114 protein-coding genes and 1 riboswitch (1 of these 115 only partly in view) are annotated in these 111489 nt (G+C 69.3%); of the genes, 45 read left to right on the top strand and 69 right to left on the bottom strand.

The genetic code is table 11. The features are described 5' to 3' along the window. The 4 genes in view from AB0L64_RS12105 to AB0L64_RS12120 are tightly spaced (at most 7 nt apart) and all read right to left on the bottom strand, a layout consistent with a single transcriptional unit that may run on beyond the window. Positions 1 to 68 carry the 5' end (the start) of a carbohydrate ABC transporter permease gene (locus tag AB0L64_RS12105; protein ID WP_359938275.1) on the bottom strand. Its footprint begins 799 nt before the window's first position, so the window shows 68 of its 867 coding nt (coding positions 1-68); it begins with the start codon at positions 66 to 68; its stop codon lies beyond the left edge, outside the window. Then, positions 65 to 1027 carry a sugar ABC transporter permease gene (locus AB0L64_RS12110; protein ID WP_363710179.1) on the bottom strand — a complete coding sequence of 321 codons (963 nt, stop codon included), beginning with the start codon at positions 1025 to 1027 and terminating at the stop codon, positions 65 to 67. Before AB0L64_RS12110 ends, AB0L64_RS12105 begins: the two co-directional genes overlap by 4 nt. A gap of 7 nt (positions 1028 to 1034) precedes the next feature. Further along, positions 1035 to 1859, bottom strand: a complete 825-nt coding sequence (locus AB0L64_RS12115) for an aldo/keto reductase (protein ID WP_363710180.1) — start codon at positions 1857 to 1859, stop codon at positions 1035 to 1037. Continuing rightward, complete coding sequence (locus AB0L64_RS12120) at positions 1856 to 3574, bottom strand: glycoside hydrolase (RefSeq protein ID WP_363710181.1); 1719 nt, start codon at positions 3572 to 3574, stop codon at positions 1856 to 1858. The genes AB0L64_RS12115 and AB0L64_RS12120 overlap by 4 nt, the downstream gene beginning before the upstream one ends. Positions 3575 to 3769: 195 nt before the next feature. Here AB0L64_RS12120 and AB0L64_RS12125 point away from each other — a divergent pair, with 195 nt between their 5' ends. Both AB0L64_RS12125 and AB0L64_RS12130 read left to right on the top strand, forming a co-directional pair. Then, positions 3770 to 4465: a GntR family transcriptional regulator gene (locus AB0L64_RS12125; protein WP_363710182.1), complete on the top strand. Its 696-nt coding sequence runs from the start codon at positions 3770 to 3772 to the stop codon at positions 4463 to 4465. A gap of 72 nt (positions 4466 to 4537) precedes the next feature. After that, complete coding sequence (locus AB0L64_RS12130) at positions 4538 to 4867, top strand: cupin domain-containing protein (RefSeq protein ID WP_355696001.1); 330 nt, start codon at positions 4538 to 4540, stop codon at positions 4865 to 4867. 5 nt (positions 4868 to 4872) lie between these two features. On the opposite strand, the gene AB0L64_RS12135 is transcribed toward AB0L64_RS12130, so the two are convergent. Next, positions 4873 to 5466 carry a YdcF family protein gene (locus AB0L64_RS12135; protein ID WP_363710183.1) on the bottom strand — a complete coding sequence of 198 codons (594 nt, stop codon included), beginning with the start codon at positions 5464 to 5466 and terminating at the stop codon, positions 4873 to 4875. Between the two features lie 9 nt (positions 5467 to 5475). Beyond that, positions 5476 to 5928, bottom strand: a complete 453-nt coding sequence (locus AB0L64_RS12140; RefSeq protein WP_363710184.1) for a hypothetical protein — start codon at positions 5926 to 5928, stop codon at positions 5476 to 5478. A 157-nt stretch (positions 5929 to 6085) separates the two neighbouring features. On the opposite strand from AB0L64_RS12140, the gene AB0L64_RS12145 reads away from it, so the two are divergent. From AB0L64_RS12145 to AB0L64_RS12220, 16 genes are all read left to right on the top strand, one after another. Next, positions 6086 to 8281 (top strand): carbohydrate-binding protein, encoded by a 2196-nt coding sequence (locus AB0L64_RS12145; protein ID WP_363710185.1) that lies wholly within the window; start codon positions 6086 to 6088, stop codon positions 8279 to 8281. Between the two features lie 127 nt (positions 8282 to 8408). Beyond that, positions 8409 to 9047 (top strand): aspartate/glutamate racemase family protein, encoded by a 639-nt coding sequence (locus AB0L64_RS12150; protein ID WP_363710186.1) that lies wholly within the window; start codon positions 8409 to 8411, stop codon positions 9045 to 9047. A 165-nt stretch (positions 9048 to 9212) separates the two neighbouring features. Then, positions 9213 to 10688 carry a sulfatase-like hydrolase/transferase gene (locus tag AB0L64_RS12155; protein ID WP_363710187.1) on the top strand — a complete coding sequence of 492 codons (1476 nt, stop codon included), beginning with the start codon at positions 9213 to 9215 and terminating at the stop codon, positions 10686 to 10688. Next, entirely contained in the window at positions 10675 to 11934 is a 1260-nt protein-coding gene (locus tag AB0L64_RS12160) for an extracellular solute-binding protein (RefSeq protein WP_363710188.1), read from the top strand. Before AB0L64_RS12155 ends, AB0L64_RS12160 begins: the two co-directional genes overlap by 14 nt. Further along, on the top strand, positions 11931 to 12827 hold the full coding sequence (locus AB0L64_RS12165; protein WP_363710189.1) for a sugar ABC transporter permease: 897 nt from the start codon (positions 11931 to 11933) through the stop codon (positions 12825 to 12827). Before AB0L64_RS12160 ends, AB0L64_RS12165 begins: the two co-directional genes overlap by 4 nt. Then, positions 12824 to 13642: a carbohydrate ABC transporter permease gene (locus tag AB0L64_RS12170; protein WP_363710190.1), complete on the top strand. Its 819-nt coding sequence runs from the start codon at positions 12824 to 12826 to the stop codon at positions 13640 to 13642. The genes AB0L64_RS12165 and AB0L64_RS12170 overlap by 4 nt, the downstream gene beginning before the upstream one ends. 13 nt (positions 13643 to 13655) lie before the next feature. After that, positions 13656 to 14654 carry a LacI family DNA-binding transcriptional regulator gene (locus AB0L64_RS12175; RefSeq protein WP_363710191.1) on the top strand — a complete coding sequence of 333 codons (999 nt, stop codon included), beginning with the start codon at positions 13656 to 13658 and terminating at the stop codon, positions 14652 to 14654. 38 nt (positions 14655 to 14692) lie between these two features. Next, positions 14693 to 17233, top strand: a complete 2541-nt coding sequence (locus AB0L64_RS12180; RefSeq protein ID WP_363710192.1) for an adenylate/guanylate cyclase domain-containing protein — start codon at positions 14693 to 14695, stop codon at positions 17231 to 17233. A gap of 157 nt (positions 17234 to 17390) precedes the next feature. After that, on the top strand, positions 17391 to 18230 hold the full coding sequence (locus AB0L64_RS12185) for a hypothetical protein (protein WP_363710193.1): 840 nt from the start codon (positions 17391 to 17393) through the stop codon (positions 18228 to 18230). 168 nt (positions 18231 to 18398) lie between these two features. Continuing rightward, a complete protein-coding gene (locus AB0L64_RS12190; RefSeq protein ID WP_363710194.1) occupies positions 18399 to 20021 on the top strand; it encodes a sugar ABC transporter substrate-binding protein in 1623 nt (540 codons plus the stop codon). Between the two features lie 3 nt (positions 20022 to 20024). Continuing rightward, positions 20025 to 20984 carry an ABC transporter permease subunit gene (locus AB0L64_RS12195; RefSeq protein ID WP_363710195.1) on the top strand — a complete coding sequence of 320 codons (960 nt, stop codon included), beginning with the start codon at positions 20025 to 20027 and terminating at the stop codon, positions 20982 to 20984. Further along, positions 20981 to 21856, top strand: coding sequence for a carbohydrate ABC transporter permease (locus AB0L64_RS12200; RefSeq protein ID WP_355474079.1), 876 nt, complete (start codon positions 20981 to 20983; stop codon positions 21854 to 21856). The genes AB0L64_RS12195 and AB0L64_RS12200 overlap by 4 nt, the downstream gene beginning before the upstream one ends. A gap of 17 nt (positions 21857 to 21873) precedes the next feature. Continuing rightward, positions 21874 to 22866 carry a LacI family DNA-binding transcriptional regulator gene (locus tag AB0L64_RS12205; protein WP_363710196.1) on the top strand — a complete coding sequence of 331 codons (993 nt, stop codon included), beginning with the start codon at positions 21874 to 21876 and terminating at the stop codon, positions 22864 to 22866. Further along, the gene (locus tag AB0L64_RS12210; protein ID WP_363710197.1) at positions 22863 to 24332 is read left to right on the top strand and encodes an arylsulfatase; all 1470 of its coding nucleotides are present in this window, start codon (positions 22863 to 22865) and stop codon (positions 24330 to 24332) included. The genes AB0L64_RS12205 and AB0L64_RS12210 overlap by 4 nt, the downstream gene beginning before the upstream one ends. Further along, positions 24313 to 25062, top strand: a complete 750-nt coding sequence (locus AB0L64_RS12215; protein WP_363710198.1) for an aminoglycoside 3'-phosphotransferase — start codon at positions 24313 to 24315, stop codon at positions 25060 to 25062. Before AB0L64_RS12210 ends, AB0L64_RS12215 begins: the two co-directional genes overlap by 20 nt. 3 nt (positions 25063 to 25065) lie before the next feature. Further along, the gene (locus AB0L64_RS12220; RefSeq protein ID WP_363710199.1) at positions 25066 to 25602 is read left to right on the top strand and encodes an MOSC domain-containing protein; all 537 of its coding nucleotides are present in this window, start codon (positions 25066 to 25068) and stop codon (positions 25600 to 25602) included. Positions 25603 to 25766: 164 nt separating this feature from the next. Here AB0L64_RS12220 and AB0L64_RS12225 read toward each other — a convergent pair whose 3' ends face one another. Next, positions 25767 to 26021: a hypothetical protein gene (locus AB0L64_RS12225; RefSeq protein ID WP_363710200.1), complete on the bottom strand. Its 255-nt coding sequence runs from the start codon at positions 26019 to 26021 to the stop codon at positions 25767 to 25769. Between the two features lie 4 nt (positions 26022 to 26025). On the opposite strand from AB0L64_RS12225, the gene AB0L64_RS12230 reads away from it, so the two are divergent. Further along, positions 26026 to 26496 carry a class E sortase gene (locus tag AB0L64_RS12230; RefSeq protein WP_363710201.1) on the top strand — a complete coding sequence of 157 codons (471 nt, stop codon included), beginning with the start codon at positions 26026 to 26028 and terminating at the stop codon, positions 26494 to 26496. A gap of 1 nt (position 26497) precedes the next feature. On the opposite strand, the gene AB0L64_RS12235 is transcribed toward AB0L64_RS12230, so the two are convergent. The 4 genes from AB0L64_RS12235 to AB0L64_RS12250 form a co-directional block, all read right to left on the bottom strand. Beyond that, positions 26498 to 27670 (bottom strand): FAD-dependent monooxygenase, encoded by a 1173-nt coding sequence (locus AB0L64_RS12235; RefSeq protein WP_363710202.1) that lies wholly within the window; start codon positions 27668 to 27670, stop codon positions 26498 to 26500. Positions 27671 to 27672: 2 nt separating this feature from the next. Next, positions 27673 to 28224: a TetR family transcriptional regulator gene (locus AB0L64_RS12240; RefSeq protein WP_363710203.1), complete on the bottom strand. Its 552-nt coding sequence runs from the start codon at positions 28222 to 28224 to the stop codon at positions 27673 to 27675. A gap of 82 nt (positions 28225 to 28306) precedes the next feature. Beyond that, on the bottom strand, positions 28307 to 28729 hold the full coding sequence (locus tag AB0L64_RS12245) for a hypothetical protein (protein ID WP_355696031.1): 423 nt from the start codon (positions 28727 to 28729) through the stop codon (positions 28307 to 28309). A 21-nt stretch (positions 28730 to 28750) separates the two neighbouring features. Next, on the bottom strand, positions 28751 to 29479 hold the full coding sequence (locus AB0L64_RS12250; protein ID WP_363710204.1) for a methyltransferase domain-containing protein: 729 nt from the start codon (positions 29477 to 29479) through the stop codon (positions 28751 to 28753). Positions 29480 to 29542: 63 nt separating this feature from the next. On the opposite strand from AB0L64_RS12250, the gene AB0L64_RS12255 reads away from it, so the two are divergent. The 4 genes from AB0L64_RS12255 to AB0L64_RS12270 all read left to right on the top strand — a co-directional run bounded on the left by AB0L64_RS12255 (position 29543) and on the right by AB0L64_RS12270 (position 33905). Continuing rightward, complete coding sequence (locus tag AB0L64_RS12255) at positions 29543 to 30334, top strand: class I SAM-dependent methyltransferase (protein WP_363710205.1); 792 nt, start codon at positions 29543 to 29545, stop codon at positions 30332 to 30334. 171 nt (positions 30335 to 30505) lie between these two features. Further along, positions 30506 to 31693 (top strand): neutral zinc metallopeptidase, encoded by a 1188-nt coding sequence (locus tag AB0L64_RS12260; RefSeq protein ID WP_363710206.1) that lies wholly within the window; start codon positions 30506 to 30508, stop codon positions 31691 to 31693. Between the two features lie 17 nt (positions 31694 to 31710). Then, positions 31711 to 32985 (top strand): neutral zinc metallopeptidase, encoded by a 1275-nt coding sequence (locus AB0L64_RS12265; protein ID WP_363710207.1) that lies wholly within the window; start codon positions 31711 to 31713, stop codon positions 32983 to 32985. Further along, on the top strand, positions 32985 to 33905 hold the full coding sequence (locus AB0L64_RS12270) for a neutral zinc metallopeptidase (RefSeq protein ID WP_363710208.1): 921 nt from the start codon (positions 32985 to 32987) through the stop codon (positions 33903 to 33905). Before AB0L64_RS12265 ends, AB0L64_RS12270 begins: the two co-directional genes overlap by 1 nt. Here AB0L64_RS12270 and AB0L64_RS12275 read toward each other — a convergent pair. Then, positions 33898 to 34353, bottom strand: a complete 456-nt coding sequence (locus AB0L64_RS12275; protein ID WP_363710209.1) for a GNAT family N-acetyltransferase — start codon at positions 34351 to 34353, stop codon at positions 33898 to 33900. The two genes, AB0L64_RS12270 and AB0L64_RS12275, sit on opposite strands and share 8 nt — an antisense overlap. A 233-nt stretch (positions 34354 to 34586) precedes the next feature. Between AB0L64_RS12275 and AB0L64_RS12280 the strand changes: the two genes are divergently transcribed. After that, entirely contained in the window at positions 34587 to 35477 is an 891-nt protein-coding gene (locus AB0L64_RS12280) for a hypothetical protein (protein WP_363710210.1), read from the top strand. 84 nt (positions 35478 to 35561) lie between these two features. On the opposite strand, the gene AB0L64_RS12285 is transcribed toward AB0L64_RS12280, so the two are convergent. The 17 genes from AB0L64_RS12285 to AB0L64_RS12365 form a co-directional block, all read right to left on the bottom strand. Next, entirely contained in the window at positions 35562 to 36086 is a 525-nt protein-coding gene (locus AB0L64_RS12285) for a hypothetical protein (RefSeq protein WP_363710211.1), read from the bottom strand. A gap of 39 nt (positions 36087 to 36125) precedes the next feature. Further along, entirely contained in the window at positions 36126 to 36830 is a 705-nt protein-coding gene (locus AB0L64_RS12290; protein WP_363710212.1) for a hypothetical protein, read from the bottom strand. A 90-nt stretch (positions 36831 to 36920) separates the two neighbouring features. Further along, positions 36921 to 37925 carry a BadF/BadG/BcrA/BcrD ATPase family protein gene (locus AB0L64_RS12295; RefSeq protein WP_363710213.1) on the bottom strand — a complete coding sequence of 335 codons (1005 nt, stop codon included), beginning with the start codon at positions 37923 to 37925 and terminating at the stop codon, positions 36921 to 36923. Next, a complete protein-coding gene (locus AB0L64_RS12300) occupies positions 37913 to 39169 on the bottom strand; it encodes a 6-phospho-beta-glucosidase (RefSeq protein WP_363710214.1) in 1257 nt (418 codons plus the stop codon). Before AB0L64_RS12300 ends, AB0L64_RS12295 begins: the two co-directional genes overlap by 13 nt. Further along, entirely contained in the window at positions 39166 to 40050 is an 885-nt protein-coding gene (locus AB0L64_RS12305) for a carbohydrate ABC transporter permease (RefSeq protein ID WP_363710215.1), read from the bottom strand. Before AB0L64_RS12305 ends, AB0L64_RS12300 begins: the two co-directional genes overlap by 4 nt. Further along, complete coding sequence (locus tag AB0L64_RS12310; RefSeq protein WP_363710216.1) at positions 40047 to 40976, bottom strand: sugar ABC transporter permease; 930 nt, start codon at positions 40974 to 40976, stop codon at positions 40047 to 40049. The genes AB0L64_RS12305 and AB0L64_RS12310 overlap by 4 nt, the downstream gene beginning before the upstream one ends. Further along, the gene (locus AB0L64_RS12315; protein ID WP_363710217.1) at positions 40973 to 42301 is read right to left on the bottom strand and encodes an ABC transporter substrate-binding protein; all 1329 of its coding nucleotides are present in this window, start codon (positions 42299 to 42301) and stop codon (positions 40973 to 40975) included. The genes AB0L64_RS12310 and AB0L64_RS12315 overlap by 4 nt, the downstream gene beginning before the upstream one ends. 11 nt (positions 42302 to 42312) lie before the next feature. After that, positions 42313 to 43500 (bottom strand): ROK family transcriptional regulator, encoded by a 1188-nt coding sequence (locus AB0L64_RS12320; RefSeq protein WP_363710218.1) that lies wholly within the window; start codon positions 43498 to 43500, stop codon positions 42313 to 42315. Between the two features lie 173 nt (positions 43501 to 43673). Then, entirely contained in the window at positions 43674 to 44639 is a 966-nt protein-coding gene (locus AB0L64_RS12325; RefSeq protein WP_363710219.1) for a DUF2891 family protein, read from the bottom strand. A gap of 9 nt (positions 44640 to 44648) precedes the next feature. Continuing rightward, positions 44649 to 45656 carry a DUF979 domain-containing protein gene (locus AB0L64_RS12330; protein WP_363710220.1) on the bottom strand — a complete coding sequence of 336 codons (1008 nt, stop codon included), beginning with the start codon at positions 45654 to 45656 and terminating at the stop codon, positions 44649 to 44651. Continuing rightward, a complete protein-coding gene (locus tag AB0L64_RS12335; protein ID WP_363710221.1) occupies positions 45653 to 46357 on the bottom strand; it encodes a DUF969 domain-containing protein in 705 nt (234 codons plus the stop codon). Before AB0L64_RS12335 ends, AB0L64_RS12330 begins: the two co-directional genes overlap by 4 nt. A 151-nt stretch (positions 46358 to 46508) precedes the next feature. Then, positions 46509 to 47186 (bottom strand): uracil-DNA glycosylase, encoded by a 678-nt coding sequence (locus AB0L64_RS12340; RefSeq protein WP_359938413.1) that lies wholly within the window; start codon positions 47184 to 47186, stop codon positions 46509 to 46511. 140 nt (positions 47187 to 47326) lie between these two features. Then, the gene (locus tag AB0L64_RS12345) at positions 47327 to 47833 is read right to left on the bottom strand and encodes a DUF1990 domain-containing protein (protein WP_363710222.1); all 507 of its coding nucleotides are present in this window, start codon (positions 47831 to 47833) and stop codon (positions 47327 to 47329) included. Then, a complete protein-coding gene (locus AB0L64_RS12350; RefSeq protein ID WP_363710223.1) occupies positions 47733 to 48122 on the bottom strand; it encodes a YndJ family transporter in 390 nt (129 codons plus the stop codon). Before AB0L64_RS12350 ends, AB0L64_RS12345 begins: the two co-directional genes overlap by 101 nt. Then, on the bottom strand, positions 48026 to 48364 hold the full coding sequence (locus AB0L64_RS12355; protein ID WP_363710528.1) for a YndJ family transporter: 339 nt from the start codon (positions 48362 to 48364) through the stop codon (positions 48026 to 48028). The genes AB0L64_RS12350 and AB0L64_RS12355 overlap by 97 nt, the downstream gene beginning before the upstream one ends. A 32-nt stretch (positions 48365 to 48396) precedes the next feature. Further along, a complete protein-coding gene (locus tag AB0L64_RS12360) occupies positions 48397 to 49413 on the bottom strand; it encodes an LCP family protein (protein ID WP_363710224.1) in 1017 nt (338 codons plus the stop codon). Between the two features lie 84 nt (positions 49414 to 49497). Next, positions 49498 to 50301 carry an AraC family transcriptional regulator gene (locus AB0L64_RS12365; RefSeq protein WP_363710225.1) on the bottom strand — a complete coding sequence of 268 codons (804 nt, stop codon included), beginning with the start codon at positions 50299 to 50301 and terminating at the stop codon, positions 49498 to 49500. Positions 50302 to 50373: 72 nt separating this feature from the next. On the opposite strand from AB0L64_RS12365, the gene AB0L64_RS12370 reads away from it, so the two are divergent. Further along, the gene (locus tag AB0L64_RS12370; protein WP_363710226.1) at positions 50374 to 51159 is read left to right on the top strand and encodes a phytanoyl-CoA dioxygenase family protein; all 786 of its coding nucleotides are present in this window, start codon (positions 50374 to 50376) and stop codon (positions 51157 to 51159) included. 38 nt (positions 51160 to 51197) lie between these two features. Here the strand turns inward: AB0L64_RS12370 and AB0L64_RS12375 are convergent, their stop codons facing one another. Further along, positions 51198 to 52226: a superoxide dismutase gene (locus tag AB0L64_RS12375; protein WP_363710227.1), complete on the bottom strand. Its 1029-nt coding sequence runs from the start codon at positions 52224 to 52226 to the stop codon at positions 51198 to 51200. A gap of 207 nt (positions 52227 to 52433) precedes the next feature. Here AB0L64_RS12375 and AB0L64_RS12380 point away from each other — a divergent pair, with 207 nt between their 5' ends. Then, positions 52434 to 54368, top strand: coding sequence for a M13-type metalloendopeptidase (locus AB0L64_RS12380; protein WP_363710228.1), 1935 nt, complete (start codon positions 52434 to 52436; stop codon positions 54366 to 54368). Between the two features lie 75 nt (positions 54369 to 54443). Here the strand turns inward: AB0L64_RS12380 and AB0L64_RS12385 are convergent, their stop codons facing one another. The 10 genes from AB0L64_RS12385 to AB0L64_RS12430 form a co-directional block, all read right to left on the bottom strand. Beyond that, complete coding sequence (locus AB0L64_RS12385) at positions 54444 to 54866, bottom strand: GNAT family N-acetyltransferase (protein WP_363710229.1); 423 nt, start codon at positions 54864 to 54866, stop codon at positions 54444 to 54446. 23 nt (positions 54867 to 54889) lie between these two features. Further along, the gene (locus AB0L64_RS12390) at positions 54890 to 56329 is read right to left on the bottom strand and encodes an aminopeptidase P family protein (RefSeq protein ID WP_363710230.1); all 1440 of its coding nucleotides are present in this window, start codon (positions 56327 to 56329) and stop codon (positions 54890 to 54892) included. A 34-nt stretch (positions 56330 to 56363) separates the two neighbouring features. Beyond that, positions 56364 to 56780 (bottom strand): aspartate 1-decarboxylase, encoded by a 417-nt coding sequence (gene panD / locus AB0L64_RS12395; RefSeq protein ID WP_363710231.1) that lies wholly within the window; start codon positions 56778 to 56780, stop codon positions 56364 to 56366. A gap of 58 nt (positions 56781 to 56838) precedes the next feature. Next, positions 56839 to 59022 carry an MMPL family transporter gene (locus AB0L64_RS12400; RefSeq protein ID WP_363710232.1) on the bottom strand — a complete coding sequence of 728 codons (2184 nt, stop codon included), beginning with the start codon at positions 59020 to 59022 and terminating at the stop codon, positions 56839 to 56841. An 81-nt stretch (positions 59023 to 59103) separates the two neighbouring features. Further along, positions 59104 to 59784 (bottom strand): response regulator transcription factor, encoded by a 681-nt coding sequence (locus tag AB0L64_RS12405; protein ID WP_363710233.1) that lies wholly within the window; start codon positions 59782 to 59784, stop codon positions 59104 to 59106. Then, the gene (locus AB0L64_RS12410; RefSeq protein ID WP_363710234.1) at positions 59687 to 60964 is read right to left on the bottom strand and encodes a sensor histidine kinase; all 1278 of its coding nucleotides are present in this window, start codon (positions 60962 to 60964) and stop codon (positions 59687 to 59689) included. The genes AB0L64_RS12405 and AB0L64_RS12410 overlap by 98 nt, the downstream gene beginning before the upstream one ends. A gap of 81 nt (positions 60965 to 61045) precedes the next feature. Further along, entirely contained in the window at positions 61046 to 62467 is a 1422-nt protein-coding gene (locus AB0L64_RS12415) for an FGGY family carbohydrate kinase (RefSeq protein ID WP_363710235.1), read from the bottom strand. After that, complete coding sequence (locus AB0L64_RS12420; protein ID WP_359938745.1) at positions 62454 to 63851, bottom strand: trehalose-6-phosphate synthase; 1398 nt, start codon at positions 63849 to 63851, stop codon at positions 62454 to 62456. Before AB0L64_RS12420 ends, AB0L64_RS12415 begins: the two co-directional genes overlap by 14 nt. An 8-nt stretch (positions 63852 to 63859) precedes the next feature. Beyond that, the gene (locus tag AB0L64_RS12425; protein ID WP_363710236.1) at positions 63860 to 64861 is read right to left on the bottom strand and encodes a Gfo/Idh/MocA family oxidoreductase; all 1002 of its coding nucleotides are present in this window, start codon (positions 64859 to 64861) and stop codon (positions 63860 to 63862) included. Further along, complete coding sequence (locus tag AB0L64_RS12430) at positions 64852 to 66336, bottom strand: amidase (RefSeq protein ID WP_363710237.1); 1485 nt, start codon at positions 66334 to 66336, stop codon at positions 64852 to 64854. Before AB0L64_RS12430 ends, AB0L64_RS12425 begins: the two co-directional genes overlap by 10 nt. A 68-nt stretch (positions 66337 to 66404) precedes the next feature. Between AB0L64_RS12430 and AB0L64_RS12435 the strand changes: the two genes are divergently transcribed. From AB0L64_RS12435 to otsB, 3 genes are read left to right on the top strand one after another with little or no spacing between them, the layout of a single operon-like run. Continuing rightward, on the top strand, positions 66405 to 66713 hold the full coding sequence (locus AB0L64_RS12435; RefSeq protein ID WP_359938456.1) for a DUF3263 domain-containing protein: 309 nt from the start codon (positions 66405 to 66407) through the stop codon (positions 66711 to 66713). Between the two features lie 2 nt (positions 66714 to 66715). Next, complete coding sequence (locus AB0L64_RS12440; protein WP_363710238.1) at positions 66716 to 67363, top strand: LytR C-terminal domain-containing protein; 648 nt, start codon at positions 66716 to 66718, stop codon at positions 67361 to 67363. Next, entirely contained in the window at positions 67360 to 68193 is an 834-nt protein-coding gene (gene otsB, locus AB0L64_RS12445) for a trehalose-phosphatase (protein WP_363710239.1), read from the top strand. Before AB0L64_RS12440 ends, otsB begins: the two co-directional genes overlap by 4 nt. Here the strand turns inward: otsB and AB0L64_RS12450 are convergent. Then, a complete protein-coding gene (locus tag AB0L64_RS12450; protein WP_363710240.1) occupies positions 68159 to 68626 on the bottom strand; it encodes a hypothetical protein in 468 nt (155 codons plus the stop codon). The two genes, otsB and AB0L64_RS12450, sit on opposite strands and share 35 nt — an antisense overlap. A 46-nt stretch (positions 68627 to 68672) precedes the next feature. On the opposite strand from AB0L64_RS12450, the gene AB0L64_RS12455 reads away from it, so the two are divergent. The 5 genes from AB0L64_RS12455 (at position 68673) to AB0L64_RS12475 (ending at position 73692) form a co-directional block, all read left to right on the top strand. After that, a complete protein-coding gene (locus AB0L64_RS12455; protein WP_363710241.1) occupies positions 68673 to 69620 on the top strand; it encodes a DNA-3-methyladenine glycosylase 2 family protein in 948 nt (315 codons plus the stop codon). 22 nt (positions 69621 to 69642) lie between these two features. Then, positions 69643 to 70869: a cation:proton antiporter gene (locus AB0L64_RS12460; RefSeq protein ID WP_363710242.1), complete on the top strand. Its 1227-nt coding sequence runs from the start codon at positions 69643 to 69645 to the stop codon at positions 70867 to 70869. A 65-nt stretch (positions 70870 to 70934) separates the two neighbouring features. After that, positions 70935 to 71075: riboswitch (SAM riboswitch) on the top strand. Positions 71076 to 71088: 13 nt separating this feature from the next. Then, entirely contained in the window at positions 71089 to 72348 is a 1260-nt protein-coding gene (thrC, locus tag AB0L64_RS12465; protein WP_363710243.1) for a threonine synthase, read from the top strand. Then, positions 72345 to 72620, top strand: coding sequence for a ubiquitin-like small modifier protein 1 (locus AB0L64_RS12470; RefSeq protein WP_355473980.1), 276 nt, complete (start codon positions 72345 to 72347; stop codon positions 72618 to 72620). The genes thrC and AB0L64_RS12470 overlap by 4 nt, the downstream gene beginning before the upstream one ends. A 13-nt stretch (positions 72621 to 72633) precedes the next feature. Beyond that, positions 72634 to 73692, top strand: coding sequence for a zinc-dependent alcohol dehydrogenase family protein (locus AB0L64_RS12475; RefSeq protein WP_363710244.1), 1059 nt, complete (start codon positions 72634 to 72636; stop codon positions 73690 to 73692). On the opposite strand, the gene AB0L64_RS12480 is transcribed toward AB0L64_RS12475, so the two are convergent. The 3 genes from AB0L64_RS12480 to AB0L64_RS12490 all read right to left on the bottom strand — a co-directional run bounded on the left by AB0L64_RS12480 (position 73693) and on the right by AB0L64_RS12490 (position 77225). Continuing rightward, positions 73693 to 74916 carry a hypothetical protein gene (locus AB0L64_RS12480; RefSeq protein ID WP_363710245.1) on the bottom strand — a complete coding sequence of 408 codons (1224 nt, stop codon included), beginning with the start codon at positions 74914 to 74916 and terminating at the stop codon, positions 73693 to 73695. Between the two features lie 228 nt (positions 74917 to 75144). Next, on the bottom strand, positions 75145 to 76092 hold the full coding sequence (locus tag AB0L64_RS12485; protein ID WP_363710246.1) for a dihydrodipicolinate synthase family protein: 948 nt from the start codon (positions 76090 to 76092) through the stop codon (positions 75145 to 75147). Between the two features lie 20 nt (positions 76093 to 76112). Further along, positions 76113 to 77225 carry a dipeptide epimerase gene (locus tag AB0L64_RS12490; RefSeq protein WP_363710247.1) on the bottom strand — a complete coding sequence of 371 codons (1113 nt, stop codon included), beginning with the start codon at positions 77223 to 77225 and terminating at the stop codon, positions 76113 to 76115. Between the two features lie 95 nt (positions 77226 to 77320). On the opposite strand from AB0L64_RS12490, the gene AB0L64_RS12495 reads away from it, so the two are divergent. From AB0L64_RS12495 to AB0L64_RS12505, 3 genes are all read left to right on the top strand, one after another. Continuing rightward, positions 77321 to 78295, top strand: coding sequence for an LLM class flavin-dependent oxidoreductase (locus AB0L64_RS12495; RefSeq protein ID WP_363710248.1), 975 nt, complete (start codon positions 77321 to 77323; stop codon positions 78293 to 78295). Between the two features lie 97 nt (positions 78296 to 78392). Then, positions 78393 to 79475, top strand: a complete 1083-nt coding sequence (locus tag AB0L64_RS12500) for a hypothetical protein (protein ID WP_359938491.1) — start codon at positions 78393 to 78395, stop codon at positions 79473 to 79475. Between the two features lie 27 nt (positions 79476 to 79502). Next, positions 79503 to 79967: a hypothetical protein gene (locus AB0L64_RS12505; RefSeq protein ID WP_363710249.1), complete on the top strand. Its 465-nt coding sequence runs from the start codon at positions 79503 to 79505 to the stop codon at positions 79965 to 79967. Here the strand turns inward: AB0L64_RS12505 and AB0L64_RS12510 are convergent. The 11 genes from AB0L64_RS12510 to AB0L64_RS12560 all read right to left on the bottom strand — a co-directional run bounded on the left by AB0L64_RS12510 (position 79964) and on the right by AB0L64_RS12560 (position 91816). Then, positions 79964 to 81601 (bottom strand): MFS transporter, encoded by a 1638-nt coding sequence (locus tag AB0L64_RS12510; protein ID WP_363710250.1) that lies wholly within the window; start codon positions 81599 to 81601, stop codon positions 79964 to 79966. The genes AB0L64_RS12505 and AB0L64_RS12510 overlap by 4 nt on opposite strands. Positions 81602 to 81696: 95 nt before the next feature. Further along, on the bottom strand, positions 81697 to 82572 hold the full coding sequence (locus AB0L64_RS12515) for a carbohydrate ABC transporter permease (RefSeq protein WP_363710251.1): 876 nt from the start codon (positions 82570 to 82572) through the stop codon (positions 81697 to 81699). Continuing rightward, positions 82573 to 83502: a sugar ABC transporter permease gene (locus AB0L64_RS12520; protein WP_363710252.1), complete on the bottom strand. Its 930-nt coding sequence runs from the start codon at positions 83500 to 83502 to the stop codon at positions 82573 to 82575. Beyond that, positions 83499 to 84743, bottom strand: a complete 1245-nt coding sequence (locus tag AB0L64_RS12525) for an extracellular solute-binding protein (RefSeq protein WP_363710253.1) — start codon at positions 84741 to 84743, stop codon at positions 83499 to 83501. Before AB0L64_RS12525 ends, AB0L64_RS12520 begins: the two co-directional genes overlap by 4 nt. A 111-nt stretch (positions 84744 to 84854) precedes the next feature. Then, complete coding sequence (locus AB0L64_RS12530) at positions 84855 to 86885, bottom strand: hypothetical protein (RefSeq protein WP_363710254.1); 2031 nt, start codon at positions 86883 to 86885, stop codon at positions 84855 to 84857. Positions 86886 to 87012: 127 nt separating this feature from the next. Beyond that, the gene (locus tag AB0L64_RS12535; RefSeq protein WP_363710255.1) at positions 87013 to 87585 is read right to left on the bottom strand and encodes a hypothetical protein; all 573 of its coding nucleotides are present in this window, start codon (positions 87583 to 87585) and stop codon (positions 87013 to 87015) included. Further along, entirely contained in the window at positions 87582 to 88730 is a 1149-nt protein-coding gene (locus AB0L64_RS12540; protein WP_363710256.1) for an L-histidine N(alpha)-methyltransferase, read from the bottom strand. Before AB0L64_RS12540 ends, AB0L64_RS12535 begins: the two co-directional genes overlap by 4 nt. 57 nt (positions 88731 to 88787) lie before the next feature. Then, positions 88788 to 88988 (bottom strand): cold shock domain-containing protein, encoded by a 201-nt coding sequence (locus tag AB0L64_RS12545; protein WP_350278708.1) that lies wholly within the window; start codon positions 88986 to 88988, stop codon positions 88788 to 88790. Between the two features lie 27 nt (positions 88989 to 89015). Further along, complete coding sequence (locus tag AB0L64_RS12550; protein WP_363710257.1) at positions 89016 to 90152, bottom strand: Cmx/CmrA family chloramphenicol efflux MFS transporter; 1137 nt, start codon at positions 90150 to 90152, stop codon at positions 89016 to 89018. Positions 90153 to 90302: 150 nt separating this feature from the next. After that, positions 90303 to 90494 carry a hypothetical protein gene (locus AB0L64_RS12555; RefSeq protein ID WP_355696124.1) on the bottom strand — a complete coding sequence of 64 codons (192 nt, stop codon included), beginning with the start codon at positions 90492 to 90494 and terminating at the stop codon, positions 90303 to 90305. Then, complete coding sequence (locus AB0L64_RS12560) at positions 90491 to 91816, bottom strand: PspC domain-containing protein (RefSeq protein WP_363710258.1); 1326 nt, start codon at positions 91814 to 91816, stop codon at positions 90491 to 90493. The genes AB0L64_RS12555 and AB0L64_RS12560 overlap by 4 nt, the downstream gene beginning before the upstream one ends. Positions 91817 to 91997: 181 nt before the next feature. Here AB0L64_RS12560 and AB0L64_RS12565 point away from each other — a divergent pair, with 181 nt between their 5' ends. Next, entirely contained in the window at positions 91998 to 93503 is a 1506-nt protein-coding gene (locus tag AB0L64_RS12565; protein ID WP_359938516.1) for a PspC domain-containing protein, read from the top strand. Then, positions 93500 to 94141, top strand: coding sequence for a response regulator transcription factor (locus AB0L64_RS12570; RefSeq protein WP_355696130.1), 642 nt, complete (start codon positions 93500 to 93502; stop codon positions 94139 to 94141). The genes AB0L64_RS12565 and AB0L64_RS12570 overlap by 4 nt, the downstream gene beginning before the upstream one ends. 115 nt (positions 94142 to 94256) lie before the next feature. On the opposite strand, the gene AB0L64_RS12575 is transcribed toward AB0L64_RS12570, so the two are convergent. The 6 genes from AB0L64_RS12575 to rpsR all read right to left on the bottom strand — a co-directional run bounded on the left by AB0L64_RS12575 (position 94257) and on the right by rpsR (position 97667). Next, entirely contained in the window at positions 94257 to 94661 is a 405-nt protein-coding gene (locus AB0L64_RS12575) for an NUDIX domain-containing protein (RefSeq protein ID WP_363710259.1), read from the bottom strand. A 55-nt stretch (positions 94662 to 94716) separates the two neighbouring features. Next, complete coding sequence (locus AB0L64_RS12580) at positions 94717 to 95235, bottom strand: GNAT family N-acetyltransferase (protein WP_363710260.1); 519 nt, start codon at positions 95233 to 95235, stop codon at positions 94717 to 94719. A 141-nt stretch (positions 95236 to 95376) separates the two neighbouring features. Then, positions 95377 to 95949, bottom strand: coding sequence for a GNAT family N-acetyltransferase (locus AB0L64_RS12585; protein ID WP_363710261.1), 573 nt, complete (start codon positions 95947 to 95949; stop codon positions 95377 to 95379). A 39-nt stretch (positions 95950 to 95988) separates the two neighbouring features. Continuing rightward, a complete protein-coding gene (locus AB0L64_RS12590) occupies positions 95989 to 96561 on the bottom strand; it encodes an META domain-containing protein (protein WP_363710529.1) in 573 nt (190 codons plus the stop codon). Further along, the gene (locus AB0L64_RS12595) at positions 96444 to 97340 is read right to left on the bottom strand and encodes a hypothetical protein (RefSeq protein ID WP_363710262.1); all 897 of its coding nucleotides are present in this window, start codon (positions 97338 to 97340) and stop codon (positions 96444 to 96446) included. Before AB0L64_RS12595 ends, AB0L64_RS12590 begins: the two co-directional genes overlap by 118 nt. Before the next feature lie 84 nt (positions 97341 to 97424). Then, complete coding sequence (gene rpsR, locus AB0L64_RS12600) at positions 97425 to 97667, bottom strand: 30S ribosomal protein S18 (protein WP_355473940.1); 243 nt, start codon at positions 97665 to 97667, stop codon at positions 97425 to 97427. Between the two features lie 135 nt (positions 97668 to 97802). Here rpsR and AB0L64_RS12605 point away from each other — a divergent pair, with 135 nt between their 5' ends. Next, entirely contained in the window at positions 97803 to 99125 is a 1323-nt protein-coding gene (locus AB0L64_RS12605; protein ID WP_363710263.1) for a C1 family peptidase, read from the top strand. A gap of 52 nt (positions 99126 to 99177) precedes the next feature. Here the strand turns inward: AB0L64_RS12605 and AB0L64_RS12610 are convergent, their stop codons facing one another. Next, positions 99178 to 99906 carry an alpha/beta hydrolase gene (locus tag AB0L64_RS12610; RefSeq protein WP_363710264.1) on the bottom strand — a complete coding sequence of 243 codons (729 nt, stop codon included), beginning with the start codon at positions 99904 to 99906 and terminating at the stop codon, positions 99178 to 99180. A gap of 41 nt (positions 99907 to 99947) precedes the next feature. Next, positions 99948 to 100673, bottom strand: a complete 726-nt coding sequence (locus AB0L64_RS12615; protein ID WP_363710265.1) for a PIG-L deacetylase family protein — start codon at positions 100671 to 100673, stop codon at positions 99948 to 99950. 44 nt (positions 100674 to 100717) lie between these two features. Between AB0L64_RS12615 and AB0L64_RS12620 the strand changes: the two genes are divergently transcribed. Continuing rightward, entirely contained in the window at positions 100718 to 101788 is a 1071-nt protein-coding gene (locus AB0L64_RS12620; RefSeq protein ID WP_363710266.1) for a serine hydrolase domain-containing protein, read from the top strand. Here the strand turns inward: AB0L64_RS12620 and AB0L64_RS12625 are convergent. The 3 genes from AB0L64_RS12625 to AB0L64_RS12635 all read right to left on the bottom strand — a co-directional run bounded on the left by AB0L64_RS12625 (position 101785) and on the right by AB0L64_RS12635 (position 104066). Then, positions 101785 to 102393, bottom strand: a complete 609-nt coding sequence (locus AB0L64_RS12625) for an ATP-dependent Clp protease proteolytic subunit (RefSeq protein WP_363710267.1) — start codon at positions 102391 to 102393, stop codon at positions 101785 to 101787. The genes AB0L64_RS12620 and AB0L64_RS12625 overlap by 4 nt on opposite strands. Next, entirely contained in the window at positions 102390 to 102986 is a 597-nt protein-coding gene (locus AB0L64_RS12630; protein WP_363710268.1) for an ATP-dependent Clp protease proteolytic subunit, read from the bottom strand. The genes AB0L64_RS12625 and AB0L64_RS12630 overlap by 4 nt, the downstream gene beginning before the upstream one ends. Before the next feature lie 162 nt (positions 102987 to 103148). After that, positions 103149 to 104066, bottom strand: a complete 918-nt coding sequence (locus tag AB0L64_RS12635; protein ID WP_363710269.1) for a phospholipase — start codon at positions 104064 to 104066, stop codon at positions 103149 to 103151. A gap of 82 nt (positions 104067 to 104148) precedes the next feature. Between AB0L64_RS12635 and pcrA the strand changes: the two genes are divergently transcribed. The 4 genes from pcrA (at position 104149) to AB0L64_RS12655 (ending at position 108890) form a co-directional block, all read left to right on the top strand. Next, positions 104149 to 106467 (top strand): DNA helicase PcrA, encoded by a 2319-nt coding sequence (gene pcrA / locus AB0L64_RS12640; RefSeq protein ID WP_363710270.1) that lies wholly within the window; start codon positions 104149 to 104151, stop codon positions 106465 to 106467. Between the two features lie 84 nt (positions 106468 to 106551). Then, a complete protein-coding gene (locus AB0L64_RS12645) occupies positions 106552 to 107112 on the top strand; it encodes a hypothetical protein (RefSeq protein WP_359938556.1) in 561 nt (186 codons plus the stop codon). A 43-nt stretch (positions 107113 to 107155) separates the two neighbouring features. Then, positions 107156 to 107830, top strand: coding sequence for a TetR/AcrR family transcriptional regulator C-terminal domain-containing protein (locus tag AB0L64_RS12650; protein WP_363710271.1), 675 nt, complete (start codon positions 107156 to 107158; stop codon positions 107828 to 107830). Between the two features lie 79 nt (positions 107831 to 107909). Then, positions 107910 to 108890, top strand: coding sequence for an NAD(P)-dependent alcohol dehydrogenase (locus AB0L64_RS12655; RefSeq protein ID WP_363710272.1), 981 nt, complete (start codon positions 107910 to 107912; stop codon positions 108888 to 108890). On the opposite strand, the gene AB0L64_RS12660 is transcribed toward AB0L64_RS12655, so the two are convergent. The 3 genes from AB0L64_RS12660 to AB0L64_RS12670 are packed head-to-tail and all read right to left on the bottom strand — an operon-like array spanning position 108880 to position 111464. Then, entirely contained in the window at positions 108880 to 110163 is a 1284-nt protein-coding gene (locus AB0L64_RS12660) for a lanthionine synthetase LanC family protein (RefSeq protein ID WP_363710273.1), read from the bottom strand. The two genes, AB0L64_RS12655 and AB0L64_RS12660, sit on opposite strands and share 11 nt — an antisense overlap. Beyond that, the gene (locus AB0L64_RS12665; protein ID WP_363710274.1) at positions 110160 to 110678 is read right to left on the bottom strand and encodes a DUF6886 family protein; all 519 of its coding nucleotides are present in this window, start codon (positions 110676 to 110678) and stop codon (positions 110160 to 110162) included. Before AB0L64_RS12665 ends, AB0L64_RS12660 begins: the two co-directional genes overlap by 4 nt. A gap of 24 nt (positions 110679 to 110702) precedes the next feature. Continuing rightward, positions 110703 to 111464 (bottom strand): M23 family metallopeptidase, encoded by a 762-nt coding sequence (locus tag AB0L64_RS12670; RefSeq protein ID WP_359938571.1) that lies wholly within the window; start codon positions 111462 to 111464, stop codon positions 110703 to 110705. Positions 111465 to 111489 lie beyond the last annotated feature (25 nt).

Genomic DNA, 111489 nt, shown 5'->3' on the forward strand with positions numbered 1-111489 from the left:
GCGGTCCACCACGGCAGCCGGCGCAGCATCCGCCGTTGCCGGTCCGTGCGTTCGACGACAGCGGTCATCGCTGCTCTCCTCTCAGCCGGCGGCCGGCGTACACGCCCCACAGCTGGAGAGCGCCGACGACCGCGACCAGCAGCCCGAAGAACACCGCGGCCGCGGACGCCTGCCCGAGCTGCGGGATCGACGCGCCGAAGGCCCAGCGGTAGATGTAGATCTCGATGATCTCGGTGTGGAAGTACGGCCCGCCGCCGGTCAGCGTGTACATCAGGTCGAAGTTGTGGAACGTCTCCTCGACCGTCAGCACGGTGATGATGATCAGGAACGGCCGCAGCATCGGTACGGTGATGTGCCGGAAGACCTGCCCCGGGCCGGCCCCGTCGATCCGGGCCGCCTCGTACAACTCGTACGGGATGGTCTGCAGCGCGGCCAGCCAGTAGATCATCGTGACGCCGAAGAACTTCCAGATGTACAGGACCGCGGCCGTCGGCAGCGCCAGGTGCTGATTGCCGAGGAAGTCGATGCCGCCGGCGCCCAGCTTGGTCAGGATGGAGTTCACCGGTCCGCTGGACGGATCCAGGACGAAGCGCATCACCACGCCGATGATCGCCGTCGTGGTCACCACCGGGATGAAGAACGCGGACCGCAGTACGCCGATCAGCGGCAGCTTGGGCGAGTTGAGGACGATCGCGAGCAGCAGCGTCAGCAGCACCCGGGCCGGCACCACGAGCAGCATGAACAGCAACGTGACCTTGAACGAGTTCCAGAACAGCGGATCCGCGAAGACCGTCCGGTAGTTGCTCAGGCCGACGAACTTCTGGTCGGCGTCGAACCCGTTCCACTCGACCAGCGAGTACCAGTAGCTCGCGATGATCGGGTAGATGGTGTAGATCCCGTACAGCACTGTGGTCGGCAGCAGGAAGATCCAGATCCAGGTGGTCTTCTTCCAGCCGAACCGCGGTCGGTCGAGGGCTGCGACGCGGCGGGTCTGCCGCCGGGCGAGTTGGACGGATCTGATCGACATGATCGGCCTACCTGATCTGGCTGATCGCGAACGTGCGCGGGTCGCTGCCGAGCCGGTTCCCGTTCTCCAGCGCCGTGACGGAGGCGACCTCGTCGTCGCTCAGCTCGAAGCCGTCGAGCGCGAAGTTGGCCCGGATCCGCTCAGGGTTCACCGACTTGGGGATGACGATGTGTCCGCGCTGCAGGTGCCAGCGGAGGATCGCCTGGGCCGGCGTCACCCGGTGAGCGTCGGCGATCGCCGCCAGCACGGGATGATCGAGGTCGCCGCCCTGGCCGAGCGGCGAGTACGCCGTGACCGCGATCGACCGCTCGGCGCACAGCTCGGTCAGCTCGCGCTGCTGGTACGTCGGATGCAGCTCGATCTGGTTGACCGCCGGGACGATCTCGGACTCCTTGGCCAACCGGTCCAGGTGCTCGGGAAGGAAGTTGGACACCCCAATGGCTCGCACCCGTCCATCGGCGTAGATCCGCTCCAGAGCACGCCAACTATCGACATAGCGATCCACGGTCGGGTTGGGCCAGTGCACGAGATACAGGTCGGCGTAGTCCAGCCCGAGACGCTGCAGGGTTTCGTCGTACGCCGTCAGCGCCGACTCGTACCCGTGCTCGCCGTTGCGCAGCTTCGTCGTGACGAACAGCTCGTCGCGGGGCAGGCCGCTCGCCTGTACGGCGGCGCCCACGCCGGCCTCGTTGTTGTACGCCGCGGCCGTGTCGATGTGCCGGTAGCCGATCTCGAGCGCCTGCTCGACGGCCGCCTGGGTGTCGCCCGGCGGCACCTGGAAGACGCCGAAGCCGCGCTGCGGAATCCGTACGCCGTTGTTGAGCGTGATCACGTCGTCGGCTCCAGGATCAGCAACGATGCCGACGGCAACGGCAGCGCAACCTCCAGCGAGACGTCGCCGTCAACGGTGAGCGTCCGCTCGCCTTCGAACTCCTCCAGCCCTTGCCGGCTGGTGATCGCGGCCAGCTGCTCGGCGGTCGGGTCCTGAGGGGAGCCGAGCTCTTGCCAGACGGTGAACGCATTGCTGTGATCGGCGTCGATCCGCAGATGCTGCAACCGGTACGTCCCGGCCGGCAGATTCCGCACGGTGACGGTCGCGGAGGTCAGGGCCTCGCTGGTCTGCCACTGGTCGTCGATGTGACGCCAGATCAGTACAGCGACGCTTCCGTCCTCCGACCGCGAGGCGAGCGCGTCGACCTCCTCGCGCATGCTGCTGCCGTCGGTGCCCTCGAGTTCGCCGACCTGCCAGGCCGCGTCCGACGTCGCGCGCAGACGGTCCCGGCCGAGCAGCGACAGCATTCGGTACGCGTTGAGGAACGGCTTCTCGATGCCGCCCGCGGTGAGGAACGAGCGGGTGCCTTCGAAGTACCGTTCGGCCTCGAAGTAGAAGCTCCATGAGGTCGCGTAGGCGACCTGCGCCGTCTCCGTGGCGTTGAGGTCGAGGATCTTCTTCATCAGCTTCGCCTGGAAGACCGGGTAGTACTCGGTGTTCTGGAAGCTGTAGTTCCGGTTGTCGTAGCGCCCGAAGTGCGCCGGTACAGCGGCGTCGCACTCGTCGACGATCACCGGCAGGTCGGCGTACGCGTCGTACGAGCCGATCAGCCGGTTGAACTCGCGCAGGTCGTACAGCATCTTCGTCGAGGACGGGCCGAGCAACTCGGCCGGTGCCTCGTCGAACGGCTTGTAGTCACGGGTCGGGAAGTGGCAGCCCTTGGTGTGGTACGAGATGAAGTCCAGCGGCTCGCCCCGCCGTGACGTGTAGTCCAGGAAGCCGCGCAGGAAGTTGAGTCCGCCGCTGGTCACCGCGGGGCCGCCGACCTTGGCGTCGGGCAGCACGGTCCGGATCGCCTCGACGGTCGCGGTGTACAGCTCGTTGTACTGATCGAGCGTGCCGCGCCAGTAGAAGATGTCCGGCTCGTTCCACAGCTCCCAGAGCCAGGTCTTCACCTCCGCCTCGCCGTACCGGTCGATGCAGTGCCGGACCGTGGCACTGATCAGCCCGCCCCACTTCGCGTAGTCGCTCGGCGGGTATCCCCACGCGCCGGCCTCGTAGCTGGTGTACGCCGTCGGACTCGGTACGACGGTCAGCTCGGCGGCCTCGGGCGGCAGGAGATCCCGCGGCGTGAAGCCGAGCTCCACCAGCAGGTGATGTCCGGCGCCGACGATCGCGTCGTACGCCTGGTCGAGCAGCGTGAAGTCGTAGTACGGATTGCCGTCGGCGTCCTCGTGGTAGACGTTGCCCGAGCTCCAGTGCGGGATGCCGAAACCGCTGCCGGAGCAGTACATGTAGTGCGGCCGGACGAAGTACCCGCCGCCGGAGAAGTCGGTGAAGGTCTGCAGCAGCCGCTTGCCGGTGGGCGTGTAGGTCCAGTTGAACTCGTCGTACCCGAAGCTCTCCCAGACGCGGGCCAGCCGGCCCTGGACCTCGCCGGCGTCGACGTCGATCGCGGCCGCGGTGACGTGCGGCGCCGCAGGATCGTGGGGAGCGGCCGGCGGGAACGGGCCGAGTGCGGTGCGTCCGGTGTGAACCACAGTTTCGGTGGTCATCGTCGTCGTGACCTCTCTCTGCCCGGGGGATCGGGCTGCCTCATGGCCGGCCGACATCGGCGTCGGCGCGGTGCCGCTCTGCCTGGCTGGGAGGTTCCGAGTCTGCTCTTGCACTTGATTTACTGTCAATGACTTACTGTTTACAATCTACAGAGTGACCTCGGTTGGGGTTAAGGTTCGATCCGTGGAAACTGCGTGGAGGAGGTGGTCGGCATGATGCCCGACGACGTCGTGTCGCTGCCGTCGCAGCGCGCGCTCGGTGACCTGGTGACCGACGTGCTCCGGGAGATGATCACCGGCGGCAAGTTCCAGCCCGGTCAGCATCTCAAGGAGACCGAGCTGGCCCAGGCGCTGAAGGTCAGCCGCGGGCCGATCCGGCAGGCGTTGGCCCGGCTCGAGGAAGAGGGGCACGTCGAGCTCCGGCGACACCGCGGCGCGTTCGTCAGCACGCTGACCAAGACCGACGTCGAGGAGGTGCACACGCTGCGCGGCGCGATCGAGAGACTGGCCGCCGGCCGCGCCTGCACACGGATGCAGGGCGCCGGGTTCGCCGAGATGGACGCCGTGCTGGAGCAGATGAAGAGCGTCGACACGAGGATCGCTCCGGAGGACGCCGTCCGGCTGGACCTCGAGTTCCACGACATCATCTACGCGTACTGCGATCACGGCCGGGTGCAGCGCGTGTGGGAGTCCATCCGCGGGCAGGTCACGGTCTTCCTGCGCGCCCGGAACGCGAGTTTCCCGGATTTCCTCGAGGTCGGCTACAGCGAGCACAAGGAGCTCCGCGACGCCTTGGCCCTCGGCGATCCGCAGGCGGCCCAGGACGGCATCGACAAACACATCATCGGCGCCTACGAGCGCCTGAAGCGCCTCAACCTGCCGGACCGCTGACGGATCCGCGGACGCGGCCGACCCGGACCGGGAGGGGTGGAGTCTTCGCTGACCCGGTGGGACGATCGGGTGATGGAGGTCTTGCGGGTCGAGGAACTGGCGGCGGTACACCTGGGGCTGGCGGGCGAGAACGGCAGCGGGCGGAGTGCGACGACGTTGTACGGCCGGGCCGGGGCCCGCTTGCGGCAGACGCTGATCGCGTTGGACGCCGGCCAGACGCTGGGCGAGCATCAGAGTCCGGGCGACGCGTCGTTGATGTGTTTGGAGGGCGACGTGGTGCTTCGGGCGGGTGACGCCGAGGCCGAGTTGCGGACGGGCGATCTGGTGGCGGTCCCGCCGCAGCGCCACGACGTACACGCCCGGACCGCATCGGTGCTGTTGCTGTCAGTCGCCTTGCACTGAAGCGATTATGGGCTGCGTTCGTCGGCCCGGAGATTGCGGAGCGTCCAGAGCCCGTACAGCGCCAGGAGTGGTTTCGCGGCGATCCATTCGCCCGGACGGTAGTCGCCGGCACGGACAAGCTTCCCGGCGAGATCGGGGCGCTGGCGGCGCAGGTACGCACGTGCCTTGAGCGCATGCGCCGGCTGGGACGCGATCTTGATCCGATCGACGTCCTCGAGCAGCGGGATCACGTTGGTGACGTTCTCCCAGGTGGTCGCGCTCTTCTCCTCCAGCAGCACGGTGCCGCCGAACGCGGAAACCGTGTGCGCATAGTCGGCCATCAGCTGAGCCTCCGACGCGCCACGAGTTGTCGCGCCTCCGCTGAAGATCACGCAGGTGTCGTGCTCGCGGCCGGCGGCGACGGAACGCATTCCGGCGCGGACCCGCCGGCGGTTGACGAAGTTCGCCGTCGGCTGCGGGTTGCGGAAACCCAGCACGACCACGGCCTCGGTGGCACCTTCGCTGTTGCCTACGAGGGTTCGGGACCAGCGCCAGTTCAGCCACTCACCCCACGCCAGCACTGCACCCCCGGCGATCGCCAGTCCCGTCCTCCGCCGCATGCGCCGACTCTAGGCCACCGAGTCGACGCGGTGCTCCGTCCCCGCGAACGTGAACGTACCGCCCGCGTGCAGGTCCTTGATCGCGGCGTAGAGCGGCGCGCCGGTGGTCATGCCCTCGTACGTGACGCCGTCACAGTCGAACGGGGAGCTGACCACGCCGACGACGTAGTGGTCGCCGTCGAGGACGACGATCGCGCCCGGCCGGATCTCGCTGGTGGGCGCGAAGTCGATGGTTTCCGCGTTGGCCACGGTGCTGTGCTGGCGCTCCTCGACCTGCTCGTACAGGACGCCGAGATCGCCGGCCGCGGCCGCCTGTGACTGGTCGTCGACCGAGAACGACGAGTCGGGGTCGAGCCGCGCGGCCGAGTCCTCGCGCCCCACCGCCGTTCCCGTCGCCCGCTGCTGCGCCTCGAGATGCGCCAGCAGAGCGTCCTTGACCCTCAACTTCGCGTCGGCGTCCATCACACGTCCTCTCGTCGAGTACTGCTCAAGTGTCGCGCGGAACGCTGACGGATAGTTCCGGAACCAGTTCCGGAACCGGCAGGGGGTGTTGGCGGGGAGTTTCCGAACCTAGAGTCGGCCTGCTTGAAAGGGCTTTCCGGTCGACGGTGGAGGGTTTGTGAGGCGGACTCTTGGGCTCGCGGTGTCGGTAGCGGTGGTGGCGGCGGGGATCGCGGGTGGCGGCGGTTCGGCCGTGGCGCAGCGCGGGCCGGTGGTCAGCGGGACGTACTCGAGTGGCCCGGAGCACGCGTGGCAGGCGCTGCCTCCGGCGTACGTCGGGAACGACACCGGCACCGCGGATGCCACGGTGGTCGTCGATCCGAGCATCAGCCGGCAGAAGTACACCGGCATCGGGTTCTCGCTCGACGAGACGAGCGTGTCGAACCTGTGGAAGCTGACGCCGCAGGAGCGCGAGCGGGCGGTCCGGCTGCTGGTGGATCCGGGGACCGGCGCCGGGTTCGACCGGTTCCGGTTGACGATCGGGAGCCCTGACCTGATCGAGCACCTGCCGTTCTGGTCGTACGACGAACTGCCGGCCGGCGTCACCGAGGACCCGGACCTGAAGTACTTCTCGATCAAGCGGGACGTCGACGCACACATCGTCGACACCGTGAAGCTGATCCAGAAGTACAACCCGCGCGCCACGTTCTTCGCGTCCGCGTGGAGCGCGCCGGCCTGGATGAAGACCAACAACCGGTTCACCGGCGAGGTCGCGCTCAAACCCGGCAGCACGACGTCGTACTACCAGGTCGGCAAGCTCCGCGACGACCGCATCGACGTGTTCGCCAGGTACTACGTGAAGTACCTGCAGGCGTATGCGAAGTACGGCATCACCGTCGACGCGCTGACGCTGCTCAACGAACCGGGGATCGACGTGGTCTACCCGGCGATGGACATCAGCGTCGAGCAGCAGCAGAAGCTCGCGGTCGCGATCAAGCGCGAGGTCCGGCGGGCCGGCCTGCGGACCGAGCTGTACGTGCACGACTTCAACTTCTGGGACTGGCGCGACCCGAACAGCACGGAAACGAAGAACTACTACCGGATCTTCAACGACCCGGCCACCCGGAAAGCGGCGGACGCGATCGCGTTCCACCCGTACTGGGGCGACCCGGCGGTGATGCGGGACGCCTACGAGGAGTTCGGAAAACCCGTGCACATGACGGAAACCAGCGACCTCAACCCGGCCACGATCCTGAACTATGTCCGGCTCGACGCGTCGTCGTACGTCCTGTGGGCGCAGACCACCGACCAGGACGGCGGCACCCTGCACTGGACGCCGGCCCGGGACAACGACATCGACTGGGACGAGGTCGGCCGGACGACCAAGTGGCCGAACCGGCTCGTGAAGGTCGACACGACGACGAAAACGTTGTCGGTGCGGTCCGAGCTCTTCGCGATGGGACAGTTCGCGAAGTACCTCGGGCCGGAGCACACCCGCGTCGAGTCGAGCGGTACGGCGAACGGGATCAGCAACGTGGTGTTCAAGGACCGCGGCGACAACTTCGTCGCGATCGTTGGAAACGCCAACGCCACGCCGAGCAAGGTCCGCGTCACGCTCGCTGACAAGTCGTTCGTCGTGGCGGTTCCGGCCAACGCCTACGCGACGTACCGCTGGCACGGCGAGGTGCCGTCGGCACGGCACAACCACGCGCCGCAATTCGGCGCGGTTCCGGACGTGGTCGCCGACCAGTTCCAGACCACCCAGTTCCAGTTGCGGGCGACCGACGGCGACCAGGACCGCCTCGCGTACTACGCGACGGAGCTGCCGGCCGGTGTCAGTCTCGATGCGAGCACCGGGACGGTCAGCCTGCAACCGACCGTCGCCGGGGAGCAGGACCTCAAGTTCCGCGTCGCCGACGGCGCGGCGCACGACGAGGTCACGGTGCACGTGACGGTCCGGCCGCACGGCGCGCCGGTCGGGGCGAAGGTCGAGGCGGAGTCGTACGTCGCCCAGCACGGCTGGACGGACGGCGGCGCGAACTTCATCGAGAGCAACCCGGCGGCGAGCGGCGGTAAGAACGTCGGCTGGACCGCGGCGGGGAACTGGCTTCGGTACCGCGTCGACGTGGCCAAAGGCACCTACAACCTCGAACTCCGGGTCGCGAACGGCACCGGCGCGCCGGCCCAGGACGCGATCTCGATCCGCGACGCCAACGGCACGGTGCTCGCCAAGGTCACCGTCCCCGACACCGGAGGTTGGGGCAACTACCAGTCGATCAGCACACAGATCGCTCTCCCCGGCGGAGACCAACAGATCACGGTGTACTGCGAGACCGGCGGCTTCAACCTCGACTACCTCCGCCTGACCGCCTGAACCCACGCCTGGGCGACACGCCTGCGCGGTTGCCGCATGCCTTGAAACGTGTCAATCTGATCACCGCGGCGCTGCGACGACTGCCGTCCGGACAGCGTGATCAGGCGGTGAAACGTGAGGAGCAGTCGTGGCGCGCATCGCTTTCCTGCACACCGGGGCCGTCGTCATCCCGACGTTCGCGACGCTTGCCGCCGAGCACCTGCCGGGAGTCGAGGTGCAGAACCTGCTCGACGACAAGATCGTGGCCGACCTGGGCCGGGGTGTCGCGTCCGAGCAGGTGGCGCAGCGCCTGGCGGACTTGGGTGACGCCGCCGTCGCGGCCGGAGCCGAAGCGTTGATGTTCACGTGTTCGTCGATCTCGCAGTACGCGGCGCCGCTCGCCGAGCGTCTCGGTGTTCCGGTGTATCGCGTCGACGAGGCGATGGCCGACGAGGCGGTGCGCGCGGCTGATCGCGTCAGCGTCATCGCGACGCTGCCCACCACGGTGCAGCCGACGGCCGCGCTGCTCCGGGAGCGCGCCGAGCTTCAGGGGCGCGAGGTGCAGATCGACGAGGTCGTCGTGGCCGGCGCGTTCGAGGCTGCTGTCGCGGGCGATCGGGCCCGGCACGACGAGCTGGTGTCAGAAGCGATCAAGGCGGCGAACGGCGATGTGGTCGTCCTCGCGCAAGCGTCGATGGCGTCGGCGGCCGAGGGCCTCGAGCTCTCCGTGCCGATCCTCACCAGCCCGGAGCGCGGCGTTCGCCGGCTGGCCGAGAATCTCAACTAGGCCCTGTCAGGCGGCCCGGCGACCATGCGGCGGCTCATCGGCTCGTAGATCACGACCGCGAGGTACCGGGGCTCCAAGGTCGCCTCTTGACGTGGTGCGGCCGTCTGCTGCATGGTTTACAGCGCTGTACTACAGCGCTGTAAACCGCCGAGAGAAAGCAGGCCGATGCGTCCCGACATCGTCATCGTGATGACCGACCAGCAGCGGGTGGGGCTGACGCGGCGCAGCGGGTATCCGGTGGACACGATGCCGTTCGTCGACGGCCTGGCGGAGCGCGGAACGGATTTCCGGAACGCGTACACGGCCGCGCCGGCCTGTGTTCCGGCGCGGACCAGCCTGCTCACCGGGCGGTTCCCGAGCGTCCACCAGGTGCGGCAGAACAGCAACGCGCAGTACGCCCGCTACGACCAGGACCTGCTCGACGTCCTGCGGACCGCGGACTACCAGCTGCACTTCGCGGGCAAACCGCACATGCCCCGCGGCGCGCAGGACTTCGACACCTTCGCCGGACCGTACTTCCACACCCAAGGACCGGAACGGAACACGGCGGAACACGCTTTCGACGACTGGCTCGAGCGCCTCGACCACGGGGTCGCCGACGAGCCGACACCGCACGTCCTGGAAACGCAGCTGCCGTACCGGATCACCACCGACGCGCTGCAAGCGGTGCACGAGGCGGACCCGGACCGGCCGGGCCTGTTCTGGGTCTCCTATCCCGAGCCCCACAACCCGTACCAGGTCCCGCGACCGTACTTCGACCTGGTGAAACCCGAGGACGTCCCGGACCGCACGACGGGGCCGGAGGCAACCGAGATCAAGGGCGGCAGCTACGCCTGGCTGCGCAAACTCCAGGAAGACAAACGACCCGGGTACGACGACAACTGGCGTCGCTACACCGCGAACTACCTCGGCATGCTCCGCCTGCTCGACGACCAGATCCGCCGCCTGCACGAAGGGCTCGCCCGACGGAACCGGCCGCGCCTGACGATCGTGCTCGCCGACCACGGCGACTACGTCGGCGAGTACGGACTGCAGCGCAAGGGCGCCGGCCTGTCGGAGTTCCTGATGCGGATCCCGCTGATCGTCACCGGCGACGGCGTCGGGGTACAGCGACGCGACGAACCGGTGTCGATCGTCGACGTCCTCCCCACCGTCTGCGAAGCCGTCGGCCAACCCATCCCCGACGGCGTCCAGGGCCGCAGCCTGCTCCCGCTCGCGCACGGCGAGGCGGCGCCGGAAACGGAATTCCGGAGCATCGTCGCCGAACAGGGCTTCGGCGGCCGCGCGTACGACGTGACCGCCCGGCCGCCGCTGCACTTCACCTACGACGGTCCGACGTTCGACGAACTCAACACCGTCACCCAGTCCGGTGCCGCCCGGATGATCCGCAGCGGCCACTGGAAGCTCATCGTGCACGCCGATCTCGACGGTGAGCTCTACGACCTGGACACCGACCCGGCCGAGCTCACCAACCTCTTCGACGACGATGCACACCTGGCCGTCCGCGCCGGTCTCCTGCACCAGCTCGCCCGCTGGCAGGCACGGCTGACCGACGACCTCCCGAACGGCAACTACACCTCGCTCCGCCTGCCCCACAACTGGCGCTGGGCACCCAAGGAGATCCACGATGAACACGTTTAGCCGCCGCACCCTGCTGGGCCTCGGCGCCGCCACCGCCGCCGCGATCACGCTCCCCGGCTGCTCGGGGAAATCCGGCCCGATGCGCGTTTCCTGGTACGGCCCCGACCCGGTCACCAAGGCCCTGAACAAGGCCCTCGAGGCCTGGAAGTCGAGCGGCGGCGCGGAGTACGCCGCGGAGAGCGCTCCGTTCGACGACTACTGGGACAAGCTCGCCACGCAGACGTCCGGCAACAACGCACCCGACGTCCTGCGGATGTCGATGAGCTACTTCAGCGACTACGCGGGCCGCAGCGCGCTGAAGGACCTCGGGTCGCTGGGGATCGACACGACGGGGCTCGACAAGGACGTGGCGAGCAGCGGTGTCGTCGACGGCAAGAACTACGGCATCGGGCAGAGCTCGATCAGTTACGCGATGTACGTCGACGAGGCGGCGGTCAAGCGCGCCGGCGGCACGGTGCCGGCCCAGGGCTGGACCTGGGACGCCTTCGCCGAGTTCGCCCGGGACTACAGCGGATCGGTCCAGGGCTCCTACGGCTCCACCGACCAAGCCGGAAACTTCCAGCTGTTCGAGGTGTACGTGCGCCAGCACGGCATGGAACTGTTTTCCGACGACGGCGGAAAGCTTGCCACCAGCAAGGACACGGTCCAGGAGTGGTTCCAGTACTGGGCCGGGCTGCGGGACGCGAAGGCCGCCCCGCCGCAGAACATCAGCGCGGAGACGACCGCGATCGAGAAGTCGCTGGTGGCCAAGGGCAAGGCGCCGCTCCAGTTCGGCTGGGTCCAGCAGGTCACCTTCTACCAGCCGCTGGTGAAGGGCCCGCTGAGCGTGCTCCCGGTCCCGCAGGGCAAGGCCGGCGACCTGTCCGGCCAGTTCGTCAAGGGCCTCGACCTGTGGTGCGTCTCGGCCGCGAGCAAGCACCCCGAGGACGCCGCGAAACTGATCGGGTTCCTGCTCAACGACGAGAAGGCGATCAAGGCGATCGGCATCCTGCTCGGCGTCCCGCCGTCGAAGAAAGCCCGTGACCTGGTCTCCGCGGACGCCGGATCGGCCGGTGCCCGGGCGATCACGTACGTCGAGGGCCTGGAGGGAAAGGTCGGCCCGTCGCCGAAGCCGTGGCCCAAGGGGTACGGCGAACTGCTGACCGGGTTCGGGCGGATCGCGGAAAACATCGGTTTCGGAAAGACCACGCCGGCGGCCGGCGCGCAGGAGTTCGTCGACCTGGCCGGAAAGACCCTCGGGCAGTGATCGCCCGGCTCCGGCAGAGCGTTCCGGCGTACCTGTTCCTGCTGCCCTGGCTGATCGGGCTGCTCGGCCTGACGATCGGCCCGATGCTGCTGTCGCTCTACTACTCGTTCACCGACTACGCGCTGCTCAACACCCCCGAGTGGACCGGGCTGCACAACTACACGGCCCTGTTCCAGGACTCGCGGTACCTGCAGTCGCTCAAGGTCACCTTCATCTACGTCGGCGTCTCGGTACCGCTCGAGATGGCGTTCGCGCTCGCGGTCGCCGTGCTCCTCAACCGAGGGCTCAAGGGCCTGGCCGTCTACAGAGCGCTGTACTACGTGCCGAGCCTGCTCGGGGGCAGCGTCGCGATCGCCCTGCTGTGGCAGCAGATCTTCGGCAGCGACGGCCTGCTCAACGACGTCCTCGGCATCTTCGGAATCCACGGCCGCGGCTGGATCTCCGAGCCCGGTACGGCGTTGTGGACGCTCATCGTGCTGCGGGTCTGGCAGTTCGGCGCCCCGATGGTGATCTTCCTCGCGGGTCTGCGGCAGATCCCCGACGAGGTGCTCGAGGCCGCCGAGGTCGACGGTGCGGGCCGATGGCAACGATTCTGGCGGGTGACGCTGCCGCTGCTGTCGCCGGTGGTGTTCTTCAACCTGGTGCTGCAGATCATCGGCGCGTTCCAGGCGTTCACACCGGCGTTCGTGATCAGCGGCGGCAAGGGCGGCCCGTCGGACTCGACGCTGTTCTACACGCTGTACCTCTACCAGCAGGCGTTCGGAAACTTCCGGATGGGGTACGCCGCCGCGATGGCCTGGGTGCTGCTGCTGATCATCGCGGTCTTCACCGGACTGAACTTCGTCCTCGGCCGCACCTGGGTGTTCTACGGAGACGAAGGGGCACGCCGATGAAACGCGTCCTGGCCCACACCGGGCTGGCGGCGGGGGCACTGGTGATGCTCTACCCGCTGCTCTGGATGATCAGCGCCTCGCTGCGGCCGAACACCGAGATCTTCGAGCACCCCGGGCTGATCCCCGAGCGCCCGACGCTCGGGAACTACGCGCTCGGCTGGTCGTCGACCGGAACCAGTTTCGGCATCTACCTGATGAACTCGCTGATCATCTGCGCGGCGGTCGTGATCGGCAACGTGCTGACCTGCTCGCTGACCGCGTACGCGTTCGCGCGGCTCCGGTTCGGGGGCCGGAAAACGTTGTTCGGGTTGATGCTGGCGACGATCATGCTGCCCGGTCACGTCACGCTGATCGCGCAGTACTCGATTTTCCGGAACCTGAACTGGATCGACACGTTCTGGCCGATGATCGTGCCGAGTTTCCTGGCCACCGACGCGTTCTTCGTGTTCCTGATGGTGCAGTTCATCCGCTCGATCCCGGTCGAGTTGGACGACGCCGCGCGGATCGACGGCTGCGGTGCGTGGGGGATCTACCGGCGGATCATCCTGCCGCTGCTGTCGCCGGCGCTGGTGACGACGGCGATCTTCTCGTTCATCTGGACCTGGAACAACTTCTTCAGCCAGCTGATCTACCTGTCGACCAGGACCCGGCTGACGGTGCCGGTCGCGTTGCGCGGGTTCCTGGACGCCACCGGCAGCTCGGAATGGGGAGCGCTGTTCGCGATGAGCGTCGTCACGCTGGTGCCGGTGGTCGTGGTGTTCGTGATCTTCCAGCGGCGGATCCTGGCCGGAATGGCCCACACCGGCCTCAAATGAGATCCTGCCAGCTATGAGGCCGCGCCTGACCGACGTCGCCGAGGCGGCCGGTGTGTCGATGAAGACGGTGTCGAACGTCGTCAACGGCGCCGAGCACGTCCGCGAGGAGACCCGGCAACGGGTGCTGGCGGCGATCGACAAGCTCGGGTACCGGCCGAACATCGCGGCCCGCAACCTGGCCCAGGGCCGCAGCGGCGTGATCGCGCTCGCCGTACCGCAGCTCGACCGTCCGTACTTCGCCTCGCTCGCGGCCCGGATGCTCGACGAGGCGGAGTCGTTCGGCTGGATCGTCCAGTTCCACCAGACCGGCGGCCGCCGCGAGGCCGAGCTCGCCCTGCTCACCGAGCGGCACCCGGCCCGCCTCGACGGGATCGTGATGAGTCCGCTCGGGCTGACCGCGGAGGACGTGCAGGGCCGCGATCCGGCGTTGCCGCTGGTGCTGCTGGGCGAGAAGGCCGGCGTCGGGCACCACGCGGATCACGTCGGCATCGACAACCGCGAAGCCGGCAAGGTGGCGACCGAGCATCTGCTCGAGCTCGGCCGCCGGCAGGTGATGGCACTCGCGCCGGGTCCGCGGATGGACGACGAGCGGATCAACGGCTACCGCGACGCCCTGACCGCCGCCGGCCTGCCGGTCGACGAGGACATCGTGCTGCCGACCGGAGGCCTGCGCGGCCAGGACGCCGAGCGCACCCTCGGCGAGTGGCTCGACTCGGGACACGCGCCGCCGGACGCGGTCTTCGCGGCCACCGACTGGCTGGCGATGGGCGCGATCCGGGCCCTCGTCCTACGCGGTCTGCGAGTGCCGCAGGATGTCGCGGTGGTCGGATTCGACGACATCCCGTACGACCTCGCGACCCTCCCGACCCTGACCACCGTCGCGCCCGACCGGGTCGCGATCGCGCGGCTGGCGTTGCAGGCGCTGAAGGACCAGCGCCCCGGCGCCGACCCCGTCCGCTGGCAGGCGCCCTTCAGCCTCGTCGTCCGCGAGAGCACCACCGGCATCGGTTGACCCTGGCGCATCGCCCGCGCGCACCCGAGACTGGCGGCATGGGTGGGGGCATGGTGGCCATGCTGTTCTCGGACATCGAAGGGTCGACGCTGCTGCTGCGCCGGCTGGGCGACCGGTACCTGGACGCGCTGGAGGATCACCGGCGGATCCTGCGCGCCGTGTGGACGGCGTACGGCGGAACCGAGATCGGGACCGAGGGAGACAGCTTCTTCGTCGTGTTCGGGACCGCCGGGGACGCGGTCCGGGCCGCGGCCGAAGGGCAGCGACAGCTCGCCGGGCACGTGTGGCCGGGCAACGAGAGCCTGCGGGTGCGGATGGGCATCCACACCGGTACGCCGGGCGTGTACGACGGTGACTACTGGGGGATGGACGTCCATCTCGCCGCGCGGATCGGGGCGGCCGCCCACGGCGGGCAGATCGTGGTGTCGGCAGTCACCGGTCAGCTGACCCAACTGCCCGACGGTGTCACGCTGCGCGATCTCGGCACCCATCACCTCAAGGACATCCCGGAGCCCGAGCACCTGTTCCAGGTCACCGTCGACGGTCTGCAGCCCGAGTTCCCGCCGCCGCGCACCCTCGGTACGTCGACGAGCCTGCCGTCGCCGGCGACCCCGCTGCTCGGGCGCGCACCGGATCTCGAACGCATCGGCGAGCTGCTCGGGCGGCCCGACGTACGGCTCGTCACACTGACCGGACCGGGCGGAGCGGGCAAGACCCGGCTGGCGATCGGCGCGGCCGCGGAGCTGACCACCAGGTTCCCGGGTGGTGTGTACTTCGTCCCGCTCGCGGCCGTCACGTCCGCACCCGTGCTGTGGACGACGATCGCCGAGGTCCTCGACATCCCGCCGCGCGACCGCGGCCGGGTCGTTGCGTACCTGGCCCAGCGAACCCTGTTGCTCGTCCTCGACAACCTCGAGCAGTTGCCGGACGCCGGCAAGGTCGTCGCCGAGATCATCGAGGACGCGCCGCACGTGCAACTGATCGCCACCTCGCGACGAGCGCTCGGCCTCACCGGCGAGCACCAGCATCCGGTGCTGCCGCTGCCGATCGCGGACGGCCCGGACTCGGCCGCCGTGCAGCTGTTCGTGCAACGCGCGCAGGCCGTCCGGCCCGCGTTCACGCTGACCGCCGGGAACACCGCCGATGTGGTCGCGATCTGCCGCCGGCTCGATTGCCTCCCGCTGGCGATCGAGCTGTGCGCACCGCGGGTGCGGCTGCTCAGCGTGAAGGAGTTGCTCGCGCGGGTCGACCAGTCGCTCGACATGGCGTCCACGAGTGCGGCGACGCCGCAACGGCAGCGGACGTTGCGCGAGACGATCGCCTGGTCGTACGAGCTGCTCGGGCCGGAACACCGCCGGACGTTCCGCCGCCTGGCCGTCTTCTCCGGCGGCGCCGATCTGGCCGCGGTCGAGAAAGTTGCCACTGGCATCGACCTGCTCGACGCCGTCGCCGAGCTGCACGACGCCAACCTGATCACGGTGTACGACGGACCGGACGGGACCCGGGTGCGGATGCTGGAGACCGTCCGCCAGTACGCCGCCGACGAGCTGCAAGCCACGGACGAGGATGCCGACGTCCGCGGTCTCCACGCCGCCTACTACGCCGACCTTGCCGAGATCATCGAGGACACCAAGAAGACCACGTCCGACCTGCCGCTCGATCGTGCCGAGATCGACCTCGACAACTTCCGTACCGCCCTCAGCTGGGCGACCAGCCACGACGTACCCACCGCTCTCCGGCTCTGTTCGGCCCTGGCCTGGGTCTGGGTCGTCGGCGGCTACCTGGCCGAGAGCCGCGCCTGGCACGAGCAGGTGGTCACCGCCGCCGGTACGACGTCCTCGCCGGAGCTGGCCGCCTGTCTGCGCGGATTCAGCAACGTCTTGCTCATCCAGGGGGAGGCGGAGCACGCCGAACAGGTGGCAGCCCGGAGCGTCGAGATGGCCCGGAGGCTCGGCGATCCGGCCGGCATCGCGTACGGAATGACCGTGCTCGGCTCGATGCAAGGCCAGCGAGGGGACACACGCGCGGCGCGGGCGACGCTGACCGAGGCCGTAGCGCGGCTCCGCTCCTTGGACGACGAGTGGCGGTTGGCCCGGGTGCTCAACCACCTGGGAGGGATCGAGGAGGACCTCGGCAACTTCGAGCAGGCGGAGGAGCTGCTCCGCGAGTCGCTGAGGATCACCGAGTCGCAGGGGGACGTGCACGAGCTCGCCGTGGTCGGGCAGAACCTGGCGTACCTGCTGACCCTCGCCGGCCGTCTCGACGAGGCCGGGGAGCTGGCCCGTGGCCTGGTTCCCACCGTGGTGGCGCTCGGCAGCCCGACTCTCACGATGGCGTTCTCGAACACCGTGATGAACCTTCTGATCCGCCGCGGCGATCCTGTCCGCGCCGCGGAGCTGTTCGGCGCCGAGGAGGCGATGGGCGAGCGGCTGGAGATCCCGAATCCGTACCGGGAGGAGGAGCTCGCGGAGGCCCTCGAACTCGTCGGCGACACGCTGACCCGCGAGGACTGGGAGCGGCACCGCCGCACCGGCCGGACCGAACGCGTCGAGGAACTCCTGGGCCGCGTGTCGCTCTAGGACCTTGCCGGCCGCAACGAACCGCAACGAACCCGCCACGGTCGCCGAACGGTTGACCACGGACAGTGCCGACTACATACTGCTTGAACCGCCGTCGGCGGGCTGTGGGGGCAGCTGGGGTGATCATGGGGAACAAGGGGGGCAAGTTGTGCATGCCTTGAAGTTGATTCGTGCTGCGCTGATCGTGGGGATTCTCGGAGCGTCGCTGACCGCGCCGCTCGCGGCCTCGGCCGAGGATCCGCCGACCAGCGCGGTGGAGGTCAGTGCGACCACATTGAGTCCGGGGGACACGTTCACGGTCACGCAGACCGTGTACAACAAGGGCGACTTCACGCTCGAAGGTGCCAAGGCCGCGCTGTACGCCAAGGACCAGACGCTGACCGACTGGATCGAGCTGGTCAGCTGCACCGGCGCGAACTGCTTCACCGCCGAGGGGACGCACGTCCGGGCCTCGTTCGGTGACGTCGGCGCGCACGAGACCCGGACCGTGGTGTGGACGCTGCGGGTGCGGGACGACACGAAGCTGGATCCGTTCATCCTGCGGAACCAGCTGTTCGCGGACAACTACGGGTACGAGATCCTGTCGGGCCCGACGATCACGATCGTGCCGAAGGCGGCCGACATCGCCGTCGCGCTGAGTGCCTCGGTGAAGCTGGTGACGACGGCGCGGATCACGTACACGATCACGGTGAAGAACAACGGGCCGAACGCGGCGACCGGGGTTCGGGTGGTCGCCACGGCGCCGGCCGCGACGGCGTACTACGCGAGCACCTGCACGCGGGTCGGGACCACCCGGTCGGCGAACTGCGACTTCGCCACGCTGGCGAGCGGTGAGACCGTGACCCGGACGCTGACCGCGAACACCGGGATGCTCACGGCCGGCACGCTGACCGCGACGGCGCAGCGGACGGCGAGTTCACCGAACGACCCGGTGGCGACGAACGACAAGGCCACGAAGAGCTGCAGTGCGCTCACCGGGCTGGTCGTGCGCTGCTGACGACACACTGAGGTTTCTGCGACGGCCGGCGGCCGCGGGTTCTCGAGTCCCCGCGGCCGCCGGCTCTTTTGCTGCCCACGTCTTGCATCCAGGGGCAGGTGAGGTTTACGGTCCGGGTTAACGTTTAAGTGAGTGTTAGTGAGCACTTCTTCGAAACTTGGAGCAACTATGATCAGTCGGCGGCGGTTCCTGCAGGTGACCGGTGCGGCGATTGCCACCTCTTCGCTCGCGGCCTGTGGTGACGGCGGTGCGTCGAACGGTGGTGCGAAGGCGTCGGGCGAGCTCAAGCTGCCGACGTACAAGCCGTTCGAGGGGCTGCACCCGGAGCTCCCGGGCGCCGAGTCCGGCCTCGAGCCCGGGTTCCTGAAGTTCCCGGCGGACGCGGTCGCCAGCGTGAAGGCGCCGCCGCTGAAGGGCCCGGTCACCGCGCTGACCGAGACGTTCGCGACGCCTCCGCCGCCGATGGGCAGCAACCCGATGTGGCAGGCGCTGAACCAGGCGCTCGGCGGTGAACTCCGGCTGACCATCGGTACCGACCCGGGCTACCCGGAGAAGTTCGCGACGCTGCTCGCCAGCGACTCGCTGCCGGACCTGATGTGGCTGCCGCCGAACCAGGGCATCCCGAACATCGGCCCGATGCTCGAGGCGAAGTTCCAGGACCTGACCAAGTACCTGTCCGGGGACGCCGTGCTGGAATACCCGAACCTGGCCGCGCTCAAGCCGGCCTCCTGGCGGACCGCGGTGGTGAACGGGAAGATCTGGGGCGCCCCGATCCCGTCGACGCCGTTCGGCCAGGTGATGATGGGCAACCCGAAGACCTGGGCGAAGGTCGGCGGCCTGCAGTGCGCGACCGCGGACGAGTTCTTCGCCAAGTGCAAGGAGCTGACCAACGGCACGAACTACGCGCTCGAGCCGGCGATCATCAACATGCTGCACATGTTCGGCGAGTGGTTCGGCGCCCCGAACGGCTGGCGGGTCAACCAGGACCGGTCGCTGACCCACCTGTACGAGACCGACAACTACAAGGCCGCCGTCGAGTACGCCGCCAAGCTCTGGGCCGCGAAGGTGTTCTACCCGGACCTGAACCTGGCCGATGCCACGCCGAAGACCGTGAACGGCCAGATCGCCGCGCAGGTCGTGGTCGGCCCGCGGGCCACCGCCGACTTCCGGGCGCTGGACCCGTCGCTGTTCGTCGACACGATGATCCCGTTCGGCCACGACGGCAAGGCGAAGCCGGTCTACGACATGGGCTACGGCACGGTCGGGTTCACGCCGTTCAAGAAGACCGACGAGGGTCGCATCCGCGAGCTGCTCGCGCTGATGGACTACCTGTCCGCGCCGTTCGGCACCAAGGAGTACCTGGTCAAGAACTTCGGCGTCGAGGGCCAGCAGTACCAGCTCGACGCGCAGCAGAACCCGGTCCTGACGAAGGCCGGCCAGCAGCAGGCGCCCGGTCTGGTCAGTGCGCTGCAGATCATGAACTCGCCGGAGAGCGTGATCTTCAACCCGGCGTACCCCGACGACACCAAGAAGATCTACGCGACCGAGCAGCAGCTGCTGAAGTTCGCGATGCGGAACCCGACCGCGGGCACGTACTCCGACACCAGCAGCAAGGTCGGTCCGAAGCTGACCGCGGCGTTCCGGGACACGATCGTGGACATCGTCACCGGCCGCCAGAAGATCGACGCGTACGACGCGGCGCTGAAGCGCTGGAAGTCCGGCGGCGGTGACAAGATGCGCGACGAGTTCGCGGCCGTGCTCCCGTCGAGCGTGCCGGTCACCGGGTCCTGATCGATGCTGAAACCGAACTCCACGAAGCGGCAGGCCGGCACCGGCCTGCCGCTGAAGGCGAAGTGGCGCCGGGACTGGCAGATGGTGCTGCTGATGATCCCCGGCGTGCTGTTCCTGCTGGTGTTCTTCTACCTGCCGGTGCTCGGAAACGTGGTCGCTTTCCAGGATTTCCAGCCGTACCTCGGCATCATGCACAGCGAGTGGAACGGCCTGCAGAACTTCCTCAACCTGTACGACAACCCGGACTTCTGGGACGCGCTGCGGAACACGCTGGTGCTGGCCGGCGTCCAGCTGCTGCTGTTCTTCCCGGTGCCGATCGGGCTGGCGCTGATCGTCGACTCGCTGGTCAGCAACCGTTTTCGGCGCTGGTTCCAGACCATCGCGTACCTGCCGCACTTCCTGTCCTGGGTGCTGGTCGTGACGCTGTTCCAGCAGTCGCTCGGCGGCGCCGGGTTCGTCAACAACCTGCTCCGGCAGGCCGGCCTGGACCCGATCCCGTTCATGACCAACCCGGACACCTTCCCGCTGCTCGTCGTCGCGCAGCTGATCTGGAAGGACGCCGGCTGGGCGATGATCATCTTCCTCGCGGCGCTGACCACGGTCGACGTGTCGCTGTACGAGGCCGCCGCGGCGGACGGCGCCGGGCGCTGGCGGCGGCTGTGGCACATCACGCTGCCGTCGCTGCGCACCGTCATCGTGCTGCTGCTGATCCTGCGGATCGGCGACATCCTGAGCGTCGGCTTCGAGCAGTTCATCCTGCAACGCGACTCCGTCGGACCGGGCGCTGCCGAGGTACTGGACACGTTCACGTACTACGCCGGCGTGGTCGGCGGTGACTGGAGCAGCGGCGCCGCGGCCGGGTTGGCCAAGGGCGTCGTCGGAGCCCTCCTGCTGTGGGGCGCCAACGCGCTGGCCCACCGCCTGGGTGAGCCCGGCATCTTCCAGAAACGAGGCGCTTCATGAGACCGGTGTGGAAGGAGAACCCTTCTCCGGCGTACCAGGCGATCAAGGCCGTCGTACTGGGCGGCTTCGCGCTCGTCATCGTGATCCCGATCCTGGTCGTGATCTCGACGTCGCTGGCCAGCGACAAGGACATCATCGACGCGGGCGGGTACGTGCTGTGGCCGTCGCATCCGACGTTCAAGGCGTACCAGACGCTGTTCTCCGGCGGCCTGATGGGACGGGCGATCCTGGTCAGCGTCTTCGTGACGCTGGTCGGTACGGCGATCGCGCTCGCCGTCACCATCGCGCTCGCGTACGCCACGTCGCGGCCGGTGCTGTTCGGGCGGCCGGTGCTGCTGATGGTGCTGTTCACGTTGCTGTTCGCGCCGGGCATCATCCCGATGTTCCTGGTTGTGAAGCAGCTCGGGCTGCTCGACAGCCTGTGGTCGCTGATCCTGCCGGGCGCGCTCGGCGCCTTCAACTTCGTTGTCCTGCGCACCTTCTTCATGAACGTGCCGGGCGAGCTGCTGGAGAGTGCGCGAATCGACGGCGCGAGCGACTTCACCATCCTGCGCCGCATCGTCATGCCGCTGTCGAAGGCGGTGATCGCAGTCGTCGGCCTGTTCTACGCGGTCGGGTTCTGGAACGCGTTCTTCAACGCCTTGCTGTACCTCAACGACACCTCGAAGTGGCCGGTCCAGGTGATCCTGCGGACCTACGTCCTGCAGGGCAAATCGCTGTCCGCCGACCAGCTCGGCGTCCATCCGCCACCGCAGCCCCAGTCGCTGCAGATGGCCGTGGTGGTGGTCGCGCTGGTCCCGATCGCGATGGTGTATCCGTTCCTCCAACGGCACTTCACCAAGGGCGTCATCACCGGTGCGGTCAAGGGCTGATCTGCAAGAATCGACATATGTCCTCACCTTTGGCTGAGCGGCCGACGCTGCGGATGGTCGCGAAGGAGGCCGGTGTCTCGGTCGCGACCGTGTCCTACGTGCTGTCCGGACGGCACCGCAGCCACACGATCAAGGACTCGACAGCGGACCGGGTCCGCGAGGCCGCGTCGCGCCTGGGCTACCGGCGCAACGATGCGGCCCGCGCGATCCGGACCGGCAAGTCGGACCTGGTCCTGCTGTCGCTGAACGTGCTCGCGGACCCGTGGTCGCAAGCGGTCGCGGCCACCGTCAGTACGGCGGTGACGCCGCTCGGCAAGACCGCGCTGATCGTCGCCGACGGGGACTGGCGCACCGTGCTGGCGAACCGGACGCCCGACGTGATCTTCATCGACAGCATCGCGCCGGACCCGGAGCAGATCGCGGAGCTGGCCGCGTTCGCGGCGCAGGGCGTGCAGATCGTCGTGTTCAGCGAAACCCTGGAGCCGCAGGGCTTCGACGTGATCCGGTCCGGTGCCGAGCCGCGCTGCCATCTCGCGGTCGAGCACCTGCTGGAGCAGCACGACCGGGTCGGCGCGCTCACCTCACGGACCACCGGGTTCGCGCGCTTCGACGCGTACCTGAACACGCTGCGCGCGGCCGGTCAGCCGATCCGCGACGCGGACATCGAGATCTTCGAGCAGCATCCCGAGGGCGCGTACCGGGCCGCGATGGCGCTGCTCACCAAGCCGGACCGGCCGACGGCGATCTATTGCACGACCGACTTCGCCGCGATCGCCGCTGTCCGGGCGGCGCACCGGCTGCGGATCGACGTACCGCGGGAGCTGGCGATCGTCGGCGTCGGCAACACGCCCGAAGGTGAGCATCTCGACCCGTCGCTGTCGACGGTCGGACCGGTCGACTTCAACGAGGCGCTGGCCAAGATCATCGTCGGGCGGCTGACGGACCGCGAGGGCGCGCCCGGCGAAGTGTTCGATTTCCCCTGGCAACTCATCGTTCGGGAGTCTTCTTGAGTCAACCCAACGTCGTCCTCATCTGTGTCGACGAGTGGCGCGGCGACGCGATGTCGTGCGCCGGCCACCCGTACGTCGCGACGCCGCACCTGGACGAGCTGGCGCGCACCGGGGTGCGGTTCAGCCGCGGATACTCCGCGACGCCGACGTGCGTGCCGGCCCGGGTGGCGTTGTTCACCGGGCAGTCGCAGGAGCGGCACGGGCGGGTCGGGTACACCGACGGCGTGCCGTTCGACGCCGCGCATCCGGTGACGGTGCAGGGCGAGTTCCGCCGGGCGGGGTACCACACGCAGGCGATCGGGAAGATGCACGTCTGGCCGGAGCGGGCACGGCTCGGGTTCGACGACGTGGTCCTGCACGACGGGTTCCTGCACCACGCGCGGCGTACGCATCGCCAGCAGTTCGGGTTCTTCGACGACTACGTGCCCTGGCTGCGGCGGCAGCCCGGGGTGTCGCCGGACGCGGAGTACTTCGACCACGGCGTGAACTGCAACTCGGTGGTCGCCCGGCCGTGGGACAAGGCGGAGGAACTGCACCCGACGCACTGGATCGGCACGCAGACGATCGAATGGCTCTACCGGCGGGACCCGTCGCGGCCGTTCTTCCTGTACCTGTCGTTCCATCGGCCGCACCCGCCGTACGACCCGCCGGCGTGGGCGTTCGACCAGTACAACGCGCTCCCGCCGTACGAGCGGGAGCTGGGGGACTGGGAAGGCGACTGGGACGAGTTCCGCACGGACGGGGACTACCAGGCATCGATCGGGGACCTGCCGGACCGGGTCGTGCACCGCGCGCGGGCCGGGTACTACGGCCTGATGGCGCAGATCGACCTGCAGCTCAACCGGATCCGCGAGGCGCTGGTCGACTTCGGGGTGTACGACGACACGATCTTCGCGTTCACGTCCGACCACGGCGAGATGATGGGCGACCACCGGATGTTCCGGAAGTCGGTGCCGTACGAGGGGTCGGCGCGGGTGCCGTTCATCGTCGCGGATCGCGCTTCGGCTGGTTCTGTGCGCGGTGGGGTGGTCGATCAGGTGGTCGAGCTGCGCGACGTGATGCCGACGTTGCTGGACCTGGCCGGCGTACCGATCCCGTCGTCGGTCGACGGGGTGTCGCTGGCGCCGTTCCTGCGCGGGGAGTCGGTGCCGGTGCGGGAGTGGTTGCACGGCGAGCACCTGCACTTCGGGCAGTCGATCCAGTGGGTGACGGACGGGAAGACCAAGTACGTCTGGGGATCAGAGCGCGGCGCAGAGCAGCTGTTCGACCTGGTCGACGATCCCGGTGAGCTGCGGAACCTGGCGAAGACACGACCCGAGCTCCGGGACCTCTGGCGCGAGCGGCTGATCCAGGACCTGACCGGTCGCGAGGAAGGTTTCGTTGCCGACGGCAAGCTGGTGACCGGGCGGCCGGTGACCGCGATCCTCCAGCACACGAGGGAGAGACTTGCTCACGCCATCGTCTGACGACTGGGCCCCGGTCGACGTCGGCGAGTCCGGTATGTCGGTCTACCGGCGCGGCGACGTGTTCGCCAAGTGCTGCGGACCGGAGGGGATCGCGGATCTGACAGCTGAGCGCGACCGCGTCGAGTGGCTCGCGGGGACAGGCTTCCCAGGGGCGACGGTCGTCGATTGGACGGACTCGCCCGAGGGTGCGTGCCTGACGACGTCGGCCGTTCCCGGTGTGCGTGCCGACACTCTGCCGCCCGGCACCCACGAGCGCGCGATGCGGAGTCTGGGTGCGGCGCTGCGCGACCTGCATGCACTGAAGGACTGCCCGTTCGAGCGTCCCTTGGAACAGGTCATCGCGATCGCGGCCGACGTCGTACGGCGGGGTGCGGTGAATCCGCAGTTCCTCACCGACGAGTGGCGCCGGCTGGATCCTGCCGAACTGCTGGCGCAGGTTGTTGCCGAGCGCCCTTATGTCGAGAGTGTCCTGGAGCCGGTCGTCTGCCACGGCGACGCCTGCCTGCCGAACGTGTTCTTCGACCCTGACACCCTGGCGGTCACCGGGCTGATCGACCTCGGCCGGCTCGGCGTCTCGGACCGGTACGCCGACCTCGCGCTCACCACGATCCAGCTCCACGACGAGTGGTCGGCCGACCCGGCGCCGTTCCTCGAGGCGTACGGCGTCCCGGATCCGGACCAGCGCCGCCTGCACTTCTTTCGTCTCCTCGACCCGCTCACCTGGGGCTGAACCATGAGAGTCGACATCACCGCACTGGTGGTCTCCAGCCGGCACGCGTACGAAGGGCGCCCGCAGGACGGGCCGCGCCCCGACCCCGAGCCGACCGACCGCGCGTCGATCGAGCTCCGCGCCGGCCTGGGGATCGTCGGCGACCGGTACTACGCCCAGTCGGTCCACAAGAACGCCGCCGTCACGCTGATCGACGCGGCTGCGCTGGACGAAGTGCAGGACAAGCTCGGCCTGCCCGCGCCGCTCGACCCGCGGCTCACGCGGCGCAACATCGTCCTGCGCGGCTTCCCGATCGACGAACTCGCCGCGCACCGCTCCGCCGACGGTACGCGGGTCGCCGGCCGGCAGTTCGTGCTGGACTCGGGCGACGGGCCGGTGACCTTCCAGGCCAACCGGCCGGCCAATCCGTGCGCATGGATGGACGAGGTCCTGGCACCTGGCGCGATGAAGGCGCTGCGCGGGCGTGGCGGTATCCGCGCGACGCCGCTCACGTCCGGCGTTCTGCGGCTCGGACCGGCCGAGCTGACCTTGCTGGACTGAGGGCCCGCTCGACAGGAGGTGTCGGCGGGGCGGGTAGTGCACCTGAGCGTGATCGGGTCCGCGCGTACGGCGTCTCGCGAGTGCACTACCTGTCGAGCTTGCGGGCTGAAGGCCTGTCGAGCGGCCGAGCGGTTACCCTTTCGGGCAGTTTTCGGCCCTTGTGTCTACCGTCGAGGGGTGAGGCTGGTGGGCGTTCTGGTCGTGGTGCTGGCGCTGGCCGGATGCAGCGACGTCGCCCCGTCCGGCGAGTCGCCCCTGCCGTCCACCAGCTCCGCCCCGCCAACCACCACTGACCCGCCAACCACCGCGACTCCGTCGAACCCCGCGCCGTCCAGTTCCGCGCCGGCATCCCCGGCCCGCACTCCGACGCCCGCGAGGCCGACGGCGGCGGGGCCGGTGACAATGTCGATTCCTGCCATCGGCGTGCGTAACCTGCGCGTGGTCGCCTACACCGGCACCGCGGACGACCGAAGAGGCACCCGGCTCCAGGACCGGGGCTTCCTCGCCAGCCCGCGCGGCGAGGCCGGCGGCGTCGGCCCCGGCGAGATCGGGAACTTCATCGTCACCGGCCACCGCGTCAGCCACAACCGGCCCCTCGAACACGCGCCGGACCTGCGTAACGGCGACCACATCCTGGTGACCGCCGGCGGAATCGAGTACGACTACGTGGTCACCCGGACGATGACGATCTCGTTCCGCAAGCCTGCGGAGAAGGCACAGCAGAACGCCGCCGTACCGGGCCACCCCGGCGCCACGCCGACGCAGGCCATGATCACGATCTCCACCTGCGCCACCCCGGAGGATCACGCGGCCGGCAACTACTGGCACGACGAACTCGGCAACCCCGAACACCGGATCGACCAGATCGGCACCCTCGCCGCGACCAGGCCGTGAGTCAGCGCGTCGGCTGCAGATCCCGGATCAGCGTGGTGGGCTTTCCCGCCAGCGCGGCCGGTAGCAGGCTCCGCAGCCCCGGCAGCCTGAGGACCTTCAGCAACACCCGGCGCGCGATCAGTTCGGTCCGCGACCCGGGCAGGAACCAGCGCGCCGCCGAGCGAGCGACCTTCTGCTTCTCCTCGACGACAGGTCGCCACACACGCTCGTACTCCGCCGTCCCCGCTTCGATCGACGCCGAACGCACCAGCTTCTCCGCGAGCACGAACGCCCCGGCGATCCCCAGCGACGCGCCCTGTCCGGCGAGCAGCGAGACCGCCCCGCACGCGTCGCCGGCCAGGACGACGCGCCCCGAACTCCACCGCGGCAGCACGATCTGCGCGACCTGGTCGTAGTAGATCTGCTCGTCGCCGGGGCACGACGCGAGCGCCCGCGGCACCACCCAGCCGAGATCCGCGTACGTCGACCGGATCGCCGCGCGCGCATCCGCCGGTACCGCGGGATCCTCCGTCCGGTGCACCGCGAACGACGCCACCCGCCCGTCCCGCAGCGCGTAGAACCCGAACTGGCTGTCCATCGTGTCCGTGAGGCAGAACCGCCCGCCGACCTCGTCGTGGATCTCCGGCGCGTCGAAGGTGTACGCCGCGGTGTGGAACCCGAGGAACCGCAGATACGACGACTCCGCCCCGAACACCAGCCGGCGAACGGCGGAATGGATGCCGTCGGCACCGATCAGCACGTCGCCGTCGAGCGTCGACCCGTCCGCGAGCTCGACCCCTACGCCGTCCGGGCGCGGCGTGACGCCCGCGACCGTCGCGCTGTACCGCAGGTCGACAGCGCTCGGCAGGTGCTCGCGGAGGACCTGCTCGAGGTCCGGCCGCATCACACTGAGCACGTCGCCCTCGGCGAACTGCAGGATGTTGATCCCCGCCTGCTTCCGGCCGTGCGCGTCGACCAGGACCGCCTCCTCGACGTGGTAGGCGACCTCCTGCAGCGCGGGCAGCAGGCCCATCGCCGCCATCGCGTCGTACCCCGGGCCGAAGAAGTCGATCATGTAGCCCTGCGGGCGCGGCCCCGGGCTGCGTTCGAGGACGGTGACGTCCTGGCCGAGCGCCGACATGCGGTTCGCCAGCGCGAGTCCGGCGATTCCGGCGCCACAGATGATCGCGTGCATCGTCAGCTCACCAGCCTTCGCAGAACGGCAGTCGCGGCAGCGGAATCCGGCCCCAGAGCCCGGTGCAGGAGCAGGCCGTCGATGGTCGCCGCGAGCACGGCCGCGGTCGCGGCCGGCTCGGCGACCTGGTGGATCGCGAGCCAGTCGGCCACGCGGGTGCGGAAGTCCGTCACCAGGGCGGCGATCTGCGCGCGCAGGCGCTCGTCGCGGGTCGCGGCCAGGTAGGTCTCGACGAAGAGCAGCGACATCGGGTCAGTCCCGTCGTACTGCGCGACCGAGGCCAGCATCGCGTCGATCGCCGCGGCCGGAGTGGTCGCGGACGTGAAGAGCTCGTCGGTGACCGCGAGCACCTGACGCATGGCCGTGATCGCGGCCTCGGACAGCACCTCCTGGACCGACGAGAAGTGATAGTGCACGACGCTCGGTGTGACCTCGGCGCGGTCCGCCAGGATCCGCGTGCTCACCGCCGACCAGCCGCGCTCGGGGATCAGCTCCGCAGCGGCCGCGAGCAGGCGCTGCCGCACAGCCTGGCCTTGTTTCGCCGTCGGTACCATCGCATTCCTCCAGGGCGATCGTCCTGTACGATCGTCCTGATTCTAACCCGCGCGGCGGTGCCGAGGGCAAGCCGGCCCGGAACTACTTCCGGCCGAACTTCCACCACTTCGGCTTGTTCATCTTGATCTCGTCCGGCGTCATCGGCGGCGGGACCGGCGGCCGGGACTCCTCGGTGAGGAAATCGCCGGACTCGGTGTCGTACGGCGTGACGCCGAGCCGCCGGCTGATCTCCATCACGATCGGGATCGAGCGCGGGCCGTCGTTGAGGTAGAAGGTGATGTCCCGGACCTCGACGCCCTTGCCGATCGTCATCTCGACGTCGTACTCCGGACTTCGCAGCGCCAGCCAGGACGGCTTGCTCGTGTCCACGTCCGGCACCACTTCCCGGACGGTGGCCACCACATCGGTCACCAGACCCACCGCCGGCGGCTCGTAGTCGACCGGTAGATCGTCGAGGCGCCGTACGCCTCCTGGTCCGCGCATCGCATAGACAGCCCAGCTCATGCCCCCAGCATGCCAGGCGGGTCAGCGCTTGCGGGCGGCCAGGACGGCGAAGGTCAGGTATTGACCGTTGTCGGCCTCGAGCATCTCGAGGGTGCTCTTGTCCTCGCCGCGGAACTCCGAAACCGCGCGCGACCAGCGGATCCAGTCGGCCCAGCCGTTGTCCTGCAGTCGCGCCGCGGTGACGTCGACGAGCTCCGTGATCTCCCACTGGAACCGCCACCAGTCGGCCGTGTGCCAGGCGAGCGCCTCCCACCCGACGGCCTTCTTGATGTGCTCCGGGATGTGGCCGAGCTCGCGGACCTCCTGCCGCATCGCGGGCGTCGCGACGCCGAACTGGCCGCCGGGTTTGAGGAAGCTCGTGATGTAGGGCAGGTAGTTGTCCGCGGTGCCGAAGTACTCGTACGCGTCGATGCAGACGATCGCGTCGAAGAACCCCTGTGCGAACGGCAGCGCATGGGCCTCGGCCTTCAGCGTGACGACGTCGTCGCGGTCGATGTGCGCGGCGGCGTCCGTCGGGTCGATCCACAGGTCCGCGGCCCAGACCTGGACGCCGTACTCCTTGGCGAGGAAGACCGAGGTGGCGCCCTTCCCGGAGCCGAGGTCGAGCACGCGCTGGCCGGGGCGCAGGTCGAGGTCGCGGGCGAGATCCTCCAGCAGCCACAGGGGATTCGGGCCCATGTCGCGGGCCAGCAGCCACTCGGCGTCGTACGTGCTGGAGCGTGGGTAGGCGTCGTGCTTCAGGTCCGTCACCGGCACAGGGTAGCGGCGGTAAAACGTGGTGTGCCCGACATTTTCGTCCCGCACAGTGGGTGGATGACTGAACTCGATCCGGCGATTCGTTCCTTCTATCGGGACCGGTACCTCGAGAACGACCGGCTGGTCGTCCCCGGGCACGGCCGGCTCGAGTATCTGCGCACCCAGGAGGTGCTGCGCCGCTGGCTGCCGCCCGCGGCCGTCGTACTGGACGTCGGTGGCGCGACCGGCGTCCACGCGCGCTGGCTCGCAGCGGACGGGCATCAGGTGACGCTCGTGGATCCGGTGAACGAGCACGTGGAGCAGGCGGCGGCGATCGGCACCTTCGCTGCCGAGGTCGGCGATGCGCGGGCACTGCGGCAGGCGGACGCGAGCGTGGACGTGACGCTGCTGCTCGGACCGCTCTACCACCTGGTCGACGCTGCCGACCGTGCTCAGGCGCTGGCCGAGGCGGTCCGGGTGACGAGGCCGGGCGGGGTAGTGGTCGCGGCGGCGATCAACCGGTTCGGCGGTCTGCTGGAGGCCGGCAGCAACGGAACGCTCACCGACGAGAACCTGCCGCTCTTCGTGGACGCTTTCCGTTCCGGCAGCATAGACGGCTCTTCCGGCTTCACGGTCGCCTATTTCCATCACGCCGACGAACTCTCCACCGAACTGGCCGCAGCCGGCCTCGCCGACGTCGAGGTCCTGGGCGTGGAAGGCCCTGCCGCCAACATCCTCCAGAACGCCGCGCCGGACACCGTCGACGGCCTGCTTCCCGCCGCCGTCCTCCTGGCCCGGCAGGTCGAATCCGACCCCAGACTCCAGGCCGGCAGCCCGCACTTCCTGGCCCACGGCCGCGTAGTCAGCTGACCACGGTGTGTGGATACGGTCGCGGAACGGTGTCAATAGCTGCAATCCGGTTCTCCGCATGGCGGTCCAGGCCGTAATATCAGCCGGCGGCCGGCACCGGGGGTGTTCCGGCCCGTTCGACGGATCGGGTGGGACCGGGCAAAGTCCGGTTACTGGGGAGAAGCGGAAACTATGGCGGACAAGCCGGCACCCAAGCCTGGGCATTTCCTGCCGGGTGGCGAGGGTGAGCAGGGCACGGCCGATGATCGTACGGCGGGCGGGTCTGCGCCGTTGGCGGCACCCACACCGCGCCTCGGCGGCGACGCGCCGCCGGCCCCGCCGCAACTGACCGGGTCCCGGATCGACTCCCGCCGTACGACGTTGTCCGGCAGCCGGCTGGGACCGCCGCCGGCCGGTGACCGGGCGGCCGCGGCGTACCGGGAGGTGTTCCACCCCGAACCGGTGCCGTTCGTCCCGAAGAAGCGGTCCAAGGCCCTGATCGCGTTGATGGTCGTCGCGGTGCTGTTGTTCCTCGCCGGCGGCGCGACGTTCGCGGTCAAGGTGCTCTCCTCGGACGGTTTCGTCAGCACCCCGATGCCGTCCACGAAGCCGAGCGGCGGGACGACCGCCACCCAGGGACCGGTCGGCAAGGGGACGCCGGACGCCGACATCGTCGGCAAGAACGCGATCTACTCCGTGGGCCGGCTGGCCGTGGCGAACTGCCCGGAGCCGGCGTTCCGCCCCACGTCGAAGGAGAACGTCCGCTCGTACTACCAGGCGCTCACCGCGTGCCTGGACAAGGCCTGGCAGCCGGTCGTCGCGAAGGCCGGATTCGAGTTCCGGTCGCCGAACCTGATCATCTTCGACGACGGTGACGAGACCGCGTGCGGCGTCCAGCACGATCTCGCGCTGTACTGCCAGGACGAGCACGGCGGCAGCGTGACCATGCCCTGGCAGAACATCGTCGAGGACTACCCGAAGAACAAGGCCGAGGTGCGCGCGGAAATGGCGCAGTCCTTCGGCTTCGTGTACGGCGTCCACGTGCAGAACCTGACGGGGATGGCCGACGCCGCCGACAACCTCGCCGACACCGCGGCGAACAAGAACGCCCAGCTCGAGGTGCAGCGGCGCTCCGCGCTGCAGGCGTACTGCTTCGGCGCCGTGTTCTTCGGGACGGCCAAGGCGAGCTTCCCGCTGCGCGGCGAACTGCTGCGCCAGTGGACCGGCCTGATCCAGCGGCGCGGCGACGAGCACACCAAGGACAAGGTCCGCGACCACGGCTCCAGCAAGAGCCTCGCGCTGTGGATGAACCAGGGCTTCGCGACAACCAGCCCGGGAGCCTGCAACACTTTCGTCGCAGCATCCGCCAAGGTCAGCTGAGCGTAAGGGAGCCATCGTTGCCTGAGTCCGAGGAGGGTACGCCGGAACCCGGACACTTCCTGCCCGGCGGCGATCCCGCACCCGGTTCGCGTCCGCTGACCCTGCAGACCGCACAACCCGCCCGTCTGGGCAGGGCGCGCTCGACATCGTTCGACGAGTCGTCGATGCGCCGCAAGGCCCGTCCGCTGCCCACCGAGCCCGGCACCACGAGCGAGTACAGCGGCCCGCCGGCCGCGCCGCTCACCGGAGGCCCGCTCCCGCCGCTGACCGGCACCCGCCGCGTCGGCGGTTCCCGTCCGTCCGGCTGGCACTCGAACCCGTCCCGCTCCGGCGCCCAGTTCACCACGGAGCCCGCCCCGGCCGCGCCGCCGCGCCAGTACTCCCGCCCCGTCGTCGCCGGCCTGTCGATCCTGGTCGTCGTGATGCTCACCGCCGCCACCATCGGCGGCTTCAAGCTGGTCAACTCCTACGGCGTCCAACGCCCCCTGTCCCAGCCATCGGTCAAGAAGTCCGAGGCCCCTGCCCCCATCCCGCCGGACCCGACAGTCACGGTCACCGTCCAGGGGGTCCCGGACATGGTCCGCCTGCAGCAGAACAAGATCTACGCTGCCGGGAAGGTCGTGTCGGTCAGCTGCAAGGAACCGGCGATCAAGCCGGACTCGCAGTCGGCGATCCTGCGCTACTACCGGGCCCTACTGCCCTGTCTGAACAAGGCGTGGGAACCACTGGTGACCAAGGCCGGGTACGACTTCCGGGCCCCGAAGCTGAAGCTGCAGTCCAGCCAGGCCACGCCGGGCGAGGACTGCACCGGTGAGTCCGACACCGCCTACTACTGCAGTGCCGACGAGAGCATCAACATCAGCTGGAAGAGCGATCTCGAGTACTACAAGGACGAGCCGCTCGCCGCCCGGGTGTGGATGCTCGACACGATGGCGCACGAGTACGGACACCACGTCCAGCAGATGACCGAGATGATCACGGCGTCCTTCTCGCGCGAAGGCTGGACGAAATCCAAGGCGATGAAACTCGAATGGGCCCGGCGCCGGGAGCTGCAGGCGACCTGCTTCGGTGCGGCCTTCCTCGGGGCGAACAAGACGTCGCTCGGCCTGTCCGGCAACAAGCTGAAGCTCTGGCAGTGGGAGGCGCAGCACTCCGGGGACGAATACGCCACGGACAAGGTTCGCGACCACGGGTCCCGGAAGAGCAACTGGGCCTGGTCCGACCCAGCTTTCAAGGCCGCCGACCCCAAACTCTGCAACACCTTCACCGCCCCACCCGCCAAGGTGAGCTGATGCTCCGTCGGCTGGAGGCGGTGATCGCGATCGGCGCCTTGTTCGGCTTGGTGGGCTGTGCGCGCACCGAGCCCGTTGCGGTGGTGTCGCCGACGAGCATCCAGGCGGCGACGCCCACACCTACACCCACGCGAACACCGATACCCACGCCGACGCGGCGGTCCACATCTGGCCGGCCGGCTCCGACCGACTGGTCGAATCTGACCGACCCGGTGCTGCACCACAAGCTCTACTCAGCAGGCAAGGTGCCCGCTGTGCGGTGCGCGCTGCCGCAGCCGAACCTGACCTCCAAGGCGGCGATGGTCGCGTATGCCAAGGTGCTTGTCGGGTGTATGGACAAAGGGTGGGCGCCCGTGGTGGGGAAGTCCGACGCGGTTCTGACTCCGCCTGAGGTGTTCGCCTACTCCTCGAAGCGTCCGGCGGCGACGCCGGAGTGCTCGGACCCACCTACGACCTCCGGCGCGTTCTACCACTGGAGCGGCCTCACCGGGAAGATCTGTTTCGCGGTGGAGAGGTACCTAGGTGCGGACGACCCGGTAGCGAACACGATCGACTTCCAACGGATGATCGCGCACGAGTACGGCCACCACGTGCAACGGTCGGTCGGCATTCTGACGCTGTACACCGAGTTGATGCACGGGAAGTCCGAGACGGGTCAGCTCGAGGTGCTGCGTCGCAAGGAGTTGCAGGCGAGCTGCCTCGGTGCGGCCTTCCTGGGCGCCAACAAGGCGGCCTTCCGGCTGTCCGGGGAGCGCCTGGAGATCTGGCGCTACATCGTGCAGCACGTCGGCGACGAGTACGGCGAGGTCCGCGACCACGGCTCCCGCAAGAATCACGGCTACTGGTCGATCCGGGCCTTCGGCAGCGCGAACCCGGCGTCGTGCAACACCTTCACCGCTCCGGCGAAGCGGGTCAGCTGAGTTTGAGTTTGAAGCCCTCGTGGGAGTTGGTGAAGCCCAGGGTGGTGTAGAAGCGGTGGGCGTCGGTGCGGGTCTTGTCCGAGGTGAGTTGGACGAGGGTGCAGCCGCGGGTGCGGGACTCCTCGACGGCCCAGCGGATCAGGGTGCTGCCGAGGCCGGAGCCGCGGGCGGGGGCGGCGACGCGGACGGCCTCGATCAGGCCGCGGGTGGAGCCGCGGCGGGACAGGCCGGGGATGATCGTGAGCTGCAGCGTGCCGATCACCTCGTCGTTGCGATCGGCAACCATCAGCAGCTGGTTGGGGTCGGCGTCGATCTGTTCGAAGGCCGCCAGGTACGGCGTCAGGTCGTCGAGCGACTCGCGGGTGGCGCCGAGTTGGTCGTCGGCGATCATCGCGACGATCGCGGCGACGTCGGCGGCGGTGGCCCGGCGGATCAGCACATCGTTCATACCCACAGGATCGCAAACGCCTGAAGCGGTTCAGCCGCCAGGGTAAGGACCGAAGCCCAAAGACAGTGATTGCCTTATGCAAACACTCTTCGTTGCCCGCCGCGCCCGGAGAACTGTTTGCCTTCGGCACCTGAGGGTACGAGTCATACTGGACACCACTGCATCCGCCCGTGCCGGGGTTGGTGCAGTCCTGTGCCGACAGCGGATGCGGGCCAGTCGGAAGGGTTCATCCGATGTCAGCATTAGCAATCGACTTCACCCAGCCGTTCGAAGATGCCTTCAGCAAACTGCTGTCGTTCATCCCGAACCTGCTGGGCGGTTTGGTCATCCTGGTCGTCGGCTACTTCGTGGCCAAGATCCTCGGCAATCTCGTCGGCCGGTTGCTCGGCCGGGTCGGGTTCGACGGCTGGATGGAACGGGCCGGCGTCTCCGGCGTGCTGCAACGGTCGGGCACGGGGCTGACCGCTTCGGCGATGCTCGGCAAGGTCGTGTTCTGGTTCGTGTTCCTGATCAGCTTCACGATGTTCGCCTCGGCGCTCGGCGTGCCGGAGATCTCGAACTTCATGAGCGACATGCTCGGGTACATTCCGCGGATCTTCGCCGCGATCGTGATCGTCTGCCTGGCGGCGCTGTTCGCCAACTTCCTGGCCGCGATCATCCGCGGCGCGACCGGGAACGAGACCCTCGCCAAGGTGGCCCGGTACGCGGTCCTGGTGTACGCCGCGTTCGCCGCCCTGACCCAGCTCGGCGTCGCCGTCCAGCTCACCGGCAACACGCTGCTGATCGTGCTCGCGGGCGGCGCACTCGCTCTCGGTCTGGCTTTCGGCCTCGGGGGCCGCGAGATGGCCGGCCGCGCGCTGGGCAATCTGTTCGACAAGGACAAGATGGTCAAGCCCGCCGACCAGAACGGCATGGACAACGGCACGGCCGCGTACCCGGCTCAGGGCAACTACCAGGGCAGCTACCAAGGCCAAGCCGAGTACCAGGGCGACTACCAGGGCGACTACCAGCAGCCCACGCAGCAGATGCCGCAGGCACAGCCCGAGCAGCACCCGGCCGCGCACAGCGCCGGCAACTGGTCCAACGGAACCCGGCCGAACGGCAACTGGCAGCAGGGGCAGTAACCGGGCGGTTCTCCTCGAGAACGGGCGGCAACCCCACCGGGTTGCCGCCCGTTGCTCAGCAACAGCAGACAGGTGCGGGGCCCGTCAGTTGTTGTCGGGGCCTGCCTTGCGGACCTCTTCGACCTTGGTCATCGCCTCGCGGAGGTCGGCCAGCCAGGTCTCGCTGTGCTGGGCCACGAGTTTGACGCACCAGCTGAGGGCGTCGCTGCGGGAGCGGGCCACGCCGGCGTCGACGAGGGTGTCGAGGACCTGGCGTTCGGGCTGGCGGAGCCTGGTCATCACCGGCGCGGACAGCGAGGTGAAGACGGTCCTGGTCTCACCGCAGCGCACGCCCCAGGCGACCTTGCGCCGGGTGGCGTGCTCCAACTCGCGGGCGATCTCGATCCGGCGGTCGCGGGTGTCCTCACGGAACTGCTTGATCCGCCCGCTCTCGGCGGCGGAGCGCTCGGCGGCGCTCACGTCCTTGGTCTGCTCGGGTGCGGAGATCCGGCCGACGATCAGGATCTCGTCCCGGTCGATCTCCAGCTCGGTCTCGCCCTCGAACCAGTCGCCGGGCAACCGCCCGGTCAGCCAGCCCCGCACCTTCTCCTGCTCTGTCTGCGTACTCATGTAATCATGATTACACCGAAGCAGGTCGAGCTCAAGGACCTAGTGGTACTGCACGGTGTACGCCGCGTGCGCGTCGCCCTGTGACAGCCCGACATTCGACACGCCGATCGCCAGCGTGTGCCGCGTGACGTCGTTGCGATACGTCACGTACGTCGTGCCGGCCGCGCCCTCGGTGGCGATCCGCGTCCAGTGCGGGCCGCCCGTCGCCGCGACCGCGTGCAGCTGCTGCGCCGCGCGAGGTGTCGCGTAGTACGCCGTCCACTTCGTGTCACCGCGGCCCCAGGCGCGGACGAGGTTGTCGGCCCACTGACCCGCGTTCCACGCCTTCGGTTCGCCGGTGAACTTGGCGGTGTACGCCGCGTGCCAGCCGTTCGCCGCGCGCAGGCCGACATTCTGGACGCCGATCGTCAGGTTCCCGCCGCGCGCGTCGTCGTGGTACGTCACATAAATCGTCCCCGCGGCGCCCTCGGTGGAGACGCGCCGCCAGTGGATGCCGCCGGGCGACGCCTGTCCGAAGAGCGTGCGTGAGGTGGCCGTCGAGGCGTAGCAACCGGCGGTCGCGGTGTCTCCGCTGCCCCATGCGCGGACGAGCCGGTCGGCGTACGTCACCGCGGAGACACTCGCCGCGGAACCGCGGCAGGTGGTGGTTGTCGCATCGGCCGGCGCGGCACCGGTGAGGAGCAGCGGTGCGGTCACCGCGAGTGCGGTGGTGGCGCCGAGACCCATGATCCTTCGAATCATCATCGACCTCCCGAGTGGATGTGGTCCTACTGGTGGGACGCCACACCGCACTCGGGAGTTTGCATCGGTCTCGAATGAAACACGGCTGCAATATCAGGCCACCGGCGGTGGCGCGAACGCCGCACGCAGCCGTTCCTGAGCGCTCGCTCCGGCGGCGGTGTGGTCAAGACCGAGCAGCGCCGCGCCAACCACCGGCGGTACGTCGACGACGCGCGGTATTGCTTTCGGCGCGATCTCGGCGAGCAACCGCGTGACCTGGTCGAGGAGGACCGGGTGCCCCGCGGTCAGGACGCCGCCGCCGAGCACCACCGTGACCGGTTCGCTGAGCAGGTCGAGCCGCCGCAACGCGCTCGAGGCCATCGCGACGATCTCCTCGGCCTGCTGCTGAACAATGCCCATGGCAACAAGATCACCGGCGCCCGCGACCTGGAACAGCACCGGCCCGGCTTCCAGCTGCCGCTCGGCCGGCAGGTCGCCGAGGTGGAAGGCCTCGATCACCGCCGTCAGTGTCGGCAGCCCGTAGTGCGTCGGCAACGCGGTCCGCAGGGCTGTCGCCGGACCGCGTCCGTCCTCTGCCCGTGACGCCGACCAGAACGCCTCCTCGGCCAACTGTGCGCCGCCGCCCCAGTCGCCGGTCAGTTTCCCCAGCGCCGTGAAGCGTGCGGTCCGCCCGTCCGGCAGCATGCCTGAGCAGTTGATGCCCGCTCCGCACACCACTGCGACCCCGCGCGGCTCGTCGACCCCGGACCGGAGCAGGGCGAACGTGTCGTTGGCGACGTACACCGACTCGGCCCAGCGGCGGTGCTCGAAGGCAGCGGTCAGTTGCTCGACCTCGACCGGCAGATCGGCGTTGGCCAGGCAGGCCGAGATGTGTTGCACCAGCGGTACGTCGCCAACGCGCACACCGGCCTCCGCTGCGGCAGCCCGCACCAGTGGCTCCAGTCCGTCGACAGCTGCGGCCGGGCCGATCCGTTGCGGTTCGAAACCGGGCCCACGCGCCGTACCGAGCACTGTGCCGTCGGCGGCGACCAGTGCGACGTCCGTCTTGCTGTTGCCGGCGTCGAAGGCGAGGACGCCGCCCGGAACTAGTGCGCCCATGGCAGGTAGTCCTTGTTGTGCGCCAGCAGCTTGTCCGTCAGCTCTTGCGCGACAGCGATCTGGCTGACCAGCGGATGCGACAGCAGCGCCTGGAACACGCGCTCGGCTCCACCCTTCACAGCGGCCTCGAGCGCCAAGTCCTCGTACGCCGTCACATGCGCGACCAGTCCGGCGTACAAGGGCTCCAGTGGAGACACCGGCACCGGCCTTGCGCCCTCTGCGTTCACCGTGGCCGGTACCTCGATGACCGCGTCGTCGGCCAGGAACGGGAGCGTGCCGCTGTTGAGGGTGTTGACCACTTGGACGTCACCGGTGTTGTTGAGCAGTGACGAGGCGAGTGCGACGGCGGCCTCCGAGTAGTACGCACCGCCGCGCTTCTCGAGCAGGGCGGGCTTCTCGTCGAGCTGCGGGTCGGCGTACATGTCCAGCAGCTCTTTCTCGAGTGCAGCGACCTCAGCGGCCCGGGACGGCTTGGTGCGCAGCTCCTGCACCACCTCGTCGTGCGCGTAGTAGTAGCGCAGGTAATACGACGGTACGACGCCGAGCTGCTGTACGACGTGAGACGGGAGATGCAGGTCGTCGGAGATCTCGCCGAGGTGGTCGGCAAGCAGCTTCGGCAGCATGTCTTCGCCGTTGACGCGGACCGCTCGCTCCCAGGTGAGGTGGTTCAGCCCGACGTGGTCGAGCGTCACCTGCTCCGGTGTGACGCCGAGCATGGCGGCGAAGCGACGCTGGAACCCGATCGCCACGTTGCACAGTCCGACGGCCTTGTGCCCTTGCGACAGCAGGGCCCGCGTAACGATGCCGACCGGGTTGGTGAAGTCGATGATCCACGCGTCGGGGTTGGTACGCCGTACCCGCTCGGCGATGTCCAGCACAACGGGCACGGTCCGCAGCGCCTTGGCGAGACCGCCCGCACCCGTCGTCTCCTGGCCGATGCAGCCGCACTCGAGCGGCCAGGTCTCGTCCTCGTTGCGCGCCGCCTGCCCGCCGACGCGCAGCTGGAGCAGGACGGCGTCCGCACCGTCGATGCCCGCGTCCAGGTCCGACGTCGTGATGACCCGGCCGGCATGGCCTTGTTTCGCGAAGATGCGCCGCGCCAGCCCACCGACCAGCTCCAGCCGGTCGGCCACCGGATCGACCAGCACCAGCTCCGAGACCGGCAAGGTGTCCCGCAACCGGGCGAATCCGTCGACAAGTTCAGGCGTATAGGTGGACCCGCCACCGACGACTGTCAGTTTCATCCCTTGACCCCTGTCAGTGTGACGCCCTCGATGAAGGCTTTTTGGGCGAAGAAGAACAAGATGATGACCGGGGCCATCACCAGGAGCGTGGCTGCCATCGTGAGGTTCCAGTTCGTGTGGTGTGCGCCCTTGAAGGACTCCAGGCCGTAGCTGAGGGTCCACGCGGCCGGATTCTCGCTGGCGTAGATCTGCGGGCCGAAGTAGTCGTTCCAGCAGTAGAAGAACTGGAACAGGGCCACGGCCGCGATCGCGGGCTTCGCCATCGGCAGCACGATCCGCACCAGCGCCTTGAACTCGCCGCAACCGTCGACCTTGGCGGCGTCCACGTAGTCCTTAGGGATCGTCAGTAGGAACTGCCGCAGCAGGAAGACCGAGAACGCGTCGGTGAACGCCATCGGGATGATCAGCGGCCAGAGCGTCCCGGACAGGTGCAGTTGCTTGGCCCAGAACAGGTACATCGGCACGATCACCACTTGTGGCGGCAGCATCATCGTGGCGATCACCAGCATCAGTACGACGTTACGGCCGCGGAACGTGAAGCGGGCCAGGGCATAAGCGACCGGGATGCTCGACAGCAACGTGAGCGCTGTGCCGAGTCCGGCGTACAGCAAGGTGTTCTTCCACCAGGTCAGGAAGCCGGGTGTCTCCCAGACGGTCCGCAGGTTCTCCCAGTGCCAGCTGTCCGGCCACAGGTCGCGGGTGAGCGCCTGCTGGTCGCTCATCACTGCGGTGAGGAAGATGAACACGAACGGCAGCACGAAGAACAGCGCGGCCGCGATGGCGAGTGAATGGACGCCGATCCAGTACAGGAATCGGGTACGGCGTGCCGTGCGCGCGGCCGGCGTCAGCGTGACCGGAGACGAGATCGCGGTGGCGGTCATGCCGCGCTCCCTTCACTCATCGACCGCATCAGGAAGGCGGTGAACACCATCGCGAGCGCGAACAGCACGAGGGCGATGACGGAGGCCCCGCCGGTGTCGAAACGCTGGAAGCCCAGGTGGTACACGAGTTGCGGCAACGTCAACGTGGACTTGTCCGGGTATCCGGGCTCGAACTGCTGGCCCGCCCCGCCGATCACGCCGCTCGCGACCTTTCCGGCGACGAGCGGCTGTGTGTAGTACTGCATCGTCTGGATGACGCCGGTGACGACGGCGAACAGCACGATCGGCGAGATGTTCGGCAGTGTCACGTACCGGAACCGCTGCCACGCGCCCGCTCCGTCCAGCGACGCCGCCTCGTACTGCTCCTGCGGTACGTCGAGCAGGGACGCCATGAAGATGACCATCAGGTCGCCGATGCCCCACAACGCCAGCATCGTCAGGGCCGGCTTCGACCAGGCGGGGTCGTTGAACCAGCCCGGCTGCGGCAGTCCGATGCTGCCGAGAATGCTGTTGACCGGCCCGGTCCCGGGGTTGAGCAGGAACGCGAACGCCATGGTCGCGGCGACGGGAGGGGCCAGGTACGGCAGGTAGAACGCCGTACGGAAGAAGCCGGCGCCGGTCTTGACCTTGGTGATCAGCAGGCCGATGCCGAGCCCGAAGGCCACCCGCAGCGTGACCATGACGACGACCAGCCACAGGGTGTTGCGCAGTGCGGGCCAGAAGAACGGGTAGTCGGTGAAGACGTACTGCCAGTTCTTCCAGCCGGTCCAGGTCGGCGGCGTGAACCCGTCGTACTTCATGAAGCTGAAGTAGACCGTCGAGACCAGCGGGTACAGGAAGAAGACGCTGACCCCGATCAACCAGGGGGACAGGAAGGCGAGGTTGCGGAGCGTCTCGGTGCGGTGCTTCTGCCTCAGCGACGTCATTTCGCCTGGGCCAGGTCTTTGTCGATCTGCTCGTCGGTCTTCGCCAGGCCGGCGGCAAGGTCAGGCACCTTGCCCGCTTCGTGGGCGTAGCCGAAGTCCTGCAGCGTGAGCTGGTAGGCGCCGCCGTTCGGGCTGGCCGGTGTGGTGTTGCTCCTGGCGTGCTGGGCGATGCCGAGGAAGACCTTGAAGTTCTCGTCCGCGGTGAGCTTCGGGGAGCCGATCGCTGCCAGTGTGGACGGTACGTTGTGGATCGCGTTGGCGAAGCTGACCACCGCGTCGGTGTCGGTGGTCATGAACTTCACCAGCTCCCAGGCCGCGTTCTGCTTCTGGCTGGTGCCGGCGATCCCGATCACCGTGCCGGACAGGTAGCCCTTGCCGTAGCTGTCGGCCTGTGCGTCGGGCACCGGGAACGGCGCGACGCCGATGTCGAACGTCACTCCGGCCTCGCGGGCCATCCCGAGCCGCCACTCGCCGTCCATCGTCATCGCGACTTGGCCGGTGTGGAACGGGTTCTTCGCGCCGAACTCGTCGCCGAACGTGGCGCGGTACTTCTCCAGCTTCGCGAATCCGCCGAGCTGCTCGACCAAACCTTTCTGCCATTTGAGCATCGCGGCGAAGGCCGGGTCCTTGGCCAGGTTCGATTTTCCGTCCGGCGTGAAGTACGTCGCGTTCCAGAGCGCGGCGAAGTGCGTGGTGGTCGACTCGTAGCCGTGGAAGTTCGGCATGAAGCCGAGCCGGCTGTAGCTGTCGCCCGTGACCTTGGTGAGCTTCTTCGCGACCGTGTCGAACTCGGACAACGTTTTCGGCGGCGCTGTGATCCCGGCGGCCTTGAAGGCGGTCTTGTTGTAGTACAGGCCGTAGGCGTCGTTCAGGAACGGCAGAGTGCAGCGTTTTCCCTGGAACTGTGTGTAGTCCTGCAGCGGTTTCGGAAACGTCGTGTCCAGCTCGATTCCCGACCTGTCCAGGAACGGCTTCAGGTCGGCGAAAACGTTTGACGCGCAGAACGTGCCGACATTGTCGGTGGTGAACGACGACACCACGTCGGGTGCGTTGGCGCCGCCCGCCCGCAGCGCCTGCTTGATCTTGTCGTCGTTGATGTTGCCAACGACCTTCACGTGGATGTTCGGATGCTTCGCCTCGAACGCCTTGACGTCGGACGCGATCGCGGCCACCTCGCCGGGGGCGCTCCATCCGTGCCAGAAGGTGATGCTGACGTCCTTCGTGGCATCGTCGTCGGCCTGCGGTGCGTTCGATGTCCCTGTGCAGGCGGTCGCGAGAAGCGCGACGGCGGCGGTGCCGATGACGGCACGGGTGAAGCTCTGCATCCGGTCTCCTACTAGGTGATGGGTGGCCCCGCGGTGTCGAAGACCTCGTCGCGGGTGGTGCTCAGTGCGGACTGGAGTGCTCCGGAGAGCACGGGGTCGGTGCTGATCGCGGTCATCAACAGCTGCGGCCGCGGCACGGCGAGATCGGCGAGCTCGTCCTGGACCAGGCCCCGCAGCCGCTCGCCGCCCGCGGTGATGACACCTCCGGCCAGCACGATCAGCTCCGGGTCGACGACCGCGACGATCGCGGCCAGACCGACCGCGAGCCGGTGCGCGAACTCGTTCAGTACGTCGTCGCCCGCGCCCTCGGTCTGCAATGCGAGCGCGATCGCGGCCTCCGGCGTCCGGGCCTTCAGACCGTGCGAGCGGGCGAGCTCCAGGACCGGCTCGCCGCCGGCGAGCTCCTGGAAGCCGCCGGCGTTGTTGCGGCCGACGTTGCGGACCAACGGCGTCCCCGGCAGCGGCAGGAACGCGACCTCGCCGGCGCCGCCGGTCGCCCCGCGGTGCAGGCGGCCGTTGATGACGATCGCGGCGCCGATGCCTTCCTCGCCCCAGAGCAGCACGAAGTTGCCGTGCTGCCGGGCGTGGCCGATCCGCTGCTCGGCGATCGCGGCCAGGTTGACGTCGTTCTCGACCTCCAGCGGTACGGCGATCGTGGCGGCCAGCTCGTCCAGCAGGTGCGGGGCGTGCCAGCCGGGCAGGTGGGTCGCGTACCGCAGCCGGCCGGTGGTCGGGTCGAAACCGCCCGGGGTGCCGATCGAGACCCGGTGCAGGCGCTCACGGCTCAGACCCGCCTCGCCGGCCGCGCCCTCGATCGCCTTGACCACGCGGTCGACTGTGCCCTTGGCGCTGCGGCCCGGGGTGGCCAGCTCGTAGTGGCCGACCACGTTGCCGGTCAGGTCGGCGACGGCGGCCCGGATGCGGGTCGGCGTCACGTCCAGACCGCCGACGTACGCGATGTCGCCGTTGATCTCGTACAACTGCGCGTTCGGGCCGGGACGGCCCGCGGTGGTGCCGCTCGGACGGACCAGCCGGGCCGCCTCCAGCCGCGCGAGCAGCTGAGACGCGGTCGGCTTGGACAGCCCGGTGAGGTTGCCGAGCGTGGTGCGGGAGAGCGGGCCTTGGCTGAGCAGCAGGTCCAGGGCGGCGCGGTCGTTCATCGCGCGCAGCAGGCGCGGCGTTCCGGGTGTTGTTGCCATGAGCCAACCCTGCCTCCCTTCGCCGCCCGCGGGTACTCGCCGCGCTGAGAATCCGAACTGTTAGGAAAGTTTCCTATTAGCCGGAGACCGTACGGCGGGATGACGGCAGGTGTCAATCGCCGCGCGGAATCTGGTCCGCGCGGCGGTGAAGGGCAGAGCTGGAAAGGGCGGGTCTACGCCTGGTCGGCCAGGAGGGCGAACGACACCAGCCAGTGCGTCGACATGAAGTCTCCGTCGGTGACCGTCGGCAGCACTGCCTCGACCTGACGCTCCGCACCAGCCCGCAGCAGGTCGGCCACGTCGGGGAGAGCCGGTGCGATCGTCCGCAACTGCCACGCGCGTGACAACGCCAGCCCGGACAGGTGCGCCAACTGCCCATCGCCCGAGTCGTCGGTGATCGGCACCTCGAGCAGATGCCCATGGGCGCTCGTCCCCAGCCCGGGCAGAAACGCGGACAACCAGCTCGTGAACTCGGCATCCGGCAGCACCCGGCGCATCAGCTCGGCCTCCGACAACGCCGGCGACAGGAAGTCCGTGCCCGACGGCTCGAACCTCGTGGCGTACGCCGTGTCCTCCCCGAACCACTCCAGCGCGCGGGCCCGGATCGAATCCACCACGTCGGCGCGACCCAACTCGTCGTACGCCTCCAGCAACAAGGCGAGCGCGAACGCCGAGTTCAGGTGGACGCCGTGGCGCACCGGATACGCCTGCTTCGGCAGCCAGGCGAGCACCAGATCCGCGATCACCTCACCCAGCGGAGCGACCGCGTCCGCCCACTGCGTCTTGCGGCAGGCGGCGACCAGCATCGCCGCCCAGGCCCAGCCGTACGGGCGTTCGTACGACGGGCGCTCGCGCAGGTACGCGGCCTCGACGGCGATCGCCTCGGGTGTCAGGCGCCGGTCGAGCACCTCGATCGGGCGGCTGCCGACCTGGTCCGGCGCCAGCGTCAGCAACCGGACCAGGGACCACTGCATGTGTGCGCTGGAGTGCCAGTCGTAGGAGCCGTGGAAGGCCGGGTGCAGGCGATCCGGGGTCACGTCGACGTCGTCCGGGCCGTACGACGCGTGGGCCGCGCCGTACGGGTACGGCGTCTCGAGCGCCTCGCAGGCGATGTTCGCCCAGGCGGCGGCGTACTTCATGGGACTCCTCTAGAAGGCGAAGACGTACATGATCAGGATGTTGCAGGCCAGCAGCGGGACGGCGGTCGGGACCTGCGCCTTGATCGGCCCGTACTGGTCTTTCATCTCGAGCAAGGCCGCTGGGACCAGGTTGAAGTTCGCGGCCATCGGCGTGCAGAGCGTGCCGCAGAAGCCGGCCAGCATGCCGACCGCGAACACGACCGCGGGCGTGCCGCCGAACTGCTGCACCAGCAGCGGCCAGCCGACCGCGGCCGTCATCACCGGGAACGCGGCGAACGCGTTGCCCATGATGATCGTGAAGACCGCCATCCCGATGCAGTACAGGGCGACCGCCGCGATCAGCGAGCCCTTCGGGATCAGGTGATCGGTGACCCGGCCGACGGCCTTGCCGACACCGGAGGCGTTGAACAGCAGGCCGAGCGTGGCCAGCATCTGCGGCAGGATCGCCGCCCAGCCGATGTGCTCCAGTAGTCGCCGGCCTTCGTGCAGCGGGACGCCGGGGCTCTGTGTTGCATTCTTTCCCCACCCCACCGCCCCGGTCTGGGGCCTGAGCAGCACCATGCCGACGATCAGCGCGAGGATCGACGCGACCCCGAGGCCGATGATGGTGGCGGACCCGGTCTGCAGCAGCGGCGTGCCGTCGCCGAGTTTCACCTTGGCCAGCCAGGCCCCGAAGATCGCCGCGACCACCGGGATCACCAGTGCCGGGAGGAAGAGCTTGTTGCCGAACCGGTCGGCGAGGTGCACCCGCTCGGCCGGCGTCGTCGTCCGCTCCTCGCCTTTGCCCGGGAAGCCGGAGCCGGCCAGCACCGCCAGGCCGATCACCGCGATGCCCAGCAGCCAGGCCGGTGCCTGCTTGTTCACCACGAACGTGCCGTAGCCGAACGACAGGCCGAGGATGCCCCAGAACGCCGCGCTGCCGATCCGCTTCGGGTTTGTGCGGTCGTTGAGCACCTGGAGCGCGATCAGGACGAAGAAGACCCCGCAGAGCCAGTAGAACCACTCGACCTTGATCATCGGGCTACCTCCTTCTCCGCCGCCTTGATCTCGGCCGCGAGCCTGTCCAGCTTGCGGTCGAGCAGCAGCAGCCGAGCGCCGTGGATGAGCAACGCGCAGATGCCGGTCGGGATCGCCCAGAGCGCGATGTCGATCGCCTCCAGGTGCAGGCCGTACGTCGCGTCGACGAAGCCGGTGATCAGCAGGATCGAGCCGATCGCGACGAAGATGTCCTCACCGAAGAACAGCCCGACCGTGTCGGCGCTGGCCGCGAAGCCCTTGATCTTCTCCTGGAGCTTGTCCGGGAGCTTGCCGCCGTACCGGCGTTCCGCGGCGCCGGCGGCCATCGGGTGGATGAGCGGCCGGACCGCCTGCGCGGGACCGCCGATGCTGGTCAGGCCGAGGGCCGCGGTGCCCTGCCGGATCAGCAGGTAGACGGCGAGCAGGCGGCCGGTGGTGACGACCTTGAGCCTGCCGATCAGCTTGCGGGCCTGCTGCTGCAGGCCGTAGCGCTCGATCAGGCCGATGACGGGCAGCGTGACGATGAAGACGGTGACGGACCGGCTGCCGGCGAAGCCGTCGCCGAAGGCGTTCAGGATCTTGACCGGCGACAGGCCGCCGATCAGGCCGGCGACGATACCGGCCGCCGTGACGACGAGCATCGAGTTGATCCGGAGGGCGAACCCGACGACCACCACCGCGATGGCGAGCAGAACCCACATGGTTCCTCCCGGGAGGGACAGGGCGATTCCGCTCACCTTAGGAGATTGTTGAACGATCCTGCAATGGATCATTCGAACAAATCTTTCGCCACATGACAACGCGCCGTGACCCGATGGGTCCGGCGCGTCGTCGTGTCTGGCGTGGGAACTGTTAGGGGAGGCGCCAGTCGACCGGCTCGGCTCCTTGCTCGACCAGGAGGGCGTTGACGCGGCTGAACGGGCGCGAGCCGAAGAAGCCGCGGTCCGCGGACATGGGGCTCGGGTGCGCGCTCTCGACGTACGGCGTGCTGCCCAGCATCGGCTTCAGGGTCTGCGCGTCGCGGCCCCACAGGATCGCGACCAGCGGGCCGCCGCGGTCTACCAGCGCGTGAATGGCCTGCTCGGTGACGCTCTCCCAGCCCTTGCCGCGGTGGGCGCCGGACTTACCGGGCTGCACGGTCAGCACTCTGTTCAGCATCAGCACGCCCTGGTCCGCCCATGGCGTCAGATCACCGTTGGACGGCGCCGGTACGTCGACGTCCGCCATCAGTTCGCGGTAGATGTTCGCGAGGCTCCGCGGGATCGGCCGTACGTCGGGGGCCACCGAGAAGCTGAGCCCCACCGGGTGGCCGGGCGTCGGGTACGGGTCCTGCCCGACCACAAGCACCTTCACCTCGGCCAGCGGTCGGTGGAACGCGCGGAGCACGTTCTCCCCGGCCGGCAGATAGGCCCTGCCCGCGGTGATCTCTCCGCGCAGGAACTCACCCATCTGCGCCACAGTGCCTTCGACCGGGGCCAACGCCTCGGCCCAGTCCGGCGCCACCAGATCCGACAACGTCTTGGGACTCACCCGCCACAGTCTCGCAGTACTACGGCTCGCAATGCACCCCGGGTTGTCGCCTGCTGTTCGCGTGTCGCTCGAGTGCGGGTCTTGCCCGCCAAGGTACAAAGGTCGCGGCCCCGCAAAGGTATGAGCTTGCGGGGCCTTTGCTATGCGGACAGGTGGCGTAGGGCTGCCGCATAGCGGGTGGCGGCGTAGTGCTGGGCCGTGCGGGTGAGAGGGCCGGCGACGCGGGTGTACCAGGTGGCTCCGCGGCTGTACGCGCGGATGGTGACGTGGACGCCGTCGGAGTCACTGGTGACGAGGAAGGACTCCTCACCGGCCTCGGGGTGGCCTTGCAAGGTGCCGTACGCGAAGCCGATGCGGTCCGGCTCGTCGACGACCCGGACGACGCGGCAGGGGATCGGCAGGCCGAGTTGGGTGCGCGTCCGGAGGGGTGGGACGAGCAGCCCGGGGCCGAGGCGTCCGAGCGAGTCGGTGCCGACCTCGGGCGGTGTGGACGTCGCCGTCACCGGGATACCGGCGGCGCGGTGCATACGCCACGCCAGCAACGCGTCAGCAGCCCGCCGGAACACCTCGTCCCCCGCGCCGATCCGCTCCCGGTACTCCAGCCGGTGATAACCCTCGGGCGTCTCGTCGTACTCCGTGCAGCCCACCTCGTCGTACGTGAACGGCAACCTTGCCAGATCCTCCAGCCTCATCGGGCTCCTTCCCGTCGCATCGCCAGCACACCGCACAACCCGAAGCCAATCGCATTCGCCACCCGTGCGTGGCAACCATCCACTCCAGGGGCAGGTACGGCGTGTCCACCACATGTCCCAGTGCCCAGCTGACGGCCAGCAGCATCGTCAGCACAAGCACCGAGCCGGACACGACCAGCAGCACGCCTGTTGTCCGGTCCGTCCGCCGCGACCGCCGCCACAGGTTCCAGCCGACCAGCCACATGCCGGTGCGGTGTACAGAGCCACCTGTCGCGGTCTGAGCGTTCTCTGCTGGAGGAGATGCCGCGCGGCCAGTCCGATGAGGACGAGTGTCCCGGTGAGGTAGATGGACGCCAGAGTGATCGACACCGCGCCGCGCGGCAGCCACAGCGCGACTGCTCCGGGAACGGCGAACGCGAACCACCAGCGGGTGCTGGTGGTTCGCGTCGGGAGGAGGGTGAGGCCGAGGGGTACGACGATGAGCATCCCCAGGCTCACCACCGCGTGGACGAGGAAGATCAACTGCTCTTCAGGCCGGAGGTGTTGTCGTTCTTGATGGCGTCGAAGAGAGCCTTCGCCTTGGCCGTGTCCCACTTCACCGCGGAACCCCGGTTGCAGCACAGGCCGTAGTTGTCGTCGCTGGTCGGCACGCTCAGCGCGACTCCGCCGCTGCCGGAGATCGCCTGCATGCCGCGCGCGAACCGGACGAAGTCGAACAGGCTCATGTCCTGGTCCACGGTCAGGGCGTCGACGCCCTTGGTCGCGACATTGAAGTACCGGACCGGGTTCAGGAACGTCGACGGCGAGGCGGCCTTCTTCGCGACCGCGCCGACCATCTGCCGCTGCCGCTCGGTGCGGCCGAAGTCGTTCTTGCCGTCGGCCTTGCGGGACCGCACGTAGCCGAGCGCGTTCACACCGTCGAGCTCCTGGCAACCGGCCGGCAGGTCGATGTGCGCGTCCTTGTCCTTCATTGCCTTCGGCAAGCACATGTTGATGCCGCCGACGCTGTCGATCACCGACGCGAAGCCGCCGAAGCCGACCTCGACGTAGTGGTCGATCCGCAGCCCGGTGTTGTTCTCGATGGTCTGGATCAGCAACGCCGGGCCCTTGTTGAAGGCGGCGTTGATCTTCTGCTTGCCGTCGACGCCGGGGATGTTGACCGCACTGTCGCGCGGGATGCTGATCAGCACCGTCGGCCCGGACTTCGGGACGTGCATCAGCATGATCGAGTCGGTCCGCGGCGGTCCCGCGTCACCGCCGGTGTGCAGCCGTGCGCGCTCGGCCCGGCTGAGGTCCTCGCGGGCGTCCGACCCGACCATCAGGTACGTCGTGCCGGGCGTCTCGGCCGGCCGCTGACCGGTCGGCATCGCCTCGATCTTGTCGATCCGGCTCCACGCGTAGAGCGGGACCGCGATCAGCATGAGGACGAACAGCAGGACGATCAGTCCGACGGTCCGGAGGAACCAGTTGCGGCGCTTCTTCGGGCGTCGCGACGGGTTCGCGTATCGCGGGTCGATGGGCTGCGTTTCACTCATGGCCACGACCGTATCGGTGCCCGGCGCCGAAACACGTCACCCCGGTGAATGGTTTTACACGTCGGAAAGTCGACGGCGCCTCCGTCAAAGGGAGGAAATCCGCCCCGAGATCGAACCGGACCGGCGGAACGCGACCGGCGACATCCCCACTCTGGCGGTGAAGAGGCGGCTGAAGTACGCCGGATCGTCGTACCCGACCCGCCGCGCGATCGCGGCCACGGACAGGTCCTCCTCGGCGAGCAAAACCTTTGCAGAGCTCAGTCTGGTGCTCAGGACGAGTTCATGCGGGGTTGAGCCCGTCGTACGACGTACTGCGTCGCGCAGCTTGCTGACCGTGAGTCCGAGCTCACTGGCGTAGTCCTGAATGCTCATCGGTGTACACGCCAGCTCCGCGAGTCGCGCGGCGACACCGTCACCCGCGGTCGTGCCGGCGTGACCGATCAGGTCGTAGAGCGCTCCGGTGAGCTGCACGGCGTTGTGCTGCGTGCTGACGCGGAGCAGGCGCGTGAACGCGCGGTCGATCGGACGCGGATCGCCGTACCGGCGGACCGGCCGGCTGGGATCGAGATGCCCGAGTGAGGTGAGCGCCTCGGTCGCGGGTCCACTGAACAGCGTCCACGCCTGGCGCCAGCGCGTGCTGGGGCGGTAGCCGTGCAGTACGCCGGGAAACAACGTCAGTAGGGCGGGTGCGCGCACCTCGTGCAGCTCGCGGTCAGGGCCGTGCAGCAGTTCGCCCCGTCCCTCCTTGAGCCAGACGAGCGCGTGGCAGCCGAGAGCGCGCTCCGCAGCGGCACCCGGGCCGTGTGTCTGCTCCCCGACGCCGAGACAGAAGAGTCCAAGCTGGTGCTCGACAGCGCCTGGAGTCAGGTAGGTCGACCAGTTCTGCACGACTACAAGAGTCCAAGAAGCCGGTACCGGGTGTCCATTCCGCTGAGCGCGGTACGCCGCTGGAATGGAGGCGTGCTGACGTCAAACGGATACGTGCTCGATGAGCGGCGGTTGGGTGAACTGGTTGCGGTACCCGAGGCAGAGCGGGGGGATCGGACCGCGTTGCGCTCCAGGCTGCAGCGCGACGGATACCTGTTTCTGACCGGACTGCTCGACCCTGCGGCGGTGTGGGCGTTCCGGGCGTACTACTTCGGGTTGACGGGTGCCGCCGCGGACAGGGCGTCGTACCGGAAGGTGCTGTTCGAGGAGATCGTGCCGGGAGCGGAGTATGCGGCGTTCTGTGCACAGCCGGCGTTGAAGGGCTGGTTCGAGTGGTTCCTCGGTGGGGAGCCGTTCCTGCACCGACGGAAGATCATCCGCCAGACGGCCCCGGGCGAGAACGGCATCGGTACGGCGACGCAAGCGCACTACGACCTGGTGTACCTGCGCGGCGGAAGCGACCAGGTGTTGTCCGCCTGGATCCCACTGGGGGACTGCCCGGTCAGCCGCGGTGGCCTGACCTATCTGGAAGGCAGCCACCACAGAGTGCTCGAGGAAGAGGCGGCTGGCCGGCTGAAACGGCCGGCCGCGTCCATCACCGCGGACCTGCCCGCACTGGCGACGCAGTACGACGCCAACTGGCTGGTCACCGACTATGCGGCCGGAGATGTCGTCGTCCACACCGCGCACACCGTCCACGCGGCCCTCGACAACGTGTCGACGGACATGCGCCTGTCGACCGACATCCGCTACCAGCGCGCCGACGACGCAGTCGACACCCGCTGGCAGCACCACTGGCACGACCAGGACGGGTTGTGAACGTGTCGCTGACCGTCAGCTGTCCGTTCAGCTGTCCGTCAGCGCCGGACCGCCGTCGCCCAGTAGAGCGTGGTCGGCGTCGGCGGGGTGCTGAACCGGGCGTTCGCCAGGTAGAGCCGGTGACCGAACGCGGCCGCGGTCGTCGGGACGTCGAAGCCCGGATCGGTGATGGTCCGGACCTGCCGGCCCGCCGTTCCGGACTTGTTCAGCTCCACGACGGCGACCTGGTTGGAGAAGTTCTGCACGACGTACAGCGTGCGGCCGAGCAACAGCATGCCGTCGCCGTTGGTCATCAGCGTGCCGCCGAGGTCGACGCGCTTCGTGACACCCGTCCGCGGATCGACCCGGAACAGGAACCCGGTCGACGACTGCACGATGATCAACGCCCGGCCGTCCGGGGTCAGCGTCAGGCCGTTGCCGTTGAACCCGGTCGGATCGTGCACGTAGTCGCCGCTCAGCGGGACGGTCCGCACCCGGTTCAGCAGCTGACCGTGGCGGCCGATCGGCACCTGGTAGACGACGGGACGGCTGGAGTCGGTGAACCAGGCGCTGGTCCGGCTCAGGACGACGTCGTTCACGAACGTCGCCGTCTCGGTGGTCAGCGTGTAGCTCTTCAGGATCTTGCCGGTCCGGATGTCGACGACGCGGGCCGTACCGCTCGGACCGCCGGCGATCCACAGCCGCCCGCGGTTGTCCGCCTTCAGACCGACCGACGGCGTACCGGGTCCCTGGCTGATCACCTTCCCGCGTCCGGTCCGCAGCGAGGCGGCGTAGATGTCACCGTCGACGAGCGAGCCGAAGTAGGCCGTGGCCCGGCTGATCGCGATGCCTTCGGGCTGGAAGCCGTTCGGCAGATCGATCCGGGTCGGGAACACCTTGGACTGCCGGGACGTCTGCGCGGTCCCGAAGCGGACCTTGTCGCACGGTGAGTCGTAGACCGATTGCTTGACGACGGTCGGCCCCGGCGCTGGTTCACCGGAGGCGGCCGCCGACGTGGAGACGAGGCCCATCAGCAGGACGGGCAGGCCGAGAGCGGCCATCACATGACGGACATGCCGGATGTTCATGATTCCTCCCCTTCGGCCCACCGTAGGACGGTCGGCGGCGGTGCGGAAGTCGTCGGGATCGACTCGGCCTTCCGCCGCAGAGCTTGGAGAAGACCGGCTGCTGTGAGTCGGTGAAGTACGCCGCGTCTTGTGGATAGTTCTGACCGGCGGATTCGCGAACCGGGTATGTTCGCTGACAGCAACTCGACTTGGGACAAGGGGTCAGGGATGACAGCAGGAATCGACGACTCGGCGGCGGTTCGCCCGCAGGACGATCTGTACCGCTTCGTGAACGGGACGTGGCTCGCGGAGCACGAGATTCCCGCGGACAAGGCGATCCACGGCGCGTTCCACGCGCTCTGGGACAGCGCCGAGCAGGACGTCCGCGCGATCGTCGAGAAGACCGTCGCCGCCGGGCATCCGGAAGGCAGCGAGCCGCGGAAGATCGCCGATCTCTACAGCAGCTTCATGGACACCGAGACGGTCGAGCGCCTCGGCGCCGAGCCGATCGCGGACCAGCTCGCCCTCGTCCAGGGCGTGACCGACGTGGCCGGACTGGTGTCGGTCCTCGGGCAGCTCGAGCTGCAGGGCGTGCCGGGTGTCTTCCACTACTGGGTCGACGCCGACGCGAAGAAGTCCGACGAGAACATCGTCCACCTGACCCAGGGCGGCCTCAGCCTGCCCGACGAGTCGTACTACCGCGAGGACACCTTCGCCGAGATCCGGACGGCGTACGTCGCGCACGTGGCGACCATGCTGGAGCTCGCCGGGCTGTCCGACACGACCGCCGCGGCCGAGCGGATCCTGGAGCTGGAGACCCGGCTGGCCGGCTCGCACTGGGACCGGGTCAAGGACCGGGACGTGCAGCTGACCTACAACAAGCTCGACCGGGCCGGGCTCGACGAGCTGACACCCGGCTTCGACTGGTCGACCTGGCTGGCCGGCGCCGGCGTGCCGGAGAGCGCCTTCGCCGAGGTCGTGGTCCGCGAGCCGGACTACCTGACCGCGGCCGCGACCGCGCTCCAGGAGGTCGGGATCGACCGGTGGAAGGAGTGGCTCGCCTGGCGGATCGTGCACAGTGCCGCGCCGCTGCTGAGCCAGGCCTTCGTCAACGAGAACTTCGCCTTCTACGGCAAGACCCTGACCGGTGCACCCGAGCTGCGGGAGCGCTGGAAGCGCGGCGTCGGCGCGGTCGAGTCGGCGCTCGGCGAGGCGCTCGGCAAGCTGTATGTCGCGGAGCACTTCCCGCCGGACGCCAAGGCCCGCATGGTCGACCTGGTGCAGAACCTGGTCGCCGCCTACCGGCAGCGGATCGAAGCGCTGGACTGGATGGGTCCGGACACCAAGCAGCGTGCGCTCGAGAAGCTCGGCACCTTCGTGCCCAAGATCGGGTATCCGGACGAGTGGAAGGACTACTCGGCCCTCGAGATCGACCCTGCCGACCTGTTCGGCAACGTCCGCCGGTCGGTCGCGGTGGAGACCGCGCGTGACCTGGCCAAGCTCGGCAAGCCGGTCGACCGGAACGAGTGGCGGATGACGCCGCAGACGGTCAACGCCTACTACAACCCGCGGATGAACGAGATCGTCTTCCCGGCCGGCATCCTGCAGCCGCCGTTCTTCGACCTGGTCGCCGACGACGCGACGAACTACGGCGCGATCGGCGCGGTGATCGGCCACGAGATCGGCCACGGCTTCGACGACCAGGGCTCGCGGTACGACGCGGACGGCAACCTGAACGACTGGTGGACCGACGAGGACCGCAAGGCCTTCGAGCAGCGCACCGACAAGCTCGTCGCGCAGTACGACGCGCTCGAGCCGGCCGAGACTCCCGGCCAGAAGGTGAACGGCAAGCTCACCCTCGGCGAGAACATCGGCGACCTCGGCGGCCTGTCGATCGCGTACGTCGCCTACCAGCTGTCCCTGGACGGCGGCGAGGCCGACGAGGCCGGCAGCGGACGGTTCTTCGCCGCCTGGGCGCATGCCTGGGCCACCAAGACCCGTCCCGAGGAAGCCGCCCGCCGCCTCACGATCGACCCGCACTCCCCGCCGGAGTTCCGCTGCAACGCGGTGGTGAAGAACATCGACGCGTTCCACACCACCTACCGGACGACCGACTCCGACGGCATGTGGCTGGCCCCGGAGGACCGCGTCCGCATCTGGTAGCACGACCTGCCACCTGATCCGGCGCCGGGCGCCGGATCAGGCGGTTGGATCAGGTGGCGGGATCAGGTGGCTGGATCAGGGCACCCGTCGCCACATGGTCCGGTGCGGGATGCCGTCCTCGACGAACTCGGGGCCCTCGGCAACGTACCCGAATTTCTCGTAGAAGCCCTGGGCGTACGTCTGCGCGTCGAGGACGCTGTCGGTGTCGCCGACGATCTCCAGGGCGTCCTTCATGAGCTGCGCCGCCAGCCCCCGGCCGCGGGCCTGCGCGGCGGTCGCCACCCGGCCGATCCGCATCCGGCCGGGCTCGGTCAGCAACCGCAGGTACGACTGGATCGCGCCCTGCTCCTCGATCCACAGGTGATGCGTACCGGCGAGCAGGTCACGCCCGTCGAGCTCCGGGTACGCACACTCCTGCTCGACGACGAACACGTCGACGCGCAACCGGAGCACGTCGTACAACTGCGCTGCCGTCAGCTCGCTCCCGATGATGTGCACCGGCTCTTCCTACCAGACTCGGGCTAGGAGGCCATCCAGTTCTGGATGCCGTCGACGGTGCGGGGCATGGCCTCGGAGAGGTTCTCCGGGCCGTTGTCGGTGATCAGGATGTCGTCCTCGATGCGGATGCCGATACCGCGCAGGTCCTCGGGGACGGTCAGGTCGTCGGACTGGAAGTACAGGCCGGGCTCGACGGTGAGGACGTAGCCGGGCTGGACGTTGCCCTTGCGGTAGTTCTCGTCGCGGGCCGCGGCGCAGTCGTGCACGTCGAGGCCGAGCATGTGGCTGACGCCGTGCAGCGTGTACCGCTGGTACAGCCGGCTCTCCGGGTCGAGCGCCTCCTCCGCCGACACCGGCAGCAGCTCCATCGCGTCGAGACCGCGGACGATGACCTCCATCGCGGCCTCATGCCCGGCGCGGAACGCGGCCCCCGGCGTGAGCGCCGCGATCCCGGCGTTCTGCGCGTCCAGGACGAGCTGGTACAGGTCCCGCTGGCGCGGCGTGAACTCGCCGTTCACCGGCAGCGTCCGGGTGATGTCGGCGGTGTACAGCTGCCGGTTCTCCACACCCATGTCGAGCAGCATCAGCGTGCCGTCGTTCACCGGGCCGTCGTTCTCGATCCAGTGCAGCGTGGTCGCGTGCGGACCGGCCGCGGCGATGGACGTGTAGCCGACGTCGTTGCCCTCGGCCCTGGCCCGGCGCCAGAACGTGCCCTCGATCCAGCGTTCTCCGTACTGCCGGACCTTGTCCATCTCGGCGAGGACGTCGGAGAAGCCGCGGTGGGTGATCGCTACCGCGTCCCGCAGTTGCTCGAGCTCGTACGCGTCCTTGACCAGCCGCAGCTCGGACAGCGTCGCCGCCAGCTCGTTGTCCTTGAGGTCGTCGGTGCGGGCGCCGGTCAGCAGCGCGGCGATCGACTGGTCCTCGTCGCGCCGCACCCGCGTCGGTACGTCGCTCTTCAGCGCGTCGGCCAGCTGGTCGACGTGCCGCGTCTCGATCCCGAACTCCTTCGCGGTCTCGGTCAGCGACGGCCGCCGTCCGGCCCACAGCTCGCCGTACATCCGGTCGCGCCAGAACTCCTCGCCCTGCGAGCGGTCGGCGCGCGGGCGGAAGTACAGCACGGAGTCGTGGCCGGTGGTGCCGTTCGGCTCCAGGACGAGCACCGCGTCGGAGGTCTGGCTGCCGGTCAGCCAGACGTAGTCGGTGTGCGGGCGGAAGACGTAGTCGGTGTCGTTCGAGCGGACCTTGTAGGTGCCGGCCGGGATCACCAGACGCTCGCCCGGGAACGCCTGGGACAGCGCGTCCCGGCGCTTCGCCGCCCACACCCCGGCATCGCTCAGTGACAGATCGTGCCGCTCGGAGTCGGCCCAGCCGGAATTCATGAACGCGCGCAGCTTGGGGCTCGGCTCGTTGTCGTGCGACGCGGTCTTCGGCGCGGCGTTCTCGGCAGCGTTCTCGGTCATCGTCGACCAGTCCTCATCTCAGCGGTTCGTGGCGCTACGGGTGCAGTTCGTCCCCGCGCAGCGTGCCGCTGTCGGGCAGCGCCTCGGCGGGGTCGGAGCCGATGCGGGTGATCGCATTGTGCTCGTCCACGAAGACTACGCTCGGTTCGAAGACCTTGGCCTCGGCGGTGTCGAACATCCCGTACGCGATCAGGATCACCAGGTCGCCCGGATGGATCAGGTGCGCCGCCGCGCCGTTGATGCCGACGATCCCGGACCCGCGCGGTCCCTCGATCAGGTACGTCGACAGCCGCGCGCCGTTGGTGATGTCGACGATGTCCACCTTCTCACCCGGCAGCAGGTCGGCCGCCGCCATCAGGTCGGCGTCCAGCGTGCACGACCCGACATAGTCCAGGTCCGCCTGCGTCACCGTCGCCCGGTGCACCTTCGACTTCATCATTTCCCGCCACATGGCGGCCATGATCCGGCCCAACCGGGCTTCTGTCAGTGGCCGCCATCACCCAACCGGTTCAGTGGGCCGGTTCGGGTTCCTTCGGCGCGGGGACGGGCGGGAGGTTCCTGCGCAGGGTTTCGCCTTCGACGTCGACGTTGGGGAGGAGGCGGTCGAGCCAGCGGGGGAGGTACCAGGCTCGCCGGCCGAGTAGTGCCATCACGGCCGGTACGACGGTCATCCGGACCACGAACGCGTCGAGCGCGACCGCGAGGGCCAGGCCGAAGCCCATCTCGCGGATCAGCGTCTCGCCGGACAGGATGAACCCGGAGAAGACCGCCGTCATGATCACTGCCGCCGCCGTGACCACCCGGGCTCCGTGCGAGAACCCGTCGACGACGGCTGTCCGCGGCGCCGCGCCGTGCACGTGTTCCTCGCGCATCCGGGTCACCAGGAAGATCTGGTAGTCCATGGCGAGCCCGAACACGACACCGATCAGGAAGATCGGCAGCATGCTGATCACCGGCCCGGTCTGCCCCTCGATCCCGAACAGCCCGGCCAGCCAGCCCCACTGGAACACCGCGACCAGGGCGCCGAACGTCGCCACCACGGTCAGCAGGAACCCAAGCGTCGCCTTCAGCGGCACCAGGATCGAGCGGAACACCAGCATCAGCAGCAGGAACGCGAGCCCGACGATCAGCGACAGGTACGGCAGCAACGCGCCGCCGAGCTTGTCCGAGATGTCGATGCTGACCGCGGTCGCCCCGGTGACCGCCACCTCGGCGCGGTCGCTGTCGGGCATCGACCGGATCGCCGTGACCAGATCCTTGGTCGCCTGCGTACTCGGTCCGCTCGACGGGATCACCGTCAGCAGTGCGGTGTTCCCGGCCGGGTTGAAGACCGGTGGCGTGACCATCGTGACGTCCGGCAGCCCACGTACGGCGGACGCGGTAGCCGTTGCCGCGGCGCGCGGATCGGGAGACGCGCCGGCGTCCACCACGACCATCAGCGGGCCGTTGAACCCGGGCCCGAAGCCCTCCGAGAGCAGCTCGTACGCCTTGCGCTGCGTGGAATCGGGTGCCGCCGTGCTGTCGTCGGGCAGCCCGAGTTCGAGGTCGGTCGCCGGGATCGCCAGCGTGCCGAGACCGATGACGGTCACCAGCAGCACGGCCAGCGGTCGCCGGGTGACGAATCCTGCCCACCGGCGTCCGGCCGTCGACCGTCCGGCCGCTTCCGGATCGCCGCCGCGCAGACCGGGGATCCGACCGCCGAGCACGCGCCGCCCCGCGAACCCGAGCAGCGCCGGCAGCAGCGTGAGCGCGATCGCGACCGCGATGACCACGGTGAACGCGGCCGCGAGGCCCATCTGGGTGAGGAACGGGATGTCGACCACGAACAACCCGGCCAGGGCGATCACCACGGTCAGGCCCGCGAAGACCACGGCCGATCCGGCGGTACCGACCGCGCGGCCGACCGCCTCCTCCGGCTCCAGTCCCGTGCTGAGCTCGTGCCGGTAGCGCGACATGATGAACAGCGCGTAGTCGATCGACACCGCGAGCCCGATCATCAGCGCGAGAATCGGCGTCCCGGACCCGATGTCGACGAAACCGCTGATCGCCGAGATCGCGGTGACGCCGATGCCTACGCCGATGATTGCCGACAGCAACGGTAGGCCGGCGGCGATCAGCGAGCCGAACGTGATCAGCAGGACGACCGCGGCGACGCCGATGCCGATCACCTCGGTGAGCTGTTGCTCGCCCTGTGCCTGCATCGCGTCGCCGCCGTACTCGACGGTGAAGCCGGCCGCGCGGGCCGGTTCGACCGCCGCGGCGACGGCCTCTTGGGCCTCGGGGGTGACCTCCTGGGCGGTGACCTTGTAGGTGACCTGCGCGTAGCCGGTGCGTCCGTCGGGGGAGATCGCCTTGGCGGTGAAGGGATCCACGACGCGCGCGACCTGCGGCGCGGTGGCGAGCCGGTCCAGGGTCTGCCGGACCGGGGGCGTGTCGGTGAGTTTCTGGCCGGCCGGCGCCTGGAACACGATCCGGGCGGTCGCGGCGTCGGCGCCTGCCTGTGGGAAGCGCTCGTTGAGCAGGTCCGCGGCGCGCTGCGACTCGGTACCGGGGATCGAGAAACCGTTGGCGGTCGGGCCGGACAGCGTCGCCGCGCCCGCGATCCCCGCGGCGAGCAGCCCGAGCCAGATCAGCACGACGAACCGTCGCCGGCGGAAGGCGAAGCGGCCGAGGCGATAGAGATACGTAGCCATGCCGCCGATGCTTCCGGCGATACGTCGTCGCCCGCGTCTGCCCGTGGCGGGCTTCTGGACGTACCGCGTTCGCCGTACCGGCTACCGCGGCTGCGGTACGCCGGGACGTACGAGGCCGGTCTGGTACGCCAGGACGACGAGCTGCGCGCGGTCGCGGCAGTCGAGTTTCACCATCGCGCGGTTCACGTGGGTCTTCGCCGTCGACGGGGAGAGCACCAGGCGGTCGGCGATCTCGTCGTTGGACAGGCCGAGGGCGACCAGGCCGACGATCTCGCGCTCGCGGTCGGTGAGCGCGTCGAGGATGCCGGCGCCGATCGCGTGCCCGGCGGTGGGTTCGGCCAGGAAGCGGTTCATCAGGCCGCGGACCGCCTTCGGGGACAGCAGGGCGTCGCCGCGGGCGACCACCCGGATGGCGTCGATCAGCTCGGCCGGCTCGACACTCTTGCCGAGGAAGCCGCTGGCGCCGGCGCGGATCGCGTCGAACACGTACTCGTCGACCTCGAACGTGGTCAGGATCAGCACCTTCACACCCGCGAGCGCCTCGTCCGCGGTGATCATCCGGGTCGCCGCGAGCCCGTCGACCTCGGGCATCCGGATGTCCATCAGCACCACATCGGCCCGCTCGGACCGCGCGAGCTCCACCGCGTCCCGCCCGTTCGAGGCCTCAGCAACGACCTCCAGATCTGGCGCTGAACTCACCAGCACCCGGAACCCGCTCCGGATCAGCGTCTGGTCGTCGGCCAGCAACACCCTGATCGTCACCTTCAACTCCAGTCTCCAGAGGAAGCACAGCACGTACTGCGAACCCGCCCGCCTGCCCAGGCCCAGCCACCAGCTCGCCGCCTACGGCGGCAACCCGCTCACGCATCCCGATCAGCCCATGCCCGGCACCCAGGTGGGTGACGACGGGCCCGGCGGGGTGAGGGCCGGTGTCTGTTACCTCTACCGTCAGGCTGGTCGGGGTGCGGGTGATGCGGACGTCGGCGGTTGCGCCGGGGGCGTGTTTGAGGACGTTGGTCAGGGATTCCTGGACGACTCGATAGGCCGTGAGTTCTATGACGTCCGGGAGTTTGCCCAGTGCCGGCGGTGGGGTCCAGTTGACCGCCACGCCTGCGGCGGTGAAGGAGTGGATGAGGGCGTCCAGCTCGTTCAGCGAAGGGGCCGGTGCGGTCGGGAGCGGGGAGCCGGAACGGCGGAGTACGCCGAGGAGAACGGTCAGTTCCTGCAGCACGGTGCGGCCGCCGGAGCGGACCAGGGCCAGGGCGCGTTCGGCCTCGTCGGGCTGGGTCCGGAGGACGTGGGCCGCGACGCCGGACTGCACGTTCATCAGGGCGATGTGGTGGGCGATGACGTCGTGCAGCTCGTGCGCGATCCGCAGTCGTTCCTCGATCACCCGCCGCTGGGCCTCCTCGTCCCGGGACCGCTCGGCCCGCAGCGCCCGCTCCTCGAGCTCCATCAGCCAGGCGCGCCGGTTCCGCACCGCCTCGCCGATCGCGCCCGAGAACAGCACGAAGAAGACCAGACCGAGGTTGTCCAGCACGTCCCCGCTGACGAACAAGGCCTCGGCGACCAGCGTCGCGAGGGCCGTGCCGATGACCACCACGCAGCGGGTCAGACGGTCGTCCTTCGCCAGGACGACCGTGAAGACCGCGACTCCCATGAAGAGCACGATCGGGCTCTTGGCCTGCTCGGCGATCACGAAGGCGATCGCAACACCCGTCGTGACCACCAGCACGGTGATCGGCGCCCGTCGCCGGAACGTGAGCGCAACGGCACCCACGACGGCCAGTACGACGACCGTCGCGTTCAGCTCGATCCGCTCGCCGACGTGCTTGCCGCCGGGAACCAGCAGGTTGATCAGCAGGATCGTCAGGGCGAGCGCAAGGTCCAGCACCAGCGGATGCCGCGCCGAGGCACGGCAGAACCGGATGAGCCGTTCCATGCCTTCACAGTACGTGGCCGCCCGCCGGACCGCCTCGTCCTGCGGCAGTATCCCCGCCCTACCGCAACCGCAGTAGAGCTTTCAGAGCGCCGAAGCCTGAACAGCCAGCTCGCGCAGGGCCTCGTAGCGCGTCCGCAGGTCGGCCAGGCGAGCCACCTCGTCGGCGACCGGGGTGAGGTGCTCGCCGCCCGGTTCGGGGGAGAGGCCGAGCGCTACGGCGGCCGCGCCCCGTGCGCCGACCTCCGGCTCGGCACAGACCGTGGTGGGGCGGGCGAAGGTCGCGGTCAGGCAGCGGCGCCACCACTGCGAGGCGTCGATCCCGCCGCCGCCGAGGACGACGTCGAGCTGCTGCCCGAACAGCGCGTCGAGGGTCCGCAGCCCGCGGTCGATCTCCAGCGAGGCGCCTTGCAGGGCCGCGGCGAGCAGGGCGGCCGGGGTGTCGTCGAACGACAGGCCGAAGTACACCCCGGACCCGCCGGGTACGACGGCGGGCGGCCTGGTGCCGGCCATGAACGGGATGGCGATCGCGTTCGTCGTCCCGATCTCGACGCCGGCCGGTTCGTCGGACTCCAGCCGCAGGACGCCGGTCAGCCAGGCGTGCAGGTTCCCGGCCGCGGAGAACGCCATACCGGTCACGGCGCGCTTGTCGTCGACCCGGTACCGCCACAGCTCCCAGGGCAGCTCCGGCGCGTTCTCGATCGGGTGCACGACTCGTACGGCGGCCGAGGTCCCCACGGTCACCGCGGCGGTGCCGGCGTCGTACCCGCCGGTGCCGACGTTCGAGGCGGCTCCGTCACCGGTCGGCGGATGCACCGGTACGCCGACCAGCCCGGGCCAGCGGCGTGCGTACTCGGCCGACAACGTGCCCGTCCACCCGGTCGGCACGATCGGTGGCAGCTGGTCGGCCGTCACACCGGCGATCTCCAACGCCTCGTCGTCGTACGCACCGGTGGCGAGGTCGAGCGTGCCGGTCCCGGAGGCGACCGAGACCGACGTGACGCGCTCACCCGTCAGCCGCTCCAGCACCAGGTCCGGCAGGCCGGCGAACTGATCGGCGGAGGCGGTGGACAGCAGCCAGGGGATGCGGCGGGTCCAGTACAGACGGTGCAGCCACGCGCCGGTGCGGGCGTGGAAGGCGTGCTCGTCGAACGACGTCCCGAGACCCAGGTCGACCGAGCGGGTGTCGGCCCACGTGATCACCGGGGTGACCGCCGTGCCTTTGGTGTCGAGGGCAACGATCGAGTGCCACTGCGAGGACAGCACGATCGCGCCGATGCCGTCCAGGTGGCCGTTCTGCTCGAGCTCGTCGAGACAGCCGAGCAGGCCCTCGACGTACTCGTGCAGGTCGAGCGTCGCCGAGCCGTCGTGGCCGTAGGCCGGGGAGATCTTGTGCCGTGCGAGCGCGCCCGGGATCGGTGCGGCGTCGTCCGCCGCGAGGACGAGTGCCCGCGCCGAGGACGTACCCAGATCCAGCGCGAGGACCTTCCCGTCAGTCCTCGTCATGCAGAGCCTTCAGGAAGGTCTGCGCCCAGACGTTCACGTCGTGCGCGGCCAGGTGCTTGCGCATCGCCTTCATCCGCCGGCCGAGCTGCCGGTCGTCGGTGTTCATCGCGTCGACGATCGTGTCCTTCATGCCGTTGATGTCGTGCGGGTTGACCAGGAACGCCTGCCGGAACTCGTCCGCCGCGCCGGCGAACTCGCTCAGCACCAGCGCCCCGGTGTCGTCGTACCGCGTCGACACGTACTCCTTGGCGACCAGGTTCATGCCGTCCCGCAGCGGGGTCACGACTGCGACGTCCGCGGCCCGGAGCAGCGCGGCCATCTCGGTCCGCGAGTACGTCGTGTGCAGGTAGTTGATCGCCGGCGTACCGATCCGGCCGTGCTCGCCGTTGATCCGCCCGACCAGCAGCTCGATCTCGTCGCGGAGCACGCGGTACTGCTCGACGCGCTCCCGGGACGGCGTCGCGACCTGGATGAACACCGCGTCGTCGACCGAGATCCGCTTCTCGTCCAGCAGCTCGCCGAACGCCCGCAGCCGCTGCCGGATGCCCTTGGTGTAGTCGAGCCGGTCGACGCCGAGCAGGATGTGCGTCGGGTTGCCGACCTCCTCGCGCATCTCGGCCGCCCGCGCGGTGGTCTCCGGCTGCCGGGCGAGCTTCTCCAGCTCGTTGACGTCGATCGAGATCGGGAACGCCTTCGCCCGGACGATCCGGTCGTCCGGCAGGTGGATACGGTCGCCGCGGGTCCGCAGGCCCATCCGGTTGCGGGCCAGCCGGGCGAAGTTCGACGCCGCGCCGGGCCGCTGGAAACCGACCAGGTCGGCGCCCATCAGGCCGTCCAGGATCTGCCGCCGCCACGGCATCTGCGCGAACAGCTCGGTCGGCGGGAACGGGATGTGCAGGAAGAACCCGATCCGGACGTCGGGACGCAGCCGGCGCAGCATCGCCGGGACCAGTTGCAGCTGGTAGTCGTGCACCCAGACGTCGGCGTTGTCGTCGGCGGCCTCCGCGGCGGCCTCCGCGAACCGCCGGTTGACCGCGACGTACGACTCCCACCACTCGCGGTGGAACTCCGGCGCCACGATCACGTCGTGGTACAGCGGCCAGAGCGTCGCGTTCGAGAAACCCTCGTAGTACAGCTGCACGTCCTCGGCGGACAGCATCACCGGCACCAGGTGCATGCCGTCGTTGTCGAACGGGTCCAGCTTCTCGTCGGGGCTGCCGGTCCAGCCGATCCAGGCGCCGTGGTGGCCCTGCATCACCGGCGCCAGCGCGGTCACCAGGCCGCCGGGACTTCGGCGCCACGCGGTGCTGCCGTCGGGCATCTCGGTCCGGTCGACCGGCAGCCGGTTGGCCACCACAACGAAGGAACTCCTACCGTTCGGCATCTTCAGCGTCATCCACTCAGGTCGTCGTCGTCACCGGGGTAGCGCACCCCGATCTGGCTCCGGGTCTCGTCGAGCAGTTCGAGGATCTCGAGCGTGCCGGCGTGGGGGAGAGCCGGAACCTCGATCAGTCCCTGGCGCAGCGCACGGATCACTTCTGCCGCCTCGTAGTGGTACCCACGGCCATGCGTCGGGACGTCGATCCGCTCCGCTCCGGAAGCGGTCGTGCGCACGTAGTACTCGGGGTGGTGGAAGCGGTGCGGGAGCTGCAGGTTGCCGTCCGGGCCGCTGATCGACGCGACCCACGGGTTCTGCGAGCGCAGGCCGCAGGTCAGCGCGGCGACCGCGCCCGAGTCGTACCGCCAGGCCATTGCGACGTTCAGGTCGATCCCGTCCTGGTTGAGCGAACCGACCGCCTTCACCTCTGCGGGCCGGCCGAGCGCCAGGTAGGCGAACGTCATCGGGTAGATGCCGCCGTCCATCAGCGAGCCTCCCCCGAGCGCCGGGTCGAGCAGGCGCGCCGGCAGTGCTGGCTTGTGGAACGCGAAGTCCGCGACCACCTGTTGCGGCTCGCCGATCACGCCGCGCTCCAGGTCCGCGAAGACCGCCTGGATCACCGGGTTGGTGCGCATCCACATCGCCTCGGCGAACAACGTCCGGTGCTCGGCGGCGAGCGCGATCAGGTCCTTGGCCTGCGCGGCGGTCAGCGTGACGGGTTTCTCGCACAGCACGGCGACGCCGGCCTGCAGCGCCGTCCGGGCGATCGCGTAGTGCTGCGGGTGCGGGGTCCCGATGTAGATCACGTCGACCTCGCCGGAGTCGATCAGTCGCCGGTAGTCGTCGTACGCGTTCGGGATGCCGAACTCGGCGGCGAACTTCCGCGCGCTCTCCTCGGAGCGGGAGGCGACCGCGGCCACGACCGCGTCGTCCGGGAGCAGCGCCAGATCGTGCGTGAACTGGGTCGAAATGTTGCCGGTTGCAACGATTCCCCACCTGACGCGATCTATACCCACTGTGTGAACTCCGGGGTCGGGAACGGTCCGTCTGCAACGATTCTCGCGGTTTCGAAGGCGTGAGCCAAGCGAATGAGCGTGACCTCACTTCGCGCCGTACCGCTGATCGTGATCCCGACCGGCAGTCCGGCGACCGTCCCGGACGGCACCGACAGCAGCGGATAGCCCGCCAGAGCGGCGTGTGACGACGAGCTACCGAGAACGTGGTCGCCGTTCACCAGGTCGATCGCCCAGGCCGGCGAGTACGACGGGCTGACCAGCGCGTCGAGCTGATTGTCACGCAGCAGGTTGTCGATGCCGTCGCGCCCGGCGCGGAGCGCGGTGAGGCGGGCAGCGACGTACACCGGGGCGTCAAGACCCTCGGTAGCCGCAGCGCGCTCGAACAGCTCCTGACCGAACCACTGCAGCTCCTGGTCCGCATGATCGTTGTTGAACGCGATCAGGTCGTCCAGCGTCCGCGGACCGCCGGGCGCACGGGTGGCGAGGTACGCCGCCATGTCGACCTTCAGCTCGTGGGAGAGCACCTGCAACTGGTCCTCGTCGCCGCCCGGCGTCGGCAACGACAAGTGGTCGACCAAAGTCGCCCCGCACTGACTGAGGAGCTCCAGCGCACGCTCGGTCACCTGGTCCAGGCCGGTCGAGTAGCCCCAGAGGGGACCGCGCGGTACGCCGATGCGCACGTTGCTGAGGTCCGTGCCGCAGCAGTACTCGGTGTAGTCCGTGTGACCGCCGGTGAGGACCGAGAGCAGCGCAGCCGTCTGAGTAACCGTTTTCGTCATCGGTCCGGCGGTGTCCTGCGAGTGCGAGATCGGGACGATGCCCTGCTGCGAGATCAGCCCGACGGTGGGCTTCAGGCCGACCACGCCGTTCAGCGCGGCCGGGCAGACGATCGAGCCGTTGGTCTCGGTGCCGATCGCGTAGTCGGCGAGCCCGGCCGCGACGGCCGCGCCGGACCCGGAGGAGGAGCCGCCCGCCGACCGGTTCAGCGCGTACGGGTTGCGGGTCAGGCCGCCGTACGCGCTCCAGCCGGACGAGGAGGCCGAGCCGCGGAAGTTCGCCCACTCGCTCAGGTTCGTCTTGCCCAGGATCACGCAGCCCGCCTCGCGCAACCGGCGGACCAGCGGCGCGTCCTCCGGCGGCGGTGGCTGGTCGGCCAGCGCCAGCGAGCCGGCTGTGGTCGACAGGCCGGCGGTGTCGATGTTGTCCTTGACCAGCACGGGTACGCCGTGCAGCGGGCTACGAACCCGCCCTTCGTCACGCTCTGTGTCGAGACGGGCGGCATCGGTGAGCGCCGCGGGATTCGGAGTGCAGACGGCGTTGACCAACTGGTCGACCTCACGAATCCGCCCCTGCAACTCCTCCACGAGCGCCACGCTGGAAGAAGTTGAGCTCACTGGAACGATCCTGCCAGAGTTGGCTGCGTCCGGTTGCCTTGTCAGCGACACGCTTCGTGTCGGTCCGGCGGTGAATGACATGGCTGTCGTTCTGCACGTAGAGTGGCTGGCGGACGGACGATCACCGACCGCACAGGAGTCAGCAGCAGATGGACAGCGCCAACGCCAGCTCTCCCGGCCCCGCCGAAGCTGCGCCGCCGGTCGTCGCCGGGCTCTCTGAGAGGGACGGCCAGATCCTTGCCTTCGAGCGGCACTGGTGGAAGTACGCCGGAGCGAAGGAGCAGGCGATCCGGGACCAGTTCCAGATGTCGGCGACCCGCTACTACCAGGTCCTGAACGCGCTCATCGACCGCCCCGAGGCGCTCGCGCACGACCCGCTGCTGGTCAAGCGCCTGCGCCGCCTCCGCGCCGCCCGCCAGCGCGCCCGCTCCGCTCGCCGCCTGGGCATCGAGGTCTGACCATGTCCCGCCCTCGTGGCGACCAGGGTCAGGTGCTGTCCTCCCTCGTTGCCGTGGCAGCTGTGGTCGCGATCGTGGCCGGACTGCTCGTGCTGTTCGGGACCCGTGGGCACGACAGCAAGGCCGACGAGAAGCCGGCCGGCGCGAGTACGCCGAAAGCGTCGGAGAAGCCGTCCACCGGGCCTTCAACGGTTGGGGCCAGCGTGCCGAAGCCCTCGACCAAGCCGACCACCGAGCCGACTCCCGAGCCGACCACCGCACCCAGCAGCGAGCCGACGTCCACCGAGCCCACCACCCAGCCGAGCCGGCCGTCAGAGACGACACAGGCCACGCAGCCGCCGAAGCCGACGCAGCCGGTGACGATTCCGGCCGAGGAGCGCCCGGCGATCGAGGTGTACAACAACACCTCGCAAAGGGGCCTGGCCGACTCGGTCGCGAACCGTGCGCGGCAGGCCGGCTGGACGGTGGCGGGCTCTCCGGACAACTGGCACGGCAAGATCGCCGAGAGCACGGTGTACTACCCGCCGGGCATGCTCGACGCCGCCAACCAGCTCGCCCGCGACATCGGTGTCGGCCGGACCAAGGGTGCGCTGGACAACATGAAGAAGGATCGCCTGACCGTCATCCTGACCTCGGACTACTCAGGATGAGTCCTCCGGTCATTCAGACCGAGGCGGGACGGGAAGGCTGGGAAGCCATCGTCTCGGACCCGGCGAGTGCCGTGATCTCGTCGGACTTCGACGGCGTCCTCTCGCCGCTCGTCGAGGACCCGGCTTTGTCCCGCCCGGTCGAGGGCGCTCTGGACGCGCTGGCCCGGCTCGCCCGGAGCGTGAACCAGGTCGCGATCGTCACCGGCCGGCCCGCGCTGGTCGCCACCGAGCTGTCCGGGGTGAGCGGTCACCCGGGGCTCGGGAATCTCGTCGTCCTCGGGCACTACGGGCTGGAGCGCTGGGACGCCGCCACCGGGATGGTGACGAGTGAGCCGGTGCCGCCCGGTGTCACGACGGCTCGGGACCGGCTGCCGGGACTGTTGCGCGAGGCCGGCGTACCGGACGCGTTCGTGGAGGACAAGGACAGCTCGCTGGCGGTGCACACCCGCCGGCTGGACGATCCGGTCGGGGCCTTCGAACTGCTCCGGGCGCCGTTGGCCGCGCTCGCCGAGGAGACTTCGTTGCGGCTCGAGCCGGGCAACCTCGTGCTCGAGCTGAGGCCGCCCGGGATCGACAAGGGCGTCGCGCTCCGCGGCCTGATCGAGTCGACCGGCGCCCGATCGATCCTGTACGCCGGTGACGACCTCGGCGACCTGGCGGCGTACCGGGCGGTCCAGGCCGAGCGGGAGACCGGGTTGCGCGCCGTACTGCTGGCCACGCGGTCCTCGAACGCCGCCGAGCTGATCGAGGCCGCGGATGTCGTCGTCGACGACCCGAGCGGCGTGGTGACCGTCCTCACGGCGCTTTCGGACGCGATCTCAGCACGCTGAGGGTCTGCGTCACGGTCTTGCCGATCGGCTGGATCGGCCGCTCGACATAGCCGCCGTCCTTCAGGTTCGCGAGCCGCTCGAACGGGTTCCGCGACGCCGGGTCGCCGGTGAGCAGGAACGAGACGACCACGCCCACGACGTACAGCGGGAGCATCAGCAGGCCGATCAGGCAGAAGTACTGCCACGAATGCCGCTCCTCGTGCCGGACCAGGGCCGGGTTGTCGAAGTACGTGCGGTCGTGCTTGCTGAGTACGACGTTGCCGATCGTGAACGCGCCGGCGATCGGAAAGCCGAGCTTGTACTCGTTCGCGAAGAACAGCCCGCGCGGCCCGCGAGTGAACTTGGCCCGACCGAGCACGCCGACGAACGCGCCGGCCACGGTGGACAGGTTGAGGAAGTTGCCCACCACCTTGACCCACTGCCAGGCGTTCATGGGGATCAGTATGAATTCTGTCGGAGCGGTGGGTAAGACTTGGCGGGTGAGTTCGGTGGTGCGGGTCTGGCGGCCTGGGCGGGTCGTGGATCCACAGTCGGTGATCGGCGGGTTGCGCAAGGGCCCCGGTGACCCGGCGTACGTGTTCGACGCGGGGCGGCGGACCGTGTGGCGGGCGACGCGGACCCCGGACGGGCCGGTGCTGCTGCGCCTGACGCCGTACGCCGGATTCGTCGAGGCGGAGGCCTGGGGACCGGGGTCGGAGTGGGCGCTCGACGGGGTGCCGGAGCTGCTCGGCGACCGGGACAGCTGGGACGGGTTCGAGCCGCTGCCCGAGCACCGGGTGCTGGTGGACGCGGCGCGGCGCTTCCCGCATCTGCGGGTGCCGCGGACCCGGGCGGTGTTCGAGGCGATGGCGGCCGCCGGGATCGAGCAGGTAGTGACCGGCAAGGAGGCGTTCCGGGCGTGGCGACTGCTGCTGCGGGAGTACGGCGAGCCGGCGCCAGGGCCTCATCAGCAGGGCAACCGGGTGATGATGGTGCCGCCGGCGCCGGAGGAGTGGCGGCAGATCCCCTCCTGGCAGTGGTTGCGCGCCGGTGTCGAGGGCCGGCGATCGCGGGTCGTCATCACGGCCGCGACCCGGGCGAAGGCGCTGGAGCGGACGCTCGAGCTGAGTGACTCCGCGGAGATCGAGCGGCGGCTGCGGTCGCTGCCGGGAGTCGGCGTGTGGACGGCGGCCGAGGTGCGCCAGCGGGCTCACGGCGACGCGGACGCCTTCTCGTTCGCGGACTACCACGTGTCGCGGAACGTGTCGTACGCGCTGATCGGCGAGGAGCTCGACGACGACGGCTGCGCCGAACTGATCGAGCCGTACCGCGGTCACCGCTTCCGGGTGCAGCGCCTGATCGAGCTGGCAGGCATCGGCCATCCTCGCTTCGGCCCGCGCAAATCCCTGCCCACCCACACGCCGGGGGCCACGCATCGCCTGAGGTAGCCCTGGGCACAGGTGCCTGACGATGATCATCAACGGGGACGGCCTGTATCTCGTGGCAGGCCTGGCACTGCTGCTCGGTGCCGTACTGCCCCGGGTACTGGCGCGGTACGCCGTTTCGGCGCCGATCGCCTTCATCGGTGCGGGCCTGATCCTCGGCCTCGCCGTCGACCGCGCCCCCCTGAGCCCGATCGCGCAGCCGGCGCTGACGAAGCACCTGGCGGCGCTGACCGTGATCGTCGCGCTGATGGGCGTCGGCCTGGCCATCGACCGGCCGATCAGCCTGCTCACCTGGGCAGTCACCTGGCGATTGCTGTTCGTCGCGATGCCGGCCGGGATCGCGGCGCTGGCCGGGGCGGGTTGGCTGCTCGGGCTCGCTCCGGCGACCGCGCTCCTGATCGCGGCGGTGCTGGCGCCGACGGATCCGGTGCTCGCGTCCGACGTCCAGGTGGAGGGGCCGACGACCGGCGAGGACGCCGAGCTCGACGAGGACGACGAGGTGCGGTTCGCGCTCACGTCCGAGGCGGGCCTGAACGACGGGATGGCGGCGCCGTTCGTGTACCTGGCGGTCTTCGTCGCGACCAAGACCCTGTCGCCGTGGCAGTGGGTCGCCTGGGACGTGGTCGGGAAGTCGCTGATCGGGGTCGCGATCGGCTTCGGTGCGGGCTGGTTGCTCGGGCGGATGACGTTCTCGGCGCCGGCCCGGAGCCTGCGGCTGTCGGAGGCCCGGGAGCCGGTGCTCGCGCTCGCTCTGACGGTCGGGGTGTACGGGCTCACCCAGGTGCTGCACGGGTACGGGTTCATCGCTGTGTTCGTCGCGGCGCTCACGCTGCGGTCGGTGGAGAGCAAGCACGCGTTCCACGGCGAGCTGCACGACTTCATCGGTGAGCTCGAACACATCCTCACGTGGGGCGTCCTGCTCCTGCTCGGCGCCGCGGTCACCGCCGGGCTGCTGAAGCCGCTCACGGTCGCCGGCGCCGCTGTCGGCGTACTGCTGGTCTTCGTGGTTCGTCCGCTGTTCGGGTGGCTGTCGCTCGCGCGCTCGGGGCTCCGGCGGTCCGAACGCTGGGCGACGGCGGCGTTCGGCGTCCGCGGCGTGTCGTCGGTGTACTACCTCGCCGCGGTCGGAGCGCATTTCCGGGACGACCTGCCGTGGCTCTGGGCGACACTGGGGTTCACGGTGATCCTGAGCGTCGTTGTGCACGGGGTTGCGGCGACGCCGGTGATGCGCTTCCTGGAGCGCCGGGGCTGAGATCCCGCGTCTCGGATACTGAGAACGCGGGACACAATATGGACCCGATTGGGTAATCTCGGGGGAGCTCATCCAGAGGGACTGAGGGAAACGGCCCGTTGACGTCCCGGCAACCCTCCCCGTCGAGACCCCGTCCGGGGCTCTCCGCGAGGGAACGGTGCCAAATCCGTCCCGCGCCGAGATCCGGCGACCGGGGAAGATGAGGAGGGAACCTCACTCATGAGCCTGACCGCCACCCACACGATCCGTGAAGGTGCCTTCGGCAACGGTACGCACCTGAGCTGTCGCGCCTGTGGGGCGAAGTCGCCGCTCGGCCCGTTCTACGCCTGTATGGAGTGTTTCGGTCCGCTCGAGGTCGGATACGAGTACCCGAACATCACCCGCGAGCAGATCGAGGCCGGCCCGAAGAACATCTGGCGGTACCAGCCGCTGCTGCCCGTCCCCGTGGATGTGGCCAGCTTCCCGAACACCGAGCCCGGCTACACCCGGCTCGTCGACGCGCAGAACCTGGCCCGCGAGCTCGGGCTGCGCAAGCTGTGGGTGAAGGACGACTCGGGCAACCCGACGCACTCCTTCAAGGACCGCGTCGTCGCCTCCGCCCTGAGCGCCACCCGCGAGCTCGGCATGAAGGTCTTCGCCTGCCCGTCCACCGGCAACCTGGCGAACGCGGTCGCCGCGGCCGCCGCCCGGGCCGGCATCCGCTCGGTCGTGTTCATCCCTCACGACCTCGAGCGGCCGAAGGTGATCACGACCGCCGTGTACGGCGGGACGCTGGTCGCCGTCGAGGGCAACTACGACGACGTGAACAAGCTCGCCTCCGAGATCGCCGGTGAGGAGGAGGGCTGGGCGTTCGTGAACGTGAACGTCCGCCCGTACTACTCCGAGGGCTCCAAGACGCTCGCCTTCGAGATCGCCGAGCAGCTCGGCTGGCGGCTGCCGCAGCAGATCGTGATCCCGGTCGCGTCCGGGTCGCAGCTGACCAAGATCGACAAGGGCTTCACCGAGCTCGGCAAGCTGGGCCTCGTCGACGCCACCGACTACAAGGTGTACGGCGCGCAGGCGACCGGCTGTTCGCCCGTCGCGCAGGCGTTCCGCGACGGGCACGACGTGGTCAAGCCGGTGCGCCCGGACACGATCGCGAAGTCGCTGGCGATCGGCAATCCGGCCGACGGGCCGTACGTGCTGGACGTCGCCCGCCGGACCGGCGGCGCGATCGAGGACGTCAGCGACGACGAGGTCGTCGAGGGCATCCAACTGCTGGCCCGCACCGAGGGCATCTTCGCCGAGACCGCGGGCGGGGTGACCGTCGCGACGCTGAAGAAGCTGATCGCGACCGGCCAGCTCGACCCCGAGGCCGAGACGGTGATCATCAACTCCGGCGACGGGCTCAAGACGCTCGACGCCGTGGCCGACCGGGTCGGCCCCAAGGTGACCATCCCCGCGTCGTACGACGCCTTCGTGAAGGCAGGCCTGCAGTGAGTGTGAGCGTTCGCGTCCCGACCATCCTGCGGCCCTACACCCAGGGCGTGTCCGAGGTGTCCGCCGAGGGCACGACGCTGACCGAGGTGCTCGACTCGCTCGACGCGTCGTACCCCGGCATCAAGGGCCGTGTCCTGGACGACGCGGGCGAACTCCGCCGCTTCGTCAACGTGTACGTCGACGACGACGACGTCCGCTTCGCCGAAGGCCTGCAGACCACCATCAAGGACGGCGGCCAGGTCTCGATCATCCCCGCGGTCGCCGGCGGCTGATTAAGCTGCTCTGATGCGAGCGGTTGTTGTCTCGGAGTACGGCGTACTGCCTGAGGTTCGTGAGGTTGCGGAGCCTGTTGTCGCGGACAGTTCGGTGGTCTTGAAGGTCGAGGCCACCGGGCTGTGCCGCAGTGACTGGCATGGGTGGATGGGGCACGACTCCGACATCGTGCTGCCGCATGTGCCGGGGCATGAGCTGGCCGGGACGATCGCCGCGGTCGGTGCCGGTGTGACCGGGTGGGCGGTCGGGGATCGGGTGACGACGCCGTTCATCTGTGCATGCGGCTCGTGTGAGCAGTGCCTTGCCGGTGATCAGCAGGTGTGCCCGAATCAGTTGCAGCCCGGGTTCAACTACTGGGGATCGTTCGCCGAGTACGTCGCCGTACCGTATGCCGCGGTGAACCTGGTCCGGCTGCCCGACGACATGGACTTCGCCACCGCCGCGGGCCTCGGGTGCCGTTTCGCCACGTCGTTCCGCGCCGTCCACCAGGTCGGCAAGGTCGTCGCCGGCGAACGCGTCGCGATCTTCGGCTGCGGCGGCGTCGGTCTCTCCGCCGTCATGATCGCCGCCGCCCTCGGTGCGGAAGTCATAGCCATCGACACCAACCCCGAAGCGTTGACTCTGGCCCGCGAGCACGGCGCCACCCACACCCTCCAGGCCCCGGCCGCTCCGGCCTCGCCGGCTTCTCCGGCTGACCGGTCGGCGGTCGGCGCGGTCGAGCGGATCAAGGAGCTTGGTGGAGCGCATGTCACCATCGACGCACTCGGCTCCAGTGCCATCGTCCAGCAGGCCCTTCTGTCCCTGCGCCCCCGCGGCCGCCACGTCCAGGTCGGCCTCCTCCCCGACGGCGTACAGCTGGACGTCGGCCGCCTCATCGCCCAGGAACTGTCCTGGCTCGGCAGCCACGGCATGCCCGCCCACGCCTACCCCGAGATGCTCGCTCTAGTTGCCAACGGCAACCTCAACCCCACACAACTCGTCACCCGCACCATCACCCTGACCGAAACCCCCGCCGCCCTCGCTGCCCTCTCCAACGGCACCCCACCAGGCGTCACCGTCATCATCCCGTAGCTACAGGCGGATCAGGTAGACCGTGGGTGGGCGGCCGGTGCGGCCGTGTTGTTGGGTGCCGGTGGGGGCGGCGAGGCCGGCTCGTTCCAGGCGTTTGAGGACTCGGCGGGCGGTGCGGAGTTGGACGGCGAGGTGGTCGGCTACGTCTTGGGTGGTGAGGCCGTCGGGGAGGGTGGCGGTGAGTTCTCGCATGCGGGCGAGGGTTTGGGTGTTGAGGCCGACCCGGCGGGCCAGGAGCGGGAGGCTTTCGGTGCCGCGGGCGCCGGCCGGTTGTTCGCCGGAGGGCTCGATGACGATCTCGACGTCGTCGGACATCGAGACCACCCCGGCAACAGTGCCGATCGAGGCGGCGCGGCCGACTGCGCGGCGGGCGAGTGCTTCGGCTTCGGCAGCCGTCCGGCCGACGCCGAAACCGACGTACGCCGTGGTGTGCCGGGCCGCGAGGTGGTCGAGCAGCGGCATCCGGGAGAACTGTTCGGTGGCCTGTTCGAGCAGCCCGCGGGTGGTGACGACGAGGTGCCGGCCGTCGGGCAACGCCGCGAGGCTGCCGCCGAGGGTGATGAGGTCGGCGGCCAGCGCGTCGTCGGGCTCGGGGAGGTCGATGACGCCGAGCGCGACCTGGGCGTCGCCGACGTGCTGGCCGGTGGTGGTCAGGATCAGCGCCTGCAGGGTGGAGCGGATCGAGTACCGCGACGGCGCGAGCCGCACGGACGGCATCTCGTTCTCGATCAGGTGGAACGCCGAGCCCAGGCAGCTGATCGCGACCTTCGTGTCGTGCTTGTCCCGCGCGGTGCGGTGGAACGTGACGATGTCGTCCGACGTCAGGCCCGGCCGGTACGGCAGCACCTGGATCTGGTCCGTCGGCAGCTTCGCCTCGATCAGGGTCTCCAGGACCTCGGCCCGCCGCAGCGTGTCGATCGAGAACCGGGTGACGTTGTGCCCGAGCCGCAGCAGCTCGACCAGTGCGCGCAGCAGGGTCGCCCCGTCGTACGAGACGTACATCGCGGGCCGGTCGATCACCCCGGCCTCGGTGGCGATCGTGTACGGCACGACGCCGGTGAACAGGAAGGCGTCGACGTGGCTGTGCGCCTGCTCGACGAGCTCGACGGCCTCGGTCTCGTGCCGGTACGGCAGCGGCAGCAGGGTGGTCCCGCTGGGGGCGCCGACCACGGTCACTCGCTGGACCAGGTCCTCAGGCCCGACCACCCCGACCGCAAGCGCCATCAGTCCACCGAGCCTGGAGCTGAGCAGATCCTCACGGCGGTCCTCCGACGACTTCTGGTCTGGCCCTCAAGTCGCAGAATAGCGCAGCGGGCTCCGAGATCTTGACGTTCAGGCCTTGCTCTCCTAGTTTCGGTCAATACCACAATTGCCGCCACCCCCTGCGGTGGGCCCGGGGAGCGTCGGTGTGGTGGAGCGAAGGAGGGAGCGCGCCACCTCACTGCTCCCTGGCTAGTGCAGCTCCTCGAGGCAGCGGATCACCAGATCGCGCTCGCCCGGCGGCAGCTCCGGCCCGTACGGGTCGTGGGCGGCCGCGGCCGGCACCAGCCCCTCCCACTCGGCCGCCCACAGCATCCGCTGCACGTAGCCCTCGATCGGCGCGTAGAACGTCGCCGCCGCGAACCGGTCCAGCCGCTCCGACGCGGTCAGGAACCCTGAGTGGTCGCCGGCCGTCCAGGCCCGCAGTACGGCGGCCGACAGCTCGACCTGCGCGGACGCGATCCCGACGAGCGCCGTGTCCGCGCCCCACATGAACGACGGCCCGTACATCCGGTCCTCGCCGGTGATCAGGAGCTTGCCGGTGCCGCGCCCGGCCCAGATCGCGTCCTGGCAACCGATCGCGCGGTCGAGCGTCGCGGTCTTCACGCCGAGCATCGCGTCCAGCGACAGCAGATCCCGGATCAGCTCGGGCGGATACGGATACCCGCCCGCCTCGCCGTGCAGGTAGAACCCGACGAGCGGCAGTCCGCTCTCGGCCGCGACGCGCTCGTGCAACGCGACGGCCTGTGCGTGGCCGTCCGGCCGCTCGCCCAGCGCTGCCAGCGGATAGACCATCACCGCGTCGGCGCCGCCGGCCGCAGCGGCCCGTGCCATCTCCACCGTCGCGTCCGCGGCGTCGTCCAGCGACTGCGCCGCAGTGGCCTTCGGTACGCCGACACCGGCGACGATCGGCACGTCGGTGGCGGACCGCCACGTCTCGAGCACCTTCGCGCGGTCGCCCGGCGACAGGTACAGCCCGCGCCCGGTGTGCGCCCACACGGCGACGCCGCCGATTGCATGCTTGGTCAGCGTCACGGCGTACGCCGACAGGGCGTCGTAGGCGACGACGCCGTCGGAGTCCATCGGGGTGACGACCGCGGGAAGCAGTGTCCCGCGAAGCCTCTCGACGAGTGGATGCATGATGTCCTCTCAGACCCCTGTTAGACCTGGTGCCCGAGACCGGGGCGTTTCGGTACGTCGATCCAGCCGTCGCAGTCGGCGAACACGCTCGGGGCCAACGGGTCCTCGTCGACCATCAACGGCCCCACCAGGTCCGCCGCGACGGTCGCTCCGGGTACGGCGGCGGCCAGGTGTACGGCGGCCAGTGTGGCCACGCCCAGCTCCGGCATCGAGCCTACCTTCACCGCCAGCCCGGCGGCCTCGGCCACCGCGGCGATCTGTAGCGCCCGGTGCAGCCCGCCGACCTTGAGGATCTTGATGTTCAGTACGTCGGCCGCACCGCGGCGGGCGATCTCCAGCGCGTCGTGCAGTGAGTGCATGCTCTCGTCGACCATGACGCGCACGTCGAGGCGGTCCCGCAACCGCACCAGGCCGGCCAGGTCCCACCGTGGCAGCGGTTGCTCGAGCAGAGTCAGCCCGGCCGCGCTCATCTTGGCGAGGTACGGCAGCGCGGTCGTCGCGTCGTACCCCTCGTTGGCGTCCAGGCACAGCTCGGCGTCGGCGGGGATCGCGGCGCGGACGGCGCGGATCAGTTCGAGGTCCTTCGCCGGGTCGTGGCCGCCCTTGACCTTCAGGTGCCGGAACCCGCGGTCGGCGTACTCGCCTGCCTCGGCGGCCATCTCGTCGAGCGTGCCGAGACCGACCACCCAGGTCGTCTGCACCCGGTCCCGGATGCTGCCGCCGAGGAGGGCGTGCACCGGCCAGCCGCTCATCCGGCCGGCGAGGTCGAACAGGGCGATGTCCAGACCGGACTTGGCGACCTGCTGGCCGCGCAGTACGCCGTCCATCGCGACGTGGGCACCCGCACGGTCGAGCGGGTCGTGGCCGATCAGCGCCGGTGCGAGATGCTCCTCGATCGCGGCCTGGACACCGGCCAGCGTCTCGCCGGTGTACGCCGTCATCGGGGAGGTCTCGCCGATCCCGACGTCGCCGTCGGCCGTGTGCACCTCGACGACCAGGCTGATCAGCTCGTTGCTGACCCCGCTGCTGATCTGGAACGGCCGGCGGTACCGCGCACTGACCACGCGCGTCTTGACCGCGCTGATCGGCGCCGCCCCGGCCGGCAACCCCGCCGGTAGTGCTGCAAGACTCATTTCCGGCTCCTAGGGTCGCAATCTGCGCGGAAAGCATTTACGGTCAAGACCGTAAATACCGTGAGCGCTCCCTGTCAACGGAAGGTGGCACCCCGATGCGGCTGGGTCTGTATCTGAACCTGTACGGCACCCCGGACGAGCGGCCGCAACTGGCCGACGCCGTCGAGCAGGCGCGACTGGCCGAGCAGGCCGGGTTCGAGTGGATCGTGCTCGGCGAGCGGCACCTGCATCGGCCCGGGTACCACGAGATCCTGACGTCGATGACCTGGCTGGCCGCGCACACGTCGCGGATCGGGATCGCGACGGCCGGCATCGTGGCGCCGTTGTACGACCCCGTCGTCCTCGCGGAGACGTTGGCGCATCTGGACGTCCTGTCGGGCGGGCGGCTGACGGCCGGTTTCGTGCTCGGGTACCGGCCGGAGGAGTTCGCGCTGTACGGCGTCACGCAGGCCGAGCGGGTCGCGCGGTTCGAGGAGTGCCTGGACATCGTCACCAGGCTGTGGACCGAGGACGAGGTCAGCTACGACGGCAAGTTCACGAGCATCAGCGAGGCCTACCTGTCGCCGCGCCCGGTGCAGAACCCGCGGCCGCGGCTGTGGAACGGCGGCCGGGTGTCCGCGGTGCTGGAACGGACCGCCCGGATGTGCGACGGCTGGACGACGTCCTTCAACGAGCTGGACGCGGACCTGCCCGGCAAGATCGCCGAATACCTGTCGTACCCGCGCGGCGAGGGCACGCTCGGCGCCGAGGTGATCCTCTGCCGGGAGGGATTCTGCGGGTCGACCTCGCAGGACGCCCGGCAGACGCTCGAGGAGCCGCTGCGCGACCTGTACGACGCCTACACGGGCTGGAAGCGCACCTCCACCGACGCGAGCCGCTACACCCAGGGCTGGGACGAGATCGCCGACCGCAGCGTGATCGGCTCGCCGGCCGAGTGCGCCGAGCGGCTGGCGCACTACGAGCAGATGGGGGCCGACGGCATCGTCCTGCGGATCCAGCCGCCGGGGATGCCGCAGCGGGACGTGCTGCGCTCGATCGAGGCGTTCGGAAATCTCATCGGTTCCAGGTGAGGCGTTACGCAGGGTGTACGTCGTAACCTCTTGGTGACGGAGGTTGTCCCGCCACTGCCGGCGGGACACGGCTGACCGTCGACGGGAGGCGAGCGGGATGGCCGAGGTGGTCTTCTGGATTGTCGTCTTCCTGCGCTTCGCCGTACCGCTGCTGATCCCGCGCTGGCCGCTGCCCGCGGTGCTGGCCTCGCTGGTGCTGGACGCCGCCGACCAGACGATCTTCCAGGCGTTCGGGTACGACCCGCCGTTCTACCAGAGCTACGACAAGGCGATGGACGTGTTCTACCTGTCCATCGCCTACCTGGCGAGCCTGCGCAACTGGTCGAACCTGCACGCGGTCAAGGTCAGCCGCTTCCTGTTCTTCTACCGCCAGATCGGCGTGCTGCTGTTCGAGCTCACCGGCGTCCGGACGCTGCTGCTGATCTTCCCGAACACGTTCGAGTACTTCTTCATCGCCTACGAGGGGATTCGCGCCCGCCGGAACCCGCTGCGCTACAGCCTGCGGTTCTGGGTGCTGGTGGCCGCCGGGATCTGGATTTTCGTCAAGCTGCCGCAGGAGTACTGGATCCACGTCGCCGAACTCGACTTCACCGACACGGTCCGCGACGTCGCCTGGTTCGGGCCGGCCGTGGTGATCGGGCTGCTCGCCCTCGCCGCCGTGGTCTGGTTCGTGGTGCGGCCGCGGCTGCGGCCGCCGGACTGGCGGCTGCGGCTGACGGCCGATCCGCTGCCGGCCGCGATCGACGAGGCCGGCGAGCGGGCCGCGTTCCGGGCCGAGCACGGCAGGGTCTTCGGCTGGTCGGCGGTGGAGAAGATCTTCCTGATCGGCATCATCAGCGTGATCTACGGCCGGGTGCTGCCGGGCGTCGACGTCAGCGACTTCCAGCTCTTCCTCGGGATCGCGTTCTTCGTCGTGATCAACTCCGCGATCGGCCTGTGGGCCGCCCGGCGCGGCTACGGGTGGGACTCGGCCGCGATCTCGTTCGCCGTCGTCTTCGGGCTGAACGTGCTGATCGTGTTCGTCGAGGACCTGCTGTTGAGCCGCCGGGGCGACGGCCTGTCGCTCGGCGACACGTTCTTCTTCATCTTCCTGTTCAGCATCCTGACGGTGCTCTACGACCGGTACCACCCGGTCAACGAGTACCGCACGGCCGCCGCGAAGAACGAGGTCACGCCCTAGACCGCACACCGAACCGAGGAGCTCACGATGTCAGACGGCGACACCCCCGGGACGCACCGGCGCCCGGGCGAGGTCGAGGTGCCCGAGTGGCCGAGCCGATGGGTCGGCTGGATCCTCTTCGCCGGCGTGATGATGATCGTGCTCGGGATCCTGCATGCCTTCCAGGGGTTCATCGCGATCTTCCACGACGACTACTTCCTGGTCCGCACCACCCGGTTGGCGATCGAGCTCAACTACGACTCCTGGGGCCTGATCCACCTGATCCTCGGCCTGGTCGTGGTCGTGTCCGGCATCGCACTGCTCAACGGCCGGCTGTGGGGACGGATCGTCGGCGTGATCCTGTCGGTGCTCAGCATCGTCGTGAACGCCGCGTTCCTGGCGGCGTACCCGATCTGGTCCACGATCCTGATCGCGGTCGACATCCTGGTCATCTGGGCCCTCACCGTGCACGGCGACGAGATGCGGACGATGCTCGAGGCCCGCGAGCGCTAGGTCTTCGGGTCGGGTTGTGCACCGGCGGTGGGTTGCCGGGTCGGAAGATGGGCCGACAGGAACAGGGACAGCAGCGAGATCAACGCCAGGGCGGCCAGGGACGCGCGCAGCCCGTCCAGCCGGGCCTGCTCGTTCTCGTCGATGACCGCGTCGGCGGTGGTCTGGTCCACCTTGGCGTCGGAGAGCGCCTGACTGAGCTGGTCGTTCGAGACGAACGGGACGCCGCCCGCGAGCTTCATCTCCGCCTGCGACGACACGCTCGCAGGAACGTCCGGATTGTTCTTGATCCCGGTCAGGAACGACGTGGTCAGTGCCGAGATCAGGATCGCGCCGGCCAGGGCGGTTCCGATCGAGGAGCCGAGGAACGTGATCGAGTTCTGCAGTCCACCGACCTCGCCGCTCTCCTCGTCGGGCACCGAGCTGACGGTGACGGCGCCGAGCTGCGACGCCAGCGCTCCGATGCCGAGCCCGGCCAGCAGCAGCGGCACGGTCACGACGTCGGCACCGACGCCGATGTCGAGCCCTGCGATCAGCAACACGATCCCCAGGAACAGCAGAGCGAAGCCGACCCGGACCGCGCGCCGCGGCGACGCCTGCGGCCGGAGCCGCGGTACGCCGATCGCGGTGGCCAGCAACCCCAGTGACAACGGCAGCAGCCGCAGGCCGGTGTCGATCGCCGACAGGCCGAGGGCGATCGACAGGAACAACGGGACGACGAAGAACAGCCCGGCCTGCAGCAGGTACTGGAAAAGGAACGAGGTGAGCCCGGCCCGGAGCCGTTGGTTGCCGAACATCGCCGGGTCGACCAGGACTCCCTCCCCGCGGTTCGTCCGGCGGCGCTCCCAGGCCATGAAGCCGACCAGGACGGCGCCCCCGCCGAGGACCAGCCAGACGACCGGTGACAGACCGAGCCAGGACGGGGCGCCCTGCTTCGGGTTGACGAACCCCCAGGAACCCGCCCGCAGCACCCCGAAGACGATCAGACCGAGCCCGGCCGCGGACAGCGCCGTACCGACCAGGTCGAGCTTCGCGGAGCGATCGGCGGGGACGTCGGCGATCCGGCGGGTCATCGCCAGGATGCCGAGCACGATCAGGACCTCACCGGCGAACACCGAGCGCCAGGACAGGTAGGTGGTGAACAGGCCGCCGATCAGCGGGCCGAGCGCGACGGCGATCGCGGCCGCCGCGGCGACGGCGCCGTACGCGCGCGGCCGCTGGGACTTGTCGAAGTTGGAGGCCACCAGCGCGACGATGGCGGGCATGATCAGCGCCGCGCCGATCCCTTCCAGCCCGGACCAGCCGATCATCAGCACCGTCAGGTTGGGCGACAGCGAGGTGGTCAGCGAGCCGGCCCCGTAGATGATGCAGCCGATGCCGAAGGCGCGCTTGCGGCCGAGAATCTGGCCGAGCTTGCCGCCGGTGATCATCAGTGACGCCATCACCAGGGTGTAGAGCGTGATGGCGGACTGGATCCCGGTCACCGTCGTCCCGAGATCCGCGGCCACCGTGGCGATCGACACGTTCATCACCGAACTGTCCAGCGCCATCAGGAACTGGCCGGACGCCAGAGTGACCAGCACCGTCCGCGAGCCGGTCGCGGTGCGCACGCCGGAGGCCGGCGCGTCGCTGCTCATCTGCGCACCCCTCCCCGTCCGGATTCCGGCCGGACGAGGTCAGTAGAGCGCACCCGCCGGCACCCGGCATCGTCCGCGCCGGGTGATGGCGGGCGTCAGGCCTTGAGGCCCGACATCGCGATCGAGTCGGTGAGGTAGCGCTGGAGGAGGCCGAAGACCAGCAGGCTCGGGACGACCGTGATGGTCGCGCCGGCCATCAGCTGGTTGATCGGGACGGCCTGGCCCTGGAGGGTGGCGAGGCCGACGGTGAGGGTCTGCATCTTGCCGGACTGGCCGATGACGAGCGGCCAGAGGAAGTCGTTCCAGTGCCAGAGGAAGACGAAGATGCCGAGCGTGGCCAGCACCGGGCGGACCAGCGGGAGCACGATCATGGTGAAGATCCGCCATTCGGGGGCGCCGTCGATCTCGGCGGCCTCGAAGAGCTCGTCGGGGAGCTGCAGGATGAACTGCCGCATCAGGAACACGGCTTGCGAGTTCGCCAGCGTGGGCACGATCAGGCCCCAGTAGCTGTCCACCCAGTCGAGCTTCGCGACCAGGATGTACGACGGGATCAGCGTCGCCTGGAACGGGACCATCAGCGTGGCGAGGAACGCCCAGAACATGATCTCCCGGCCGGGGAACTTCTTCTTCGCGAACGCGTACCCGGCCATCGCTGCGAACAGCAGCACCAGCGCCACCGACACCAGCGAGTAGAGCAGCGAGTTCACCGTCCAGCGCGGGATGTCCGAGCTGGACAGCACCTTGGAGAAGTTCGCCAGCGTGAAGTTCGCCGGGTTCAGCGCGTCCGGGAACGTCTGCCCGCTGGGCGGCGCGAACGCGACCAGCACCATCGCCGCGAACGGTACGACGGTGACGATCGCGGTCAGCGTCAGCAGCGTCGGCAACGTCAGCCGGGCCGCGGTCCCACGCCGGGCCGCCGCCGGCGGCTCCGCGACCGGGCGGACCGGCGGGCGGTCGAGTACCTGGGCCATCTAGTCGTCCCTCCCGACGAGCCGGCGCTGTACGAGCGAGACGATCAGCACGATCAGGAACAGCACCAGGCCGATCGCGCTGGCGTAGCCGAAGTCGAAGTACTTGAACCCGCTGTCGTACAGGAAGTACACGAGCGAGTAGCTGGAGCGCACCGGGCCGCCGCCGGTCATCACGTACATCGCGTCGAAGACCTGGAACGCGCCGATGGTCTCGATCACCAGCACGAAGAACAGCACCGGCCGCAGCTGCGGCAGCGTCACGTACCGGAACCGCTGCCAGGTCCCCGCGCCGTCGATCATCGCAGCCTCGAGGTACGACTTCGGCACCGCCTGCAGGCCCGCGAGCAGGATCAGCATCGAGTACCCGAAGCCCTTCCAGGCCGAGGTGAGGGCGATCGAGGGCAGCACGGTGTTCGACTGGCTGAGGAAGTCGATCGGGCCGATCGAGACCAGCCCGAGGACGGCGTTCAGCAGCCCGTCCTGCGCGTCGTAGATCCACTTCCAGATCACCGCCGCCAGCACGATGCTGGTCACGTACGGCAGGAAGAACACGCCGCGGAAGAAGCCCCGCCGCCACACCACCTGGTGCAGCAGTACGGCGGTGCCGAGCGACAGCAGGACCGTCAGCGGGACGAAGATCACCGTGTAGGTGATCGTCACCAGCAGGGCCTCGTGGAACACCTTGTCCGAGAGCAGGCGGGTGTAGTTGTCGAGCGCGATGAAGTCCCATTTCCCGCTGATCCGGTAGTCGGTCAGCGAGAGGAAGAACGCCCCGATCGCCGGCAGGAACCGGAACAACAAGAACAAGACCAGCATGGGCAGGACGAACACGAAGCCCACCCACGGGCGTTTGAGCGTGCCGCGCCGGGCCGGGCCGGCGACGGGTCCCGCCCGACCCGCCGCCGCGTCCGGCTGCCGTGCTTCGGTCAACGCTGCCTCGAGAGCAGGTCGTTGGCCTGCTTGGCCGCGTCGTCCAGGGCCTGCTGGGGCTGCTTCTTGCCGGTCAGCACGGCCTGGATCTCGGTGCTCAGGAACGACATCACCTGCCGCGCCGACGGGTTCGGCTCACCCGGTACGGCGTACTGCAGCGCGTCGCGGAACTTCGCCGCGTTCGGGTCGGTCGACGCGGACTTGGCGTCGCTGCGCGGCGAGTAGAACCCGGACGCCTTGCTGAGCGCGTCCAGCTGCGCGGACTGCATCATGAACGACAGGAACTTCTTCGCGCCGTCGACGTTCTCCGAGGCCGCGTTCACGACCAGACCGCCGGGGAGCCCGAACCCGACCTGCTTCTTGCCGGTCAGCGGCGCCCCGAGCTCGACGTTCGCGGCGCCCCAGGTCGGCGTCACCGTGGCGACGTCGGCCGGCACGCTGGTCATCGCCATCGCGACCTGACCCTTGCCGAACGGCGAGTCGGCGACCACGTTGCCCGCGGTGAGAGCGGTCTTCGGGATCGCGCCCTGGTCCCACAGGCTCTTCAGGAAGGTCAGCGCCTCCAGGCCCGGGGCCTGGTTGAACGCGACGCTCTTGCCGTCGTCGGCGAACACCTTCCCGCCGGCCTGCCACAGCAGCGGGTAGAAGTTCAGGTTCAGCGTCGCCTCCGGCGAGGCCGAGTAGTCCAGGGTGGAGAACCCGGCCGCCTTGAGCTTCGGCGCGGCGGCCTTGATCTCGTCCCAGGTCGCCGGCGGCTTGCTGATGCCGGCCTTGGTCAGGACGGTCTTGTTGTACATCGTCGTGGTGACGGTGTGGTAGATCGGGGCGCCGTACACCTTGCCCTCGACCGTCAGGCCGGGGATCGCGGCCGGCAGGAACTTGTCCTTCTCCGGCGCGACCACGTCGTCGACCGGCTCCAGCGAGCCGCTCTTCACGTACTGCGGGATCTGGTCCGGGATCATCAGCAGGACGTCCGGGCCCTTCCCGCCGGAGAACGCGGCCGCGACCTTCTCCTCGCGGCCCTTCCACGGCTGGTTCTCCAGCTTCAGGTCGACACCGGAGTTGGCCGCCTCGAAGTCGGTCTCGACCTTCTTCCAGTACGCGTCGCTGGCCGCCTGGTCGGCGATCACCGGGTACATCCAGAGCGTGACGCTCTTCTTCGAGTCCGAGGAGCCCGAGTCGCCTCCGCCGCAGGAACTGAGCGCGGCGGCGAGCACGAGCGCCGTGAGTGGTGCCGCCATGCGGCGGACGGTGGATCTCATCGCACCCCCAGGGTGTCCGGAAGTCAGGGCCGGAAGTAGTGAAACCGAATAACGGTCAGGACCGAAAGTAGCCGGGGTGAATTTCGGCTGTCAACGGCTGATATCAATCCGGAACAGCTCGGAGCCGCTCGTCATCAGCAGTTGGTGGTCTCCGCGGACGCCGAGCCGCCGGTGCGCGTGCTGCACGAACACCGTCGGGACCGAGTTCTTCCCCGGCGCGATCCGGTAGATCTTGTTCAGGTCGATGCTCACGTAGACGGCCTCCGAGGTCGCGACGATGTCGCCGCTGGAGGTCGTCGTCCCGAGCGTGAAGGACTTCTTCAGCTTGCCGCTGTCCGGGGCCAGCGCGAAGACGGTCTTCCCGGCCACGCCCCACAGCAGCCCGTCCGGGCCCATCGTGACCGCCGAGACCGTCGCGGCCTTCGCCACCGGTACGACCTCCCAGAGCTTCTTCTTGCCGGCTACGTCCCACGCGAACACTGTGCCCGCTTCGCGGGTCGGCGGGGTGGTCGTCAGGCCGCCGGCGATCGACGTTCCGCCGTACACGATGCCGCAGTGCGCGGTGAGACCGAAAACGGACTCGTCCTGGACGACGTTGCGGTACTTCTCCGCGGTGTTCGTCGCCGGGTCGTAGATCACCAGCGCGCCGCCCAGTCGGTCCCCGTCGGGGATCGTGCCGACCGCGATCTTGCCGTTCACCTCGGTCAGCGCGCGGGCCCGGGTCTGGAACAGGTCGGGCTTCAGGTTCAGCAGCTGCTTGGGGTTGTCCGGCGTACCGGGCGGGCCGGGGGAGTACTCCGGGCTGCTCCAGGGCTTCGTGGTGTCGTAGGAGTAGAGGCGGGCCTCCGGATAGGCGCCGACCCAGACGGTGCCGTCGGAACCCTCCATCAGGGCCTCGACCTGGGAGAACCGGTTGAACTTCGCCTCGCCGGTGGTCGGGTTGACCACCGAGACGCCGCCGTTGAGGAAACCGCCGGCGTAGATGTCGTCCTTGCCGCCCGCCACGGACAGGATCTCGATCGGCTCCCGCCGGACCTTGGTGGTGAAGATCTCGGACTTGCCGGTCTGCGGGTTGTACCGGAACTCCTCGCCGCGCCACAGGGTGCCGACGACGCTGGTTCCCGGGTAGTCGGGCAGGCCCAGGTCGGCGTACCCGATCGAGCGGGCGTTCTGGATCCGGCCGGTGAAGGTCAGGCCGGTGCCGGTCAGCGTCTTGGTGGCCGGGTCGTACTTCTTCAGTTCGCTGCTCTGGATGAGGTACAGCGAGCCGTCCGCGCCGATCGGGGAGATGTCCAGACCGTGCGCGTTCGGGATCTCGTCCACCCAGGTCCGCGAAGCGATGTCCCAGACGTACAGCGGGCCGGGGAACGCGGTGCTGATCCGCGCGTACACGCGCCCGCCGCGCGCGTTCAGGTCGTACACGACCTTGTCGGAGGGGTCGCCGAGGCCGGGCGGCGACGGCAGCTCGGTGATCGCGCCGGTGGCCGCGTCGACCTCCATGATGTGCGCGTCGGGCATCGTGCCGGCGTAGACCTTGCCGCCGGCGTAGTCGATGCTCTTGACGTAGGTCTGGCCGGCCAGGACCGTGCCGTAGTCGCGGACGGCGCCGGTCTTGTCGTCGTACCGGAACACCTTCCCGTGCGGGAACGTCCCGCCGTACACGTTGCCCTGGTCGTCGGTGGCGATCCGCCAGATGAACGTCTCGGTGGCGATCGGCCGGCCGAGGTCCTCGACGGCGCCGCCCGGGCGCAGCCGGTACAGGTGGCCGTTGTTGTAGGTGCCGACGTAGATCGTGCCGTCCGGCGTCGCGGCGACCGCGTAACTGCCGTCCGCTCCGGGCAGCGCCGCCGAGAGCAGGCTGTCGCCGGTGGCCGGGTCGATGGCGTTCAGGTACGCCGGACTTCCGGTGGACACGTTCCAGATCGCGGCCTTGCCGTTCGGGCCGGGTGCGACGGTGCCCCCGATGAGGAGTACGTCGGACAGCGGCGTGCCGAGCGAGACGACCGTGCCGGTCGGCGGTGCGGGCGGCCCGGCGGGCGCCGCGCCGGCAGGTGGCGCCGAAGGGGCCGTGACGAGCAGAGCGGCGAGTGCCAGTGCGAGAAGGGAGCGGACTGATCGCATGCGATTGCCTCCGGGGGGCCTATTTACGGTCCTGTCCGAAAGTGAAGCTCTCACGGCGTGGCCAAGTCAACGGCTCGGGAGAATTTGCCACTACTGACAGCAACCGGTCCGGTTACGGCCCCCGCCGTTAAAGTCCGGGCAGCGCGCCGAGCAGCTTCTCGAGCTTCTCGCGGGTGGCCGCGAAGTAGCTGTTCTCGCGGTGCAACGCGCGGTGGAACGCGGCCAGTTCGGCCGCCGAGATGGTGTTCGAGAACGTGCTGATCTCGGTCAGGTCGAGCCGCCGGTTGAACAGGTGCACGGTGTCCCGCCACCGGTGCAGCTGCCCGACGAGCTCGGCGTCGCGGCGCAGGCCGAGGGCGCCGGACACCAGCGCGAGATCGACCGCCGACACCACCAGCCGCGGATACACCTGCCGGGCGGTCGGGGCGTCGGGCGAGAACCGGTCGTCGTTCAGCAGCCGGGTGTTCTCGTGCAGCTCGTCCGCGACGGCCCGCAGCACCTCGGTACGGCGTTCCGCCTCGGCGGTCAGCCGCTCGACGAAGATGCCGGTCAGACCGGCCACCAGCGTGAGCGAGTTGACGGCCGGCTCCCAGCGCGAGTTCTCCGGCCAGAAGAACCAGATGACACCGAGAACGAATGCCAGCGCGAGCAGGCCGTACGTCACCACGCTGACGACGGCCCGCCGGTTGATCCGCCTCACGTGGCCCAGATGTCGTCGGCGAGGCTGCGGGCGCTCTCGCCGGCTGCCTCCGGTGCGAGCAGCAGTAGCTCCAGGCCGAACGGGTTCGGACGGCGGGTGTACCGGAACTGGGACTGGATCGCCTCGACCGGCGTCAGCTTGCAGGCCTCGGTGAGCCGCTTCAGCCGGGTCGTGGAGTACTTGCGGGTGGTGTAGAGCCGGATCGTGTCACCGATCGGCAGCACCACCTCGGTGTGGTCCGGCAGCTCCATCCGGACCTCGTCGCCGGTGTCGTTCTGCCAGAGGATCTTCACCAGCAGGGCGTCGTCGTCCTCGACCTCGCCGACGAACTTGACCAGCTCGTTGTTGATCTTGAGGTCGGTGTTGTACCGCAGCGCGCTGGTGACGAACTCCGCGAACGCGCGGGTCTGGTGGTACTCGTCCGCGGCCGCGTCGGCGGTCTCCTGGTCCAGGCGCGTCGTACTGGCCACTTCGAGCAGCAGCCGGTCCTGCGCGCGCAGCCCCTGGGTCAGGGTGCCGAGCAGTTCCTCGTCGCTGTCGAAGTTGGCCAGCGTGTTGCCGGTCAGCGTGAACAGGATCGGCTCGTCGCCGACCAGCCGGGCGAGCATCTCGGCCAGCTCTTCCATGTTGTCCGCGATCGAGAAGTCGAGCTGGACCGGCAGCAGCTGGGCGACCGGGAACCGGGCGTCGCGCACCGGTTGGGTCCCCATCCGGAGCATCTCGGAGCTCATGTCGACCGGGATGTAGTACATGTTCCGGTTCTGCCGGCGCAGGTCGCCGACGATGGTGCGGTCCTTGACGCCGGTGCCGACGCCGAGGCTGACGACGTGGAAGCCGCCGTTCTCGACGTGCGGCCGGACCTTGCGCCAGTGCCGCTGGAACGACTCCGCACCGGCCTTCATGACCAGGTAGAACGGGTCGTTCGTCGCGTTCGCCCAGGCGATCGTGGGGCCGATCCCCCAGTAGGAGAAGCCGGAGGTGATCTGCTTGCCGTCGCCGGTCGTCGAGAACGGCCCGCGCAGGTCGCCGGTCAGCGTCGCGAGCTTGTCCGTCTGGTCCTCACCGGTCAGCACCAGCGACCAGGCGAAGTCGTCGTCGGCCAGCGCATGCTCGAGCTTCCGGATCACGGGTACCGGCTCTGTCACGTCTCACCCCTCACACGATGAGACGTCAGGCTACCGGTTCGCGACGGTGCGTGCCGGTCAGATCGGAGTGACCGCGTCGGCCTCCCGGCCCTTCGGCCCGTCGACGATCTGGAACTCGACGTGCTGGCCGTCCTCGAGGGTCTTGTACCCGTCGGAGACGATCTTGCTCCAGTGCACGAACACGTCGTCCTGTCCGTCGACGGCCAGAAAGCCGTAGCCCTTGTCGGCGTTGAACCACTTCACGGTGCCGCGCACCATCGGAACTCCTTGACCACGGGACCCGCTTCACCCGGGCCCCTCGCGATCCACAAGCTTAATGGAGCCGCCTGCGACCAGCGCGACGCCCACGAGCGCCGCGCTGACCCAGAGCGGTCCGCGGAACCCGGCCGCGCCGATCGCCGGCCCGCCGAGCAGCGGTCCGGCGGCGGCGCCGACGTTCAGCGCGGCGGTGGCCAGTCCACCGGTCAGCACGGGCGTCCCGCTCCCGGCGTACAGGCTGTAGGCGATCAGCGTCGACCCGACCGCGAACGACAACCCGCCCTGGAGCAGCACGAGCAGCACGGTCGGTACGACGGACGCCGCGGTGAGCGCGAACGTGCACCACCCGAGGAGCAAGATGCCACCGGCAACCAGTACGAGCCGGTCGTCGCGCCGGTCGGCGTACCGGCCCGCGACCGTCACGCCCGCGAACGAGCCGAGGCCGAAGAGCGCGAGCATCAGCGGCACCCAACCCACGCCCAGCCCGGTGACCTCGGTGAGCACCGGGGAGAGGTACGTGAACGAGCAGAACGTCGCGCCGTTGACGAGGGCCCCGAGCAACAACAGGACGGCGAGCCGGGGCCTGATGTGGAACCGGCCCACCGTGGCCGGACCGGCGCCCCGCGAAGGGACCGAGCGGAGGATCCCGAGCAGCGCCGGGAGCGAGATGATCGCGACCGCCCAGAACGCGGACCGCCAGCCGAGGTACTGGCCGAGCACGGCGCCGGCCGGTACGCCGACGATGCACGCGAGCGTCGTACCGCCGAGCAGGACGGAGGTCGCGCGGCCCTTCGCGTCCGGCGGGACCAGGCCCGCGGCGGTGGCCAGGGCGACGGCCAGGAAGCCCGCGTTCGCGAGCGCCGCGAGGACCCGGGTGCCGAGCAGAACGGCGAAGTCGGTGGTCAGCGCGCCGACGACGTGGACGGCCAGGAAGACGGTCAACGTCAGCAGCAGGGTCCGCCGGCGCGGCCAGCGGGCGCCGAGCACGGCGATCGCCGGGGCGCCGACGATCATGCCGAGCGCGAACGCGGACGTCAGACAGCCGGCGGCGGGGATGGAGACGCCCAGGTCGCGGGCGATGTCCGGGCCGAGCCCGGAGAGCATGAATTCGGACGTTGCCTGGGCGAAAACGGCCAGGCCGAGCAGATACAGCACGAAAGGCATGGAGAGGCTCCGTAACCAGTGGAGGACGGCATGAGTCGTCTCCGGCGGTTCCGGCGGGTCACACGGAACGGCCGGTGGTTACGGTCTGTCCGCCTCCGGGCTGGTCACGCCATGGAGCCTAGAGAAGCGCAGACACCCACGTCCACCGAGTTAGACGCGACGCGACGCGGCCAGGCCGAGGAGTCCGGCCGTGACCAGCAGCAGGGCGCTGGTCACACCGAGGTCGTCGGTCTGCAGGACGCCGTTGTCGGTGAGCATCCAGATCGTGGCAGCGCCGCTCAGCACCGTGCCGGCCACCACCCCCGGCACGTCCGGCCTGGTCTTGCGGGGTTGCTGGCTCATCCGCGCTCCACCTTGATACTGCCCAGCCTGAGATCCAGGTCCAGGGTGACCTGCGACGGGCCGGCCTTGCCGTCCGCGCCGAGGTCGTTGAGCTTCAGTTCGGCATTATGGCCGCCCTGGTGCTGGTCGAGGAAGGCGACGTCTCCCATCTCGGTCGACAACGCGCCCTGCACGTCGACGTCGGCCGGCAGCTTCACGATCACCTCGCCGACGCCACCGTGCACGTCGACCTTGGCGCCCGGGCCGAACTTGGCCTGAGTCAGGTCCAGCTTCACCGACCCGGCGTCGAACTGGTAGCTGGTGCCGGTCGCGGTGATCGTCTGGCTGGCCGGCGCGACGTAGTTGGTGTCGGCGAAATTCTTCGGAACGTCCGGGAACACGGTGCTCGCGATGGCGCCCGCGGCCAGCAGGATGCCGAGCGGCAGCAGCGCCAGCGTGCGGCCGACGAACCCGCCGAGCAGCATGCCGCCGCCGAGCGTGGCCAGGCCGATGATCAGCATGGTCGCCGTGGACGCGCCGGCCAGCGCGGCGATGCCGATCGCGATACCGGTCAGGACGACGATGATCGACTTGACCCCGCGCATGCCCTTCGCGGGCGGCTCGGCGGGCTTGCGCGCGGCCGGCGCGGCGGCCGGCTCGTCGACGTACAGGCCGAGAGGGTCGTCCTCGGTCCACACAGCCTGGACCGGTTCGACGGTGCGGTCCTGGGGTCGCTGTGTGGCCGAGGACGCCGGGCCCGCCGGGGGAGCTGACGGGCCGGTCTGCGGAGGCACGTACGCCGTGGTCGGCTGCGGGCCGGCGTACGGCGAGGACGCCGGGGACGCCGGGGACGCCGGGGACGCCGGGGACGCCGGCGGGACCGTGTCCTGCGGGCGCTGTGCCTGCTTGTTGCTGTTGCTCTTGCGCTGCTTCGCGATCAGCCAGATGACTCCGATCACGATCAGCGGGCCGGGCACGAACCGGCCGAAGTCGAACGACGACATCATCGCGATCGCGATGAACACGCAGGCGCCGACCGCCACCGGCCAGAACCACGGGTGGTCGGTCCGGATCCGGTCGCCGAGCACGCCCTGGGCGGCCGAGCGGTCACTGCCCTCGTCGGGCATCAGCACCCAGGCGGCGATGTAGAAGATCACGCCCGGGCCGCTGATGATCAGCACGGCCATCACGACGCGGACCAGAACGGGGTCGATGTTCAGCGCACGGCCGATGCCGCCGCAGACACCCGCGACCCAGCGGTCCGACCTGCTGCGCCGCCAGCTCTGGGGGTTCTGCAGGCGGTCGCGGTCGAACCCGGCGGGTCCACTCTGGTTCTGCTCCATGCCATCGATACTCACACCGGAGTGCGCCGTGGACATCGGGGATGCACCCTGACCACTCCCGGAGAGGCGGGATTTGGGGGTTCTCCCCGAGTCGACCCTGAGCGCGGAGGGTAGCGGCTGAGGAGGCGGCCGGGGACAAGCCTGCTGGTGTCGGGCCTGTCCACATGTGACGATCGTGGTGATGAGCCAGCCAGCAGCCGCGCCGCCGGGCGGGACCTCCAGCAACGGGGGCCAGCCCGAGCCTACGCCTGGGCAGACCCAGGACCAGTGGCGCTACAAGGGCTGGGGGCCGCAGGGCCCGGCAGGGCAGTACCAGGGCCCGTACGCCGCTTACGCCGCCCGGATGGGTGCGCAGGCGGGCTCGGGACCCGGTCAGTCGTACCTTCCACCAGGGCAGCCGGCCTCCGCCCGCCAGCCGACGGACGCTCCACGGCGGGCGTACCGCCGTACGGAAGGACGCGTCGTCGCCGGTGTGGCCGGTGGCATCGCGGACCACCTTGGCGTGTCGGACACCGTCGTACGGCTGGTGCTGATCGCGACCACGGTGTCCGGCGGCTTCGGCATCCTGATCTACGCCGCGTTGTGGTTCTTGATGCCGCTGGCCCCGGAGACGGTCCCGGCCGCGCCCGGCCTGGCCGCGCACACGCGGAGCGGGCTGCGCTCCGACGAGCCTGCACCGCCGGTCGCCGAGGCGAAGCAGCGGAAACGGGAGAAGAGTCGCGGACAGCTGCCCGCGCTGGTCGCCATCGGCGCCGGGCTGCTGATCCTGTTGCAGGTCGCCGGGCTCGGGATCGCCGGGAAGCTGTTCTGGCCGCTGGTGTTCGCCGCGACCGGTCTGGCGCTGATCTGGCGGCAGGCCGACGAGAGCCAGAAGGACAAGTGGGCGCGCGACGTCCGGGTCCCGATCCTCGGGCTGGTGCTCGGCAAGGGCGGCTGGAAGTCGCTCGTCCGGATCGGCGTCGGCCTCGTCCTGATCGGCACCGCGGTCACCCTATTCCTGGTGCAGAACGGCCGGCTCTCGATGGTCGGCGACGTCCTGATCGCGCTGCTGCTCGCCGTGGTCGGGATCGGCGTCATCGCCGGGCCGTGGGTGCACCGGCTGACCCGCGACCTGAACTCCGAGCGCGCCGAGCGGGTCCGTTCGCAGGAACGCGCCGACATGGCCGCGCACCTGCACGACTCGGTCCTGCAGACGCTCGCGCTGATCCAGAAGCAGGCCGACGACCCGAAGGCCGTGGCCCGGCTGGCGCGCTCCCAGGAGCGCGAGCTGCGGTCCTGGCTGTACGACGAGGAGCACGACGCCGACCAGACGATCGCCGGCGCCGCGAAGCAAGCGGCCGCCGAGGTCGAGGACTCGCACGGCGTACCGATCGAGGTCGTAACGGTCGGCGACTGCGACCTGACCGAACCGCTCGCCTCGATGGTCCGGGCCGCGCGCGAGTCGATGGTGAACGCCGCCAAGCACTCGGGGGCTGCGAAGATCGACGTGTTCGTCGAGGTGGACGGCGACCGGGTGGAGATGTTCGTCCGCGACCGCGGCAAGGGATTCGACGTCGACGAGGTCCCCGACGACCGGCTCGGCTTGCGGCACAGTGTGATGGGCAGGATGGAACGGCACGGCGGCCGCGCGACGGTGCGGTCCGATCCGGAGACAGGGACCGAAGTGCGACTGGAGATGGACAGATGAGCAGCAGGCGGGTAGTCGTCGTCGACGATCACGACATGTTCCGGGCCGGGGTACGCAGCGAGATCGGCGCCTCGGTCGACATCGTCGGGGAGGGCTCCGACGTCGACACCGCCGTGAAGGCGATCGTCGGCACCGAACCGGACGTCGTCCTGCTCGACGTCCACCTCCCGGGCGGTGGCGGTACCGAGGTGATGAAGCAGGTGCACCAGCGGCACCCCGACATCAAGTTCCTGGCGCTGTCGGTGTCCGACGCCGCCGAGGACGTCATCGGCGTGATCCGCGCCGGCGCCCGCGGGTACGTCACCAAGAACATCTCCGGCACCGAGCTGGTCGACGCGATCAACCGCGTCGCCGAGGGGGACGCGGTGTTCTCGCCGCGCCTGGCCGGCTTCGTCCTGGACGCCTTCTCCGGCGCAATCGACATCGCGTCGGTCGACGAGGACCTGGACCGGTTGTCGCAGCGCGAGCGTGAGGTACTGCGGCTGATCGCGCGCGGGTACGCGTACAAGGAAGTCGCCCGCGAACTCTTCATCTCCGTGAAGACCGTCGAAACCCACGTCTCCTCGGTCCTCCGCAAACTCCAACTCTCCAACCGCCACGAACTAACCCGCTGGGCCACCGACCGCCGCCTGGTGTAATCGGCCCGTCGGTTCTGCTGGATGGGGTAGTCGGCCCAGGCGCGGCTCGTTCCCGCCTGAGGGGATGTGTTGCCTGAAGCGAATGGCTGCTGGTGGGCGGGCGGTCCGGCGGCGGCTAACCGGTTGCGACCTGGACGGCGCTCAGAATGTTTGGCAGGGATTCCGGGTGGGCGAGCTTCAGGTCTGCGAGATCGCTCGGGCGGAACCAGCGGAGGTCGTCGTGCTCGCCGGGTTCGGCGATGACCGGTTCGCCGTGCCAGTGCGTGACGAGGAAGCCGCGCATGTCGAGGACCGGGTCGTGGACGGTCATCGGGATGGGCAGCGGGTTGTGGATCTCGACGCCGACTTCCTCGAGACACTCCCGACGGACCGCCTGATCAGGTGATTCGCCTGGTTCGACATGTCCGCCGACAAAGCCCCAGCAGTCCGGATACGCCTGACGCAGTGGGTGGCGATGCGCCAAGAGCACGAGGCCGTCGCGCACAAGGACAGCGGTAGCGATCTGAATCCGGGCGACCATGGCGACACCCTAGGCGCGACCACCGACATACCGCGGAGCCCGCGCAAGTGAGACCTCAGTGGGAAGCGTCGGGTGTCCACTCGCGGCGCAGAAGGCCGTAGACCCAGGAGTCGGAGACGTCGCCGTTCACGATGCAGTCTTCGCGGAGCGTCCCCTCGCGGACGAAGCCGAGCTTCTCGAGGACTCGGGCAGATCCGATGTTGCGTGTGTCGGCCTCGGCCTGGACGCGGTTCAGGTCCAGCGTGTCGAAGGCCCACCCCAGCACAGCGCGAGCGCCCTCTGTCGCATACCCGTGCCCCCACGACGCCTCGGTGAGGCAGTAGCCGAGTGACGCGCTGCGGAAGTCCGGGTTCCACTGGCTCAGGCTGCACCAGCCGAGGAACTCTCCGTCGGACGCACGATCGATGGCCACGCGAGCGCCCGTACCCTCCTCCGCCATCGTCCGGCACGCCGCGAGGAACCGTGCAGCGCGGCTCCGCTCACTCCACGGCGGCGAGTCCCAGTACCGCAGTACAAACGCGTTGCTGTGCAGCGCGAACAGCGCGTCCGCATCCGCGTCGCCGAAAGGACGCAATCGCAGACGATCGGTGGTCAACGTCGGCGTAGGCAGCGACACAGGTATCTCGTTTCGTCCGGGCTCGGTCGCCGACCAACCAAGCACCTGACGCCCTCCATCCGCAACGAATTTCCGGGCCGGCGCCGGGCTGATCCAGCGTCAATGCACCTCGCGCACCATGACGCAGTTGCCCAGGCCCTTGGGCCGGTCGTAGGTGAAACCTTCGCGCTCGTACATCGTGCGGGTGCCGTTGTAGAGGAACGACGAGTTCTTCTTCCGGACCCCGCCGGTGTCGTGCGGGTAGCCCTCTACCGTGCCGCCGCCCGCCTGCGCGATCAGTTCGACAGCTCCGCGCAGGGCGATCGCCGCCAGACCCTGACCGCGATGGCCGCGCTCGACCAGGATGCAGGTGACCCGGTAGTCGGGCAGGCGCTCGGCAGTGGCGAGATACTCCTTGCGATGCTGGATGTCGGGCAGTTCGTCGGGCGTGCCGTACTCCGCCCAGGCCACGGCCTGGTCGCCGTCGTAGACCAGCGCGGCATGCGCGATCCCCTCGGCCACCAGACGTTGCTTGAGAGCCCGGTTCCCCTCGGCGCTCTGCCCCTTCTCCACGCAGTCGGGATGAAACTTGGTACACCAGCAGCCGGCGAACATGCCCTTGTTCCGCTCCACGAGCGCGGCGAAGTCGTCGAAGGTCTCCGGCGTGAGCGCCTTGATCCTGAGGTCGGACATGCCGCCAACGTACCGCTGATTCCGGACGTTCCGCGTCCGTTAACTCATCGCTTTCAGGTCGAGGCCGATGCCGGACGGGGCCAGCAGAGTCAGCTGGTTGTAGTCGATCGTGTACGAGACTGCCGGTCCGAGCGTGGCCAGGATCGCGGCCTGCAGCCTGGCAGTTTCGGCGGTGCAGGAGTGGTCGGTGATGGCGATGTCGCTGAAGGCCAGTTCGCTGTTGTTGCGGGTGACGGTGCCGGAGAATTCGCTGCATCCGGTCCAGCCGGTCAAGCGCCCGTCGTCGAACCTGATCCATGCTTCGCCGGCGCGATAGAAGCCCTGGCGCAGATCGGCGTTGGTGATGGTGGTGACGACGTTCCACCTGATCCCGTCGAGCGGGACATCCGGTTCGGCGATCTGCCGGTCCAGCAGCGTGATCGTCGTACTTGCGGAGGTGAGGGTGAGCTCGTCGCCGTTCACTTCCCAGCTGGGTTCGCTCGTCAGGAACGTCTTCAGCCATTCCTCCTGGTCCCGAAGCGGCGGTTGGCAGCCGACCTGGGTGCCGCCGAGACCGGGGATCCACAGGGTCCCGTCGGCCAGCAGTTCACCGGCTGCGCTCGCTGTGCCCAGACTGTTACAGCCGACGTCCGCGCGTACGACGTCGTACACCGCGGGCCGTCGGCGTTCTTGTTGGGCGTCCGCGCGAACTCGAGCCGGATACGCGTGTTCGGGAGCAGTTCCCTGGGCTCGCCGCCTTCAATGATTGCGGTGGACAGGTACGTCTTGCCAAGCGGCGTGCTGGTCGACGGATCCAGAACCGCGATCGCGGATCTGAACTCGCGCAGTCGGTCCAGGAGTACGCCGGGTCCGCCGGCCGCTCGGTCCTGCATACCTGCTCGATGCAGGGTCGGCCGACCGTCCAGATCGACGCGGATCACCGTGCGGGCTCCGTAGGCGGCAGCCGGCGTACGGCGGTCGTCGGCGTCGATGATCACAGTGCCGGCCGGCAACTGCGCGCGGGCTTCGGCGGCAGAGGCGGCTGGAGCTTGGCCGGTTCGGCCGGCGCTACCGCCGTAAAGGAAGGGATGGCTTTCCCCCAGGTACACCAGCGGACCCCAGGACCCGTCGAAGAACAGCACCCAGCCGTCCTGGATGGCAGGCGCCAGCCACTCGGGCATCGTCGGGTCCTGCCGGATCGGCGCCAGGACGGCGATCCGCTCGGCGAGCGCGAAGTCGACCATGGCGAGGGCGCTGGTCGGCAGGTCGAGGTGCCGGAACAGCTGATCGTGCGCGGCCGACGTGTGGACCGAGATGCCGACCGGGTGGTCGACGGGGCGGCCTTTCAGGAGATTCACCGCACGGGCGTCGCGGGCCACCACGGCGTACGTCAGCGGACTCGGACTCGTCACGACGACAGCCTCACCAGCCCGCAGTACGTCGACCGCGTGCAGCTGCGCGCGATCGAACTCAGGCAGGTCAATCTGAGGCGGCTCTTACCTACCCGAGGAGGTGTAGGGGAGGAGGGCCATTTCGCGGGCGTTCTTGATGGCTCGGGCGATTTGTTTTTGTTGCTGGACGGTGAGGCCGGTGACGCGGCGGGAGCGGATCTTGCCGCGGTCGGAGATGAACTTGCGGAGGAGGGCGGTGTCCTTGTAGTCGATGTAGGTGATGCCGTCGCGGTCCAGCGGGTTCTGCTTCGGCTTGCGCTTGCCGGTCGGGGCCGGGCGTCGGGGCATGACGCCTCCTCTGTTGAATGTCGTTTTCAACTAGCGTAGCGCAAGGTTTCGGCGGTGGCGCGTTTCGGCCAGGGCATCGATTCGCCACTCCGTTCCGGCGGTCCGGGCTTGGTGGCTGTTATACCGTCGACTGTTATGGAGCGGAATCTCACAGCCGATCAGCTCGCGCTCTTCGAGAAGGAGTTCGCGTCGAACCCGCAGTACCGGGTGATGCAGAACGCCGTCACGCAGACGCCGGTCAACAGCATCGCCCTGGATCGCCAGATCGTCACCTCGATGGACCATTCGGTGTCCCATCTGCTGGACGACTGGAAGGTCACCAATCAGAAGAAGAGCGGCCGTTGCTGGCTGTTCGCCGGGCTGAACCTGCTCCGCGCCGGCGCGGCCGAGAAGCTCGGCGTCAAGGACTTCGAGTTCTCCCAGAACTACCTGCTGTTCTGGGACAAGTTCGAGCGCTCGAACTTCTTCCTCGAGGCGATGATCGACACCGCGGACCGCGACGCCGACGACCGGACCGTCGCGCACCTGCTGTCCGACCCGATCGGTGACGGCGGCCAGTGGAACATGTTCGTCGCGCTGGTCCGCAAGCACGGCCTGGTGCCGAAGACCGCGATGCCGGAGACCGAGAGCTCGTCCGCGACCGCGCAGCTGAACGACACCCTCCGCAAGCTGCTGCGCCAGGGCGCGCGCGACCTGCGGGCGCTGGAGGGCGACGAGGCCCGTCGCGACCGCAAGCGGGAGATCCTGACCGCCGTGCACCGGGTGCTGAGCATCCACCTCGGGACGCCGCCGCAGAAGTTCCTGTGGCAGTGGAAGGACAGCGACAAGGGCTTCCACCGCGACGGCTGGACCACGCCGACCGAGTTCGCGGCGGCGTACGTGCAGCTGCCCGTCGACGAGTACGTCTGCCTCGTGCACGACCCGCGCCCGAGCAGCCCGGTCGGCCGGACGTTCACGGTGGACTACCTGGGCAACGTCATCGACGCCCCGCCGGTGGTGTACCTGAACGTCGAGATCGACTTGATCAAGCAGCTCACCAAGGACGCGATCGTCGGCGGCGAGCCGGTCTGGTTCGGCTGCGACGTCGGCAAGCAGATGAACGCCGACCTCGGCTTCTGGGACGCCAAGCTGTACGACTACGGCGCGGTGTACGACACCGACTTCACGCTGGACAAGGCCGAGCGGCTGGTGCACCACGAGACGCTGATGACGCACGCGATGCTGTTCACCGGCGTCGACGTCGTGGACGGCACGCCGCGCCGGTGGCGGGTCGAGAACAGCTGGGGTGACGAGAAGGCCGACAGCGGGTTCTGGACGATGAACGACTCGTGGTTCGGCGAGCACGTGTTCGAGGTCGCCGTCCGCCGTTCCGCGCTGCCGGCCGAGCTGCAGGCCCGCCTCGACGACGAGCCGATCGTGCTGCCCGCCTGGGATCCGATGGGCGCCCTGGCCGACTGACAACGCAGTGTTCCCGAAGGACCCCGGCCACCGGCCGGGGTCCTTCGCCGTTTCACCCGGTGATGAGGGCGAGGGCCTCGGTGGGGCGTTCCAGGGTTGGGAGGTGACCGGCCCAGGGGAGGTTGATGTGCTCCGCGTTCGGGAGGCGTTCGGTGAGGTAGATCGCAGAGTCGGCGAAGAACTTGAAGTCGTGGGCGCCGGTGATCAGGCGGACCGGTGCGGTGATCTTCTCCGGCTCGACCGGCCATTCCTCGTTGTCCACGTCACCGGCCGCGAGCTGTACGTCGTACGCGCGCTTCTGCATGACCCGGAGCAGTTCACGGGCCTCGTCGTCCGCCTCCGGGCCGATCCACCGGCGCACTGTGAGTTCGGTCGCACCGTCGACGTCGCCCGCCTCCAGCAGCGCGTTCTCCTCGCCCCACAACGCCCGCAGCTCGTCGTCCGGCTGCACGTTGTCGGTCGGTGCGCAGAGCAGCACCAGCCGCGAGAACAGCTCCGGCCGACGGCTCGCCACCTGCTGTACGACGTACCCGCCGTACGACGCGCCGACCGCCGTCACGTCCTTCGCGCCGAGCTCCTCGAGCAGCGCGAGCACGTCGCCCGCGTCGGAGTACGTCGGGGCGAGCGGCGTCTCGCCGTACCCGCGCAGGTCGAGCGTGATCACCCGGTTGCTGCTCTTCAGTTCGTCCACCTGCCGGGCCCACATCCGCGAGTCGGCCACCCCGGCGTGCACCAGCAACAGATCCGGGCCCTCCCCGGTCACCGCATGAGAAATCGTCATGGCTGAACCTTCCAGGCCACAGCCGTCGCCAGGCAAACTGATTAGACCCGGACGACGGTGAACGCCTCGGCGTAGTGGTTGGCCGGGAAGCCGGCTGCTGCGGCGACGGCCGCGAAGTTGGTGCGGATGCCGGCCCGGAGACCGTCGGGGTCGCGGTGCTGGCTGGTGTGCGACATCAGCGCCGCGATCTTCTGGTCGAACGTGTCGGTGATGTCGACGTAGTGGTTCGCGACCGGGTGGTCCATCATCCACAGCTCACCGACGTCCCACGCCTCTTCGGCCAGGTCCGGGTACGCGTACGGGTTCCCCGCCGCGGGATAGAACGCGCGGACCGCCGCCTCGGCCGCGGCCAGGTGGTCCGGGTGGGAGACCTGCAGCCGGTGCCACGAGCGCTCCGGCGACTGGGTGAGCAGCCGTTGCGGGCGCACCGTGCGGATCACCCGGCTGATGTCGCGGACCAGTTGCGGGGTCGGCTCGACGGAACCGTCCTGGTAGCCGAGGAAGTGCAGGTCGCGGACGCCGACGTGCTGCGCGGCGGCGGTCTGCTCGGCCCGTCGTACGGCGGGGATCCCGGCGCGGTCCCGATCCGGCTCGAAGCCGCCGGCCTGACCGTCGGTGACGACGCAGTACTGGACCTCGATGCCGGCCTTGGTCCACAGCGCGACCGTGCCGGCGCCGCCGAAATCGATGTCGTCGGGATGCGCGACGACGACCAGCACGCGCTCGATCTCGCTGTCCGGCCGCGGGTCCGCCTCAGGCACTGTCACGCTCCCGACCCTAGCCGTTTGCCTGGGTGGGCACAGTGGAATTCATGGAGTTCGGTGGCACGTGCGACCCGCGGGACGCCGGCCTCGACCCCGGCCGGCTCGCGGAGGCGGTCGAGCTGATCGAGGCCCGGGGCGCGGTCGCGCAGCTGTGCGTCGTCCGGGACGGCCGGACGGTGGTCGATCGCTCCTTCGGGTGTTCACCGAACGCGTTGTTCTGGCTCTTCTCCGCGAGCAAGCCGTACGTCGCGGTCGTCATCCATCAGCTCGTCGAGTCCCGGCGGCTGCACCTCGACGACGCGGTCGCGGCGTACTGGCCGGAGTTCGGGCACAACGGCAAGCGGGAGATCACCGTTCGCCACGTGCTGCGGCATCGCTCGGGCCTGTCCAACGCGGGCTCGTACGTCGGTGAGGTCCGCGCGATGACGGACTGGAACCGCTCGCTGCGGCGGATCGAGGAGACCGCGCCGCGGTGGCCGATCGGAACCGTCGCGTACAGCCCGCTGGCGTTCGGGTTCGTCCTCGCCGAGGTTGCGCGGCGCTGCAGCGGGACGCCGATCGACGAGTTGGTACGGCACAACGTGCTCGAACCGCTCGGCGTCGAGGACACGTACCTCGGCCTGCCCGCCGAGCTCTGGGGCCGGCACGTGCCGATCCGTGCGACCGGTCCGCTCGGGCCGTTCATCCAGTCCGTCGTGAACCGGCGCAGCACGCGTGAGGCCGTCGTACCGGCGGCCGGGATGTCGACGACCGCGCGGGACCTGGCCGCGTTCTACCAGGCATTGCTGGAGGGCCGTCTCTTGCGGCCCGAGTCGCTCGCGGCGGCGGTCGAGCCCAGCAGCGAAGGCGAGTACGACCCGGTGGCGCGGGCGCCGGTGCGGTGGTCGCAGGGGTTCCAGCTCGGCGGGCCGCGGTGGATGGAGGGCACGGTGTCGTCGCTCGGATCAGTCAGCAGCCCGCGGGCGTTCGGCCACAACGGCAGCAACTGCTGCATCGGCTGGGCCGACCCGGATCGCCGGATCACGTACGCGTACCTGACCAACCGGGTCGGCCGCCCACAGCCGGACCTCCTCCACCACGCGGCCGTCGCCGACAAGGTCCTCGAAGCCGCCGGTTAGCTGAAGACGGGGAGCGGCACCCGCCCCGTGATCACCTGGTCGACGATGCCGTACTCCTTGGCGCCCTCCGCGGTCAGCACGTGGTCGCGATCGGTGTCGTGCCGCAACTGCTCGACGGTCTGCCCGGTGTGCCGCGCGAGGATCTCCTCGACCTGGCCGCGGACCCGCACCACCTCGTCGGCCTGCAGGATCAGGTCCGGGATGGTGCCCTGACCACGCGCGGCCGGCTGGTGCAGGACGATCCGGGCGTGCGGCAGTACGGCGCGGCTGCCCGGAGTGCCCGCCGCGAGCAGGACCGCGCCGGCGGAGATCGCCTGCCCGACGCAGAACGTCGAGATCGGCGACTGGATGTACTGCATCGTGTCGTAGATCGCGAGCATCGCGGTCATGTCGCCGCCCTCGCAGTTGATGAAGATCTTGATCTCTTGCTCGGGCTTGTCCGCTTCCAGATGCAGCAGTTGCGCGATCAGTGCGTTCGCGACGCCGGCGTCGATCGCCGTGCCGATGTAGATGATGCGCTCGGCCAGCAAATGGGAGTAGACGTCCATGATGCGCTCGCCGCGAGGGTGCTGCGCGATCACGTTCGGGATCGTGTACGTGCTCATGCTGCCGCCTTCCGTCGGGGCATGACCTGGTCGAAGGAGTCGACGATGTGGTCGATGAAGCCGTACTCCCGGGCCTGGTCCGCGGTGTACCAGTGGTCGTGCAGCGAGTCCTCGTGCACGGTCGCGAACGGCTGGCCGGTGTCCTCGGCGATCAGCCGGAGCACGGTGTCGCGGATGTGCCGCAGATCGTTGGCCTGGATCTCGATCTCGACCGCGGACCCGCCGATCCCGGCGGAGCCCTGGTGCATCAGGACCCGCGCGTGCCGCAGCGCGAAACGCTTGCCCGGCGTACCGGCCGACAGCAGGAACTGCCCGGCGCTGCAGGCCAGCCCGATCGCCAGCGTCGACACGTCGCACGGCACCAGCCGCATCACGTCCCGGATCGCCAGCATCGACGGCACCGAACCGCCGGGCGAGTGGATCCACAACGCGATGTCGGTGTCCGGGTCGTCGGCCGCCAGCGACATGATCTGGCTGGCGAGCAGGGTCCCGTTGTCGTCGTCGAGCACGCCGTCCAGGACGACGATCCGCTGCCCGAACAAGCGTTGCCGGGCGGCCTCGTTGAACATCGGCGGTTTCATGTCTTCTGCCATGTGTTCATGGTTGTCGCAGCCACCGGGCGCATCCCAGCTTTTCTGCTGACGGCAAGTCTGCCCAGAGCAAAGCCGGCGGTATGGCACTCTCCTGCGGGTGAATCTGACTGCGGACCTGGGCAGCGCCGCGCCGGTGGTCCTGCACCTCACCCGGCAGCTGTCCTAGAGAACGGCCGCCAATCGATCTGCGAAGTCGGCCGGGAACGCGTGCCCGAGCCCCGGGATCGGCTCGATCGTGAACCCCTTCAGCTGATCGGCCGAGCCCTCGACCGTCTCCAGCAGATCGTCCTCGGCGCCGATCCAAATCGTTGCCGGAGACAACGGCGTCCCGCCCGCCGGCAACTCCCGCAACGCAGGAGCCATCGCAAGCACACCGGCAACAGGAACCGGCCGCCCGGTCAACGCCCAATCAACAGCAGCCCGCCCACCGGCCGAGAACCCAGCCGCAACCACCGGCACCCGCCCCGCTCCCAAGACCCGCGTCCGGCTGTTGGCGAGCTGCAAGCCTGTTGCCGTTTGGGCCTCGGTGAGGGCTTTGGCGATGTCGGCTGCGGCTTGGTCGCGGTCGGGCCAGGTGCGGTACTTCGGTGACATGCGGCGGGACGACTGGACGCAGATGAGGGCGTAGCCGAGGTCCAGGACGCCGTTCCAGTCCCGCCGGGCGTGGCTCGCCGTCTGCCCGGCCCCGTGCAACGCCACCACCACCCCCACTGCCGCCTGATCCGGCAGATCGATCACCGGGGGAGCCGGATCGTCGGTCACGCGGGGCTCGGACACTCTGACCAGTTCCTGGAACTCGGGGCGGTCCTGCAACCCGGCCAAGTCGTCGTCCTCGGTGAGGATCGCCGGCCGCCACCACGCGCCCGCCGCACTCGCGTCGAGCAGGACCCGCAGCGCCCCGTCGGCGTCGCCGGAGGCCCCGAGCAGGCACGCCTTCAGGTGGGCGAGTTCGGCGGCCCACGCCTCCAGGCCGTCGCTCTCCGCGTCCACCAGGTCCGCGGCCGCGCGGTACTTCCGGTCGTAGTACTGGACCTCGACCCGGTCCACCAGGTCGTCGTACCGCAGTTCGGAGGCATCCATGAGGCCGATCCTGGCAGCTCCGGACGCGCGGTTCGAACCGGTTTTCGGTAACTGTCGGCGGGAGCGCCTAAGGTGTTGGGTGATGACTACGCTGTTCTCGCCTGATGAGCTCCCGGTGCCGCTGGAGGAGCCGAAGACGTCCCGGACCGACCCGGATGCGCTGCTCGACGGGCTGAACCCGCAGCAGCGCGCCGCCGTGGTGCACGCCGGCAAGCCGCTGCTGGTGGTGGCCGGTGCGGGGTCGGGCAAGACCCGGGTGCTGACCCGCCGGATCGCCTACCTGCTGGCGGCCCGCGACGCGCATCCCGGCTCGATCCTGGCGATCACGTTCACCAACAAGGCCGCCGCCGAGATGCGCGAGCGCGTCGTCGACCTGGTCGGGCCGCGGGCGAAGCTGATGTGGGTCTCGACGTTCCACTCGTCCTGTGTGCGGATCCTCCGCCGCGACATCAAGCGGTTCGGGATCAACTCGACGTTCTCGATCTACGACGACACCGACTCGCGCCGGCTGATGACGCTGGTCTGCCGCGAGCTCGACCTGGACGTCAAGCGCTACAACCCGCGCGCCGTGCTGAACTGGATCAGCGCCCAGAAGAACGAGCTGGTCGACCACGAGACGGCCGCGGCGAAGGCGGAGAACCACCTCGAGCAGACGTATGCCGAGTGCTACCGGATCTACCAGGAGCGCCTCGCCCAGGCGAACGCGCTGGACTTCGACGACCTGCTGATGACCACGGTCAACCTGCTGCAGGCCTTCCCCGAGGTCCGGGAGTACTACCGCCGCCGCTTCCGCCACGTGCTCGTCGACGAGTACCAGGACACCAACCACGCGCAGTACACGCTGATCCGCGAGCTCTGCGGCGAGGACGAGCCCAACGACAACGGCCCGACGGCGCCGCCGGCGGAGCTGATGGTGGTGGGCGACTCCGACCAGTCGATCTACGCGTTCCGCGGCGCCACGATCCGCAACATCCTCGCCTTCGAGGAGGACTTCACCGGCGCCGAGACGATCCTGCTGGAGCAGAACTACCGCTCCACGCAGACCATCCTGACCGCGGCCAACGCGGTGATCGCGCGCAACGAGGGCCGCAAGGCGAAGAACCTCTGGTCCGACCAGGGCCAGGGCGAGCAGATCGCGGTGTACGTCGCAGACAACGAGCACGACGAGGCGCAGTTCGTCGCCGACGAGATCGACCGGCTGGCCGACGCCGACGGGGTGAAGCCGTCGGACGTCGCGGTCTTCTACCGGACCAACGCGCAGTCGCGGGTGTTCGAAGAGGTCTTCATCCGCACCGGCCATCCGTACAAGGTGGTCGGCGGCGTCCGGTTCTACGAGCGCAAGGAGGTCCGCGACGCGCTCGCTTACCTGCGGGTGCTGGTGAACCCGGAGGACACCGTCTCGCTGCGCCGGATCATGAACGAGCCCAAGCGCGGGATCGGCGACCGCGCCGAGGCCGCTATCGAGGCGCTCGCGCAGCGGGACCGGATCTCGTTCGCGCAGGCGATGCGCCGGGCCCAGGACGCGCCGGCGATGGCGTCGCGGTCGGTGAACGCCGTGCAGGCCTTCGTCGACATCCTCGACGAGCTGACCGCGATGGTCGACTCGGGCGCGCCGCCGGACGACATCCTCGACGTCGCGCTGCACCGCTCGGGGTACTACGAGACCCTGCAGAAGTCGCCGGACCCGCAGGACGAGACCCGCCTGGAGAACCTGGACGAGTTCATCTCGGTGGCGCGCGAGTTCGTCGAGGAGCGGACCGCGGCCGGCGAGGCCGCCGACCTGCAGGCGTTCCTGGAGCGGGTCGCGCTGGTCGCCGACGCCGACCAGATCCCGGACGCGGCCGACGACGGCGGCGTGGTCACGCTGATGACGCTGCACACCGCGAAGGGCCTGGAGTTCCCGGTGGTGTTCCTGACCGGCATGGAGGACGGCGTCTTCCCGCACTCCCGCTCGCTGACCGACCTGAAGGAGCTCGAGGAGGAGCGCCGGCTGGCGTACGTCGGCATCACCCGGGCCCGGCAACGACTGGCGATCTCGCGCGCCGCGGTGCGTTCGGCGTACGGCGCTCCGCAGCACAACCCGCCGTCGCGGTTCCTGGAGGAGATCCCGGCCGAGCTGCTCGACTGGCGCCGCGACGAGTCCGCGATCACCCGCTGGTCGGGGACCGGCACGAGCCGCGGGAGCGGGATCCCGAGCCGGTACGAGCCCGCCCGCAAGACTGCCTCCGACAAGCCGGTGATCAGCCTCAACCCGGGCGACCGGGTGGTGCACGACAGCTTCGGGATGGGCACCGTCGTGGTGGTCCGCGGCGAGGGTCAGCAGGCCCAGGCCGACATCGATTTCGGCTCCGAGGGCGTCAAACGCCTGCTCCTGCGCTACGCACCGGTGGAGAAGATCTAGTCAACTTCTTGGACGGGTGCGTTGCATCTGACCCGGAGATTGAGACAATCAAGGATCTTCGGCCCACTCCCGGAAGCGGCCCCCATGTCCAAGTCGTCGGCCAGCAACCGCCGGATCATCCTGGCGGGAGCGAATCCTGGGCTGCGGCTGTTCGACGAGAAGGGCAAGGTCACGGCGTACGCGTCGATCTGGATGGTCGACTGGTCGATCCGCGGCTCCGGTACGGCGGTGGTGCTGTGGTTCGACGGGATCGTCCGGGTGGTGTCCGAGGACCCCGACCTGGCCGCCTGGCTGGAGTCGTACTTCGTCCGCTCGTTCCTCGAGGTCCAGGGCCTGCCCTGGCACGAGCCGGCCGTCGAGCGGGACCTGGTCCAGGTCTCGATGAACCTCGCCGACGGGTTGAGCGCCAAGGCCGCGGACATCCAGATCGAGATGAGCGGCGTCCTCGACCGCCGGCTGTTCGCGACCGACAACTTCCAGCTCGCCGACGGCAACCACAGCCTCAGCCTGGTGATCGCCCCGGTCCGCGCCGCCACGGTGTCGATCGGCGGCGCGTCGGTCCCCGGCTTCGTCCAGGTCGACGGCTCGCCGGACAAACCGGGCTCGTCGGCGTTCCTGACCACCGCCGAGGTCTGGCAGCGCTGACCCTTCCCTTACGCTGTAAGCCCAGCGTCGGAAGGGAATCCAGGTGGCACAGGCGAACTCCGAGCCACGGGCGCCGCTGAGTCGCGAGTTGTTGCTCCGGGCCGCGGTCGCGATCGCCGACGCCGACGGGCTCGAGGCGGTCACGATGCGCCGCGTCGGCGAGGCGGTCGGCGCCGAGGCGATGTCGCTCTACCACCACGTCGCGAACAAGGGCGATCTGCTCGACGGTCTCGTCGACCTGGTGATGGCCGAGATCGACGAGCGCGTCGAGCGGGCCGCCGTACCGGGCGACACCTGGAAGCAGGCGATGCGGCGCCGGATCCTCTCGGCGCGCGAAGTCATGCTGCGGCACCCGTGGGCGCCGCGACTGTTCGAGACGCGGCCCACCATGAGCCTCGCGGTGGTCCGATATCACGACCGGTTGGTCGGGCTGATGCGCGCCGGCGGGTTCTCGTACGACCTCGCCCACCACGCGCTGCATGCCTTGGGCAGCAGGGCGCTCGGATTCTCCCAGGAACTGTTCGATCCGGCCGCGAGCGCGAGCCCGGCGTCCGAGCGGATGCTCCGGGAGTTGGCCGATCAGGTCCCGCACCTGACCGGCATGATGGCCGAGATCGCGCACGACGACCCGGCCGGCACGATCGGCTGGTGCGACGACCAGGCCGAATTCGAGTTCGCCCTCGACCTGCTGCTCGACGGTCTCGACCGCCGGCGCTGACCGCGCCAGGCCCTTGACGTCCCTTACGGCGTAAGGCAACCTTACGCCGTAAGGAGACTTACGTTGTAAGGGGGACGGGATGAAGGCCATCGTTCAGCACGAGTACGGGTCACCCGACGTTCTGGCGTTTGCCGACGTCGAGACCCCCGAGCCGGCCGCCGGTGAGGTGCTGGTGCGGGTGCACGCCGCGTCGGTCAACGCGCGCGACTGGCACGTGCTCCGCGGCGATCCGTACATCGCCCGCCCGTCCGCCGATCTCGGCCTGCGGCGGCCGAACGTCACGATCCGCGGCACGGACTTCGCCGGCCGGGTGGAAGCGGTCGGCCGGGGAGTGACCGACGTACAGGTGGGCGCCGAGGTGTACGGCGAGGCGCCGCAGGCGTTCGCGGAGTACGTCGCCGTGCCGCAGGACCGGGTCGCGGCGAAACCGGCCGGCCTCGGCTTCGAGGAGGCGGCCGCGCTGCCGCTCGCGGCGAACACCGCGTTGACGGGTCTCCGCGACACCGCAAAGGTCCGGCCGGGGCAGCAGGTGCTGATCAACGGTGCGGCCGGTGGCGTCGGCACGTTCGCGGTGCAGATCGCCAAGGTCCTCGGTGCGACGGTGACGGCGGTCTGCAGCACACGGAACGTCGACCTGCTCAGCTCGCTCGGTGCCCACGACATCGTCGACTACACGACGTCGGACTTCAGCCGGCGGGACCAGCGGTACGACGTGATCCTCGACCTCGTCGGCAACAGGTCGCTGACCGCCCTGCGGCGCGCACTCGACCGCCGCGCCACGCTCGTCCTGTCCGGTGGCGGGCTGTACGGCGGCGGCAGCGTGTTCGGCCCGCTCGGGCTGATGATCCGCGGGCAACTGTCGAGGCCGTTCGTGCCGCAACGGGTCGTGATGTTCAACGCGGTCCCGAGCAAGGCCAACCTGACAACGCTGCGGGAGTACGCCGAAGCCGGACAACTCACCCCGGTCATCGACCGGACCTACCCGCTCTCCGCCGCTGCCGAGGCGATCCGCTACGTCGAAGCCGGCCACGCCCGCGGCAAGGTCGTGATCACGGTCTGAGCGCCCACCAGTTCTCCATCCGCTCCACGGCCCGCTGGTCGCCGTCGAGCACCCGCTGCAGCCGGAACAGGTACGCCGCGATCCCGGCCGCGCCCTGCATCCATCCGACGCCCGGCGGCAGCAGCGGATCCTCGTTGCGGTGCTCGACGAACCGCCAGTACCCCTCCGGGGCGGCGTGGTCGAGCAGCGTCTCGCCCATCAGGACGGCGAAGTCCAGGTCCTGCTTCTCACCGTCGCGTTGCCACGCGTCGAGGAACGCGTCGCCGACACCCGCCGTACCGCAGCAGCGGCCGTCGTTGTCCCAGAACCCCGGATGGAGCCGCTCGGGGATGCCGGAGTACCGCACGCCGTCCAGGCATCGGCGCCGCCAGGTCCGCGGTGTTTGGCCCGCGACCTGCTCGACGCCGGCGTGCTCGAGGGCGCTGAACGTCAACGCGGTCCCGGCGCCGCCGTGGCACCAGTTGAACGTGAACTCGTCGCCGTGCCGCTCCGCCCACGGAATCACCCGCGGCACCCGGAACCCGCGCTCGTCGGTGATCCCGATCGTCACCAGATGCTCGGCGCCCCGCCGCGCCGCGTCGACGAGCTCCGGACGGCCGAGCTCGGTCCCGGCCAGCGCGAGCACCGCCGCGATCCCCGCGAGCCCGTGCGTGAAGTTCGGCATCTCGGTCGGCTCGTCGGTCCGGAACCGGCGGGACACGAACTGCCAGTTGAGCCCGGTCGGCAGCTCCTCCCGTTCGCCGAGCAGCAGGTCCGCGGCCTGGTCGGCGAGCGCCGAGGCGTCGTCACCGCGGCGGGTCGCCCACAGGGCCCCGAGCAGGATCGCGCCGGTTCCGAGCGTCACGTCGTTGCCGACCGCATCGGGCGCGTACCGCGGCTCGTCGAGGAAGCTCTCGTGCCAGCCGTTGCCGGTCGCAAGGGACTGGAGGCGTGCCAGCGCGGCGCCGGTGCCTGGTTCGTCGAGTGCGGTGAAGACCCCGATCGAGCTGACCAGTCCGTCGAAGAACGTGGTCACCGTGGTCGTCGGAATCGTTGCGCGGACCCGGTCCGCGATGGCCGTCGCAAGGTCCTGCTCGGCCTGGGTCCACGGGCGGGTCAGCCGGATCTCCGCCAGCACGTGTGCGAGCCCGCCGACGCCGCTGTGCATGCCTTCGGGGTACTTGTCGGGGGTGTCGCTGCCGCCGAAATCAGGGATCCACGGGCCGTCGTCGTCCCACCGGACCTGGCTCAGTGTCCAGGACCAGGCCTGTTCGGCCACCTCGCCGTACGTCATGGCAGGGCGTTGCGGAGCCGGATGCCGCTGAACTCGAGGGTGCTGCTGACGACCGCGGCCCAGAAGTCGTGCAGCCGCTGCAGGACCCGCAACTGGATCCCGGCTTCCTCGTGCAAGGCGAACAGGTCGCCGACGCGCTCGGGCGGACCGATCGGCCGTACGTCGACGCGGGCGACGACCGCGGCGTCGTGCTCGGCGAAATCGGCGGCGGGCAGGCGGTACGCGTAGAGCTCGACCGAGCGGATCGCGTCCAGCCAGCCGTACTCGACGGCGTGCACACGGGTGCCGGATCCGGCGCCGATGATCCGGTCGCGGTCCTCGGGGGTGGTGTTCGGCCCGACCCAGGCCATCGCGCGCGGGCATTGCCGCGGGAACCAGTAGTCGGGGGCCCGGTCATGGCCGACGGCCCAGACGTACGGGGTGATCTTGTCGCCGGTCCTGGCGACGTAAGGCCGGAAGATCTCGATCGTCGGATCCTCGGAGAAATGCAGAACCTCACCAACTGCCGGACGCATGCCAGCAGCTTAGTCAGGGAGTCGTTACGGGTTCAGGCCACAGTGGTTGCGCAGCCACGGCATCGGGTTGATCGGCTCGCCGCCGTCCGGCCGGACCTCGAAGTGCAGGTGCGGGCCGGTGGTGTTGCCGGTCATGCCGACCCGGCCGACCTCGTCGCCGGCGTACACGGTCTCGCCGACCTCGACGCTGAACTTCGACATGTGGTTGTACCAGGTGACGGTGCCGTCCTCGTGCCGGACCTGGACCTGACGGCCGTACGGACCGGCCCAGTCGGCGAAGATCACGACGCCCTTCATCACGGACCCGATCCGGGTGCCGATCGGGGCGGCGAAGTCGGTGCCGGTGTGGTTGCGGGCCCAGCGGCTGCCGCCCTGCCCGAACGTCGCGGTGATGTGGTAGCCGGAGATCATCATCTCGCAGCGGGTGGCCGACTCGCGGGCCTTCTGCTCGGCGGCGTCGGCCTTGGCCTTCGCGGCGGCCAGCGCGCTCGCACGCTTGGCGGTCAGGGCCTGGGTGGCGGTGAGCTTCGCGGCCCGGGCCTGCGCCAGCTTCGCCGCGGCGGACTGCTTCTTGGTGGTGGTCGTGTCGGCCAGCTGGACCCGGGAGGAGTCACGGGTGGCGAGCTGGCGCGCCTGGATGCGTGCCGTGGTGATACCGGACAGCTGCTGACCACTGTCCAGGCTGAGCGCGGCGAGGTTCACCGCGGAGTTCGCCTGGGTCGGTGACGACAGGGCGCTGTGGCTGAAGCCGACAGCTCCGGCTGCCGCGGCGAGCGCGGCGGTCAATCCGACGATCTGGGTACTGCTGGGG

Origin of the sequence: Kribbella sp. NPDC051936 (genome assembly GCF_040680955.1) — a bacterium.
GTDB lineage: Bacteria > Actinomycetota > Actinomycetes > Propionibacteriales > Kribbellaceae > Kribbella.

Bases quoted from the DNA above. Each gene is read 5' to 3' on its own strand.
- AB0L64_RS12110 (WP_363710179.1), bottom strand. From the start codon at position 1,027: ATGTCGATCAGATCCGTCCAACTCGCCCGGCGGCAGACCCGCCGCGTC.
- AB0L64_RS12120 (WP_363710181.1), bottom strand. From the start codon at position 3,574: ATGACCACCGAAACTGTGGTTCACACCGGACGCACCGCACTCGGCCCG.
- AB0L64_RS12130 (WP_355696001.1), top strand. From the start codon at position 4,538: ATGGAGGTCTTGCGGGTCGAGGAACTGGCGGCGGTACACCTGGGGCTG.
- AB0L64_RS12135 (WP_363710183.1), bottom strand. From the start codon at position 5,466: ATGCGGCGGAGGACGGGACTGGCGATCGCCGGGGGTGCAGTGCTGGCG.
- AB0L64_RS12140 (WP_363710184.1), bottom strand. From the start codon at position 5,928: ATGGACGCCGACGCGAAGTTGAGGGTCAAGGACGCTCTGCTGGCGCAT.
- AB0L64_RS12155 (WP_363710187.1), top strand. From the start codon at position 9,213: ATGCGTCCCGACATCGTCATCGTGATGACCGACCAGCAGCGGGTGGGG.
- AB0L64_RS12160 (WP_363710188.1), top strand. From the start codon at position 10,675: ATGAACACGTTTAGCCGCCGCACCCTGCTGGGCCTCGGCGCCGCCACC.
- AB0L64_RS12170 (WP_363710190.1), top strand. From the start codon at position 12,824: ATGAAACGCGTCCTGGCCCACACCGGGCTGGCGGCGGGGGCACTGGTG.
- AB0L64_RS12175 (WP_363710191.1), top strand. From the start codon at position 13,656: ATGAGGCCGCGCCTGACCGACGTCGCCGAGGCGGCCGGTGTGTCGATG.
- AB0L64_RS12180 (WP_363710192.1), top strand. From the start codon at position 14,693: ATGGGTGGGGGCATGGTGGCCATGCTGTTCTCGGACATCGAAGGGTCG.
- AB0L64_RS12190 (WP_363710194.1), top strand. From the start codon at position 18,399: ATGATCAGTCGGCGGCGGTTCCTGCAGGTGACCGGTGCGGCGATTGCC.
- AB0L64_RS12195 (WP_363710195.1), top strand. From the start codon at position 20,025: ATGCTGAAACCGAACTCCACGAAGCGGCAGGCCGGCACCGGCCTGCCG.
- AB0L64_RS12200 (WP_355474079.1), top strand. From the start codon at position 20,981: ATGAGACCGGTGTGGAAGGAGAACCCTTCTCCGGCGTACCAGGCGATC.
- AB0L64_RS12205 (WP_363710196.1), top strand. From the start codon at position 21,874: ATGTCCTCACCTTTGGCTGAGCGGCCGACGCTGCGGATGGTCGCGAAG.
- AB0L64_RS12220 (WP_363710199.1), top strand. From the start codon at position 25,066: ATGAGAGTCGACATCACCGCACTGGTGGTCTCCAGCCGGCACGCGTAC.
- AB0L64_RS12225 (WP_363710200.1), bottom strand. From the start codon at position 26,021: ATGGCAGGAATCGACATTGTCACCGGCCCCGCCGCCGTCGGCCTCGCG.
- AB0L64_RS12235 (WP_363710202.1), bottom strand. From the start codon at position 27,670: ATGCACGCGATCATCTGTGGCGCCGGAATCGCCGGACTCGCGCTGGCG.
- AB0L64_RS12240 (WP_363710203.1), bottom strand. From the start codon at position 28,224: ATGGTACCGACGGCGAAACAAGGCCAGGCTGTGCGGCAGCGCCTGCTC.
- AB0L64_RS12245 (WP_355696031.1), bottom strand. From the start codon at position 28,729: ATGAGCTGGGCTGTCTATGCGATGCGCGGACCAGGAGGCGTACGGCGC.
- AB0L64_RS12255 (WP_363710205.1), top strand. From the start codon at position 29,543: ATGACTGAACTCGATCCGGCGATTCGTTCCTTCTATCGGGACCGGTAC.
- AB0L64_RS12260 (WP_363710206.1), top strand. From the start codon at position 30,506: ATGGCGGACAAGCCGGCACCCAAGCCTGGGCATTTCCTGCCGGGTGGC.
- AB0L64_RS12270 (WP_363710208.1), top strand. From the start codon at position 32,985: ATGCTCCGTCGGCTGGAGGCGGTGATCGCGATCGGCGCCTTGTTCGGC.
- AB0L64_RS12275 (WP_363710209.1), bottom strand. From the start codon at position 34,353: ATGAACGATGTGCTGATCCGCCGGGCCACCGCCGCCGACGTCGCCGCG.
- AB0L64_RS12280 (WP_363710210.1), top strand. From the start codon at position 34,587: ATGTCAGCATTAGCAATCGACTTCACCCAGCCGTTCGAAGATGCCTTC.
- AB0L64_RS12285 (WP_363710211.1), bottom strand. From the start codon at position 36,086: ATGAGTACGCAGACAGAGCAGGAGAAGGTGCGGGGCTGGCTGACCGGG.
- AB0L64_RS12290 (WP_363710212.1), bottom strand. From the start codon at position 36,830: ATGATGATTCGAAGGATCATGGGTCTCGGCGCCACCACCGCACTCGCG.
- AB0L64_RS12295 (WP_363710213.1), bottom strand. From the start codon at position 37,925: ATGGGCGCACTAGTTCCGGGCGGCGTCCTCGCCTTCGACGCCGGCAAC.
- AB0L64_RS12300 (WP_363710214.1), bottom strand. From the start codon at position 39,169: ATGAAACTGACAGTCGTCGGTGGCGGGTCCACCTATACGCCTGAACTT.
- AB0L64_RS12305 (WP_363710215.1), bottom strand. From the start codon at position 40,050: ATGACCGCCACCGCGATCTCGTCTCCGGTCACGCTGACGCCGGCCGCG.
- AB0L64_RS12310 (WP_363710216.1), bottom strand. From the start codon at position 40,976: ATGACGTCGCTGAGGCAGAAGCACCGCACCGAGACGCTCCGCAACCTC.
- AB0L64_RS12315 (WP_363710217.1), bottom strand. From the start codon at position 42,301: ATGCAGAGCTTCACCCGTGCCGTCATCGGCACCGCCGCCGTCGCGCTT.
- AB0L64_RS12320 (WP_363710218.1), bottom strand. From the start codon at position 43,500: ATGGCAACAACACCCGGAACGCCGCGCCTGCTGCGCGCGATGAACGAC.
- AB0L64_RS12325 (WP_363710219.1), bottom strand. From the start codon at position 44,639: ATGAAGTACGCCGCCGCCTGGGCGAACATCGCCTGCGAGGCGCTCGAG.
- AB0L64_RS12330 (WP_363710220.1), bottom strand. From the start codon at position 45,656: ATGATCAAGGTCGAGTGGTTCTACTGGCTCTGCGGGGTCTTCTTCGTC.
- AB0L64_RS12335 (WP_363710221.1), bottom strand. From the start codon at position 46,357: ATGTGGGTTCTGCTCGCCATCGCGGTGGTGGTCGTCGGGTTCGCCCTC.
- AB0L64_RS12350 (WP_363710223.1), bottom strand. From the start codon at position 48,122: ATGTGGCTGGTCGGCTGGAACCTGTGGCGGCGGTCGCGGCGGACGGAC.
- AB0L64_RS12355 (WP_363710528.1), bottom strand. From the start codon at position 48,364: ATGCTCATCGTCGTACCCCTCGGCCTCACCCTCCTCCCGACGCGAACC.
- AB0L64_RS12360 (WP_363710224.1), bottom strand. From the start codon at position 49,413: ATGAGTGAAACGCAGCCCATCGACCCGCGATACGCGAACCCGTCGCGA.
- AB0L64_RS12375 (WP_363710227.1), bottom strand. From the start codon at position 52,226: ATGAACATCCGGCATGTCCGTCATGTGATGGCCGCTCTCGGCCTGCCC.
- AB0L64_RS12380 (WP_363710228.1), top strand. From the start codon at position 52,434: ATGACAGCAGGAATCGACGACTCGGCGGCGGTTCGCCCGCAGGACGAT.
- AB0L64_RS12390 (WP_363710230.1), bottom strand. From the start codon at position 56,329: ATGACCGAGAACGCTGCCGAGAACGCCGCGCCGAAGACCGCGTCGCAC.
- panD (WP_363710231.1), bottom strand. From the start codon at position 56,780: ATGTGGCGGGAAATGATGAAGTCGAAGGTGCACCGGGCGACGGTGACG.
- AB0L64_RS12400 (WP_363710232.1), bottom strand. From the start codon at position 59,022: ATGGCTACGTATCTCTATCGCCTCGGCCGCTTCGCCTTCCGCCGGCGA.
- AB0L64_RS12410 (WP_363710234.1), bottom strand. From the start codon at position 60,964: ATGGAACGGCTCATCCGGTTCTGCCGTGCCTCGGCGCGGCATCCGCTG.
- AB0L64_RS12415 (WP_363710235.1), bottom strand. From the start codon at position 62,467: ATGACGAGGACTGACGGGAAGGTCCTCGCGCTGGATCTGGGTACGTCC.
- AB0L64_RS12420 (WP_359938745.1), bottom strand. From the start codon at position 63,851: ATGCCGAACGGTAGGAGTTCCTTCGTTGTGGTGGCCAACCGGCTGCCG.
- AB0L64_RS12430 (WP_363710237.1), bottom strand. From the start codon at position 66,336: ATGTCATTCACCGCCGGACCGACACGAAGCGTGTCGCTGACAAGGCAA.
- AB0L64_RS12435 (WP_359938456.1), top strand. From the start codon at position 66,405: ATGGACAGCGCCAACGCCAGCTCTCCCGGCCCCGCCGAAGCTGCGCCG.
- AB0L64_RS12440 (WP_363710238.1), top strand. From the start codon at position 66,716: ATGTCCCGCCCTCGTGGCGACCAGGGTCAGGTGCTGTCCTCCCTCGTT.
- otsB (WP_363710239.1), top strand. From the start codon at position 67,360: ATGAGTCCTCCGGTCATTCAGACCGAGGCGGGACGGGAAGGCTGGGAA.
- AB0L64_RS12450 (WP_363710240.1), bottom strand. From the start codon at position 68,626: ATGAACGCCTGGCAGTGGGTCAAGGTGGTGGGCAACTTCCTCAACCTG.
- AB0L64_RS12460 (WP_363710242.1), top strand. From the start codon at position 69,643: ATGATCATCAACGGGGACGGCCTGTATCTCGTGGCAGGCCTGGCACTG.
- thrC (WP_363710243.1), top strand. From the start codon at position 71,089: ATGAGCCTGACCGCCACCCACACGATCCGTGAAGGTGCCTTCGGCAAC.
- AB0L64_RS12475 (WP_363710244.1), top strand. From the start codon at position 72,634: ATGCGAGCGGTTGTTGTCTCGGAGTACGGCGTACTGCCTGAGGTTCGT.
- AB0L64_RS12480 (WP_363710245.1), bottom strand. From the start codon at position 74,916: ATGGCGCTTGCGGTCGGGGTGGTCGGGCCTGAGGACCTGGTCCAGCGA.
- AB0L64_RS12485 (WP_363710246.1), bottom strand. From the start codon at position 76,092: ATGCATCCACTCGTCGAGAGGCTTCGCGGGACACTGCTTCCCGCGGTC.
- AB0L64_RS12490 (WP_363710247.1), bottom strand. From the start codon at position 77,225: ATGAGTCTTGCAGCACTACCGGCGGGGTTGCCGGCCGGGGCGGCGCCG.
- AB0L64_RS12495 (WP_363710248.1), top strand. From the start codon at position 77,321: ATGCGGCTGGGTCTGTATCTGAACCTGTACGGCACCCCGGACGAGCGG.
- AB0L64_RS12500 (WP_359938491.1), top strand. From the start codon at position 78,393: ATGGCCGAGGTGGTCTTCTGGATTGTCGTCTTCCTGCGCTTCGCCGTA.
- AB0L64_RS12505 (WP_363710249.1), top strand. From the start codon at position 79,503: ATGTCAGACGGCGACACCCCCGGGACGCACCGGCGCCCGGGCGAGGTC.
- AB0L64_RS12510 (WP_363710250.1), bottom strand. From the start codon at position 81,601: ATGAGCAGCGACGCGCCGGCCTCCGGCGTGCGCACCGCGACCGGCTCG.
- AB0L64_RS12515 (WP_363710251.1), bottom strand. From the start codon at position 82,572: ATGGCCCAGGTACTCGACCGCCCGCCGGTCCGCCCGGTCGCGGAGCCG.
- AB0L64_RS12525 (WP_363710253.1), bottom strand. From the start codon at position 84,743: ATGGCGGCACCACTCACGGCGCTCGTGCTCGCCGCCGCGCTCAGTTCC.
- AB0L64_RS12530 (WP_363710254.1), bottom strand. From the start codon at position 86,885: ATGCGATCAGTCCGCTCCCTTCTCGCACTGGCACTCGCCGCTCTGCTC.
- AB0L64_RS12545 (WP_350278708.1), bottom strand. From the start codon at position 88,988: ATGGTGCGCGGCACCGTGAAGTGGTTCAACGCCGACAAGGGCTACGGC.
- AB0L64_RS12550 (WP_363710257.1), bottom strand. From the start codon at position 90,152: ATGCCTTTCGTGCTGTATCTGCTCGGCCTGGCCGTTTTCGCCCAGGCA.
- AB0L64_RS12555 (WP_355696124.1), bottom strand. From the start codon at position 90,494: ATGAGCCAGCAACCCCGCAAGACCAGGCCGGACGTGCCGGGGGTGGTG.
- AB0L64_RS12560 (WP_363710258.1), bottom strand. From the start codon at position 91,816: ATGGAGCAGAACCAGAGTGGACCCGCCGGGTTCGACCGCGACCGCCTG.
- AB0L64_RS12565 (WP_359938516.1), top strand. From the start codon at position 91,998: ATGAGCCAGCCAGCAGCCGCGCCGCCGGGCGGGACCTCCAGCAACGGG.
- AB0L64_RS12570 (WP_355696130.1), top strand. From the start codon at position 93,500: ATGAGCAGCAGGCGGGTAGTCGTCGTCGACGATCACGACATGTTCCGG.
- AB0L64_RS12575 (WP_363710259.1), bottom strand. From the start codon at position 94,661: ATGGTCGCCCGGATTCAGATCGCTACCGCTGTCCTTGTGCGCGACGGC.
- AB0L64_RS12585 (WP_363710261.1), bottom strand. From the start codon at position 95,949: ATGTCCGACCTCAGGATCAAGGCGCTCACGCCGGAGACCTTCGACGAC.
- rpsR (WP_355473940.1), bottom strand. From the start codon at position 97,667: ATGCCCCGACGCCCGGCCCCGACCGGCAAGCGCAAGCCGAAGCAGAAC.
- AB0L64_RS12605 (WP_363710263.1), top strand. From the start codon at position 97,803: ATGGAGCGGAATCTCACAGCCGATCAGCTCGCGCTCTTCGAGAAGGAG.
- AB0L64_RS12610 (WP_363710264.1), bottom strand. From the start codon at position 99,906: ATGACGATTTCTCATGCGGTGACCGGGGAGGGCCCGGATCTGTTGCTG.
- AB0L64_RS12620 (WP_363710266.1), top strand. From the start codon at position 100,718: ATGGAGTTCGGTGGCACGTGCGACCCGCGGGACGCCGGCCTCGACCCC.
- AB0L64_RS12625 (WP_363710267.1), bottom strand. From the start codon at position 102,393: ATGAGCACGTACACGATCCCGAACGTGATCGCGCAGCACCCTCGCGGC.
- AB0L64_RS12630 (WP_363710268.1), bottom strand. From the start codon at position 102,986: ATGGCAGAAGACATGAAACCGCCGATGTTCAACGAGGCCGCCCGGCAA.
- AB0L64_RS12635 (WP_363710269.1), bottom strand. From the start codon at position 104,066: ATGGATGCCTCCGAACTGCGGTACGACGACCTGGTGGACCGGGTCGAG.
- pcrA (WP_363710270.1), top strand. From the start codon at position 104,149: ATGACTACGCTGTTCTCGCCTGATGAGCTCCCGGTGCCGCTGGAGGAG.
- AB0L64_RS12645 (WP_359938556.1), top strand. From the start codon at position 106,552: ATGTCCAAGTCGTCGGCCAGCAACCGCCGGATCATCCTGGCGGGAGCG.
- AB0L64_RS12655 (WP_363710272.1), top strand. From the start codon at position 107,910: ATGAAGGCCATCGTTCAGCACGAGTACGGGTCACCCGACGTTCTGGCG.
- AB0L64_RS12660 (WP_363710273.1), bottom strand. From the start codon at position 110,163: ATGACGTACGGCGAGGTGGCCGAACAGGCCTGGTCCTGGACACTGAGC.
- AB0L64_RS12665 (WP_363710274.1), bottom strand. From the start codon at position 110,678: ATGCGTCCGGCAGTTGGTGAGGTTCTGCATTTCTCCGAGGATCCGACG.